Annotated in this window: 102 protein-coding genes, 1 other RNA gene and 1 pseudogene (1 of these 104 only partly in view); 64 read left to right on the forward strand and 40 right to left on the reverse strand. The window is 58.8% G+C overall.

Annotation, left to right across the window (positions count from 1 at the left end; translation table 11 throughout):
- Positions 1-190 precede the first annotated feature (190 nt).
- Positions 191-736: a hypothetical protein gene (locus FPT12_RS05540; protein ID WP_145015008.1), complete on the reverse strand. Its 546-nt coding sequence runs from the start codon at positions 734-736 to the stop codon at positions 191-193.
- Positions 737-880: 144 nt separating this feature from the next.
- On the reverse strand, positions 881-2,665 hold the full coding sequence (locus FPT12_RS05545) for an AIPR family protein (RefSeq protein WP_145015009.1): 1,785 nt from the start codon (positions 2,663-2,665) through the stop codon (positions 881-883).
- A gap of 424 nt (positions 2,666-3,089) precedes the next feature.
- Here FPT12_RS05545 and FPT12_RS05550 point away from each other — a divergent pair, with 424 nt between their 5' ends.
- Positions 3,090-3,461 carry a DUF6124 family protein gene (locus FPT12_RS05550; protein ID WP_145015010.1) on the forward strand — a complete coding sequence of 124 codons (372 nt, stop codon included), beginning with the start codon at positions 3,090-3,092 and terminating at the stop codon, positions 3,459-3,461.
- Positions 3,462-3,696: 235 nt separating this feature from the next.
- Here FPT12_RS05550 and FPT12_RS05555 read toward each other — a convergent pair whose 3' ends face one another.
- Positions 3,697-3,909, reverse strand: a complete 213-nt coding sequence (locus tag FPT12_RS05555; protein ID WP_145015011.1) for a hypothetical protein — start codon at positions 3,907-3,909, stop codon at positions 3,697-3,699.
- On the opposite strand from FPT12_RS05555, the gene FPT12_RS05560 reads away from it, so the two are divergent.
- Complete coding sequence (locus FPT12_RS05560) at positions 3,908-4,552, forward strand: MBL fold metallo-hydrolase (protein WP_145015012.1); 645 nt, start codon at positions 3,908-3,910, stop codon at positions 4,550-4,552. The genes FPT12_RS05555 and FPT12_RS05560 overlap by 2 nt on opposite strands.
- Before the next feature lie 116 nt (positions 4,553-4,668).
- Positions 4,669-5,397: an OmpA family protein gene (locus FPT12_RS05565; protein WP_145015013.1), complete on the forward strand. Its 729-nt coding sequence runs from the start codon at positions 4,669-4,671 to the stop codon at positions 5,395-5,397.
- 173 nt (positions 5,398-5,570) lie between these two features.
- Here FPT12_RS05565 and FPT12_RS05570 read toward each other — a convergent pair whose 3' ends face one another.
- On the reverse strand, positions 5,571-6,008 hold the full coding sequence (locus tag FPT12_RS05570; protein ID WP_145015014.1) for a YhcB family protein: 438 nt from the start codon (positions 6,006-6,008) through the stop codon (positions 5,571-5,573).
- 146 nt (positions 6,009-6,154) lie between these two features.
- On the opposite strand from FPT12_RS05570, the gene FPT12_RS05575 reads away from it, so the two are divergent.
- The 3 genes from FPT12_RS05575 (at position 6,155) to zapE (ending at position 9,349) form a co-directional block, all read left to right on the forward strand.
- Entirely contained in the window at positions 6,155-6,784 is a 630-nt protein-coding gene (locus tag FPT12_RS05575) for an alpha/beta hydrolase (RefSeq protein WP_145015015.1), read from the forward strand.
- A gap of 24 nt (positions 6,785-6,808) precedes the next feature.
- The gene (locus FPT12_RS05580; RefSeq protein WP_145015016.1) at positions 6,809-8,164 is read left to right on the forward strand and encodes a tryptophan--tRNA ligase; all 1,356 of its coding nucleotides are present in this window, start codon (positions 6,809-6,811) and stop codon (positions 8,162-8,164) included.
- A gap of 90 nt (positions 8,165-8,254) precedes the next feature.
- Positions 8,255-9,349 carry a cell division protein ZapE gene (gene zapE / locus FPT12_RS05585; RefSeq protein ID WP_145015017.1) on the forward strand — a complete coding sequence of 365 codons (1,095 nt, stop codon included), beginning with the start codon at positions 8,255-8,257 and terminating at the stop codon, positions 9,347-9,349.
- A 166-nt stretch (positions 9,350-9,515) separates the two neighbouring features.
- Here the strand turns inward: zapE and FPT12_RS05590 are convergent, their stop codons facing one another.
- Entirely contained in the window at positions 9,516-10,412 is an 897-nt protein-coding gene (locus FPT12_RS05590; protein ID WP_178098633.1) for a GlxA family transcriptional regulator, read from the reverse strand.
- A 243-nt stretch (positions 10,413-10,655) separates the two neighbouring features.
- Between FPT12_RS05590 and FPT12_RS05595 the strand changes: the two genes are divergently transcribed.
- Positions 10,656-11,792 (forward strand): acyl-CoA dehydrogenase family protein, encoded by a 1,137-nt coding sequence (locus tag FPT12_RS05595; RefSeq protein ID WP_145015019.1) that lies wholly within the window; start codon positions 10,656-10,658, stop codon positions 11,790-11,792.
- Between the two features lie 104 nt (positions 11,793-11,896).
- On the opposite strand, the gene FPT12_RS05600 is transcribed toward FPT12_RS05595, so the two are convergent.
- Complete coding sequence (locus FPT12_RS05600) at positions 11,897-12,937, reverse strand: NADP(H)-dependent aldo-keto reductase (protein WP_103319117.1); 1,041 nt, start codon at positions 12,935-12,937, stop codon at positions 11,897-11,899.
- A 248-nt stretch (positions 12,938-13,185) separates the two neighbouring features.
- Here FPT12_RS05600 and rplM point away from each other — a divergent pair, with 248 nt between their 5' ends.
- The 7 genes from rplM (at position 13,186) to FPT12_RS05635 (ending at position 18,058) form a co-directional block, all read left to right on the forward strand.
- On the forward strand, positions 13,186-13,614 hold the full coding sequence (gene rplM, locus FPT12_RS05605) for a 50S ribosomal protein L13 (protein WP_019693576.1): 429 nt from the start codon (positions 13,186-13,188) through the stop codon (positions 13,612-13,614).
- A gap of 14 nt (positions 13,615-13,628) precedes the next feature.
- Complete coding sequence (rpsI, locus tag FPT12_RS05610; protein WP_002555064.1) at positions 13,629-14,021, forward strand: 30S ribosomal protein S9; 393 nt, start codon at positions 13,629-13,631, stop codon at positions 14,019-14,021.
- 252 nt (positions 14,022-14,273) lie between these two features.
- The gene (gene petA / locus FPT12_RS05615; RefSeq protein WP_019693575.1) at positions 14,274-14,867 is read left to right on the forward strand and encodes a ubiquinol-cytochrome c reductase iron-sulfur subunit; all 594 of its coding nucleotides are present in this window, start codon (positions 14,274-14,276) and stop codon (positions 14,865-14,867) included.
- Positions 14,867-16,078, forward strand: coding sequence for a cytochrome bc complex cytochrome b subunit (locus FPT12_RS05620; protein ID WP_054595702.1), 1,212 nt, complete (start codon positions 14,867-14,869; stop codon positions 16,076-16,078). The genes petA and FPT12_RS05620 overlap by 1 nt, the downstream gene beginning before the upstream one ends.
- Complete coding sequence (locus FPT12_RS05625) at positions 16,078-16,860, forward strand: cytochrome c1 (RefSeq protein ID WP_145015020.1); 783 nt, start codon at positions 16,078-16,080, stop codon at positions 16,858-16,860. The genes FPT12_RS05620 and FPT12_RS05625 overlap by 1 nt, the downstream gene beginning before the upstream one ends.
- 150 nt (positions 16,861-17,010) lie before the next feature.
- Positions 17,011-17,628, forward strand: coding sequence for a glutathione S-transferase N-terminal domain-containing protein (locus FPT12_RS05630; protein WP_019693572.1), 618 nt, complete (start codon positions 17,011-17,013; stop codon positions 17,626-17,628).
- A gap of 16 nt (positions 17,629-17,644) precedes the next feature.
- Positions 17,645-18,058: a ClpXP protease specificity-enhancing factor gene (locus tag FPT12_RS05635; protein ID WP_145015021.1), complete on the forward strand. Its 414-nt coding sequence runs from the start codon at positions 17,645-17,647 to the stop codon at positions 18,056-18,058.
- A gap of 52 nt (positions 18,059-18,110) precedes the next feature.
- Here FPT12_RS05635 and FPT12_RS05640 read toward each other — a convergent pair whose 3' ends face one another.
- From FPT12_RS05640 to FPT12_RS05655, 4 genes are all read right to left on the reverse strand, one after another.
- Positions 18,111-18,689 (reverse strand): BON domain-containing protein, encoded by a 579-nt coding sequence (locus FPT12_RS05640; protein WP_145015022.1) that lies wholly within the window; start codon positions 18,687-18,689, stop codon positions 18,111-18,113.
- Entirely contained in the window at positions 18,686-19,279 is a 594-nt protein-coding gene (locus FPT12_RS05645) for a phosphoheptose isomerase (RefSeq protein ID WP_007904374.1), read from the reverse strand. The genes FPT12_RS05640 and FPT12_RS05645 overlap by 4 nt, the downstream gene beginning before the upstream one ends.
- A gap of 101 nt (positions 19,280-19,380) precedes the next feature.
- Positions 19,381-19,743, reverse strand: a complete 363-nt coding sequence (locus FPT12_RS05650; protein ID WP_145015023.1) for a YraN family protein — start codon at positions 19,741-19,743, stop codon at positions 19,381-19,383.
- Positions 19,743-21,554 (reverse strand): penicillin-binding protein activator, encoded by a 1,812-nt coding sequence (locus FPT12_RS05655; RefSeq protein ID WP_145015024.1) that lies wholly within the window; start codon positions 21,552-21,554, stop codon positions 19,743-19,745. The genes FPT12_RS05650 and FPT12_RS05655 overlap by 1 nt, the downstream gene beginning before the upstream one ends.
- A gap of 208 nt (positions 21,555-21,762) precedes the next feature.
- On the opposite strand from FPT12_RS05655, the gene rsmI reads away from it, so the two are divergent.
- The 18 genes from rsmI to lpxC all read left to right on the forward strand — a co-directional run bounded on the left by rsmI (position 21,763) and on the right by lpxC (position 41,401).
- On the forward strand, positions 21,763-22,635 hold the full coding sequence (gene rsmI / locus FPT12_RS05660; RefSeq protein ID WP_145015210.1) for a 16S rRNA (cytidine(1402)-2'-O)-methyltransferase: 873 nt from the start codon (positions 21,763-21,765) through the stop codon (positions 22,633-22,635).
- Positions 22,636-22,710: 75 nt separating this feature from the next.
- Positions 22,711-23,064: RNase P RNA component class A (gene rnpB / locus FPT12_RS05665), an RNA gene on the forward strand.
- A gap of 495 nt (positions 23,065-23,559) precedes the next feature.
- Entirely contained in the window at positions 23,560-24,015 is a 456-nt protein-coding gene (gene mraZ, locus FPT12_RS05670) for a division/cell wall cluster transcriptional repressor MraZ (RefSeq protein WP_019693566.1), read from the forward strand.
- Complete coding sequence (rsmH, locus tag FPT12_RS05675; RefSeq protein WP_371922498.1) at positions 24,012-24,959, forward strand: 16S rRNA (cytosine(1402)-N(4))-methyltransferase RsmH; 948 nt, start codon at positions 24,012-24,014, stop codon at positions 24,957-24,959. The genes mraZ and rsmH overlap by 4 nt, the downstream gene beginning before the upstream one ends.
- Complete coding sequence (gene ftsL, locus FPT12_RS05680; RefSeq protein ID WP_054595708.1) at positions 24,956-25,249, forward strand: cell division protein FtsL; 294 nt, start codon at positions 24,956-24,958, stop codon at positions 25,247-25,249. The genes rsmH and ftsL overlap by 4 nt, the downstream gene beginning before the upstream one ends.
- Complete coding sequence (locus FPT12_RS05685) at positions 25,249-26,988, forward strand: penicillin-binding protein 2 (protein WP_178098637.1); 1,740 nt, start codon at positions 25,249-25,251, stop codon at positions 26,986-26,988. The genes ftsL and FPT12_RS05685 overlap by 1 nt, the downstream gene beginning before the upstream one ends.
- Positions 26,988-28,451: a UDP-N-acetylmuramoyl-L-alanyl-D-glutamate--2,6-diaminopimelate ligase gene (locus tag FPT12_RS05690; protein ID WP_145015026.1), complete on the forward strand. Its 1,464-nt coding sequence runs from the start codon at positions 26,988-26,990 to the stop codon at positions 28,449-28,451. Before FPT12_RS05685 ends, FPT12_RS05690 begins: the two co-directional genes overlap by 1 nt.
- On the forward strand, positions 28,444-29,811 hold the full coding sequence (murF, locus tag FPT12_RS05695; protein ID WP_145015027.1) for a UDP-N-acetylmuramoyl-tripeptide--D-alanyl-D-alanine ligase: 1,368 nt from the start codon (positions 28,444-28,446) through the stop codon (positions 29,809-29,811). Before FPT12_RS05690 ends, murF begins: the two co-directional genes overlap by 8 nt.
- Entirely contained in the window at positions 29,811-30,893 is a 1,083-nt protein-coding gene (mraY, locus tag FPT12_RS05700) for a phospho-N-acetylmuramoyl-pentapeptide-transferase (RefSeq protein WP_145015028.1), read from the forward strand. Before murF ends, mraY begins: the two co-directional genes overlap by 1 nt.
- A 5-nt stretch (positions 30,894-30,898) precedes the next feature.
- Positions 30,899-32,260, forward strand: coding sequence for a UDP-N-acetylmuramoyl-L-alanine--D-glutamate ligase (gene murD / locus FPT12_RS05705; RefSeq protein ID WP_145015029.1), 1,362 nt, complete (start codon positions 30,899-30,901; stop codon positions 32,258-32,260).
- On the forward strand, positions 32,257-33,474 hold the full coding sequence (gene ftsW / locus FPT12_RS05710; RefSeq protein ID WP_145015030.1) for a putative lipid II flippase FtsW: 1,218 nt from the start codon (positions 32,257-32,259) through the stop codon (positions 33,472-33,474). Before murD ends, ftsW begins: the two co-directional genes overlap by 4 nt.
- Positions 33,464-34,534 carry an undecaprenyldiphospho-muramoylpentapeptide beta-N-acetylglucosaminyltransferase gene (murG, locus tag FPT12_RS05715; protein ID WP_145015031.1) on the forward strand — a complete coding sequence of 357 codons (1,071 nt, stop codon included), beginning with the start codon at positions 33,464-33,466 and terminating at the stop codon, positions 34,532-34,534. The genes ftsW and murG overlap by 11 nt, the downstream gene beginning before the upstream one ends.
- Positions 34,527-35,987 carry a UDP-N-acetylmuramate--L-alanine ligase gene (gene murC / locus FPT12_RS05720; protein ID WP_123425031.1) on the forward strand — a complete coding sequence of 487 codons (1,461 nt, stop codon included), beginning with the start codon at positions 34,527-34,529 and terminating at the stop codon, positions 35,985-35,987. The genes murG and murC overlap by 8 nt, the downstream gene beginning before the upstream one ends.
- Complete coding sequence (locus FPT12_RS05725; protein WP_145015032.1) at positions 35,984-36,952, forward strand: D-alanine--D-alanine ligase; 969 nt, start codon at positions 35,984-35,986, stop codon at positions 36,950-36,952. The genes murC and FPT12_RS05725 overlap by 4 nt, the downstream gene beginning before the upstream one ends.
- A gap of 4 nt (positions 36,953-36,956) precedes the next feature.
- On the forward strand, positions 36,957-37,823 hold the full coding sequence (locus FPT12_RS05730) for a cell division protein FtsQ/DivIB (protein ID WP_054595718.1): 867 nt from the start codon (positions 36,957-36,959) through the stop codon (positions 37,821-37,823).
- A 14-nt stretch (positions 37,824-37,837) separates the two neighbouring features.
- Positions 37,838-39,100, forward strand: coding sequence for a cell division protein FtsA (gene ftsA / locus FPT12_RS05735; RefSeq protein WP_019693553.1), 1,263 nt, complete (start codon positions 37,838-37,840; stop codon positions 39,098-39,100).
- An 89-nt stretch (positions 39,101-39,189) separates the two neighbouring features.
- A complete protein-coding gene (ftsZ, locus tag FPT12_RS05740) occupies positions 39,190-40,377 on the forward strand; it encodes a cell division protein FtsZ (RefSeq protein ID WP_019693552.1) in 1,188 nt (395 codons plus the stop codon).
- 112 nt (positions 40,378-40,489) lie between these two features.
- Positions 40,490-41,401, forward strand: a complete 912-nt coding sequence (gene lpxC, locus FPT12_RS05745) for a UDP-3-O-acyl-N-acetylglucosamine deacetylase (RefSeq protein WP_054595720.1) — start codon at positions 40,490-40,492, stop codon at positions 41,399-41,401.
- A 47-nt stretch (positions 41,402-41,448) separates the two neighbouring features.
- On the opposite strand, the gene FPT12_RS05750 is transcribed toward lpxC, so the two are convergent.
- From FPT12_RS05750 to FPT12_RS05775, 7 genes are all read right to left on the reverse strand, one after another.
- Positions 41,449-42,957 carry a sensor domain-containing diguanylate cyclase gene (locus FPT12_RS05750; RefSeq protein WP_145015033.1) on the reverse strand — a complete coding sequence of 503 codons (1,509 nt, stop codon included), beginning with the start codon at positions 42,955-42,957 and terminating at the stop codon, positions 41,449-41,451.
- Between the two features lie 149 nt (positions 42,958-43,106).
- Entirely contained in the window at positions 43,107-43,268 is a 162-nt protein-coding gene (locus FPT12_RS27615) for a hypothetical protein (RefSeq protein WP_178098625.1), read from the reverse strand.
- A 194-nt stretch (positions 43,269-43,462) separates the two neighbouring features.
- Positions 43,463-43,687 carry a hypothetical protein gene (locus tag FPT12_RS05755; protein WP_145015034.1) on the reverse strand — a complete coding sequence of 75 codons (225 nt, stop codon included), beginning with the start codon at positions 43,685-43,687 and terminating at the stop codon, positions 43,463-43,465.
- 267 nt (positions 43,688-43,954) lie between these two features.
- Entirely contained in the window at positions 43,955-45,319 is a 1,365-nt protein-coding gene (locus FPT12_RS05760; protein ID WP_145015035.1) for a heavy metal sensor histidine kinase, read from the reverse strand.
- Positions 45,309-45,986 carry a heavy metal response regulator transcription factor gene (locus FPT12_RS05765; RefSeq protein ID WP_145015036.1) on the reverse strand — a complete coding sequence of 226 codons (678 nt, stop codon included), beginning with the start codon at positions 45,984-45,986 and terminating at the stop codon, positions 45,309-45,311. The genes FPT12_RS05760 and FPT12_RS05765 overlap by 11 nt, the downstream gene beginning before the upstream one ends.
- 8 nt (positions 45,987-45,994) lie before the next feature.
- Positions 45,995-49,090 (reverse strand): multidrug efflux RND transporter permease subunit, encoded by a 3,096-nt coding sequence (locus FPT12_RS05770; RefSeq protein ID WP_145015037.1) that lies wholly within the window; start codon positions 49,088-49,090, stop codon positions 45,995-45,997.
- Entirely contained in the window at positions 49,087-50,256 is a 1,170-nt protein-coding gene (locus FPT12_RS05775; protein ID WP_145015038.1) for an efflux RND transporter periplasmic adaptor subunit, read from the reverse strand. Before FPT12_RS05775 ends, FPT12_RS05770 begins: the two co-directional genes overlap by 4 nt.
- Before the next feature lie 210 nt (positions 50,257-50,466).
- Between FPT12_RS05775 and FPT12_RS05780 the strand changes: the two genes are divergently transcribed.
- Positions 50,467-50,712, forward strand: a complete 246-nt coding sequence (locus tag FPT12_RS05780) for a hypothetical protein (RefSeq protein WP_103319149.1) — start codon at positions 50,467-50,469, stop codon at positions 50,710-50,712.
- A 23-nt stretch (positions 50,713-50,735) separates the two neighbouring features.
- Here the strand turns inward: FPT12_RS05780 and FPT12_RS05785 are convergent, their stop codons facing one another.
- The 4 genes from FPT12_RS05785 to norR all read right to left on the reverse strand — a co-directional run bounded on the left by FPT12_RS05785 (position 50,736) and on the right by norR (position 54,764).
- Complete coding sequence (locus FPT12_RS05785; RefSeq protein WP_145015039.1) at positions 50,736-51,485, reverse strand: YkgJ family cysteine cluster protein; 750 nt, start codon at positions 51,483-51,485, stop codon at positions 50,736-50,738.
- A 104-nt stretch (positions 51,486-51,589) separates the two neighbouring features.
- Entirely contained in the window at positions 51,590-52,072 is a 483-nt protein-coding gene (locus FPT12_RS05790) for an N-acetyltransferase (RefSeq protein WP_178098627.1), read from the reverse strand.
- A 3-nt stretch (positions 52,073-52,075) separates the two neighbouring features.
- Positions 52,076-52,978 carry a chemotaxis protein CheV gene (locus FPT12_RS05795; protein WP_145015040.1) on the reverse strand — a complete coding sequence of 301 codons (903 nt, stop codon included), beginning with the start codon at positions 52,976-52,978 and terminating at the stop codon, positions 52,076-52,078.
- 229 nt (positions 52,979-53,207) lie between these two features.
- Positions 53,208-54,764 (reverse strand): nitric oxide reductase transcriptional regulator NorR, encoded by a 1,557-nt coding sequence (norR, locus tag FPT12_RS05800; protein ID WP_145015041.1) that lies wholly within the window; start codon positions 54,762-54,764, stop codon positions 53,208-53,210.
- Between the two features lie 158 nt (positions 54,765-54,922).
- On the opposite strand from norR, the gene hmpA reads away from it, so the two are divergent.
- The 7 genes from hmpA (at position 54,923) to cyoE (ending at position 62,547) form a co-directional block, all read left to right on the forward strand.
- Entirely contained in the window at positions 54,923-56,104 is a 1,182-nt protein-coding gene (gene hmpA, locus FPT12_RS05805) for an NO-inducible flavohemoprotein (RefSeq protein ID WP_145015042.1), read from the forward strand.
- 271 nt (positions 56,105-56,375) lie between these two features.
- Entirely contained in the window at positions 56,376-56,885 is a 510-nt protein-coding gene (locus FPT12_RS05810; RefSeq protein ID WP_256676620.1) for a disulfide bond formation protein B, read from the forward strand.
- A gap of 815 nt (positions 56,886-57,700) precedes the next feature.
- Entirely contained in the window at positions 57,701-58,645 is a 945-nt protein-coding gene (cyoA, locus tag FPT12_RS05820) for a ubiquinol oxidase subunit II (RefSeq protein ID WP_123425050.1), read from the forward strand.
- 3 nt (positions 58,646-58,648) lie between these two features.
- Positions 58,649-60,679 (forward strand): cytochrome o ubiquinol oxidase subunit I, encoded by a 2,031-nt coding sequence (cyoB, locus tag FPT12_RS05825; protein WP_145015043.1) that lies wholly within the window; start codon positions 58,649-58,651, stop codon positions 60,677-60,679.
- Positions 60,680-60,682: 3 nt separating this feature from the next.
- The gene (locus FPT12_RS05830; RefSeq protein ID WP_054595735.1) at positions 60,683-61,309 is read left to right on the forward strand and encodes a cytochrome o ubiquinol oxidase subunit III; all 627 of its coding nucleotides are present in this window, start codon (positions 60,683-60,685) and stop codon (positions 61,307-61,309) included.
- A complete protein-coding gene (gene cyoD / locus FPT12_RS05835) occupies positions 61,310-61,648 on the forward strand; it encodes a cytochrome o ubiquinol oxidase subunit IV (RefSeq protein WP_145015044.1) in 339 nt (112 codons plus the stop codon).
- A gap of 11 nt (positions 61,649-61,659) precedes the next feature.
- Positions 61,660-62,547, forward strand: a complete 888-nt coding sequence (cyoE, locus tag FPT12_RS05840) for a heme o synthase (RefSeq protein ID WP_145015045.1) — start codon at positions 61,660-61,662, stop codon at positions 62,545-62,547.
- A gap of 594 nt (positions 62,548-63,141) precedes the next feature.
- Here cyoE and FPT12_RS05845 read toward each other — a convergent pair.
- Positions 63,142-63,420 (reverse strand): DUF3077 domain-containing protein, encoded by a 279-nt coding sequence (locus FPT12_RS05845; RefSeq protein WP_145015046.1) that lies wholly within the window; start codon positions 63,418-63,420, stop codon positions 63,142-63,144.
- A gap of 545 nt (positions 63,421-63,965) precedes the next feature.
- Here FPT12_RS05845 and FPT12_RS05850 point away from each other — a divergent pair.
- Positions 63,966-64,466 carry a phosphate-starvation-inducible protein PsiE gene (locus tag FPT12_RS05850; RefSeq protein WP_145015047.1) on the forward strand — a complete coding sequence of 167 codons (501 nt, stop codon included), beginning with the start codon at positions 63,966-63,968 and terminating at the stop codon, positions 64,464-64,466.
- Here FPT12_RS05850 and FPT12_RS05855 read toward each other — a convergent pair.
- From FPT12_RS05855 to FPT12_RS05865, 3 genes are all read right to left on the reverse strand, one after another.
- Positions 64,463-64,780, reverse strand: a complete 318-nt coding sequence (locus tag FPT12_RS05855) for a DUF3509 domain-containing protein (protein WP_145015048.1) — start codon at positions 64,778-64,780, stop codon at positions 64,463-64,465. The two genes, FPT12_RS05850 and FPT12_RS05855, sit on opposite strands and share 4 nt — an antisense overlap.
- 219 nt (positions 64,781-64,999) lie before the next feature.
- A complete protein-coding gene (locus tag FPT12_RS05860; RefSeq protein WP_145015049.1) occupies positions 65,000-66,301 on the reverse strand; it encodes an HAAAP family serine/threonine permease in 1,302 nt (433 codons plus the stop codon).
- Between the two features lie 63 nt (positions 66,302-66,364).
- Positions 66,365-67,741 carry an L-serine ammonia-lyase gene (locus FPT12_RS05865; protein ID WP_145015050.1) on the reverse strand — a complete coding sequence of 459 codons (1,377 nt, stop codon included), beginning with the start codon at positions 67,739-67,741 and terminating at the stop codon, positions 66,365-66,367.
- 135 nt (positions 67,742-67,876) lie between these two features.
- Between FPT12_RS05865 and FPT12_RS05870 the strand changes: the two genes are divergently transcribed.
- Both FPT12_RS05870 and FPT12_RS05875 read left to right on the forward strand, forming a co-directional pair.
- Entirely contained in the window at positions 67,877-68,824 is a 948-nt protein-coding gene (locus tag FPT12_RS05870) for a LysR substrate-binding domain-containing protein (RefSeq protein ID WP_019693524.1), read from the forward strand.
- A 213-nt stretch (positions 68,825-69,037) separates the two neighbouring features.
- Complete coding sequence (locus FPT12_RS05875; protein ID WP_145015051.1) at positions 69,038-69,445, forward strand: HPF/RaiA family ribosome-associated protein; 408 nt, start codon at positions 69,038-69,040, stop codon at positions 69,443-69,445.
- Positions 69,446-69,577: 132 nt separating this feature from the next.
- Here the strand turns inward: FPT12_RS05875 and pbpC are convergent, their stop codons facing one another.
- Both pbpC and FPT12_RS05885 read right to left on the reverse strand, forming a co-directional pair.
- On the reverse strand, positions 69,578-71,872 hold the full coding sequence (gene pbpC / locus FPT12_RS05880; RefSeq protein WP_371922500.1) for a penicillin-binding protein 1C: 2,295 nt from the start codon (positions 71,870-71,872) through the stop codon (positions 69,578-69,580).
- A gap of 17 nt (positions 71,873-71,889) precedes the next feature.
- Positions 71,890-77,721, reverse strand: a complete 5,832-nt coding sequence (locus tag FPT12_RS05885) for an alpha-2-macroglobulin (protein ID WP_145015053.1) — start codon at positions 77,719-77,721, stop codon at positions 71,890-71,892.
- 263 nt (positions 77,722-77,984) lie between these two features.
- Between FPT12_RS05885 and FPT12_RS05890 the strand changes: the two genes are divergently transcribed.
- A complete protein-coding gene (locus FPT12_RS05890; protein WP_145015054.1) occupies positions 77,985-78,896 on the forward strand; it encodes an SDR family oxidoreductase in 912 nt (303 codons plus the stop codon).
- A 653-nt stretch (positions 78,897-79,549) separates the two neighbouring features.
- Positions 79,550-82,024 carry a dermonecrotic toxin domain-containing protein gene (locus FPT12_RS05895; RefSeq protein WP_256676621.1) on the forward strand — a complete coding sequence of 825 codons (2,475 nt, stop codon included), beginning with the start codon at positions 79,550-79,552 and terminating at the stop codon, positions 82,022-82,024.
- Between the two features lie 25 nt (positions 82,025-82,049).
- Here the strand turns inward: FPT12_RS05895 and FPT12_RS05900 are convergent, their stop codons facing one another.
- Positions 82,050-82,856, reverse strand: a complete 807-nt coding sequence (locus tag FPT12_RS05900; protein WP_145015055.1) for an IclR family transcriptional regulator — start codon at positions 82,854-82,856, stop codon at positions 82,050-82,052.
- 165 nt (positions 82,857-83,021) lie between these two features.
- Between FPT12_RS05900 and hmgA the strand changes: the two genes are divergently transcribed.
- Genes hmgA through maiA form a run of 3 tightly spaced genes read left to right on the forward strand, consistent with a single transcriptional unit; the run spans position 83,022 to position 86,285 of the window.
- Entirely contained in the window at positions 83,022-84,326 is a 1,305-nt protein-coding gene (hmgA, locus tag FPT12_RS05905) for a homogentisate 1,2-dioxygenase (protein WP_145015056.1), read from the forward strand.
- 3 nt (positions 84,327-84,329) lie between these two features.
- Positions 84,330-85,634 (forward strand): fumarylacetoacetase, encoded by a 1,305-nt coding sequence (gene fahA, locus FPT12_RS05910; protein WP_145015057.1) that lies wholly within the window; start codon positions 84,330-84,332, stop codon positions 85,632-85,634.
- A 12-nt stretch (positions 85,635-85,646) separates the two neighbouring features.
- Complete coding sequence (gene maiA / locus FPT12_RS05915; protein WP_145015058.1) at positions 85,647-86,285, forward strand: maleylacetoacetate isomerase; 639 nt, start codon at positions 85,647-85,649, stop codon at positions 86,283-86,285.
- 102 nt (positions 86,286-86,387) lie between these two features.
- Here maiA and FPT12_RS05920 read toward each other — a convergent pair whose 3' ends face one another.
- A complete protein-coding gene (locus tag FPT12_RS05920) occupies positions 86,388-87,191 on the reverse strand; it encodes a SirB1 family protein (protein WP_145015059.1) in 804 nt (267 codons plus the stop codon).
- Positions 87,192-87,375: 184 nt separating this feature from the next.
- Between FPT12_RS05920 and FPT12_RS05925 the strand changes: the two genes are divergently transcribed.
- The 4 genes from FPT12_RS05925 to FPT12_RS05940 all read left to right on the forward strand — a co-directional run bounded on the left by FPT12_RS05925 (position 87,376) and on the right by FPT12_RS05940 (position 91,713).
- Positions 87,376-88,395 carry a Glu/Leu/Phe/Val dehydrogenase dimerization domain-containing protein gene (locus tag FPT12_RS05925; RefSeq protein ID WP_145015060.1) on the forward strand — a complete coding sequence of 340 codons (1,020 nt, stop codon included), beginning with the start codon at positions 87,376-87,378 and terminating at the stop codon, positions 88,393-88,395.
- Positions 88,396-88,496: 101 nt separating this feature from the next.
- Positions 88,497-89,594, forward strand: coding sequence for a pyruvate dehydrogenase (acetyl-transferring) E1 component subunit alpha (gene pdhA, locus FPT12_RS05930; protein WP_145015061.1), 1,098 nt, complete (start codon positions 88,497-88,499; stop codon positions 89,592-89,594).
- Positions 89,587-90,576: an alpha-ketoacid dehydrogenase subunit beta gene (locus FPT12_RS05935; RefSeq protein WP_145015062.1), complete on the forward strand. Its 990-nt coding sequence runs from the start codon at positions 89,587-89,589 to the stop codon at positions 90,574-90,576. Before pdhA ends, FPT12_RS05935 begins: the two co-directional genes overlap by 8 nt.
- Positions 90,577-90,603: 27 nt before the next feature.
- Positions 90,604-91,713 carry a dihydrolipoamide acetyltransferase family protein gene (locus tag FPT12_RS05940; RefSeq protein WP_145015063.1) on the forward strand — a complete coding sequence of 370 codons (1,110 nt, stop codon included), beginning with the start codon at positions 90,604-90,606 and terminating at the stop codon, positions 91,711-91,713.
- A 154-nt stretch (positions 91,714-91,867) separates the two neighbouring features.
- Here FPT12_RS05940 and FPT12_RS05945 read toward each other — a convergent pair.
- From FPT12_RS05945 to FPT12_RS05960, 4 genes and pseudogenes are all read right to left on the reverse strand, one after another.
- Positions 91,868-92,107, reverse strand: a pseudogene (locus FPT12_RS05945) (YebG family protein); the annotation flags it as partial.
- Between the two features lie 185 nt (positions 92,108-92,292).
- Positions 92,293-92,997, reverse strand: a complete 705-nt coding sequence (locus FPT12_RS05950; RefSeq protein ID WP_145015065.1) for a hypothetical protein — start codon at positions 92,995-92,997, stop codon at positions 92,293-92,295.
- 260 nt (positions 92,998-93,257) lie between these two features.
- Positions 93,258-94,784: a HAMP domain-containing sensor histidine kinase gene (locus FPT12_RS05955; protein ID WP_145015066.1), complete on the reverse strand. Its 1,527-nt coding sequence runs from the start codon at positions 94,782-94,784 to the stop codon at positions 93,258-93,260.
- Entirely contained in the window at positions 94,781-95,497 is a 717-nt protein-coding gene (locus tag FPT12_RS05960; RefSeq protein WP_145015067.1) for a response regulator transcription factor, read from the reverse strand. Before FPT12_RS05960 ends, FPT12_RS05955 begins: the two co-directional genes overlap by 4 nt.
- Positions 95,498-95,649: 152 nt before the next feature.
- Here FPT12_RS05960 and msrB point away from each other — a divergent pair, with 152 nt between their 5' ends.
- The 3 genes from msrB to msrA all read left to right on the forward strand — a co-directional run bounded on the left by msrB (position 95,650) and on the right by msrA (position 98,802).
- Positions 95,650-96,168, forward strand: a complete 519-nt coding sequence (msrB, locus tag FPT12_RS05965; protein WP_145015068.1) for a peptide-methionine (R)-S-oxide reductase MsrB — start codon at positions 95,650-95,652, stop codon at positions 96,166-96,168.
- 44 nt (positions 96,169-96,212) lie between these two features.
- Positions 96,213-98,012 (forward strand): cytochrome c biogenesis protein DipZ, encoded by a 1,800-nt coding sequence (locus FPT12_RS05970; RefSeq protein ID WP_145015069.1) that lies wholly within the window; start codon positions 96,213-96,215, stop codon positions 98,010-98,012.
- A gap of 82 nt (positions 98,013-98,094) precedes the next feature.
- The gene (msrA, locus tag FPT12_RS05975) at positions 98,095-98,802 is read left to right on the forward strand and encodes a peptide-methionine (S)-S-oxide reductase MsrA (protein WP_145015070.1); all 708 of its coding nucleotides are present in this window, start codon (positions 98,095-98,097) and stop codon (positions 98,800-98,802) included.
- Between the two features lie 7 nt (positions 98,803-98,809).
- Here the strand turns inward: msrA and FPT12_RS05980 are convergent, their stop codons facing one another.
- Together FPT12_RS05980 and FPT12_RS05985 are read right to left on the reverse strand one after the other, a co-directional pair.
- Positions 98,810-99,823, reverse strand: coding sequence for a diguanylate cyclase (locus FPT12_RS05980; RefSeq protein ID WP_145015071.1), 1,014 nt, complete (start codon positions 99,821-99,823; stop codon positions 98,810-98,812).
- 131 nt (positions 99,824-99,954) lie between these two features.
- The gene (locus tag FPT12_RS05985) at positions 99,955-100,863 is read right to left on the reverse strand and encodes a LysR family transcriptional regulator (protein ID WP_145015072.1); all 909 of its coding nucleotides are present in this window, start codon (positions 100,861-100,863) and stop codon (positions 99,955-99,957) included.
- Positions 100,864-100,965: 102 nt separating this feature from the next.
- Here FPT12_RS05985 and FPT12_RS05990 point away from each other — a divergent pair, with 102 nt between their 5' ends.
- Complete coding sequence (locus tag FPT12_RS05990) at positions 100,966-102,147, forward strand: acetylornithine transaminase (RefSeq protein ID WP_145015073.1); 1,182 nt, start codon at positions 100,966-100,968, stop codon at positions 102,145-102,147.
- Positions 102,148-102,231: 84 nt separating this feature from the next.
- Here FPT12_RS05990 and FPT12_RS05995 read toward each other — a convergent pair whose 3' ends face one another.
- From FPT12_RS05995 to FPT12_RS06005, 3 genes are all read right to left on the reverse strand, one after another.
- Positions 102,232-102,810 carry a DedA family protein gene (locus FPT12_RS05995; protein WP_054595769.1) on the reverse strand — a complete coding sequence of 193 codons (579 nt, stop codon included), beginning with the start codon at positions 102,808-102,810 and terminating at the stop codon, positions 102,232-102,234.
- 94 nt (positions 102,811-102,904) lie between these two features.
- On the reverse strand, positions 102,905-103,345 hold the full coding sequence (locus FPT12_RS06000) for a VOC family protein (protein ID WP_145015074.1): 441 nt from the start codon (positions 103,343-103,345) through the stop codon (positions 102,905-102,907).
- A gap of 53 nt (positions 103,346-103,398) precedes the next feature.
- A complete protein-coding gene (locus FPT12_RS06005) occupies positions 103,399-103,701 on the reverse strand; it encodes a hypothetical protein (protein ID WP_145015075.1) in 303 nt (100 codons plus the stop codon).
- Between the two features lie 211 nt (positions 103,702-103,912).
- Here FPT12_RS06005 and FPT12_RS06010 point away from each other — a divergent pair, with 211 nt between their 5' ends.
- From FPT12_RS06010 to FPT12_RS06040, 7 genes are all read left to right on the forward strand, one after another.
- Positions 103,913-104,623: a response regulator gene (locus tag FPT12_RS06010; RefSeq protein ID WP_145015076.1), complete on the forward strand. Its 711-nt coding sequence runs from the start codon at positions 103,913-103,915 to the stop codon at positions 104,621-104,623.
- An 8-nt stretch (positions 104,624-104,631) separates the two neighbouring features.
- On the forward strand, positions 104,632-105,969 hold the full coding sequence (locus FPT12_RS06015) for an ATP-binding protein (RefSeq protein WP_145015077.1): 1,338 nt from the start codon (positions 104,632-104,634) through the stop codon (positions 105,967-105,969).
- A 942-nt stretch (positions 105,970-106,911) separates the two neighbouring features.
- A complete protein-coding gene (locus FPT12_RS06020; protein ID WP_145015078.1) occupies positions 106,912-108,084 on the forward strand; it encodes a hypothetical protein in 1,173 nt (390 codons plus the stop codon).
- Positions 108,085-108,103: 19 nt separating this feature from the next.
- Positions 108,104-109,384, forward strand: coding sequence for a hypothetical protein (locus tag FPT12_RS06025; protein ID WP_145015079.1), 1,281 nt, complete (start codon positions 108,104-108,106; stop codon positions 109,382-109,384).
- Positions 109,381-110,025: a 2OG-Fe(II) oxygenase gene (locus FPT12_RS06030; RefSeq protein WP_145015080.1), complete on the forward strand. Its 645-nt coding sequence runs from the start codon at positions 109,381-109,383 to the stop codon at positions 110,023-110,025. The genes FPT12_RS06025 and FPT12_RS06030 overlap by 4 nt, the downstream gene beginning before the upstream one ends.
- 331 nt (positions 110,026-110,356) lie before the next feature.
- Positions 110,357-110,968, forward strand: coding sequence for a LysE family translocator (locus FPT12_RS06035; RefSeq protein ID WP_145015081.1), 612 nt, complete (start codon positions 110,357-110,359; stop codon positions 110,966-110,968).
- A 67-nt stretch (positions 110,969-111,035) separates the two neighbouring features.
- Positions 111,036-112,055 (forward strand): branched-chain amino acid aminotransferase, encoded by a 1,020-nt coding sequence (locus FPT12_RS06040; protein ID WP_145015082.1) that lies wholly within the window; start codon positions 111,036-111,038, stop codon positions 112,053-112,055.
- Between the two features lie 147 nt (positions 112,056-112,202).
- Here the strand turns inward: FPT12_RS06040 and FPT12_RS06045 are convergent, their stop codons facing one another.
- Positions 112,203-113,417: an MFS transporter gene (locus FPT12_RS06045; RefSeq protein WP_256676623.1), complete on the reverse strand. Its 1,215-nt coding sequence runs from the start codon at positions 113,415-113,417 to the stop codon at positions 112,203-112,205.
- A 134-nt stretch (positions 113,418-113,551) separates the two neighbouring features.
- Here FPT12_RS06045 and FPT12_RS06050 point away from each other — a divergent pair, with 134 nt between their 5' ends.
- Positions 113,552-114,436 carry a LysR substrate-binding domain-containing protein gene (locus FPT12_RS06050; protein WP_145015084.1) on the forward strand — a complete coding sequence of 295 codons (885 nt, stop codon included), beginning with the start codon at positions 113,552-113,554 and terminating at the stop codon, positions 114,434-114,436.
- A gap of 147 nt (positions 114,437-114,583) precedes the next feature.
- On the opposite strand, the gene FPT12_RS06055 is transcribed toward FPT12_RS06050, so the two are convergent.
- Positions 114,584-114,708, reverse strand: the final stretch of a protein-coding gene (locus FPT12_RS06055; RefSeq protein WP_145015085.1) for a hemerythrin domain-containing protein. It continues 334 nt past the right edge of the window; 125 of the gene's 459 nt are visible here — the last part of the coding sequence; its start codon lies off the right edge, out of view; its stop codon occupies positions 114,584-114,586.

Below are 114,708 nucleotides of genomic sequence, written 5' to 3' on the forward strand. Positions count from 1 at the left end.
TTCCAAGATAGCCATAGATCCCACCTTTAAAATGTGGGGTTCATGGAGCGCTTACGAAAGTACACAGAAGCCGCCCCCGCAGCAGGCGAAAAGGCTTCCAAGGTAGGGATTGGTTTGCGGTCTGAATAATCGATTTTCTTCATGGCACTCCAGTGCATAACGACCGAATTGGTCGAGGGCAGCGTCTCGGCTAAATTTGCTTGTTGTGTGTTTCTTCAACTTGAATTCGTTCAACGTTTTTCCATAAGTCAGTGTCGTAGATGACGATAATTCTCTCGCCGTTGTCATCTATAATTCCACCGGTAATTCCTTTATCTAAAAGGTATTTTGCAGCGCAGCCATTAGAGTTTTTCCCCTTGGAACGTTCAAACTCCCAGATGTCATTATAAAAGCGGTGACCTCCTTTATAAAAGTTATCTTGGTCAAATTTATCGGCCCCGTAGAAGCTTCTTGCAACCTCTATCACCTTGGGGTCTTTGTGCTCCTTGATCTGCTTAGAGTAAAATATGAATGATTTTGATTCTACTGAAGTTAAAGGCAATCTATAAATGTGATTTAAGCCTTTGTTATGCCGCAGGGCATCATGCTTGTAGTGAGAGAAATATATTCCCCAGCCGTACTTTAATGATGTGGATCCGATTTTATTGAAGTCAAATTCATCAAACTCTGCGGAGGGTGAATGCCACCAGAATTGTTCTTGCTTTTTACGGAAAAAATTAATTATTTTAGAAAGCATATACAGTCTTGTAAATAACTAAGTGCATGACTATAGAGGAAGTAGGGGTAGACCACGTTTTGCTCAAGCCAATGATCGTAGTCTGTCCCCGTATTATACTCTAACGTTAAAGTAAGGGGCTGGTTTTGACCAGGCCCAGTTGATCTAGGATATCAATGTAATCTGTTGCCCTGGTGCTTTGGTTTTGGTTTTGGTTTTGGTTTTGGCTTTGGTTTTGGGGGTAGAGTCCAGTTTTAATTCGGCTACAGCATCCTTGAGTGACTGCGTGAACGAGCTCGTGCGCGGTAAATCCCGGGATTTCCCTACCATAAGTTTAGCGACAAGCTCGAAGGCGGGCTTCAGCGAAGCCTCAGCGGTATCGGCATCTGAAAACTTTAAGAGCATCTTGGAAGTATATTGCTCTATCTTTCGCGTGTTCATAGCGGGTGGAGGAGCATCCTCTAGGAGTAGACGTGCTGCAAGTAGGATTTGGTACCGTGCAACTCGCAAGGCTGGGTCAAATCTTTTCAGGAAAGTCTCGATCCAAAAATATACCACTGCACAGAAAAAGTAAGGGTCAGGTCGGTGCTCAGACCCAAAGATATCGCCGCCGACTTTGCGAAGTACGCTACCGAAGTCTCGGGCGGTCTTATGGGGCTCTTCAAGAAACATGGAGGAAAAAAGTTTTACGAGTCCAATGGGTGTGACCAGTCTTTTTGGTTCAACACGTTGATTTACGTATTGCCTGGAACGTCTCTCATAGTAAAGAGAATTCTCGCCTTGTGCTCTGAAATAAAGCTCAAGTTGTTTTTGGAAGTCTGTAATTGCAAGCAGTTGAGCTGGTTTAATTTCTGTCTGGCTATTTGTGGCGCGGATAATATCCCGGATGACACTCTCATCTTCGGTTGCTACAATTTTGATGGGGACAGAAATATCCCCTTGTGCTAAGTTTTCTCGGCAAGCCCAGATTACATTACTGGTCTGACACCCGTTCACAAACTGATAGTCCTCAAGGACTATCTTGTCGCCGGTGGGCTGGAGTTTACGTGCGATGACGGTAACTCCGTTGTTCATTAGCGAAAATCTTGACCGGGATTGTTCGTCTAGGAGTGTCTTTTGCATGCCCGCGTTTACTGAATTTAGACCCTCCCAGTCTCTCACATTGTCGTAGAAGATTGATGTGAGCAATGTTTCGGCTTCACCTTGAATAAGCTTCAAGAACTCGCTGACTGGCAAAACCCCTAGGAATGCTTGGGTCACGCCAGGCACGTCTGGCATAGTTACACGTTTCGGGAAGAGAATCTCCCTTGAAAGTGAGTTTGAAATTTGAAGTGATCGCTTTTGGATCTGATTTGCCCCGATCAGAGTTATATGTGCACTGGAAAGTGTGCCGTGTTTGGTTAGCCTTTTTACTATAAGGGCTTCCTTGTTGGAGAAGTGAACATCGCCTTGAGGAGCATTGCCACTAGTTACGTAATATAAATGTACAGCCGGATTGCGGCGTTTGAATGTACGGCTCTTGGAGAATATGGCGTCTTTCAAAGCGCAGAACTGATGCACTTTCGCGTTGTCAACTTTTGTGGGGCCAGTTTCAAACAGGCGCTCGACGGTATCACCTAGGTCTCCGAGTGAGGAGACATCAAATGAAGCCGATGTCTTGGCTTGGACAAATACGAAGTCCACATCAAGATATCCGTTCATTTCAATGTACGTTTCAATTTCGTCAGGATCTCGCACGAATGAACCGTTGATGATCACCCCAAGAGCATCGATTCCCGGTTGGGCATCGCCACCAACAACACATAAATCCGTGTTGAGTACACCATTTGCTAGAACGCCAATTGTCAGATTGGCGGAAAAGTGCTCGAACGCCGTCTCATCGGGAATACTCGAAACGATTCCATGTTCCTCTCGAAAGTCACGAAGAAGTGACTCAACAATTTTATTCATTATTCACGTATCCATATGGATGAAGGCGTTGGCTGTCAAGTTTGAAGATGCCCGTGGCCGAACATGACATCGTTTAAGGAAAAACGCGACGAACACAAGATCAGATTCCAAGTGTTTCTGCCAGTTCATGGCATACGCTACTATTTTGACATCATGTTGTCCACCGACAACTCCCGGTCGTTTCCTGCCAGTCACAACCGGCTGGATATGCAGCTTTGTAGGGACCTCTAATTAGTCGATCAGTCCTAGGAAGCGGCTACAAAAAACTCGATCTTGGAAGAATCTTCCGACACCTTTTCAAGGTTGCCAGGTGGGAAGGTCTGTGGATAACCTCCGGGTGTCGCTGCCAATTCAGCGGCCGGGTTTAGCGACCCGAACAGGTATAGGTGATACAGCATCCATAACTTTGTTTAGGAGCTTCACCATGCAAAACGACACTTCCAATACCACAGAAACCCCAAGCACTTCCCCTTACGCCTCCAGCGACTCCAAAAAACTCCACGATGCCGCCGAGCGGGCGCTGGATCATTACCTCAAGCCGCCGTTTGTTCAGGCGCCGCTGTCTGATAAGCGTCCTTCCAATATTTTTACGGTGATTCCTGATCTGGATAACGAGACGCTGTTGGCGCATGCCTCGGAAACGTTGGCGTCGTTGAATGTGATGGCCAGTGATTTGGCGTTTGAGCTGGAGGGCACGCGTCGGCATGTGGCGTTGGCGATTCAGCAGATGATTTCGTTGGGGGAATTGTTGGTGAATCGGGCGTTGGATAATTTTGATCAGCCGGAAGAGCGGTAGCGCTGAGTTCTGAAGCCAGAGTGCTTCTGTGGCGAGGGAGCTTGCTCCCGCTCGAGCGCGAAGCGGTCGCAAATCCAGCAAATGCGGTGTGCCTGATGAAAGCCGATTGCAGGTTTTGGGGCTGCTTCGCAGCCCAGCGGGAGCAAGCTCCCTCGCCACAGGTTTGGTGTAGAGCCGTTGAGTCTGTGTCTGCCATCAATATTCCCCCGATTTGTAGATGCCGGGCGGCTGGTGATCAGGCTTCGATATTTGTGCCGATCAACAGGCCATCATCGCTGGCAAGCCAGGCTCCTACGAAGAGCAAGGTGGCGCGGCTTTGGTAATCGGCGTGCAGGCTGACCATTGATTCGGTTGTAGGGGCGGGTTGTCGGTTTTGTAACAGGACAGCAATCGGCGGAGAAGGTGGGGTGTGCCAGAATACGCCATCAATTTTTTCAGGAACGCCCATGGACGCTGCCAAACCCGCTCTGATCCGCGAAACCTTTCCCGTTGGGCCGTTGCAGTGCAACTGCACGATCATCGGTGATCCGATCACCAGGAAGGCCATCGTTGTCGATCCGGGTGGCAATCATGAGTTGATTCTGGCGCGGCTGGACGCGTTGGGGTTGAAGGTGGTGAACATTATTCATACCCACGCGCACCTGGATCACTTCCTGGCCTCGGGCCAGTTGAAGGAGAAAACCGGCGCGACGTTGCACCTGCATAAAGAAGATCAGTTCCTTTGGGACAATCTGGAGATGCAGTGCCAGATGTTCAGGGTGCCGTACACGCCGGTGCCGTCGCCGGATCGTTGGTTGGCCGATGATGAAGAGCTGGCCTGCGGCTGTGGCGTGGCGCTGCACACGCCGGGTCATACGCCGGGGTCCATGAGCTTTTGGTTTTCCGAGGCTAAGCTGCTGATTGCCGGTGACACGCTGTTTCGTCGCGGGGTAGGGCGTACGGACTTGTGGGGCGGTGATCAGGCGACCATCGTGCGTTCGATCAAGCAGCGTTTGTACACCCTCGATGAAGACGCGACGGTCATCACCGGACACGGTCCCGAAACGCGTCTGGGCGATGAAATGCGTGAAAATCCTTTTGTGCGGGCCTGATTTACCAGGCTGCAAAGCGACCTGATGGAATTTTTGCCTTGGGCCGTGTTCCAACGCCCGCACGGGTTTATTGCCAACGTCCGTTGCACCACAGAATGTAAAAGTAGGAGCTCTCCATGTTCACCTCGAGTCGTTTGATTATTGTCGCTACTGCCGTGGCCATGCTGGCTGGCTGTGCCAACCAGAACCCGTATGACAACCAGGGGCAGGCTGACAGCGGCTCCACCGGCATGAGCAAAACCGCCAAGTACGGCGGCCTCGGCGCTTTGGCCGGTGCGGTGGCCGGTGCGGCTATCGACCATAACAACCGTGGCAAGGGCGCGCTGATTGGTGCTGCGATCGGTGGTGCTTCCGCTGCCGGTTATGGCTACTACGCTGACCAGCAGGAAAAGAAACTGCGCGCCAGCATGGCCAATACCGGGGTTGAAGTGCAGCGTCAGGGCGATCAGATCAAGCTGATCATGCCGGGCAACATCACCTTCGGTACCGACTCGGCGAACATTGCTCCAAGCTTCTACCAGCCGCTGAACAACCTGGCCGGTTCGCTTAAAGAGTTCAGCCAGAACCAAATTGAAATCGTCGGCTACACTGACAGCACCGGCGCTCGTCAGCACAACATGGACCTGTCCCAGCGTCGTGCTCAAAGCGTGGCCACTTACCTGACGTCGCAAGGTGTCAGCGGTGCCAACCTGTCGGCGCGTGGTGCTGGTCCGGATAACCCGATTGCCAGCAATGGCGATGTGAATGGCCGGGCGCAGAACCGTCGTGTAGAGGTTAACCTCAAGGCGATTCCGGGTCAGCAATATGGCCAGCCTGCCCAGCAGCAAGGTCAGCAGTATCAGTAACAAAAAACCTGACTGAACCCCAGGTGTAAAAAGCCCGCCCGATTCTCAGCAGATCGGGTGGGCTTTTTTTTGTCTGTTCGGGCCTCATCGCGAGCAGGCGCTCGAACCCCCAGCAACAAAAAAGCCCTCGGACATCACCTGTCCGAGGGCTTTTTATGTCGCGTGAACGCTGGTTACTTCTTCAAGCCGTAATGCTCGTCGAGCATGCCAGGGGAGTTTGGCATTTTCGGTGCGTAATCGCGTGGCGGCTCCTGATTGCGTGGCGGTGTCAGGCGTTCCCGTGGCGCTTGCACGGCGGCATCGGAGTGCAGGGCGGCCAGCAGGCGTTGGCGAGTCTGTTCGTCCAGGGCCAGGCGGTTGGCACCCTCGGCGAGGTGGTCTTGCACTTCCTGATAGCTCTGAGTGAGCTTCTTGACCAGCGTTGCGGTGCTGTTGAAGTGGGTGACCACTTCATTCTGATAGTTGTCAAAACGTTCCTGAATGTCATCCAGCTGACGTTGCGTGCTGCTAGGCGCGGCATTCGGCAGAAGGCGGGCAACCAGGAATCCAATAGCGACACCGGCAACCAGGGCAAGAGTCGGCAACAACCAAACTAAGAGCGAGTGTTCCACGAGTCCTTCCTCTATAAACGGCTTTGCTTTACGTTAACGGCTCGGACCTGCGCTGTATACCGCGACGAGATCGCAATCATGCCAGGCACAGACTTTTAGCTAGACGAGTCGACCCTTCGAGAGGTCACGGAGTTCCTTCCTTGCTTATGCGTGAAACCCCTGTATTGATTGATGGCCCAGTGGGCCAACTGGAAGCCTTGTACCTGGACTCCCCCGAGCCACGTGGCCTGGCGCTGATCTGCCACCCCAACCCGGTGCAGGGCGGCACCATGCTCAATAAAGTCGTTTCGACCTTGCAGCGCACCGCCCGCGACGCCGGGTTGATCACATTACGATTTAATTACCGTGGCGTCGGCGCGAGCGCCGGCACGCATGACATGGGCACCGGCGAAGTCGATGACGCACAAGCCGTGGCCGAATGGTTTCGCGCCAAACACCCTGATTTGCCCATGACCCTGTTCGGTTTCTCGTTCGGTGGTTTCGTTGCGGCGAGCCTCGGCGGACGTCTGGAAGCCAAGGGTGAGCAGCTCAAGCATGTGTTCATGGTCGCGCCGGCGGTGATGCGTCTGGGCGCTCAGGATCAGTTGCCGCAGCACGGTGAACTGACGCTGATCCAGCCAGAATCCGACGAAGTCATCGATCCGCAGCTGGTTTACGATTGGTCTGACGCCCTCGATCGCCCCCATGAGCTGCTGAAAGTGGCAGAATGCGGACACTTTTTTCACGGCAAGCTGACCGACCTCAAGGATCTGATCCTGCCGCGCCTTTCGAATTGATTGCAGTCTGATAAGCGATTACCCATGACTACTCGTACACGCATCCTCACCGGCATCACCACCACCGGCACCCCGCACCTGGGCAACTACGCCGGCGCGATCCGTCCGGCGATCCTCGCCAGCCGCGACAGCAATGCCGATTCGTTCTACTTCCTGGCCGACTACCACGCCCTGATCAAGTGCGATGACCCGCTGCGCATCCAGCGCTCGCGTCTGGAAATCGCCGCGACCTGGCTGGCCGGTGGTCTGGATGTGGATCGGGTAACGTTTTATCGCCAGTCCGACATTCCGGAAATCCCTGAGCTGACCTGGCTGCTGACCTGCGTCGCCGCCAAGGGCCTGCTCAACCGCGCGCATGCCTACAAGGCGTCGGTGGACAAGAACGTCGAAGCCGGTGAAGACCCGGACGCCGGCATCACCATGGGCTTGTACAGCTACCCGGTGCTGATGGCCGCGGACATTCTGATGTTCAACGCGCACAAGGTCCCGGTCGGTCGCGATCAGATCCAGCACGTGGAAATGGCCCGCGATATCGGCCAGCGCTTCAACCACCTGTTTGGCCAGGGCAAGGAGTTCTTCACCATGCCCGAGGCGCTGATCGAAGAAAGCGTCGCCACGCTGCCGGGCCTCGATGGCCGGAAGATGTCGAAAAGCTACGACAACACCATTCCGTTGTTCTCCAGCGCCAAGGAAATGAAGGACGCGATTTCGCGGATCGTCACCGACTCCCGTGCGCCGGGCGAAGCGAAAGATCCAGACAATTCGCACCTGTTCACGCTGTTCCAGGCTTTCGCCACTCCGGCGCAGGCCGACGAGTTCCGCAGCGAACTGTTGCAGGGCCTGGGTTGGGGTGAGGCGAAGAATCGTCTGTTCCAGCTGCTCGACAACGAGCTGGGCGAGTCCCGCGAGCGTTACTACCAGTTGATCGAGCGCCCGGCAGACCTCGAAGACATTCTGCAGCACGGCGCCAAGAAGGCTCGCGCCGTGGCCACGCCGTTCCTCAACGAGCTGCGTGAAGCGGTCGGTCTGCGTTCTTTCGTCAATCAGACGCAAGTGGCGGCCACTACCAAGAAGAAAGCCGCGAAAGCCGCGCGTTTCGTCAGCTTCCGTGAAGACGATGGCAGCTTCCGCTTCCGTCTGCTGGCGGCCGATGGCGAGCAACTGCTGTTGTCGCGCAACTTCGCTGACGGCAAAACCGCCGGCCAGGTGACCAAGCAACTGCAATCCGGCCAGGCGCTGGACGTTCGCAGTGAAGACCTGAGCTTCAGCGTCTGGCTCGAAGGCGAGTGCGTTGCCGACAGCCCGGCCTTCGCTGACAGCGCCGCGCGGGATGTCGCCATCGACGCCTTGCGGGTTGCGCTGACGCCTGTTCAGGAATAATCAACGGCTCGGCCCGACCAAGGGCTGATTGCCATTCTCAAGGGTCGTCGCTACAGTGTCGGCCCGTTTTTGTTGCCTTGCTAACGAATTATGACGCCCCTAGAACGATATCAAGCTGATCTGAAACGCCCGGAATTCTTCCATGACGCCGCTCAGGAAACTGCCGTGCGCCATTTGCAGCGCCTGTACGACGATCTGGTCGCGGCCTCGCAGAACAAACCCGGCCTGCTCGGCAAGCTGTTTGGCAAGAAAGACCAGGCGCCGGTCAAGGGCCTGTACTTCTGGGGCGGCGTAGGTCGCGGCAAGACTTACCTGGTCGACACCTTCTTTGAAGCGCTGCCGTTCAAGGAAAAGGTCCGCACTCACTTCCACCGCTTCATGAAGCGCGTGCATGAAGAGATGAAGACCCTCGGCGGCGAGAAAAACCCGCTGACCATCATCGCCAAGCGTTTCTCCGACGAAGCGCGGGTGATCTGTTTCGATGAGTTCTTCGTGTCCGACATCACCGACGCGATGATCCTCGGCACTTTGATGGAAGAGCTGTTCAAGAACGGCGTGACCCTGGTCGCGACCTCGAACATCGTACCGGACGGTCTGTACAAGGACGGTCTGCAACGTGCGCGCTTCCTGCCAGCCATCGCGCTGATCAAGCAGAACACCGACATCGTCAACGTCGACAGCGGTGTCGACTACCGTCTGCGTCACCTTGAGCAAGCCGAGCTGTTTCACTCCCCACTCGACGAAGCGTCCCATGAGAGCCTGCGCAAAAGCTTCCGCGCACTCACGCCGGAATGCACTCAGGCCATCGAAAACGATGTGCTGATCATCGAGAACCGTGAGATCCGTGCCGTGCGTACGTGCGACGACGTGGCCTGGTTCGACTTCCGCGAACTGTGCGACGGCCCGCGTAGCCAGAACGACTACATCGAACTCGGCAAGATTTTCCACGCCGTGTTGCTCAGCGGTGTAGAGCAGATGAGCGTCACCACCGATGACATCGCCCGACGTTTCATCAACATGGTCGACGAGTTCTACGACCGTAACGTCAAGCTGATCATTTCCGCTGAAGTCGAGCTCAAAGACCTCTACACCGGCGGTCGCCTGAACTTCGAGTTCCAGCGCACCCTCAGCCGTCTGCTGGAAATGCAGTCCCACGAGTTCCTGTCGCGGGCGCACAAGCCGTAGGATGTTTCTGAAAATAAAAAAGGGCCTGCATTGCAGGCCCTTTTTTGTGCGTCGAAGAACCAATGTGGGAGCGAGCTTGCTCGCGATGGCGGTCTGTCAGTCACATTGATGTTGAATGTGCTGGCGCAATCGCGAGCAAGCTCGCTCCCACAGGGGGATGTGTATCTTAAGCGGCCTGCTGAAACTGCTGCCGATACTGGTTCGGCGACAACTCGGTGTGTTGGCGGAACAGCCGGGCGAAGAAGCTTGCGTCGTCATAGCCGACTTCGTAGCTGATGGTCTTGATGCTTTTGCGGCTGGCGGACAGCAGGCCCTTGGCGGTTTCGATGCGCAACCGTTGCAGGTAGTGCAGCGGCTTGTCGCCAGTGGCGGTCTGGAAGCGCCGCATGAAGTTGCGGATGCTCATGCCGTGCTCGCGGGCGACGTCTTCGAAGCGGAACTTGTCGGCAAAATGCTCTTCGAGCCAGTGCTGGACCTGCAGGATGATCACATCCTGGTGCAGCTTTTGTCCGCCGAAGCCGATACGCCCTGGCGAATAACTGCGCTGCACTTCATACAGAATGTCGCGGGCCACGGCCTGGGCCACGTTGGCCCCGCAGAAGCGCTCGATCAAATAAATGTAGAGGTCGCAGGCCGAGGTGGTGCCGCCAGCGCAGTACAGGTTGTCCGCGTCGGTCAGGTGTTTGTCCTGATTGAGCTGAACGTTGGGGAAGCGCTCTTCGAAGGCGTTGAAGAAACGCCAGTAAGTGGTCGCTTCCTTGCCATCGAGCAGGCCGGCCTCGGCGAGCCAGAACACCCCGGTGGCTTCACCGCAGAGCACTGCGCCGCGTGCGTGTTGCTCGCGCAGCCACGGCAGCACCTGTGGATAACGTTTACAGAGTGTTTCGAAATCGTCCCAGAACGCCGGGAGGATGATGATATCGGCGTTTTCCAGGCCGCCATCCACCGGCATGATCACATCGCTGAAGCTGTTGACCGGTTTGCCGTCGGGGCTGACCAGGCGGGTTTCGAACGCCGGGGTCAGGCCGTGGCCCAGTTGTTTGCCGTAACGCAGGCTGGCCAGATGGAAGAAATCCTTGGCTTGCATGAGGGTGGAAGCAAAAACCCGGTCGATAGCCAGGATGCTGACGCGCCGCAGGGGCGTGGAGAGTTGGATAGACATATTCAATTTATTCTTATAGGGGAAAGTGGTCACCAAGCGGCTGGATCGTCTTATTTTTTGTCTGATGTGTCCAGTGTCCTGTTATCAGCGGGAGGCTTAGGCTCTGGGAATCATTAGCGATCAAGCATAACCACAGGTGCCCCGATGATCCCCAGAACCTTGTTCAGTTCCGAGCACGAACTGTTTCGCGACAGCGTACGAACCTTCCTCGAAAAAGAGGCCGTGCCGTTTCATGCGCAGTGGGAAAAACAGGGCTACATCGATCGCACGCTGTGGAACAAGGCCGGGGAGGCGGGGATGCTCTGCTCCCATCTGCCGGAAGCGTACGGCGGGTTCGATGCGGACTTCCTCTACAGTGCGGTGGTGATTGAGGAGGTGGGGCGGCTGGGGTTGACCGGTATCGGTTTCTCTCTGCATTCGGACATCGTGGCGCCGTACATCCTGCATTACGGCAGTGAAGTGCTGAAGAAAAAGTACCTGCCGAAGCTGGTCTCCGGCGAAATGGTTACCGCGATTGCCATGACCGAGCCGGGCGCCGGCTCCGACCTGCAAGGGGTGAAAACCACAGCGGTGCTGGACGGCGACGAGTACGTGATCAACGGTTCGAAAACCTTCATCACCAACGGCTTCCTCGCGGACCTGGTGATTGTCGTGGCCAAGACCGATCCCAAGGCCGGGGCCAAGGGCACCAGTCTGTTTCTGGTGGAGGCGAACACCCCGGGCTTCGAAAAGGGCAAGCGTCTGGAGAAGGTCGGGATGAAAGCGCAGGACACCTCGGAGCTGTTTTTCCAGGACGTCCGTGTGCCCAAGGAAAACCTCTTGGGGCAGGCCGGGATGGGCTTCGCCTATCTGATGCAGGAATTGCCGCAGGAGCGTCTGACGGTCGCTATCGGCGGTTTGGCCTCAGCCGAGGCGGCGTTGCAGTGGACCCTGGATTACACCCGCGAGCGCAAGGCGTTTGGCAAGGCGATTGCGGACTTTCAGAACACCCGCTTCAAACTGGCGGAGATGGCCACGGAGATCCAGATTGGCCGGGTCTTCGTCGACCGCTGCCTGGAGCTGCACCTGCAAGGCAAGCTCGATGTGCCGACGGCGGCGATGGCCAAATACTGGGGCACTGACCTGCAAAGCAAGGTGCTCGACGAGTGCGTGCAGCTGCATGGCGGTTACGGCTTCATGTGGGAATACCCGATTGCCCGAGCCTGGGCGGATGCGCGGGTGCAGCGGATTTATGCCGGGACCAATGAAATCATGAAGGAGATCATCGCTCGTTCGCTTTGAATTCTGGGTGAATGGAAGACCGCTATCGCGAGCAGGCTCGCTCCCACAGGTACAGCGTAATCCTTGTGGGAGCGAGCCTGCTCGCGATTGGGTTTATGAGTCGATCAAGGTGCCGGGTTCGGGTGATCCTTGTGAATCGCCTCGATCCCCGCCAGCACTTCATCCGACAGCTTCAGGTCGAAACTGGCAATGTTGCTGTCCAGCTGTTCCAGCGTGGTCGCGCCAATGATGTTGCTGGTGACGAACGATTGCCGGGTCACGAATGCCAGGGCCATTTGTGCCGGGTCCAGGCCGTGTTCACGGGCCAGCGCCACGTAACGGCTGCACGCGACTTCCGACTGCGGGTTGAAGTAGCGGCTGAAGCGGCTGTAAAGGCTCAGGCGAGCTTTTGCCGGGCGCGCCCCGCCTTCGTACTTGCCGGACAGAAAACCAAACGCCAGTGGCGAATAGGCGAGCAGCCCGCATTGTTCGCGGATGGCGATTTCCGACAGGCCGATTTCAAAGCTGCGGTTGAGCAGGTTGTAGGGGTTCTGGATCGACACCGCACGCGACCAGCCACGGGCTTCGGCCAGCGCGAGGAACTTCATGGTGCCCCACGGCGTTTCGTTGGACAGGCCAATGTGGCGGATCTTGCCGGCTTTGACCTGTTCGTCGAGTGCTTCGAGGGTGTCTTCCAGCGGGGTCAGGTTGACTTCGCTCTTGTGCGTGTAGCCCAGCTGACCGAAGAAATTGGTGCTGCGTTCCGGCCAGTGTAGTTGGTAGAGGTCGATATAGTCGGTCTGCAAGCGCTTGAGGCTGGCATCCAGGGCCTGGACGATGTGTTCACGGTTGTGTTTGAGGTGGCCGCCGCGAATGTAGTCGATGGTGTTGCCGGGGCCGGCGATCTTGCTCGCCAGAATCCAGTCGGCGCGATCGCCACGACTCTTGAAGTAATTGCCGATGTAGCGTTCGGTGGTGGCGTAGGTTTCGGCTTTGGGCGGCACCGGGTACATTTCGGCGGTGTCGATGAAATTGATCCCGGCGCTCTTGGCTCGTTCAATCTGTGCGAAAGCCTCTGCCTCGCTGTTTTGCTCGCCCCAGGTCATGGTCCCGAGGCAGATTGCACTCACGTTCAGATCGGTACGGCCCAGCTGTCGATAGTCCATCGGGTAGTCCTTGGCGGAAAACAATCATAAAAGCAGGTTGAATTTTTTTTCGCAATCTGCATAATTGCGCACCTCTTTCTGCAGTGGAAGTGATGCGCCGCCTGCCGAAGAATCTTGCCGTTGAACGGACGCGCCGACCCGAGCCCCCGATAGCGTCTGTACCCGGCTGCCTTTGACTTGTCAAAGTACGCACTATTCAGTAAGATCCGCCGTCTAAATTTACAGGGCGGCCCCTGAGGCTATAAAGAATGAAAACTTTTACTGCTAAACCGGAAACAGTAAAGCGCGACTGGTTTGTCGTCGACGCTGCTGGTCAGACCCTGGGTCGTCTGGCCACCGAGATCGCGAGCCGTCTGCGTGGCAAGCACAAGCCTGAGTACACTCCTCACGTTGACACCGGCGACTACATCGTCGTTATCAATGCCGAGCAGATTCGTGTGACCGGTGCTAAAACCACCGACAAAATCTACTACTCCCACTCCGGTTTCCCGGGCGGCATCAAGTCGATCAACTTCGAAAAGCTGATCGCTAAAGCCCCTGAGCGCGTGATCGAGACCGCGGTCAAAGGCATGCTGCCTAAGAACCCGCTGGGTCGCGACATGTATCGTAAGCTGAAAGTCTATGCGGGCGCTGCACACCCTCATACTGCTCAGCAGCCCCAAGAACTGAAGTTTTAACGGAATAGTTCATTATGTCGGCGACTCAAAATTACGGCACTGGCCGTCGCAAGACCGCAACCGCACGCGTTTTCCTGCGTCCGGGCACTGGTAACATCTCCATCAACAACCGCTCCCTGGATAATTTCTTCGGTCGCGAAACTGCCCGCATGGTAGTTCGTCAGCCGCTGGAATTGACTGAGACTGTCGAGAAGTTCGACATCTACGTTACCGTGATCGGTGGTGGTGTAAGTGGTCAAGCTGGCGCAATCCGCCACGGTATCACTCGCGCTCTGATGCAGTACGACGAAACTCTGCGCGGTGCTCTGCGCAAAGCCGGCTTCGTTACTCGTGACGCACGTGAAGTTGAACGTAAGAAAGTGGGTCTGCGTAAAGCGCGTAAGCGTCCGCAGTACTCGAAGCGTTAATTCGCTTTCGCGTTCAAAGCGCCCAGTCTCCTCGCGGAGCTGGGCGTTTTTTTTGCTTAAAGATTTATGATGTGACAACTTGCCACATCCGTAGAGCCCCTATACTACAAGGCTTGGCGCTGACCCCGGATGGTAATTACCTTGTCAGAACTGGGGCTTTTCATTACCATTCTGCAAAATTTTTATAAGTTCAGATTTTTACTTAGTAGATGCCTGATTTAACAGGCCACAAAGCTGATGGGAGAGGACTGAATGAGCAATGACGGCGTGAATGCAGGCCGGCGTCGCTTCTTGGTAGCAGCCACATCCGTGGTGGGTGCTGCAGGAGCGGTGGGGGCTGCGGTCCCGTTCGTGGGGTCATGGTTTCCCAGTGCCAAGGCGAAAGCCGCAGGTGCACCGGTGAAAGTGAATGTCAGTAAAATCGAACCAGGTCAGCAAATGATTGCTGAATGGCGCGGTCAGCCGGTATTCATCGTCCGCCGTACGCAGGAGATTTTGGGGAATCTTGCAAAGATCGAGGGTGACCTCTCTGATCCAGACTCCAAGAATTCGGTACAGCCAACTTACGTGGACCCCAAGACGCGCTCGATCAAGCCGGAAGTTCTGCTGCTGATCGGTATTTGCACGCACTTGGGTTGCTCGCCGACCTTTCGCCCAGAAGTAGCGCCTGCCGATCTCGGCCCGAAATGGGTAGGTGGTTATTTCTGCCCTTGCCACGGTTCCCACTACGATCTGGCTGGCCGCGTCTTCAAGTCGCAACCCGCGCCTTTGAATCTGCCAGTTCCCCCGCATTCCTATGAGTCGAACGACATCATTGTCATCGGCGTCGATACGGAGAAAGCGTGATGAGCAAGTTCATGGATTGGGTTGATGCGCGCTTTCCTGCCACTAAAATGTGGGAAGACCATCTCAGCAAGTACTACGCCCCGAAGAACTTCAACTTCTTCTATTTCTTTGGTTCCCTGGCACTGTTGGTTCTGGTTAACCAGATCGTAACCGGCGTCTGGCTGACCATGAGCTACACCCCGTCGGCGGAAGAGGCATTCGCCTCCGTCGAATACATCATGCGCGACGTCGAGTACGGCTCGATCCTGCGTCTGCTGCACTCCACCGGCGCTTCGGCGTTCTTCATCGTGGTTTACCTGCATATGTTCCGTGGCCTGCTCTACGGTTCGTACCAGAAGCCGCGTGAGCTGGTGTGGGTCTTCGGCATGCTGATCTACCTGGCGCTGATGGCTGAAGCCTTCATGGGCTACCTGCTACCGTGGGGCCAGATGTCCTACTGGGGCGCCCAGGTGATCATCTCGCTGTTCGGTGCGATCCCGGTCATCGGTAACGACCTGACCCAGTGGATCCGTGGTGACTACCTGATTTCGGGCATCACCCTGAACCGCTTCTTCGCCTTGCACGTCGTGGCCTTGCCGATCGTGATTCTCGGTCTGGTGGTGCTGCACGTTCTGGCGCTGCACGAAGTCGGCTCGAACAACCCGGACGGCGTGGACATCAAGAAACACAAGGATGAAAACGGCGTACCGCTGGACGGCATTGCCTTCCACCCGTACTACACCGTGAAAGATATCGTCGGCGTGGTGGTGTTCCTGTTCATCTTCTGCGCGATCGTGTTCTTCTTCCCGGAAATGGGCGGTTACTTCCTCGAGAAGCCGAACTTCGAAGTAGCGAACGCCTTCAAGACCCCGGAACACATTGCCCCGGTCTGGTACTTCACCCCGTTCTACGCGATTCTGCGTGCGGTTCCGGACAAGCTCCTGGGCGTTGTGGCCATGGGTGCTTCGATTGCCTTGCTGTTCGTCCTGCCGTGGCTCGACCGTAGTCCGGTCAAGTCCATGCGCTACAAGGGCTGGCTGAGCAGGATCTGGCTCTGGGTGTTCTGCATCTCCTTCGTGATTCTTGGCTGGCTGGGCGTCATGGCGCCTACTCCGGAACGTACGTTGCTGTCGCAGGTCTGTACCTTCCTGTACTTCGCCTACTTCATTCTGATGCCGTTCTACACCAGGCTCGAGAAGACCAAACCGGTTCCGGAAAGGGTGACTGGCTGATGAAAAAGCTATTTGCTGTACTGATTCTTGCTGCGTTGCCTGTCTTGTCCTTCGCGGCCGAGCACGGTGGTCCAGAGCTCGAAAAAGTCGATATCGACGTCTCCGATAAAGCGGCAATGCAAGATGGCGCGCGTACGTTCGCCAACTACTGCATGGGCTGCCACAGTGCCAAGTTCCAGCGCTATGAGCGCGTTGCCGACGATCTGGGGATTCCTCATGATCTGATGCTGAAGAACCTGGTGTTCACGGGCGCCAAGATCGGTGACCACATGAGCATCGGCATGCAGCCGGCAGACGCCAAGTCCTGGTTCGGCGCTGCGCCGCCCGACCTGACGCTGGTGGCTCGCGTTCGTGGTACTGACTGGCTCTATGGCTACCTGCGGTCGTTCTATGAAGACCCGACTCGTCCTTGGGGCGTGAACAACAAGGTGTTCCCGAACGTCGGTATGCCTAACGTTCTGGTCGGCCTGCAGGGTCGGCAGGTGATAGGCTGCAAGCAAGTTCAAATCGTCGAAGACGGCAAGAAGCAGTATGATCCGCTGACCGGCACGAAGCTGACTCATGAAGCGTGCGATCAGCTGACCATCGTGCCGAAAACCGGTGCACTGAACGAAGAGCAGTTCGACGAGAAGGTCAAGAATCTGGTGACCTTCCTGGCCTATTCGGCCAACCCGGTGAAGCTGCAGCATCAGCGCATCGGTACCTATGTGTTGCTGTACCTGGCGTTCTTCTTCGTATTCGCTTACTTGCTCAAGCGTGAATACTGGAAAGACGTGCATTGATAAAGCTTTAAGCAATTGCTGTTAATCGCGCGCGCCCAAGGGCGTCTCTGAACGTGTAACGAGTCTGGTCATTCAGACGTTACGGGAGACGCCCTCTGGGCGCGCTCGTTTTTCCGCTTCCGATAATTTCAACAAGCGAGGAGGACCGCCATGGGCGTGACCAATCGGTTGGCCTGTTACTCCGACCCCGCCGACCACTATTCCCACCGAGTGCGTATCGTACTGGCAGAGAAGGGTGTCAGCGCCGAGATCATCAGTGTGGAGGCGGGCCGTCAGCCGCCAAAGCTGATCGAAGTGAACCCTTACGGCAGCTTGCCCACCCTGGTCGATCGTGACCTTGCGTTGTGGGAGTCGACCGTGGTGATGGAATATCTGGATGAGCGTTACCCGCATCCACCTTTGCTGCCGGTTTATCCGGTGGCGCGTGCCAACAGTCGTCTGCTGATTCACCGTATTCAACGTGACTGGTGTGTTCTGGTGGATCTGATTCTGGATTCGCGGACCAAGGAGCCGGCACGTGTGCAGGCTCGCAAGGAATTGCGTGAGAGCCTGACGGGCGTTTCGCCGCTGTTCGCCGACAAGCCGTTTTTCTTGAGTGAGGAACAAAGTCTGGTGGATTGTTGCCTACTGCCAATACTCTGGCGCTTACCGATTTTGGGTATTGAACTGCCGCGGCCTGCCAAGCCGCTGCTTGATTACATGGAGCGCCAGTTTGCGCGCGAGGCTTTCCAGGCGAGTCTGTCTGGTGTCGAACGCGATATGCGCTGAGGCTTAAGGAGCCGCTATGAACTCCAGTCGACCTTATTTGGTCCGCGCGCTCTACGAGTGGATTGTGGACAACGATTGCACCCCGCACCTGCTGGTCAATTCCGAGTATCCGTCGGTGCAGGTGCCGCAAGGCTTTGCCAGTGACGGACAAATTGTCCTGAACGTATCGCCTGCGGCAGTGCGTCATCTGCACATGGATAATGATGCGGTCAGCTTTGAAGGGCGCTTCGGTGGCGTGCCGCATACGCTGTACGTGCCTATCGCTGCGATCCTCGGCATTTACGCCCGGGAGAACGGTCAGGGCATGGTCTTCGATCTGGAGTCGCCTATGGAAGACGAGGAAGAGATCGAGCCGGATGATGATCTTCCACCACCCGGCAGCGAGCCACCGCGTCCAAGCGGCCGGCCAAGCTTGAAGGTAGTGAAATAATAAAAAAGGCGATCCGCAAGGATCGCCTTTTTTGTTACGCAGGAGCGGTAGATCAGTCGATGTACTCGAACAGCTTCACAATCTTCTGTACGCCAGAAACGCCCTGCACCAGGTTGGTGGCCTGGTCGGCTTCCTGCTTGGTCAGCAGGCCCAGCAAGTAAACGATACCGTTCTCGGTCACAACTTTGATGCGCGAGCCCGGGATGCTGGCGTCGGCGAGCATCTGGGTTTTGATCTTGGTGGTCAGCCAGGCATCGTTATTGCGGGCCAGTATCGACGAAGGCTGCATCACCTGCAGTTCGTTGTGCACGGTCTTTACCCGCTGAACTGCAGCGGCGGCTTGTCCGGCCAGTTCCTTGAGGTCGGGGCGTGGTGTTTGCCCGGCGAGCAGCACCACACCGTTGAAGCTGGTGACGATGATGCGCGAGCCTTTATCCAGGTCCGGGCTGGCCTTGGCCACGTTCACGCCGACCTTGGTTTCGATCAGGGAGTCGTCGATCTTGCTGCCGAAGGTGCGAGTGCCGCGATCGTCTTCAATGGGGGCGTCGCGGGTCGCGGTGAGTACCGAGGTGCAGCCGCTGATGCCCAGGCTTAGAGTCAAGGCCAGAAGGCCAAGGCGATTAAGGGTCATTCTTCACTCCCGAACAGTTGGCTGTCGATCAAGTCGCAAAGACAGTGGATCGCCAGCAGGTGGACTTCCTGAATACGTGCAGTGACATTGGCCGGCACGCGTATTTCGACGTCTTCGGGCAATAACAGCGATGCCATACCGCCGCCATCGCGTCCGGTCAATGCTACGACAATCATTTCGCGATCATGTGCGGCCTGGATCGCTTGAATAATGTTTGCCGAGTTGCCGCTGGTGGAAATCGCCAGCAGCACGTCGCCGGGTTGGCCGAGCGCGCGGATCTGTTTGGAGAAGATTTCGTTGTAACTGTAGTCGTTGGCGATCGAGGTGATCGTCGAGCTGTCGGTCGTCAGCGCAATCGCCGGCAAGCTCGGGCGTTCGCGCTCGAAGCGGTTGAGCAGCTCGGAGGAGAAGTGTTGTGCGTCACCGGCTGAACCGCCGTTGCCGCACGAGAGCATTTTGCCTTCGTTGAGCAGGGCATTGACCATCACCTGGCTGGCTTGCTCGATGTGCGGTGCAAGTACGTCCATCGCCTGTTGCTTGGTATCGATACTGGCCTGAAAAAGCTGGCGAATTCGCGATTGCATGTCCATCTGTGTGACCTTAAGTAGCGCGGCTTGGTGGCACAGCAATGTGCAGCCCGCAAAGCAAAGAGCAAAAGTGTTGAGTGAAGATCGGCCTTGCCTTTGAGCAGTCAGCTGTCAAAGGCGTTCCTTAGCCAGTTCAAATGAGCTGCGCTGCCGTCTATGGCAACTACGTCGAAACGGCAGGGGGAGTTGGCCCAGCGCAACTCGCGCTGCAGAAAATACTGCGCGGCGAGTATCAATTTCTGACGCTTGCGCGCATCGATGCTGCCGAGCGCGCCACCCCATTGGGTGTTTTGTCTGTAGCGGACTTCGACGAATACTACTGTATCGCCGTCAAGCATGACCAGATCAAGCTCGCCGCGTTTACACAACCAGTTCTGCGCCAGGAGGCGCAGACCTTGTTGCTGGAGATGCTTGAGCGCCTGGCTTTCAGCATCTCGACCGCTTTGTTGGCGTGACCTGTCGGGCATCAGCGCGGCGTATCAGGCAGGCGTTGAACCTGGCCGTTGATGAACTGTGCCCATGGCAGTTGACGCTGAACGCGTTGCGACGGGGTCATGCTCAGGGTGCCCGACTGACCTTCGATGGTGCTGTCTGGCAGTGCCTTGAGTTGGCCCAGTCGCGGCGCCAGGCGATAGGCGTCGACACCCATTGCGTAGAGGCGGCCCAGGCTGCCCGCAGCTTGTGGCCATTGAGCGGTCACTTGTCTGCGCAGCGGGTCGTTGGCGTCCAGCAGCCATGGGGTTTCGCAGAAGCGAACGCCGTTCATGTCGTTGTACTGGTTCTGGTCGCCGCTGGCGCTGAATACGTGGGACGTGGCATAAACCGGCACGTCACCTGCGTATTGGAAGTTCAGCGTTGGCTTGATCTGCTGGGCTTGCTGCGGTGTCGAGGCGAGGAAAATGAACTCGATGTCCTGGCGGCGCGAAGGCTGTGCAGCCACTTGCGAGCCTACGGTACTTTGCAGGCTCTTGGCGCGACCTTCGCTCTGACGCAGTTGGAACAGGTCGGCGATTTGCTGAGCCAGGGCCACTGGCTGATCAACGCGTTCAATGCCCACGACGGTGCCGCCGTTGGCTTCCCAGTCCTGGCGGAAGGCTTTGAGCACGCGATCGCCCCATTCGCCTTTCGGTACCAAGGCCGCGGCGCGGTGCAGGCCGTCGGCGCGTGCCCGGCGGGAAACTTCGCGGGCTTCGTCTTCGGCAGCCAGGCCGAACTGGAACAGTTGGGCCGGTCCTTGCTCGCCTTCACTGTAGTTCAGCGCCAGCGTGGTGATCGGCAGTTGCGGGCGAGTGCTGAGTTGTTTAACCAGCGGTTTTTCCAGCGGGCCGATGACCAGTTGTACGCCGTCGGCTTGTGCCTTGCGATAGAAGTCGTCCAGCGAGGTCAGGTGCGAGCTGTCATAGAACTCGATGGCAGGCGGCTTCTGCCCGGCTTGTTGAGCCTGGTAGTGAGCCGCCATGAACCCTTCGCGCAGTGCCTTGGCGACCGACGCCAGCGGACCGTCTTGCGGCAGCAGCAGGCCGATCTTGCTGAGCGGTTGGCTGGCCAGTTCCTTGAGTTTGGTCAAAGGCAGTGGCAGCACAAGTGCAGCAGGGTGTTTAGGGTGCTGGGCGCGCCAGTTGTCGATGGCGGCCTGCTGCTGTTCCAGCGTAGCGGCGTTTTTCACCGCCACGGCCAGGCTCATCCAGCCGCCGAGGTCGTCGGTGGTGATGGGTTGCAGTTGATCGGTCGGCAAGGACGCAATGAGTGCCCAGATGGCCTCGTGGTTTTTGCTGGCCGCGTCATCCTTGAGCAGTGGGGCGATAAAGATGCGTTCGCGGGCGGCGGCCAGGGTCTGGCCGTCTGCTTCGAGGGCGCGCGCATGGACGGTGCCGGTGCGTACTTGTTGCTCGACCGGCATCTCGCTCAGGTGTTGCTGGCTCGGATGGCTCAAGGCGGTCAGTGCTGCCTTGGGCTGGTTGCGAGTCAACGCCAGTTCGGCGGCCAGGGTGCTGGCGTATACCTGTTGGCCGGGTTTCAACTGGTCCATTGGGACCTGCTGAAGGATTTGTGCCGACTGGCCGGCATTACCCTGGCGGTAGGCCAGGTCTGCCGCGCTCAGGCGCAACAGGGCGGCCTTCTCCGGCGTTTTGCTGGTGGCGGCCTGTTCGAGCAATTGCTCGATACTGGCATCCGCAGTCCGTGGAAGTTCGCCAAGGCTGGAGGAGGGCGAGCTGGCGCAAGCCGCCAACAGAGCAGCGAGGCAGAGGGCAGAGAACAGCCGCAGGCAAGCGATCATGTAATGTTCCTGATACTCGATCAAATTAGCGTGGAATTGTACCCAAGCGCTGGCCGGGGCGCGATGTTACTGGCGTGAAACCTTCAATTTAGGTCGTGTAAATGTTACGACGATCAACAAAAGGGCGTGGAGCAAGATGATCGCTGCGCGTATTCAAGGCACTTCTACGCGCTACAATGCCGGTTTTACCGATCATGAGGTGTGCGCTTTGACTGCTCCAGGTGCTTTGAATTCCGTTGCTGGCTCGCTTTATGTGGTGGCGACGCCCATCGGCAACCTGGATGACATCAGTGCGCGGGCGCTGAAAATCTTGCGTGACGTGGCGTTGATCGCGGCTGAAGACACTCGTCACTCCTTGCGGTTGCTGCAACATTTCGGGATCGCCACGCCGCTGGCGGCGTGTCATGAGCACAATGAGCGCGATGAAGGCAGTCGCTTTATCACGCGTTTGCTGGCCGGTGACAATGTCGCGCTGATCTCCGATGCGGGAACGCCGCTGATCTCTGATCCGGGTTATCACCTGGTGCGTCAGGCACGGGCGGCAGGTATCAATGTAGTACCGGTTCCCGGTGCCTGCGCGTTGATTGCGGCCTTGTCTGCGGCGGGGTTGCCATCCGACCGGTTCATCTTCGAAGGCTTTTTGCCGGCCAAGGCGGTAGGGCGACGTGCGCGTCTGGAGTCCATAAAGGAAGAGCCGCGTACGTTGATCTTTTACGAAGCGCCACACCGGATTCTCGAGTGCTTGCAGGACATGGAGCTGGTGTTCGGTGCCGAGCGTCCGGCGTTGCTCGCTCGCGAGCTGACCAAAACCTTCGAAACCCTCAAGGGGCTGCCGTTGGCCGAGTTGCGTGCATTTGTCGAGAACGATAGCAATCAGCAGCGCGGCGAGTGTGTGGTGTTGGTGTCCGGTTGGTCGGCGCCTGAGAGTGAGGAGGCGGTGAGTAGCGAGGCGATGCGTATTCTCAATCTGCTGCTCGAGGAAATGCCACTCAAGCGTGCAGCGGCGTTGGCGGCGCAAATTACCGGTGAGCGCAAGAACGTTCTCTACCAGGTGGCCCTGGATAAACAGAAAGGCGAGTAAAAACGCGGGTTGTAGAGCGGCAAAAGGCTTTTATCGCTTGTTCTTCGGGCTCTCTGCCGTTAACCTTTGCGGCGGAGAGTCGATTGGACAGTCGCTGCCCTCTATGAAAATTAGGGGGGGGAGGAAAGTCCGGGCTCCATAGGGCGAAGTGCCAGGTAATGCCTGGGAGGCGTGAGCCTACGGAAAGTGCCACAGAAAATAACCGCCTAAGCACTTCGGTGCCGGTAAGGGTGAAAAGGTGCGGTAAGAGCGCACCGCACGACTGGCAACAGTTCGTGGCTAGGTAAACCCCACTTGGAGCAAGACCAAATAGGGTCCCAAGGCGTGGCCCGCGCTGGGACCGGGTAGGTTGCTAAAGATGTCCAGTGATGGCCATCGTAGACGAATGACTGTTCAAGACAGAACCCGGCTTATAGATCGACTCTCCACCTTTTTGTTCCTTCGGCTTGAATCTTTAGCGGAAGGACGTGGTAATACTGATTAGCCATCTGCCGCCCCCTGGCAGAGGCTCCGATACAGTAGTGATTACCCTCCCTGCTTGAATCAGTGGCAGAAGGGTTTGGTAATACCGATTAGCCAGCGCTTGAACCGCTAGTCGCATCACCCGGGTAGTGGCCAATTCCCTCCCTGCTTGAATCAATAGCAGAAGCGCTTTTGTAATACCGAAAAAATCTTACTCTTAACAAATCACTTTAACTTCTGAGCGTAGCCTCCAGTGCTGCTTCAAGTTATTGAGCAAAATCATCCGCCAAATACTCGTAACCCCTTCTTTTGCAGCGCTAAATCTCCGATCTGTAAGGGTTTTCCTTCAATCCGCGCCTTGACGGTGTGGTGGGCGCATTCCTATAGTGTGCGCAAGTGGCGGAAAGTGGCATGAAGTGGGTTTTTTAAGCGTAAAACGCTAAAATTTGGAGAAACGCTGACGTGTTTCGCGGAGCTAACGCTATCAGTCTCGATGCAAAAGGCCGTCTCGCCATGCCGAGCCGGTATCGTGACGAGCTCGTTTCGCGAAGTTCCGGGCAATTAATTGTCACAATTGATGCCGTTGATCCTTGTTTATGTGTTTACCCGCTCGATGAGTGGGAGCTGATTGAAACCAAACTGCGCGCACTGCCTTCGCTTCGCGAAGAGAACCGCCGTTTGCAACGTTTGCTGATTGGTAATGCCGTCGACCTCGAGCTCGATGGCAGTGGTCGTTTTCTGGTCCCGCCGCGTCTGCGCGAATACGCCAAATTGGATAAGCGCGCAATGCTGGTAGGCCAACTGAACAAGTTCCAATTGTGGGACGAGGATGCCTGGGATGCGGTTTCTGCTGCTGACCTGGCTGCTATTCAACAACCGGGCGCCATGCCTGATGAACTGCGTGATTTGATCCTGTGACTATTGATAGCGGCTTTAACCACATCACCGTACTGCTTGACGAAGCCGTTGAGGCTCTCGCCGTACGCCCTGATGGCTGCTATCTGGATGGCACGTTCGGGCGCGGCGGGCATAGCCGCCTGATTCTCAGCCAGCTCGGTCCCGATGGTCGGTTGCTGGGGTTCGATAAAGATCCTCAGGCGATTGCCACCGGGCAAACGCTAGCGGCCGAAGACGGCCGCTTTGTCATTGTACAGCGCAGCTTTGCCGAGCTCGGTTCGGAAGTTGCCGAACGCGGTCTGGCCGGCAAGGTCAGCGGCGTTCTGCTCGACCTGGGCGTGTCTTCGCCACAGCTCGACGACCCGGAGCGTGGCTTCAGCTTCCTCAATGACGGCCCGCTGGACATGCGCATGGACCCGTCTCGCGGGATCAGTGCGGCAGAGTTCGTTAACACCGCACCCGTCGAAGAAATTGCCCGTGTGTTCAAGGAATACGGCGAAGAGCGCTTCTCCGGTCGTATGGCCCGTGCCGTGGCCGAGCGCCGCGATATCAAGCCCTTCGAACGCACTGGTGATCTGGCTGAAGTCCTGAAAGTCGCCAACCCTGCCTGGGAGAAGGGCAAGAATCCGGCTACCCGCGCGTTCCAGGGCCTGCGAATTCACGTCAACAACGAGTTGGGCGATCTTGAGACCGGCCTCGAAGCCGCGCTTGAAGCCCTCGAAGTGGGCGGTCGCCTGGTGGTGATCAGCTTCCACTCGCTGGAAGACCGCATCGTCAAACAGTTCATGCGCAAACTGGTCAAGGGCGAAACCGATAATCTGCCGCGCAACCTGCCGGTACGTTTCGAAGCCTTTGTGCCGAAAATCAAAATTCATGGCAAACCGCAGTTCGCTGGCGAAGCCGAACTCAAAGCCAACCCCCGTTCCCGTAGCGCCGTCATGCGTGTCGCGGAGAAACTTCGGTGAGCAAGCTCTTCGCCAAGCCACTTCCAGGCGGAAGCTTTTTCATGCTGCTGCTATTTATTGCCGTATTGGTCTCCGCGATCGGGGTTTCCTATAGCGCTCACTGGAACCGTCAACTGCTGAACTCGCTGTACAACGAGTTGAGTGTGCGCGACAAGGCGCAGGCAGAGTGGGGCCGGTTGATTCTTGAACAGAGCACCTGGACCGCTCACAGCCGTATCGAAGTATTGGCCACTGAACAACTGAAGATGCGCATTCCCGGCGCCGCTGAAGTACGGATGGTGGCGCCATGATGAAACTCGAAGGGGCACTCTTTCCGTGGCGGTTTCGCGTGGTGCTTGGCTTGCTGGGTGTCATGGTGGCCGCCATCGCGTGGCGCATTGTCGACCTGCAGGTGATCGACCGTGACTTCCTGATTGGTCAGGGCGATGCGCGCAGTGTTCGACACATCCCGATCCCGGCTCACCGTGGTTTGATCACCGACCGTAACGGCGAACCGTTGGCCGTGAGTACCCCGGTCACCACCCTGTGGGCCAACCCCAAGGAAATGCAGCTGGCCAAGGAAAAGTGGCCGGCACTGGCGACTGTGCTGGGGCAGGACCCTAAAGTACTGGCCGAGCGACTCGAAGCCCAGGCGAACAAAGAATTCATCTATCTGGTGCGCGGGCTGACCCCCGAGCAGGGCCAGGTCGCGCTCGATCTGAAAGTGCCGGGCGTTTACGGCATCGAAGAGTTCCGGCGTTTCTACCCGGCTGGCGAAGTCACCGCGCACATGGTCGGCTTTACCGACATCGATGACCACGGGCGTGAAGGCGTGGAGTTGGCGTACGACGAATGGCTGGCCGGTGTCGCTGGCAAGCGCCAGGTCATCAAGGACCGGCGCGGCAGACTGATCAAAGACGTTCAAGTGACCAAAAACGCCAAGGCCGGCAAGCCCTTGGCGTTGTCGATTGACCTGCGTCTGCAATACCTGGCGAACCGCGAGCTGCGCAACGCGATCATCGAGAACGGCGCCAAGGCTGGCAGCCTGGTGATCATGGACGTCAAGACCGGCGAGATCCTCGCCATGGTCAACCAGCCGACCTACAACCCGAACAACCGTCGCAACCTGCAACCGGCGATGATGCGTAACCGCGCGATGATCGACGTGTTCGAACCGGGTTCGACCATGAAAGCGATCTCCATGAGCGCCGCGATCGAAACCGGCCGCTGGAAACCGAGCGACACCGTCGAGGTGTACCCGGGCAGCTTGCAGATTGGTAAATACACCATCAAGGACGTATCCAAGACTGAAGGCCCGGTGCTTGACCTGACCGGTATTCTGATCAACTCCAGTAACGTCGGCATGAGTAAGGTCGCGTTCGATATCGGCGGCGAAACGATTTTCCGTCTCGCGCAGAAAGTCGGCCTCGGCCAGGACACCGGTCTGGGTTTCCCGGGCGAGCGTGTCGGCAACCTGCCGAACTACCGCGAATGGCGCAAGGCCGAGACGGCCACGCTGTCGTATGGCTATGGCATTTCGGTGACCGCCATTCAGCTGGTCCACGCCTTCTCGGCGCTGGCCAACAACGGTCGTATTGCACCGCTGACCCTGATCAAGACCGACAAGGCCGCGCAAACTACTCAAGTGATCCCGGAAGCCGTGGCGAAAACCATGCAAGGCATGTTGCAGCAGGTGATCGAAGCGCCGCGCGGTGTATTCCGTGCGCAAGTGCCGGCCTATCACGTCGCTGGCAAGTCCGGTACGGCACGTAAGACATCGGTGGGCACCAAAGGCTACGCCGAGAACTCCTACCGCTCGCTGTTCGCAGGTTTTGGTCCCATGAGTGACCCGCGCTACGCGATCGTCGTGGTCATCGATGAACCGAGCAAGGCCGGCTACTTCGGTGGTCTGGTTTCGGCGCCGGTGTTCAGCAAAGTGATGTCCGGGACCCTGCGTCTGATGAACATCACGCCGGACAACCTGCCGCCCACCCAGCAAGCCAACGCTACCCCGGTTATCCCTGTTAAAGCCAATGGAGGGCGCGGCTGATGTCGCTTAGCCTGACCAAGATCTTCGCCCACGCTGGCCGTGATCTGTTGATTCGCGAACTGACCCTGGACAGTCGTAATGTCCGAGCGGGCGACCTGTTCCTGGCCGTCCCAGGCGCTAAATTCGACGGTCGTGCGCACATTGCCGATGCCTTGCAACGTGGCGCCGCTGCAGTCGCCTACGAAGTCGAAGGTGCGACCGTCCTGCCGATTACCGATGTGCCGCTGATTCCGGTCAAGGGTCTGGCCGCGCAGTTGTCGGATATTGCCGGGCGTTTTTACGGCGACCCGAGCCGTAACCTGAACCTGATTGGCGTGACCGGCACCAACGGCAAGACCAGCGTGACCCAACTGGTCGCACAAGCGCTGGACCTGTTGGGGCAGCACTGCGGCATTGTTGGCACCCTGGGCACCGGTTTCTACGGCGCACTGGAAAGCGGCCTGCACACCACGCCGAACCCGATTGCAGTACAGGCAACCCTGGCCGACCTGAAAAAGGCCGGCGGCAAAGCCGTGGCCATGGAAGTGTCCTCCCACGGCCTGGATCAAGGGCGCGTGACAGCACTGGCGTTCGATGTGGCGGTGATGACCAACCTGTCGCGCGATCACCTGGATTATCACGGGACCATGCAAGCCTATGGCGAGGCCAAGGCCAAGCTGTTTGCCTGGAACGATCTGAAGTGCCGGGTGATCAACCTCGACGACGCGTTCGGTCGGCAACTCGCGGCTGAAGAGGCTGAGTCGCGGCTGATCACTTACAGTCTCGAAGACGCCAGTGCCTACCTCTATTGCCGTGAAGCGCAGTTCGACGATGAAGGCGTGCGCGCCACACTGGTGACGCCGCAGGGCGAACACCATTTGCGCAGTGCCTTGCTCGGCCGCTTCAACCTGAGCAACGTACTGGCCGCTGTCGGTGCCCTGCTCGGTCTGAATTACGCGCTGGATGAAATCCTCCACGTACTGCCACAACTTGAAGGTCCGGCCGGTCGCATGCAGCGTTTGGGCGGCGGTACTCTGCCGCTGGTGGTGGTCGACTACGCCCATACCCCGGATGCGCTGGAAAAAGTCCTGACGGCCCTGCGTCCACACGCCAAGGGCAAATTGCTCTGCCTGTTCGGTTGCGGCGGTGATCGCGACCGCGGCAAGCGCCCGCTGATGGCCGAAGTGGTCGAGCGTCTGGCCGACGGCGTGCTGGTCACCGATGACAACCCGCGCAGCGAAGACCCTGCACAGATTTTCGACGACATCCGCGCCGGTTTCACGGCTGTGGATAACGTTCGATTCGTCGCCGGCCGTGGCCAGGCGATTGCCGAGTTGATCGCCAGCGCCAGTGCGGATGACGTGATCGTACTGGCCGGTAAAGGTCACGAGGACTATCAGGAAATAAACGGCGAACGCCATGACTTCTCCGATCTGGTCGAGGCCGACCGTGCCTTGACCGCGTGGGAGGTGGCCCATGCTTAAAGCCTTGAAGTTGAGCGAAGTGGCGGGTCCTTTGGCCGGCCGCCTGCTGACTGCCGATAGCAGCTTCGATGGCGTCAGTATCGACAGCCGGGCGATCAAGCCGGGCCAGTTGTTTGTCGCCCTGGCCGGGCCGCGTTTCGACGGTCATGACTACCTGAACGACGTGGCTGCCAAAGGCGCGGTCGCGGCTCTGGTGGAGCGTGAAGTGCTGAACTCCACGCTGCCGCAACTATTGGTCAAGGATACTCGTCAGGCCCTTGGCGAACTCGGCGCGCTGAACCGTGCTGCGTATTCGAACCCGGTCGCGGCAATCACTGGTTCCAGCGGCAAGACCACGGCCAAGGAAATGCTCGCGAGCATCCTGCGTACGCGCGGTCCGGTACTGGCGACCCGTGGCAACCTGAACAATGACCTCGGCGTTCCGCTGACCTTGCTTGAGCTGGCCGCGGAACACACCGCAGCCGTCATCGAGCTGGGTGCTTCGCGGATCGGCGAGATTGCCTACACCGTCGGCATGACCAAACCGCATGTAGCCGTGATCAACAACGCCGGGACCGCCCACGTCGGCGAGTTCGGCGGGCCGGAAAAAATCGTTGAAGCCAAGGGCGAGATTCTCGAAGGGCTGGACGCCGATGGCGTCGCCGTTCTGAACCTCGACGACAAGGCGTTTGATATCTGGAAGAAGCGTGCCGCCGGTCGTCAGGTGCTGAGCTTTGCCCTGAACGACAGCCGTGCCGATTTCCATGCCACTGATCTGGCTCGTGACGAACGCGGTTGCCCGTCCTTCACGCTGCATAGCCCGCAAGGCGTCGAGCAGGTTCAACTGAACCTCCTTGGTAACCACAACGTTGCCAATGCCCTGGCCGCCGCGGCTGCCGCGCATGCCCTGGGTGTGTCGCTGTTCGGTATCGCCACGGGGCTGAATGCGGTGCAACCGGTCAAGGGCCGTGCTGTGGCGCAACTGGCGAGCAATGGCATGCGCGTTATTGATGACTCTTACAACGCGAACCCCACCTCAATGTGCGCCGCCGTTGATATACTCGCCGGCTTTTCCGGTCGCACCATTCTGGTGCTCGGAGATATTGGCGAGTTGGGCGAGTGGGCGGAGCAGGGGCACCGCGACGTTGGCGCGTACGCCAGCGGCAAGGTTTCCGCGCTTTATGCCGTTGGCCCGATGATGGCGCATGCCGTCGCAGCCTTCGGTGAACAGGCTCGTCACTTTGCCAATCAGGCTGATCTGATCGCGGCGCTGGGCGCCGAACACGATACAAACACCACTATTTTGATCAAGGGCTCGCGAAGCGCTGCGATGGAAAACGTCGTTGCGGCTTTGTGCGGTTCGAGCGGGGAGAAACATTAATGCTGCTGTTGTTAGCGGAGTATCTGCAACAGTTCTACAAAGGCTTCGCAGTCTTTCAGTACCTGACCCTGCGCGGGATTCTCGGTGTGCTGACCGCGTTGTCGTTGTCGCTGTGCCTGGGTCCATGGATGATCCGCACGTTGCAGAACCGCCAGATCGGCCAGTCTGTCCGTAATGACGGCCCGCAATCGCACTTGTCCAAGTCGGGCACTCCGACCATGGGCGGCGCACTGATTCTGACCGCCATCGGTGTCAGCACCTTGCTTTGGGCAGACCTGCACAACCGCTATGTCTGGGTCGTGTTGCTGGTCACGCTGCTGTTCGGTGCCGTGGGCTGGGTCGACGATTACCGCAAAGTCATCGAGAAGAACTCCCGTGGCTTGCCGAGCCGCTGGAAATACTTCTGGCAGTCGGTGTTCGGCCTGGGCGCGGCGATCTTTCTTTATATGACTGCACCCAGCGCGGTTGAAACGACCTTGATCGTGCCGATGTTCAAAGACGCCAGCATCGCGCTCGGCGTTGGCTTCGTGGTCCTGACCTACTTCGTGATCGTCGGCTCCAGCAACGCGGTCAACCTGACCGACGGCCTCGACGGCCTGGCGATCATGCCAACCGTGATGGTCGGCGGCGCGCTGGGGATTTTCTGCTACCTGTCGGGTAACGTGAAATTTGCCGAATACCTGCTGATTCCTTATGTACCGGGCGCAGGTGAGCTGATCGTGTTCTGCGGCGCGCTGATCGGTGCCGGCCTGGGTTTCCTCTGGTTCAACACATACCCGGCTCAAGTCTTCATGGGCGACGTCGGCGCACTGGCGCTGGGCGCAGCGTTGGGCACCATCGCCGTGATCGTCCGTCAGGAAATCGTCCTGTTCATCATGGGCGGCGTGTTCGTGATGGAAACCCTGTCGGTGGTCATTCAGGTTGCCTCTTTCAAGCTGACCGGTCGCCGTGTGTTCCGCATGGCACCGATTCACCACCACTTTGAACTCAAGGGCTGGCCCGAGCCACGCGTGATCGTCCGTTTCTGGATCATCACCGTGATTCTCGTACTGGTCGGCCTTGCCACCCTGAAGCTGAGGTAGAACGAGTGTCTCTGATCGCTTCTGACCACTTCCGCATCGTTGTCGGCCTCGGCAAGAGCGGCATGTCCCTGGTTCGCTTCCTGGCGAACCGGGGTGTGTCGTTCGCTGTCGCCGATACGCGGGAAAATCCACCGGAGCTGGCCACGCTGCGCCGTGACTACCCGCAGGTGGAAGTGCGTTGTGGCGAGCTGGATGTCGAATTCCTCTGCCGTGCCGACGAGCTCTACGTGAGCCCGGGCCTGGCCTTGGCGACTCCGGCCCTGCAAGCAGCAGCGGCCCGTGGCGTGAAGCTGTCGGGTGATATCGAGCTGTTCGCACGTAACGCGAAGGCGCCGATTGTCGCCATTACCGGCTCCAACGCAAAAAGCACCGTGACCACGCTGGTCGGCGAAATGGCGGCGGCAGCCGGCAAGCGCGTGGCGGTGGGCGGTAACCTCGGTACTCCGGCACTCGATCTGCTGAGCGATGACATTGAGTTGTACGTGATGGAACTCTCGAGCTTCCAGCTGGAGACCACCGGTCACTTGGGCGCCGAAGTGGCCACCGTGCTCAACGTCAGCGAAGACCATATGGACCGTTACAGCGGCCTGCCGGCGTATCACCTGGCCAAGCACCGGATCTTCCGTGGCGCGAAGCAAGTGGTGGTCAATCGTCAGGATGCGCTGAGCCGTCCGCTGATGAGCGAGGGCCTGCCGTGCTGGACCTTCGGCCTGAACAAACCGGATTTCAAAGCCTTTGGTCTGCGCGAGGAAAATGGCGAGAAGTATCTGGCCTTTGAATTCCAGAATCTGATGCCGGTACGCGAGCTGAAAATTCGTGGCGCGCATAACCAGTCCAACGCCCTCGCGGCCTTGGCCCTGGGGCACGCCGTTGGCCTGCCGTTCGATGCCATGCTTTCGAGCCTGCGGACTTTCACCGGGCTTGAGCATCGCTGCCAGTGGGTCCGCGACCTGAACGGCGTGAGCTACTACAACGATTCAAAAGCCACCAACGTTGGCGCCGCGTTGGCTGCTATCGAAGGCCTGGGCGCAGACATCGAAGGCAAGCTGGTGCTGATCGCCGGTGGCGATGGCAAAGGTGCCGAGTTCAAGGATCTGCGCGATCCGGTCGCGGCCAACTGCCGCGCCGTGGTGTTGATGGGACGTGATGCCGAGCTGATTGGCCAGGCCATCGGCGATGCCGTGCCACTGATTCGCGCCAACTCGCTGATCGAAGCGGTCGAGCAATGCCGCGCCATCGCCCAGCCAGGCGATGCGGTGCTGCTATCGCCGGCGTGCGCCAGTTTGGACATGTTCAAGAACTACGAAGAGCGTGGGCACCTGTTTGTCCAATCCGTGAAAAATCTGGCCGCGGAGGACTTGGCATGAGCTTGAGAAATATCATCAAGCCGTACCCGTCGCCGATCATCACCGGGCGTGGTATCGACCTCGACTTCCCAATGCTCGCCGGTTGCCTGGCGTTGCTCGGGCTGGGGCTGGTGATGATCGCCTCGGCATCGTCCGAAGTGGCGGCGGTGCAGTCAGGCAGCGCCCTGTATTACATGGTTCGTCACCTTATTTACATCGTGCTCGGCCTCGGTGCCTGCGTCGTCACCATGATGATTCCGATCGCTACCTGGCAACGCCTGGGCTGGCTGATGCTGATCGGTGCATTCGGTTTGCTGGTGATGGTAATCGTCCCGGGGATCGGCCGTGAGGTGAACGGTTCGATGCGCTGGATCGGTTTCAGTTTCTTCAACGTCCAGCCTTCCGAGATTGCCAAGGTGTTTGTGGTGATCTACCTCGCCGGTTATCTGGTGCGTCGGCAGAAAGAAGTGCGCGAAAGCTGGATGGGCTTTTTCAAGCCGTTCATCGTGTTGCTGCCAATGGCCGGCCTGCTACTGATGGAGCCGGACTTCGGTGCCACCGTCGTGATGATGGGGGCCGCGGCGGCGATGCTGTTTTTGGGCGGCGTCGGGCTGTTCCGCTTCACCTTGATGGTGATACTGGCGGTGGTGGCGGTGGTGCTGCTGATCAAGATGCAGCCTTATCGAATGGCCCGTTTGACCACCTTCACCGACCCGTGGGCCGACCAGTTCGGTTCCGGCTACCAGTTGACCCAGGCACTGATCGCCTTCGGTCGCGGTGAGTGGCTGGGCGTTGGCCTGGGCAACAGCGTACAGAAACAGTTCTACCTGCCGGAAGCGCACACCGACTTCGTGTTCTCGGTCCTCGCCGAGGAGCTGGGCGTAGTCGGCTCTCTGGCCACCACCGCGCTGTTCGTCTTCGTGTGCATACGCGGCATGTACATCGGTTTGTGGGCAGAAAAGGCCAAGCAATTCTTTGCCGCTTATGTCGCCTACGGCTTGTCGTTCCTGTGGATTGGTCAGTTCCTGATCAACATCGGGGTGAACGTCGGCCTGCTGCCAACCAAGGGTTTGACCTTGCCGTTCCTCAGTTACGGCGGCAGTTCGTTGGTGATCTGCTGCGCCTGTCTTGGCTTGTTGTTGCGCATCGAATGGGAGAGTCGAACCCACTTGGGCAGCGAAGAGATGGAGTTCAGCGAGAGTGACTTCGCCGAGGAGCCGACCCATGGGCGCTAACGTGCTGATCATGGCGGGCGGCACTGGTGGCCATGTGTTCCCGGCGCTGGCCTGCGCTCGCGAGTTTCAGGCGCGCGGCTATACCGTGCACTGGCTCGGGACGCCTCGCGGAATCGAAAACGAACTGGTCCCGAATGCCGGCCTGCCGTTGCATCTGATCAACGTCAGCGGCCTGCGTGGCAAGAGCAAGCTGTCGCTGCTCAAGGCACCTTTTGTATTGCTCAAGGCGATCTGGCAGGCACGTGCCGTCATTCGTCAGTTGAAGCCGGTCTGCGTCCTGGGCTTTGGCGGATATGTCACCGGTCCTGGTGGCGTAGCCGCCAAACTGGCTGGCGTGCCCGTGATCGTTCATGAACAGAACGCCGTCGCCGGTACCGCCAATCGGTTGCTGGTGCCGTTGGCCGCGCGAGTCTGCGAAGCTTTCCCGGACACCTTTGCTGCCAGTGGCAGCCGGCGCACTACCGGTAACCCGGTGCGCACCGAGTTGTTCCTCGATACAGCACGTCCAGCCCTGGCCGGACGTAAAGCGCGTTTGCTGATCCTGGGCGGAAGTCTGGGGGCAGAACCGTTGAACAAATTGCTGCCTGAAGCCCTGTCGCTGGTTCCCGCCGAACTGCGTCCGGAAGTGTTTCATCAGGCCGGTAAAAACCACGATGAAGTGACTGCCGAGCGCTATCGCACGGCCGGTGTCGAGGCGCAAGTGCAGCCTTTCATCAAAGACATGGCCCAAGCCTATGGCTGGGCCGACCTGGTGGTCTGTCGCGCTGGCGCGCTGACTGTCAGTGAGCTGGCTGCTGCCGGTCTGCCCTCGATGCTGGTGCCTTTGCCCCACGCGATCGACGATCACCAGACCCGCAATGCCGAATATTTGGCTCGTGAAGGCGCTGCCTTCCTGATGCCGCAAAGAACGACTGGCGCAGCGGATCTCGCTGCACGCCTGACAGAGGTCTTGATGCAACCGCAACGACTCAACGACATGGCTGGCGCCGCTCGTCGCCTGGCCAAACCTGATGCAACCCGCAACGTGGTCGATATCTGCCTGGAGGTGGTTCATGGTTGAGAATCAGAAAGCCATGCCGCAGCCGGAAATGCGCCGCATCCGTCGCATCCACTTCGTCGGAATCGGCGGTGTGGGCATGTGCGGAATTGCCGAAGTGTTGCTGAACCTGGGCTATCAAGTGTCCGGTTCCGACCTGAAGGCTTCGCCGGTGACCGAGCGTCTCGAATCGTTCGGCGCCCAGATATTCATCGGCCACCGCGCCGAGAACAGCGCGAGCGCCGATGTACTGGTGGTATCGAGCGCTGTGAACACCTCCAACCCGGAAGTCGCAACGGCCCTGGAGCGTCGTATCCCCGTGGTGCCGCGTGCCGAAATGCTCGCCGAGCTGATGCGCTACCGCCACGGCATCGCCGTCGCTGGTACTCACGGCAAAACCACCACCACCAGTCTGATCGCTTCGGTGTTCGCCGCCGGTGGCCTGGATCCGACCTTCGTGATCGGTGGCCGTCTGAATGCTGCGGGCACCAATGCCCAGCTGGGCACCAGCCGTTACCTGATCGCCGAAGCCGACGAAAGCGACGCCAGTTTCCTGCACTTGCAGCCGCTGGTGGCCGTGGTCACCAACATCGACGCCGACCACATGGCCACCTACGACGGTGACTTCAACAAACTGAAGAAAACCTTCGTCGAGTTCCTCCACAACCTGCCGTTCTACGGTCTGGCGGTGATGTGCCTGGACGACCCGGTGGTGCGTGAAATCCTGCCGCTGGTCAAGCGTCCGACCATGACCTACGGCTTCAGCGAAGACGCCGACGTACGTGCCATCAATGTTCGCCAGCAAGGCATGCAGACCTTCTTCACCGTGCTGCGTCCTGACCGCGAACCGCTGGACGTCTCGGTGAACATGCCGGGCAACCACAACGTGCTGAACTCGCTGGCGACCATCTGCATCGCGACCGACGAGGGCGTCAGCGATGAAGCCATCGTCCAGGGGCTGTCGGGCTTCCAGGGTGTGGGCCGACGCTTCCAGGTCTACGGCGAACTGCCGGTCGAAGGCGGCAACGTGATGCTGGTGGACGACTACGGTCACCACCCGACCGAAGTCGCAGCGGTGATCAAAGCCGTGCGCGGTGGCTGGCCGGAGCGCCGCCTGGTAATGGTTTACCAACCGCACCGCTACAGCCGCACCCGCGACCTGTACGACGATTTCGTCAATGTATTGGCCGACGCCAACGTGTTGCTGCTGATGGAAGTCTATCCAGCCGGCGAAGAGCCGATTCCGGGGGCTGACAGCCGCAAGCTGTGCAACAGCATCCGCCAGCGCGGTCAGCTCGACCCGATCTACATCGAACGTGGTGTCGACCTTGCGCCGCTGGTCAAGCCGCTGCTGCGTGCCGGCGACATCCTGCTGTGCCAGGGCGCCGGTGATATCGGCGGTCTTGCACCGAAACTGTTGAATAGTCCGTTGTTCGCGGGTGCGGTTGTCGCTCCTAACGAAGGAAAGTTGAAATGACTGCTGCCTACGCCAACCTGTTCTCGACCATCCCCCCGAAAGACTTCGGCCGTGTGGCCGTGCTGTTCGGTGGCAAAAGCGCCGAGCGTGAGGTTTCGCTGAAATCTGGTAACGCAGTGCTTGAAGCGCTGCAGTCCGCTGGCGTGGATGCGTTCGGCATCGATGTCGGCGACGATTTCCTGCAACGCCTGCTGAGCGAAAAAATCGACCGCGCCTTCATCATTCTCCACGGTCGTGGCGGTGAAGACGGCAGTATGCAGGGCCTGCTCGAATGCGCAGGGATTCCGTACACCGGCAGCGGCATCCTGGCTTCGGCACTGGCCATGGACAAGCTGCGGACCAAACAGGTCTGGCACAGCCTCGGCATTCCGACGCCACGTCACGCGGTACTGGGCAGCGAAGCCGACTGTATTTTGGCGGCGACGGAACTGGGCTTCCCTTTGATCGTCAAACCGGCGCATGAAGGTTCAAGTATCGGTATGGCCAAAGTGACTTCGGCAGCTGAGTTGATCGAAGCCTGGAAAGCGGCCAGTACCTACGATTCGCAAGTGTTGGTCGAGCAATGGATTCAAGGTCCGGAGTTCACCATTGCGACCCTGCGTGATCAGGTGTTGCCACCGATCGCTCTGGGCACGCCACACACTTTCTATGACTACGACGCCAAGTACCTGGCTTCCGATACCCAGTACCGGATTCCGTGTGGTCTCGATAGCGCCAAAGAACAGGAACTCATGGACCTCACGGCGAAAGCCTGTGAGGCGCTGGGTATTGCCGGTTGGGGAAGGGCTGACGTGATGCAGGACGCCGATGGGCAGTTCTGGTTCCTGGAAGTCAATACCGCACCGGGCATGACCGATCACAGTCTGGTCCCGATGGCCGCACGCGCCGCCGGTCTGGATTTCCAGCAGTTGGTGCTGGCGATCCTGGCGGCCAGTGTTGCCAGTCACGTAGAGCCGCGAGGTTAAGACCATGCAAGGCGCCCAGCTACGTCATCAGCCATCCGCACCCGGCCGCAAGCCGGTGCCGCGGGGTGCCAGCCGAATGGTGGCCAAAGAGCCGATGTCGGTGCGCCTGCCGAAAGCCAATTTTGGTTTTCTCAAAGCCTTGTTCTGGCCCGTGCTGTTGGTCGCGTTGGGGTTCGGTACTTACGAAGGTGCACAGCGCTTGCTGCCGTACGCCGACCGGCCGATCACCAAGATCAACGTGCAGGGCGATTTGAGTTACATCAGCCAGCAAGCGGTGCAGCAGCGGATCGCCCCGTACGTGGCGGCGAGCTTCTTCACCATTGACCTGGCGAGCATGCGTACCGAACTGGAACAGATGCCATGGATTGCGCACGCCGAAGTGCGTCGCGTCTGGCCTGACCAGGTGGTGATTCGCCTGGAAGAGCAACTGCCCGTGGCCCGCTGGGGCGACGAAGCGCTGCTGAACAACCAGGGGCAGGCGTTTACGCCGCGTGAATTGGCCAACTACGAACATTTGCCACAGCTGTTCGGCCCACAACGGGCCCAGCAGCAAGTGATGCAGCAGTATCAGGTGTTGAGCCAGATGTTACGGCCATTGGGCTTCTCGATTGCCCGGCTGGAATTGCGTGAACGCGGCAGCTGGTTTCTGACCACTGGCGCGGGTAGCGCGGGCCCTGGGATCGAGCTGTTGCTGGGACGCGATCACCTGGTGGAAAAGATGCGCCGCTTCATTGCCATCTACGACAAGACGCTTAAAGAACAGATTACGAACATTGCGCGCATCGACCTGCGTTATGCCAACGGCCTGGCCGTCGGCTGGCGGGAACCTGTAGCGCCCACGACAGCCCAACGCGCCGTCGCGAAGAATTGAGAAGAGGCAGGACCATGGCAAACGTGCAAAGCGGCAAAATGATCGTCGGTCTGGATATCGGTACCTCCAAGGTGGTGGCGCTGGTAGGCGAGGTCGCGGCCGATGGCCAACTGGAAATCGTCGGGATCGGTACTCATCCCTCCCGCGGCCTGAAGAAGGGCGTGGTGGTGAATATCGAATCCACCGTGCAGTCCATTCAGCGTGCGATCGAAGAAGCGCAACTGATGGCCGGTTGCCGGATTCACTCGGCGTTCGTTGGTGTGGCGGGCAATCACATTCGCAGCCTGAACTCCCACGGGATCGTGGCGATTCGTGATCGCGAAGTCAGTTCGGCCGACCTCGAGCGCGTGCTCGATGCCGCCCAGGCCGTGGCGATTCCGGCGGACCAGCGCGTTCTGCACACGCTGCCGCAGGATTACGTGATCGATAACCAGGAAGGCGTTCGCGAGCCTTTGGGCATGTCCGGAGTACGTCTGGAAGCCAAGGTCCACGTGGTCACCTGCGCGGTGAACGCCGCACAGAACATTGAAAAGTGCGTGCGTCGCTGCGGTCTGGAAATCGACGACATCATTCTCGAGCAGTTGGCTTCTGCGTACTCGGTGTTGACCGATGACGAGAAAGAGCTGGGTGTGTGCCTGGTGGACATCGGTGGCGGTACCACCGACATCGCGATCTTCACCGAAGGCGCGATCCGTCACACCGCGGTGATCCCGATTGCCGGTGATCAGGTGACCAACGACATCGCCATGGCGTTGCGCACTCCGACCCAGTACGCCGAAGAAATCAAGATCCGCTACGCCTGCGCCTTGGCCAAACTGGCCGGCGCCGGTGAAACCATCAAGGTCCCAAGCGTCGGTGATCGTCCGCCGCGCGAGCTGTCCCGTCAGGCCCTGGCCGAAGTGGTCGAGCCGCGTTACGACGAGCTGTTCACGCTGATCCAGGCCGAGCTGCGTCGCAGCGGCTACGAAGACCTGATCCCGGCCGGCATCGTGCTGACCGGTGGTACTTCGAAGATGGAAGGCGCGGTCGAGTTGGCCGAAGAGATTTTCCACATGCCGGTTCGCCTGGGCGTACCGCATGGCGTCAGAGGCCTGGACGACGTAGTGCGCAACCCGATTTATTCCACCGGTGTTGGTTTGCTGATGTATGGCCTGCAAAAGCAGTCCGATGGCATTTCCTTCTCCGGGATCAGCAGCAGTCGCGATAGCTACAACAACGACGAGGCCAAGAGCCCGTTGATCGATCGCATCAAAAGCTGGGTCCAGGGCAATTTCTGAAGATTTACCGCAACACCGTGACACCGCAGCACCGTTGTACGCAGTAGGCGCAGTAGGCGAAAAAACTAGAGAATGTAAGGAGAGGGAAAATGTTCGAACTCGTAGACAACATCCCCGCAAGCCCGGTTATTAAAGTTATCGGTGTTGGCGGTGGCGGCGGCAACGCTGTGAATCACATGGTCAAGAGCAACATTGAAGGCGTTGAGTTCATCTGCGCCAACACTGATGCCCAGGCGCTGAAAAACATCGGCGCGCGGACCATCCTGCAATTGGGCACCGGCGTGACCAAGGGGCTGGGTGCTGGCGCGAACCCTGAGGTCGGTCGTCAGGCCGCTCTGGAAGACCGCGAGCGCATCGCCGAAGTGCTGCAAGGCACGAACATGGTGTTCATCACCACCGGCATGGGCGGCGGTACCGGTACCGGTGCTGCGCCGATCATTGCTGAAGTGGCCAAGGAAATGGGGATCCTCACCGTTGCGGTGGTGACTCGTCCGTTTCCGTTCGAAGGCCGCAAGCGTATGCAGATCGCCGATGAAGGCATCCGCGCGCTGAGCGAAAGCGTCGACTCGTTGATCACCATCCCCAACGAGAAGCTGCTGACCATCCTGGGTAAAGACGCAAGCCTGCTGTCGGCTTTCGCCAAGGCTGACGATGTACTGGCCGGTGCCGTTCGCGGTATCTCCGACATCATCAAGCGTCCAGGCATGATCAACGTCGACTTCGCCGACGTCCGTACCGTCATGAGCGAAATGGGCATGGCGATGATGGGCACTGGCTGCGCCAGCGGTCCGAACCGTGCGCGTGAAGCGACTGAAGCGGCGATCCGTAACCCGCTGCTCGAAGACGTCAACCTGCAAGGTGCACGCGGCATCCTGGTGAACATCACCGCCGGCCCTGACCTGTCCCTGGGTGAGTACTCCGACGTGGGTAGCATCATCGAAGCCTTCGCTTCCGAGCACGCGATGGTCAAGGTCGGTACCGTTATCGATCCGGACATGCGCGACGAATTGCACGTGACTGTGGTTGCCACAGGTCTGGGCGCAAAAATCGAGAAACCTGTGAAGGTCATCGACAATACCGTTCAAACCTCCATGGCAGCTGCCGCACCTGCTGCCGCGCGTCAGGAAATGCCGTCGGTCAACTACCGCGACCTGGACCGTCCAACCGTGATGCGCAACCAGGCTCAGGCCGGCGCAGCGGCGGCGGCTAAGCTCAATCCGCAAGACGATTTGGACTACCTGGACATCCCGGCATTCCTGCGTCGTCAGGCCGATTGATGGAATGTATCAGGGCTATGAAGGTGATTGGTGTTCAGCAAAGGCCGGGTCTGCTATTATCGCCAGCCTTTGTTGATACCAGTTCGCAATTTGCGCTGAAGCGGCCCAAGCCATGATTAAACAACGCACCCTGAAAAATATTATCCGTGCCACAGGTGTAGGCCTGCACTCCGGGGAGAAGGTATACCTGACCCTCAAGCCAGCACCTGTAGACACCGGCATCGTGTTTTGTCGTGCCGACCTGGACCCTGTGGTGCAGATTCCTGCTCGCGCGGAAAACGTTGGTGAAACCACTATGTCGACGACACTGGTCAACGGTGACGTCAAAGTGGACACGGTGGAGCATTTGCTCTCGGCCATGGCTGGCCTAGGCATCGATAACGCCTACGTCGAGCTCTCCGCGTCCGAAGTCCCGATCATGGATGGTAGCGCTGGACCCTTCGTATTCCTGATTCAATCGGCTGGCCTGGAAGAACAGGACGCAGCCAAGAAGTTCATCCGGATCCTGCGTGAAGTGACAGTGGAAGACGGCGACAAGCGCGCCACTTTCGTCCCTTTCGAAGGCTTCAAAGTGAGCTTCGAGATCGATTTCGATCACCCGGTGTTTCGTGACCGCACTCAAAGTGCCAGCGTGGATTTTTCCAGCACTTCGTTCGTAAAAGAAGTCAGCCGCGCCCGGACCTTTGGTTTCATGAGTGATATCGAGTACCTGCGCAAGCACAACCTCGCACTCGGCGGTAGCGTCGAAAACGCCATCGTGGTCGACGCGGATGGTGTACTGAACGAAGATGGCCTTCGCTACGAAGACGAATTCGTGAAGCACAAAATCCTCGATGCAATTGGTGACCTCTACCTGCTGGGCAATAGCCTGATTGGTGAGTTCAAAGGCTTCAAATCGGGCCATGCACTGAACAACCAGCTTCTGCGCAAATTGATTGAGCAGAAAGATGCTTGGGAAGTCGTGACGTTTGAAGACGCCAGCACTGCACCGATCTCTTACATGCGTCCCGTTGCGGCCGTGTAAGCAAAAACCTCTCTAGTTTTTAAAGGCTGCCTTCGGGTGGCCTTTTTTTATCCCGGCGCGCTGACCACTCGGTTACGCCCTCGGTGCTTGGCCTGATACAGCGCCTTGTCGGCTGCATACATCAGGTTTTCCAGGCTCTCGCCCGGTTGCCCTGTCGAGGTGCTGAGACCGATGCTGACGGTGATGGGGGACTCGTCGCCTTCGAACGGTGGCAGTTGCTCGACTGCAGCGCGGATATTTTCGGCAATCCGCAGTGCACCGCTGCTGTCAGTCTCGGCCAGCACCACGGCAAACTCCTCACCGCCATAGCGCGCGGCGAGATCAGAGGGGCGACGGATGTTTTCGCTGATGACCCTGGCGAGCACGCGCAAGGCATCGTCGCCGCTCTGATGGCCGTGGCGGTCGTTGAACGACTTGAAGTGATCGGCGTCGATCATCAACACCGACAACGGTTTGCCCGAGCGCTGGGCGCGGGACCATTCATGGTTCAGGGCCTGGTCGAGGGTGCGCCGGTTAGCCACTCCGGTGAGGGCATCGATGGCGGCCTGTTGCGCCAGTTCCTGCTCGGCGTGATGGCGCAGGCGTAATTCGCGGCATAGCAGCAAGGTCAGCCACATCAAGCCGATACACAACACACCGGTTGCGCCACTGATCACGTACGCGGTGCGTCTCCAGCTGGCGAAGATTTCGTCCATGGAGAGCGCGACGCTGACCGTCAACGGCAGGTTGCCGACGCGCGAGAAGGTGTACAGGCGTTCCTGGTGGTCCATGCTCGACAGGCTGCTGAAGCTGCCACTGCCTTCACGCATGATGCGTATGACGTTGGGTCGATTGCCGAAACTCTTGCCGATGCTGGCATCGGTCAGCATGGGCTTTTGCGCCAGCAGTATGCCGTCCTTGTCGAGCACGTTGAGGGTACTGTTAGAGCCGATGTCCAGGCTGCTGAACAGCTCGTCAAAGTACTCCAGTTGCATGGACGCGACGGCAACGCCAAGAAACTCCCCGGTGGGCGAAGAGATGCGCCGGCTGAAGCTGATGCGCCACTGATCGTTCTCGGGGCAGTCGCAACGGGGTTTGAACGGGCGACTGATAAACATCCCGCTGTCGCTGTTGCTGACGTGGGCCTGGAAGTAGTCACGGTCAGCAAAATTGCCCTGTTTGGGCTGAATCGACGACGAGTTGGCGATCACATCGCCGTGCTTGTCGAGCAGCAGCACATCACCCTTGTAACGTGCGGTACTTGCGCGGTCGAACAGCACCAGATGGCGGATCTGCGCCGAAACCTTCTGCAGGTCGTCACGTTGGGCGGCAGCGATCAAGCCTTGCAGTGACAGGTCATAGAGTTCGACATTGCGCAGCACATCGGCGTCGATCAGTTGCACGATGTTGGTCGCACCCCGCGTGGCCGCCTGCATGGCATTGGCGTGTTCGCGGATCAGCAGGAAGGTGACGATGGCGATGATCGCGACGACGGTCAGCGAGCTGCCGAGAACCAGCAGCAATTCCGGTCGGCGGGCAGCGCCCGTTATGGCGTGGTGTGTGCGGTTTGCACTCATGGTTCTGATTTCTGCGCAGGGACATCATCAGCGTAGTTCCCGGACACACCGGGCAGCATTGCAGATATCAGTTCGTTTATCTCAGTGCATGTATAGATCCCGGATACAAAAAAGGCCAGCGTCGGTGCTGGCCTTTTTGTGAATTTCTCTCAGAAAACGTTCAATGGGTAGTCGGCGATTACCCGATATTCATCGGCATTGAGTTTAAGGCTGGAACCTTTAACGAAACCTTCATGGCTGGAATCGTCGGCAGCCTGGACATGTGCGGCCACTGCAATGAATAGCGGACTGAGTTTGAGGGTGATGCTCACGCGGGAGACAGATCCTTGGGTCCATAACAAGCGTTGTTATAGTTAATAATCCGGGTGGTTCTTATTGGGTAATAACGAAGGAGTGCCTGACAAATACACAACGAAAAAAAGCCGCTGATAGCCGCGGCTTGAAGACAACTTCTCAAGGGAAAGAGCCCTGAGAAGTGTCGAGGGAAACTGAGTGGTGTTGCCGATCAGCTGTCTTTTTCAACCTGTGGTTGAGCCTGGCTGGCCGATGTTTGCCGGGTTTGCTCAGACGTCTGTGCTTTTGCGGTCAGTTCAGCCTGGGCCTTGTCGAAGGCTTCGGCACGCGCAGCATTATGCGCGACAAATGCCGGCGATTCTTCAGCCATGGCAAATGGCGACAACAACAAGGACGACAAAACGAAAGCGCTGGCAATACCCATACTGTTGGACATCTTGAAAACCTTCTTACTTGGCAAGTGCTGTTTGGTGTGGCCAAGGTAAAGGTCTTGGGGGGGTGGGAAAAAGCGCGGATTGCATAAAGGACTGTTGCATCAAGAGCAACAGTAACACCGGCTTGTACTTCTCGTTCCCACGCTCCGCGTGGGAATGCCGCCAGGGACGCTCCGCGTTCCGCTTCACGAGCTGACGCAGAGCGTCAGAGGATGCATTCCCACGCAGAGCGTGGGAACGATCAATAGGGATCGTGTAACGGCGTGCAGTCAAATCGGCAAATAGATCCCGAACGTATTCACGCCGTTATCACTGCGCACAAACACATTGCCGCCGTGCATCAGCGCGATCGCCTTGACGATGGCCAGCCCCAGGCCATGGTTGGCACCGCTGTTGCTGCGCGAGGCGTCGACCCGGTAGAAACGCTCGAACAAGCGCGACAGATGTTCGCTGGCGATGGGCTCGCCAGGGTTGGCGACGCCGATACTGACCTGATGCTCCTGAACATCAATCTGCACCCGAATGAGCTGGCCGGGAGCCGTGTGCTGCACGGCGTTGTTCAACAGGTTGATCAGCGCCCGGCGCAGGTGGGCGATTTCGATCTGCACCTGGGCATCGCCGCTGACCTGAACCTTGACCTGCGCGTCCTCGAGGATGAAATCCAGGTAGTCCAGGGTGGTGGCGACTTCGTCCGCAAGCGACGTGGTGGTCAGTTTGGTGGCCTTGCTGCCCTGGTCGGCACTGGCCAGAAACAGCATGTCGTTGATGATCGAGCGCAGTCGTTCGAGTTCTTCGAGGTTCGATTGCAGCACTTCGAAGTAGTGTTCCGCCGAGCGTCCACGGGTCAGGGCAACCTGGGTTTGACCGATCAGGTTGGTCAGCGGCGAGCGCAGTTCGTGGGCGACATCGGCGTTGAACGATTCAAGTCGCGTATAGGCTTGCTCGACCCGCTCCAGCGTCGAGTTGAACGAGCTGACGAACTGATTGAGTTCCGGCGGCAGCGGCGACAGTTGCAGTCGCGAGGACAGCAATGGCGGTGCCAGTCGTTGAGCTTCCTGAGACAACTTGATCAACGGTTTGAGGCCGATTCGCGCCACCCAGTAACCCAGCGCCGAGGCCAGCAGCACACCGATGATTGCCAGGCTGATCAAGGCGATCAGTAAGTGATGCTGGGTCTCATAGAAGGTTTGTGTGTCGATGCCGATCATGAAGCGCAACGGTGGGCGCTGGTCCTTGGCCGGAAACTGGCTGACCAGCACTTTTATCGGATAGGGCTGCTCCGGCAGCTGTACATCGCGCTTGCCGGTTGGCCCTTGCGCCAAGGCCCGGATCTGCGGGGTGATGTTGCCGTATTCGTAGTGGGCATCGCCGCTGATGATCCAGAAACTGATGCGCTTGTCCTCTTCGCCCAGCAGGTTGAGTTTGTTGTTGATCTTCACCCAGTGCTCTGGCGTACCGAAGCGCCCGACCGTGGATTCAAGCACGCTGTAGCGCGCATCCAGTTCGGCTGCCGGCAACAGCGCCAGACCTTTTTCGACCTGTTGATACAGCGCCCAGCCGATCAACAGAAACACCAGCGCCGCCACCAGCGTGAACATGCCGCTCAGGCGCAACGCTATCGAGTTACGAGGCACTGCGGCTCTCCAGCACATAGCCCATGCCGCGAATGGTGTGCAGCAGTTTCTCTTCGAACGGTCCGTCGATCTTGGCGCGCAGACGCTTGATCGCGACTTCGACGACATTGGCGTCGCTGTCGAAGTTGATGTCCCAGACCATCTCGGCAATCGCGGTTTTCGAGAGGATTTCACCCTGACGCCGGGCCAGCACGCTGAGCAGCGAGAACTCCTTGGCGGTCAGGTCCAGTCGCGTGCCGGCACGGGTGGCCTTGCGGCTGATCAAATCAATCCACAGGTCGGCGATGGTCACTTGCACCGGCTCATGGCCGCCACTGCGGCGGGTCAGCGCTTGCAGGCGGGCGACCAGTTCGAGGAACGAGAAGGGTTTGCCCAGATAATCGTCGGCGCCATCGCGCAAGCCTTTGATCCGGTCTTCGACGCGCTCGCGGGCGGTCAGCATGATCACCGGGGTCTGTTTGCGGGCACGCAGGGCGCGCAGCACGCCGTAGCCGTCGAGACCCGGCAGCATCACGTCGAGGATGATCACCGCGTAATCGTTTTCGAGCGCCAGGTGCAAACCTTCAACGCCGTCCGGGGCGCGGTCCACGGTGTAGCCCTGTTCGGTCAGACCGCGGTACAGATAATCCGCGGTTTTCTCTTCGTCTTCGATAATCAGAACGCGCATGACCCGCCTCAGTGTGTGGTCGCCAGCGCAGGCGCTGGTGTGGAGCGATGGAACACCCGCTCAAGCCATAAGTATATGACTGGCGTGGTAAACAGCGTCAGCGCCTGGCTGACCAGCAAACCACCGACCACTGCGATCCCCAGCGGTTGGCGCAGTTCGGCGCCGGTGCCGTAACCGAGCATCAGCGGCAGGGCGCCGAGCAGGGCGGCGAGGGTGGTCATCATGATCGGCCGGAACCGCGTGAGGCATGCCTCGAAAATTGCTTCTTGCGGGGACAGCCCACGATTGCGCTGGGCGTCGAGGGCGAAGTCGATCATCAGGATGCCGTTCTTCTTGACGATCCCGATCAGCAGCACCAGGCCGATCAAGGCCATGATCGAGAAGTCCTGGCCGAGGATCCACAGCAATATCAAGGCGCCGAGGCCGGCCGAAGGCAAGGTCGAGATGATCGTCAGCGGGTGTACGAAACTTTCATAGAGCACGCCAAGAATGATGTACACCGCCACCAGCGCCGCCAGAATCAGCCACGGCTGGCTGGCCAGCGAACTCTGGAATGCCTGGGCCGCGCCCTGGAAGTTGCCGTTGACCGAGGCCGGCATGCCGATGTCGTTCTTCGCCTGATTGAGCAAAATCACCGCATCGCCCAAGGCCACGCCGGGCGCCAGGTTGAACGACAGATTGGCGGCCGGGAACATGCCGTCGTGGGCGATGGACAATGGGCCGATGGTCGGCGCATCGAAACGGGCCAGCGCCGACAACGGCACCATCTCACCACTCAGCGGCGAGCGCAGGTAGAAATAAGCGAGGCTTTCGGCCTTGCCGCGCTGGCGGGTGTCGAGTTCGAGAATGACGTTGTACTGATTTATTTCGGTCTGGAACTCGTTGACCTGCCGTTGGCCGAAGGCGTCATAAAGCGCTTCGTCGACATCGCTGGCGGTCAGCCCGAAGCGCGCCGCTGCGGCACGGTCGATGTGGATGTGGGTGATGCTGCCGCCCAGTTGCAGGTCATTGGAAATGTCGCGGAATGCCGGGATGCTGCGCAGTTTCTCGGTCAGGCGCTGGGTCCAGAGGTTCAGCGTCGGGCCGTCGTTGCTCTTGAGCACGTATTGATATTGGGCACGGCTGGGGCCGGAGCTGAGGTTGATGTCTTGCCCGGCACGCAGGTACAGCACAATGCCCGGGACCTTCAGCAGTTGCGGACGAATCCGGTCGATGAAGGCGCTGGCGGACACATCGCGATCGCCGCGTTTTTTCAAGGAGATCCAGAAGCGCCCGTTGGCGATGGTCTGGTTGCTGCCGGAAACCCCCACCGAATGGGAGAAGGTCTGCACCGCCGGGTCGGCGGCGACGATGTCAGCCAGGGCCTGGTGCTTTTTCACCATCTCCGGAAACGACACGTCGGCGGCGGCTTCGGTGGTGCCGAGGATGAAACCGGTGTCCTGTATCGGGAAGAAACCTTTGGGGATAAACACGTAGCCGGCAACCGCCATGCACAGCGTCAGACTGAAGAGCCCCAGCATCAGTTTCTGATGCGCCAGGGCCCGGCGCAGTGCCCGTTCATACAGCGCCAGCAGGCGCTCCCCGAAACCGGGTTTGGCGTGGGCGTCGTGTACCGGCGCGCGCATGAACAGGGCGGCCATGGTCGGTGCCAGGGTCAGCGACACCACCACTGAAATCATGATGGTCGAGGTGGCGGTCAGGGCAAACTCCTTGAACAACCGACCGACCACGCCGCCCATGAACAGCAGCGGAATGAACGCCGCCACCAGCGAGAAACTGATCGAGACCACGGTAAAGCCGATTTCGCCAGCGCCCTTGATCGCCGCCTCACGCATACCGTCACCGGCCTCCAGATGGCGGTGGATGTTCTCCACCACCACAATCGCATCGTCGACCACAAACCCTACGGAAATGACGATCGCCACCAGCGTCAGGTTGTTCAGGCTGAAGCCCATGATGTACATCAACGCGATACTGGCGATCAGCGAGACCCCGAGTACGCTGGAAACGATCAGCGTCGCCGACCACTGGCGCAGGAACAGCGCCATCACCGCGACCACCAGCAAGACCGCGATCAGCAGGGTGACTTCCACTTCATGCAGCGAAGCGCGGATGGTCTGGGTCCGGTCGATCAGCACGTTGACCTGTATCGACGCCGGGAGCATGGCTTGAAGGCCCGGCAACGCGGCTTGAATCCGGTCCACGGTGTCGACGATGTTTGCACCCGGTTGCCGCAGGATCACCAGGTTGACCCCCGGCCGATCGCCGGACCAGGCCTGGACGTAGGCGTCTTCCGAGCCACTGACCACGGTGGCGATATCCCGGAGCTGGACCGGTGCGCCATTCTTGTAGGAGACGATGAGCTGACCGTACTCATCGGGATGAAACAGCTGATCGTTGGTCGATAGCGTGGAAATGCTCGACTCGCCGTACAGCGCACCCTTGGCCAGGTTGAGGCTGGTTTTCTGAATGGCCAGGCGCACATCGGCCAGGGTCAGGCCGATGGCGGCGAGTTTGTCGGCCGAGGCCTGGACCCGAATCGCCGGGCGTTGCTGGCCGGTGATGTAGATCTGGCCGACGCCGTCGATCTGGCTCAATTGGCGCGCCAGCAGGGTTTCGGCGTAGTCGCTGAGTTCGGTGCCGGGCATTTGCGTCGAGCTGACGCTGAGGATCAGTACCGGGCTGTCGGACGGATTGACCTTGCGCCAGGTCGGCAGCGTCGGCATGTCCTTGGGCAGTTTGCCGGCGGCGGTGTTGATCGCGGCCTGAACTTCTTGCGCGGCGGTGTCGATGCTTTTGTTGAGGGTGAATTGCAGGGTCAGGTTGGTCGAACCCAAGGCACTGCTGGAGGTCATTTGGGTCATGCCGGGAATGGCACTGAATTGCACCTCCAACGGCGTCGCCACTGACGAAGCCATGGTGTCGGGGCTGGCGCCGGGCAACTGCGCGGCGACTTGAATGGTCGGGAACTCGGCTTCCGGCAACGGGGCGATCGGCAGGCGCGGGAAGGCGATCAGCCCGAGCAGCACCAGGGCGAAGGTCAGCAGTGCCGTGGCGACCGGATGGTCGATGCACCAGGCCGAAATGCCGCCATGGACTTTCATGGCTGTTGCTCCACCGCAGTGCTTTGCGTGAGCGCTGGCGGCTCGCCGAGAATCTGCACGCTGGCCCCTGGCTTGAGCCGCGACTGACCATCGCTGACCAGCACATCACCGGCCTTTACCCCCGTAATGATGTTCAGCCCGCTGTCCTGATAGACCATTTGCACCGGAACCGATTCGACCTTGTCGCCGTTGACCCGGTAAACGAAATGCTGATCGAGCCCGCGCTGGACCACGGACGGCGGCACCACCAGCGCATGCTGGTCGACGGCGGTCTGGATCTTGAGCGTCACCAGTTGCCCCGGCCAGAGTTTTTGCCCGGCGTTGCTGAATTCGGCCTTGGCGCGAATGGTCCCGGTGTTGGCATTGATCTGGTTGTCGATGAGCGTCAGGTGGCCTTCGCCGAGCAAGTCACCGGTCTGGCCATTGGTGTCGGCGCCGAGGTAGGCATTCACGTCCGCCGGCGGGGTTGCGCTGATCAGCCGTTGCAGGGTCGGCAGCATTTGCTGTGGCAGAGAGAACTCGACGGCAATCGGGTCGATCTGGGTGACGGAAAACAACCCCTGGGTATCGCTCATGCGCAGGAAGTTGCCTTCATCCACAGTGCGAATACCGACGCGGCCCGTCACCGGCGAGCGAATCTGTGTGTAGGAGAGCTGCACCTGCGCCGCATCGATGGCCGCCTGATTGCCCTGTGCGGTGGCTTTCAACTGATTGACCAGGGCTTGTTGCTGGTCATAGGTCTGCTTGGAGACGCCGTCATCGACACTCAGTAATTTGTAGCGTTTGAGGTTGACCTCGGCGACCTGCAACTGCGCCTGGTTTTCAGCCAATTGCGCACGGGCCTGATCGAGGCTGGCGCGGATTGAGCGATCGTCGATGGTCGCCAGCAGGTCACCGGCCTTCACCAGCTGACCCTCCTTGACCTGCAGCCGGGTGAGGATGCCGTCGATCTGCGGACGAATAACCACGCTGTGCAATGACAGCACCGAGCCAATCCCGCTGACATAGCGCGGCACGTCGCGTTCGACGACGCGGACCACCCGCACCGGAATCGCGGTGGGGGCCGCGAGTTTGCTCGTCGCCGGTTTGAGCGCAACGCCAATGGCCACGGCAGTGACCGTCACCAGCAGCGCGGCGATCAGCAGTTTTTTTCCTGGAATGGGCATGAGCATCGAACGCCGGGGCTAAAGACGGGAAATAATGGCCTAGTTATAGTCCTTCGTTGCGGTCAGCAGGGTGACGGCTAACTGACAGGGCTGTCAGCAACGGTGACCATTCATGCGCCGGGAGGTTAAAGATCACGGGCGCGCAGGTATACTGCCGGCCTTTCGCGGCCCACCCATCGGGCCCGACTCACTGTAACACCCGGAGCATTCATGACTTCCCCGATACAAGCGCCTGCTGCTGACGAACAGGCTGACCTGCCAGACAGCGTCGACTCCAGCGCCGACAGCGAAACCAAAGCGGCGATTCCGGCCTTCAAGTTCCCGTTCAAACCGGGCGAGTTGGCCTCCGCAAAAAACGCTAGCCAGCCGTGGTACAAGAACGGCGCCAAGAATGGCCACACCAAGGTCCCGGGCGCAGCGCCTCCTGGCACCCGTCGCTCGATGGGCAAGCGCTGAGTTGTCCCTCTGAGTTATAAATCTCAGGCCGCGCGCAACGAGATAAACGTGTAGTTCAGCGGTTCTGCCGTGACCACGTGCGCCCCGGCGGCCTGTACTTGTTCGGCGATATCGTTGCCCGACACATGGAACTGCCATTCACCGGCCGAACCTGGCAACGGCGTTGCCTGAACCTGATCAATCGCCTGGGCAAACGTTGTCATGTCCGGCAGGTACGCGGTAAACCCGTCACCCTTGAGGGCCGCGGTGCGAATCCCCAGCCGTTGGCAAATCGCTTCCTTGGCCTGAACATCGTCGCGGTCTGCCTGACGCGAGCGCTGGATCAGCTCGGCCAACGCCTGATCAACCAACTGACCGCCGACGATCAACTCGGGGCCTTGTTCCCACGATTCGGGCGGGCAGTCCTTGGCCGCTGGCGTCAGGGGAATGTGTGGATTGATTTCCATCGGGTAGATGCGGCACACCAATGGCCGGCGCTCGTAGATGCGGCAGAGGTTGTCTTCGTCAAGATTCCGGCAGCGACCGGCGTTGTACGCAGCGAAGGTAATCGCTACATGGGCCTGGGTCGCGCCGCTGGGCACCACCACGGAACGGCGTTCGGCGTGCTCGCGTTGCAAGGCCGGAAGGCCCAGGCCATTGCCGAGGAAACCTTCCACCAGCACGATCACGGTTCCGCCGTCAGCCGCCCACATCCGGGCCTCGGCGAGGGTCAGGGGCACATGGTGGTCGGTGCAGCACTTGCCGCACCCTACGCAGGAAAACGTCGTATTCATTAGGCGACCGGTCACATTCCAGAGGCGTCAGCGATGACGGAAAACCACCGCGAGGGAGGGTGCCAAAGCAAGTTGTGCGCCAGTCATTGCCTGCGATAGCGGTATCAGTCTGGAACCAGCTCGCGGCGAACCACGCGCATTCCAGCGCTTTCATACAGGCACCGAGCGCGCTGGTTGTCTTCCAGGACCTTGAGGTCGACAAAGCCTTCGCGGCGCTGTTGAAACACATTGAAGGCATGCAACAGCAATGCCCGTCCCAAACCTTGGCCCTGAGCCCGTGGATGCACCACCAGGTCCTTGATATAGGCGCTGGTCCAGCACTGGGCCACGCCGACAATGCCTTCAGCATCCGAGGCGATGAAACACAGCGCCGGGTCATATTCGGCATCGCTTTCAAAGCGCTCGCGCCACACCTCTAGCGCCGGTACTCGACCACCGCCGTGCTGATAACCCTGCTCCATCAGTTGATGAACCGCTTCGGCCAGCTCGGGGCGGTATTCGCTCAGCGCAATGCCTGGAAGCCAGGCTATGGCAGGTAACACCCCGGCGAGGTCGCGCCGCAGCAGCAGGCAATACGCTTCAGACAAGGCTCAATGACCTTGCTGCGCGACGGCTTTGGCGGCCGTGATCAGGCATTTTGTCAGCTCTGGCGAGGAAAATTTTGTCAGTACCCCGTTCGCTCCGGCCAGACGGGCCTTTTCGCTGTTCATCGCACTGTCCAGCGAGGTGTGCAGCAGGATGTAGAGGTGGGAAAAGTCCGGGGTTTCACGCAGGGTTCGGGTGAGGGCATAGCCGTCCATCTCCGACATCTCGATGTCCGAGACAATCAGGTTGATCTGCTGCGCGGTGCCTTGCAGGTCCAGCAGGCAGTCGATGGCTTCCCTGGCGCTGCGTGCGGTGTGGCATTGCAGGCCGAGGTTGCGCAGGGTGTGTACCGACTGTTGCAGCGCCACCTGGCTGTCATCGACCACCAGAATGCGTGCATTACCCAGCACTTCGGCGTCCTCCATGCTCAGCTCGGTCGGGGCCGTTTCGATCTGTGCCGGGGCGATGCCGTGGATGACTTTCTCGATGTCGAGCACCTGCACCAGCGTGCCGTCGACCGAGGTCACGCCGGTGATGTACGCGCGTACGCCGCCAGATCCGTAAGGTGGTGGGCGGATGTCGGTGGTCAGGCAATGGACGATCTTGCTCACCGCCTGAACGTGCAGGCCCTGTTTGGAACGGCTGACGTCGGTAACGATCAGGCAGCCACCGTCCGGGTCTTCCAACGGCCGCTCACCGATCGCCCGGCTCAGGTCGATGACCGACAGCGAGGTGCCCCGCAGGGTGGCGATGCCTTTGACGTGCGGGTGCGACTCCGGCAGCCTGGTCAGCGGCGGGCAAGGGATGATTTCACTGACTTTCAGCAGGTTGATCGCCATCAGCTTGCCGCTGCGCAAAGTAAAGAGCAGAAGCGAAAGTGAATCTGCGCGGGCTTTGTTGGAGGACATAAAAACCTTCTGAGGAAAAGGTGATGGGCGATTGTAGGACCGCCAGCAACTATTGATATCGGGTTATCGACGTAAGCGGGGCAGGCTTTAGCGGCATTCCTTTGCGAAGATCGTTCCCACGCTCCCGCGTGGGAATGCAGCCCGTGACGCTCTGCGTCACAAAGCGGACGCAGAGCGTGCATTGAGGCATTCCCACGCAGAGCGTGGGAACGATCATACAGGGGGGGCGTTATTTCATTCCCAACCGCTTGGCCATCCGCCCAAGGTTCGCCCGGTCCAAGCCTAGCTCACGGGCGGCGCTGGCCCAGTTGTTTTGATGGCGCTCAAGACACGCGGTGATCAACTGGCGTTGATAGTTCTCGGTGGCCTGGCGCAGGTCGCCGAATACTTCAACGGCAGGCGTCGGGTCATTGCTCACTGGCGCCGGGGGGGGCTCGAGGGGCGTGTGGGGCAAGTCCAGATCCGCCGCGCTCAAGCTGAGAATCTTCGGCCGTTCCCGTGAGTTGCCCAGCGCTTTCAAGGCACTGCGACCAATCAAGTGTTCCAGCTCACGGACGTTGCCCGGCCAGTTGTAGGCCAGCAATGCCGCTTGCGCGTCGCTGCTCAGGCGCAGGCTGTTGAGGCCCATCCGCGAGCGGTTCTGTTCAAGAAAGTAACCGCTGAGCAACAACACATCCCGACCGCGATCACGCAGTGCCGGCACCAGCAGCGGATAGACGCTCAGGCGATGGTAGAAGTCGGCGCGATAGCGGCCGCTGCGCACCTCTTCGGCCAGGTCACGGTTGGTCGCGGCGATCAGGCGCACGTCGACCTGATGCTCCTTGTCCGAACCCAGGCGCTGCAACTGGCCGCTTTGCAGCACGCGAAGCAATTTGGCCTGCACCACCAACGACAACTCGCCCACTTCATCGAGAAACAGCGTGCCGCCATTGGCCAGTTCGAATTTGCCACGACGGTCGTTCAGCGCCCCGGTGAAGGCGCCGCGCACATGGCCGAACAGCTCGCTTTCTACCAACGTGTCGGGCAGCGCGGCGCAGTTGAGGCTGATGATCGGTTTGTCGGCACGCGGTGAAGCGGCGTGGATCGCCTGGGCTACCAGCTCTTTACCGACCCCGGTTTCACCGGTGATCAGCACCGTCAGGTCGCTGCCACCGACCAGGTTGATCTCTTCCACCAAGCGCTTGTGTGCCTTGCTCTGGCCGATCATTTCGCGGCTCTGCTGACCGCTGGCCTGACGATAGACCTCGGCGCGCTGGTGCTCGTCCTCTGCGCGATTGGCCAGTCGCTCGATGCGTTCGGCAGCGTTGACCGTGGCGGCAGCGAGGCTGGCAAAGGCTTGCAAGGCGTCCAGTTCGATCGGCTCGAAGCGCTCCGGGTCGAGCGCGTCGAGGGTCAGCAAGCCCCACGGACGCTCGTCGATAAACAGCGGGCAGCCCATGCAGTCATGCACTTCCAGGTGATCGCCGTGGCCGTCGACCAACCCGTCATAAGGGTCGGGCAAGGTGCTGTCGCTGGGGAACCGCGTCGGCTCCGGGCGGCTGAGCAACGCTTCAAAGCGCGGGTGTTCGCTGACCTTGAAGCGCCGGCCCAGGGTGTCAGTGCTCAGGCCATCCACCGCCAATGGCACCAGCCATTCACCGTCGAGCCGCAGCAAGGCGGCGGCATCGCAGGGCAGCAGGGCGCGCATCGCTTCGAGCAGGCGGCGGTAGCGCTCGCCTTCGGGCAGTTCGCGGGAAAGGTCGGAGACCAGTGGCAGCAATGCGGTAAGCAGTGGCTTTGCAGTCATATTGACTCCATGTAGTCGAGGTGACTATAAATCCGCTTGTGTCGTTATGACTACATGTTTATTAAGTTATTGATTTATATAGATTTAATTGTTGGCATTGAAACTGATACGTCATGGGTAGAAAACTATAAACCCAGTCGTTCAGGAGTACTCCCTTAATGCTTAGCGCTCAAGACCGTGCCATCGTCAAATCCACCGTACCGCTGCTGGAAAGCGGTGGCGAAGCCCTGATCACGCACTTCTACCGCATGATGCTCTCCGAGTACCCGGAGGTTCGCCCGCTGTTCAACCAGGCGCACCAGGCCAGCGGCGACCAGCCTCGGGCTTTGGCTCGCGGAGTGTTGATGTACGCACGGCACATCGATCAGCTCGACCAGTTGGGCGACCTGGTGGCGAAGATCATCAACAAGCACGTTGCCCTGCAAATCCTGCCGGAGCATTACCCGATTGTCGGCACCTGCCTGCTGCGGGCGATTTCCGAAGTGCTGGGTGACGAGATCGCCACGCCAGAAGTGATGAGCGCCTGGGGCGCCGCATATAACCAGTTGGCCGACATCCTGATCGGTGCCGAAACCGCGATCTACGACCAGAAGGCCGCCGCGGTCGGCGGCTGGCGCGGGGCGCGGGAATTCAAACTGGCCAAGCGTGTGCAAGAGAGCGCGGAAATCACTTCGTTCTACTTTGAGCCAGCGGACAAGGGACCGATCCTCGCGGCAGAACCGGGTCAGTACATCGGCATGAAACTGATCCTCGACGGCGAAGAAATCCGTCGCAACTACTCGCTGTCGTCCTTGGGCGACAACGGTCAGTACCGCATCAGCGTCAAGCGCGAAGAGGGCGGTCGCGCCTCGAACTACCTGCACGACCAGCTTCACGTCGGCGCAAGCATCCTGCTGTTCCCGCCGGCGGGTGAGTTCACCCTGACCGCCAGCGACAAACCCTTGGTGCTGATCAGCGGCGGCGTTGGCATCACGCCAACCCTGCCGATGCTTGAAGCGGCGCTGGCCACCGAGCGTCCGGTGCACTTTATCCACTGTGCACGTAACGGTGGCGTGCATGCCTTCCGCGACTGGATCGACGGCCTGGCCGAGCGTCACCCGCAACTCAAGCGTTTCTACTGCTACGCCGAGGATGACGGTGTCAGTCCAGCGGCGGACAAGGTCGGGCTGTTGAGCCAGGAGCAGTTGGCGGACTGGTTGCCGCAAGAGCGTGACCTGGACGCTTACTTCCTCGGCCCGAAAGGTTTCATGACCGCAATCAAGCGCCACCTCAAGGCCTTGGGTGTGCCAGAGAAGCAGAGCCGCTACGAGTTCTTCGGCCCGGCTGCGGCGCTGGAGTAACTCTCCTACCGATCGTTCCCACGCTCTGCGTGGGAATGCCTCAATGGACGCTCTGCGTCCGCTTTGTGACGCAGAGCGTCACGGGCTGCATTCCCACGCAGAGCGTGGGAACGATCATCTTCAGGATCGATTCGCACATTCTGTTAGAAAGTTAATCCCTTCTTAACCCGCTTATCGTCTATTCCCCCCATCCACCGGCACGCGCCAGACTCTCAAAGGTCAGGATCAGCGTGTAGACTTGCGGGCAATAGATAGTCAGAAGGGAAACGTGATGAACGAGGAAATGATGCGGTTGGGCCGTGAGCGGCGCTTCCTGGTCTTGCTGGGCATCATCTGCCTGGCGCTGATCGGCGGCGCGCTGTACATGCAAGTGGTGTTGGGCGAGGCGCCATGCCCGCTGTGCATCCTGCAACGCTATGCGCTGTTGCTGATTGCGATCAGTGCCTTTATCGGTGCCGCCATGCGCACCCGTCGCAGCATCACCGTGTTTGAAGGGCTGGTGGTGATCTTCGCCCTCGCGGGCGCTGCAGCGGCCGGGCATCACGTCTATACGCAGTTTTACCCGGCGGTCAGTTGCGGCATCGATGTGCTGCAACCGATTGTCGACGGCTTGCCGCTGGCGAAGATTTTCCCGCTGGGCTTCCAGGTCGACGGCTTCTGCGAGACGCCGTACCCGCCGATCCTCGGCCTGTCGCTGGCACAGTGGGCGCTGGTGGCCTTCGTGTTGACCGTGGTGCTGGTGCCACTGCTCATTTCGCGTAACCGCAAACACCTGAGCTAAGGCTTCTCGCCGCAGCCACAGGCCTTGAATAAAGCGCCCCGGACCTCGAAAAGAGGCCGGGGCGCTTTGCGTTTCAGCGGGTCTGTCAAAGGATCGTGACGCGCGACAAAGAAGGGTGCGGCACGCGTGCGACATGTTGTCACAGCCAAGGTGTCGCAACTCATTTCAAAGATGATTGTCGTCGCTGAAACTGACAGGGAATTTACCTTGCTGACGGGCCTCTCCGGGAGCCCGCCAAGGTGTCGCAACAGGCAGTTTTAACAGGCTCGGACGAATGGCCAAAGGCCTTGTGACAAGGGGGCTTGCGCGAGGTCGGCGATGCTTCGAGAGCGGCTGAAGCTGTCTGAACTGTGGACAGTAGAGCGGGTTTTTTTGGGGTTGTTATTGAGAATGTGTCTCGACATCGTGGATAATCTTTGCAGATTTCGTTAATGATTGTTGCGGTATCCGATAAAAATTATTTCGAGTTGAGACATGGTTTATACAACGGTACATATCTACAATCGCCCGCACTGAAATTCCGGGGCGGCACTCTCCTTGGCACAAGGGGTGGTCGTGGGGCTGTAACGGGCTTCATTCGACGCCAGGTGTCGGCGCCTTCCAACTATCCGCACCAAATGGAATTGGTCTGTAACAAGGCCTTTGACCACGAATTCGAATAAGAACTCACCGCTGGCCCAGGATGTGTCGAGCAGCGTTTAACGCGCGACGGGCAAGCCCTTATTCAATCCAAGAAAAATGCCAACCCTTGGCAGGGTGAAGTGTTGGCGATCAAAACCCAACTGCATTGCGCAAGCTGCTTTAGAGGTCGTGAGATGAGTAAAAACAGGTACCCCAGACTACTAGGCTTATTGCCGCTGCTCGGCACGCTGTTGCTGGGAGGCTGCAACATGACCCTGCTCGATCCCAAGGGCCAGGTCGGCCTGGACGAGCGCAACCTGATCATCACCGCAACGCTGCTGATGCTGTTGGTCGTGGTTCCGGTCATCGTCATGACCTTCCTGTTCGCCTGGAAATACCGCGCTTCCAACAAGGACGCCGTCTACACCCCGAAATGGTCGCACTCCACCAAGATTGAAATCGCGGTGTGGGCTGTTCCGGTGCTGATCATCATTGCCCTGGGTTACGTCACCTACAAGTCGACCCATGCCCTGGACCCTTACCGTCCGCTGGAATCCGACGTCAAGCCGATCACCATTCAAGTGGTCGCGATGGACTGGAAGTGGCTGTTCATCTACCCGGAACAAGGCATCGCCACCGTCAACAAGATGGTGTTCCCGGCCAACACGCCCGTTAACTTCAAAATCACCTCCGACACCGTGATGAACTCGTTCTTCATTCCGGGCCTGGGCGGTCAGATCTACGCGATGGCGGGCATGGAAACCAAGTTGCACCTGATCGCCAATCAGAATGCCGAGTTTGACGGTATCTCCGCCAACTACAGCGGTGCTGGCTTCACTGGCATGAAATTCAAAGCAATCGCCACCTCTCAGGCAGATTTCGACGCCTGGGTCAGTGATGTCAAGAAGGCACCTAAACAGCTTGAAAAAGCTGAATACGAAGCCCTTTCCAAACCAAGCCAGAACAACCCGGTTGAACTCTACTCCTCGTACGCGCCGAACCTGTTCCAGACCATCATCGACAAGTATGAAGGCATGAAACCGGGCAAGCCGATGCACCACGAGAAGGAAGAGAAGGAAGTGGCCGGTATGGAAGGGATGGACATGAGTTCGCATTCAGCTGCCGGGGCAGAGGAGTAAACGATGTTTGGTAAATTAAGTTGGGAAGCGATCCCGTTCCACGAGCCGATCGTGATGGTGACCATCGCCATGATCGCGCTTGGTGGTCTGGCGGTATTTGCTGCAATCACCTACTTCAAGAAGTGGACCTATTTGTGGACCGAGTGGCTGACGTCGGTCGACCACAAGAAAATCGGCGTGATGTACATCATCGTTGCCATGATCATGCTGCTGCGTGGTTTTGCCGACGCCGTGATGATGCGCTCCCAGCTGGCCCTGGCCACTGAGGGTTCGCCTGGCTACCTGCCACCTGAACACTATGACCAGATCTTCACCGCTCACGGTGTGATCATGATCATCTTCATGGCGATGCCATTCTTCACCGGCCTGATGAACCTTGCAGTGCCGCTGCAGATCGGCGCGCGTGACGTTGCCTACCCGTTCCTGAACTCCCTGAGCTTCTGGCTGCTGGTTTCCGGCGTCGTGCTGGTGAACGTGTCCCTGGGTGTCGGCGAATTCGCCCGTACCGGTTGGGTTGCGTATCCACCGCTGTCGGAACTGGGCTACAGCCCGGGCGTGGGTGTGGACTACTACATCTGGGCATTACAACTGTCTGGACTGGGTACGACATTGACGGGGGTCAACTTCCTGGCCACCGTGCTGAAAATGCGTACCCCGGGCATGAAAATGATGGACATGCCGATCTTCACCTGGACCTGCACCTGGGCCAACGTACTGATCGTCGCTTCCTTCCCGATCCTGACCGCTACCCTGGCATTGCTGACGCTTGACCGTTACATGGATTTCCACATTTTCACCAATGAACTTGGTGGCAATCCAATGATGTACGTCAACCTGTTCTGGGCCTGGGGTCACCCCGAGGTTTACATCCTGATTCTGCCGGCGTTCGGGATCTTCTCCGAAGTCATCTCGACCTTCTCCGGCAAGAAACTGTTCGGCCACCACTCGATGATCTACGCCAGCGGCGCGATCTCGATCCTTGGCTTCATGGTTTGGTTGCACCACTTCTTCACCATGGGTTCGGGTGCCAACGTCAACGCCTTCTTCGGTCTGGCGACGATGCTGATTTCGATCCCGACCGGGGTGAAGCTGTTCAACTGGCTGTTCACCATTTACCAGGGCCGTCTGCGTTTCACCAGCCAAGTGCTGTGGACCCTGGGCTTCATGGTGACCTTCGCCATCGGCGGCATGACCGGCGTATTGCTGGCCATCCCGGGTGCGGACTTCGTCCTGCACAACAGCCTGTTCGTGATCGCGCACTTCCACAACGTGATCATCGGCGGCGCCGTGTTCGGCTACATCGCCGGCTTCGGCTTCTACTTCCCTAAAGCGTTCGGCTTCAAGCTGCACGAAGGTTGGGGCAAGGCAGCGTTCTGGTTCTGGATCTCGGGCTTCTTCGTCGCGTTCATGCCGCTCTATGTACTGGGCTTCATGGGCATGACCCGTCGTCTGAACAGCACCACCAACCCTGAGTGGACGCCATACCTGCACGTTGCAATGGTCGGTGCGGTACTGATCGCCTTCGGTATTGCCTGCCAGTTGATCCAGCTGTACGTGAGTATCCGTGATCGCAAGCTGCCACAGAACATGTGCGAAGCCGGCGACCCGTGGAATGCCCACACGCTGGAATGGTCGACCTCGTCGCCACCACCGTTCTACAACTTCGCTGTACTGCCGAAAGCCGACGGTATCGACCCGTTCACCGAAGCCAAGGAAAACGGTACTGCGTACCAGGCGCCTAGCCGGTACGAGCCGATCCACATGCCAAACAACACCGCGACCGGTCTGGTCATGGGTGCTCTGTTGACCGTGTTCGGTTTCGCGATGATCTGGCACATCTGGTGGATGGCCATCTTCGGCCTGGCTGGCACCGTGATCTACTTCGTGATCCACGCTGCCCGTGATGATCAAGGCTACATGGTGCCGGTCGATGTGATCGAGCGCATTGAAGCCGAGCAGCACAAGCGTCTGGTTGCGGCCAAAGCGATTCCGGCCACCGCCACCCGTGTTGAAACCTCGTTGGAACAGGCTTAAACCATGTCGAACTTAGTGACCAATGTTGGACACGCCCATGGTCATGACCATGGGCACGATGACCATCACCACGACTCGGGCGAGATGACCGTATTCGGTTTCTGGCTCTACCTGATGACCGACTGCATTCTGTTTGCGTCGATCTTCGCGGTGTACGCGGTACTGGTAAACAACGTAGCGGGTGGCCCGTCGGGCCACGACATCTTCGAACTGCCTTACGTGCTGGGTGAAACCGCCTGCCTGTTGCTCAGCTCGATCACCTACGGCTTCGCCATGCTGGCGTTGTTCAAAGGCAAGAAGACTCAGGTGCTGGGCTGGTTGGCCATCACCTTCCTGTTCGGTCTGGGCTTCATCGGCATGGAGATCAACGAGTTCCATACGCTGATCTCCGAAGGCTTCGGTCCGAACCGCAGCGGCTTCCTGTCCGGGTTCTTCACCCTGGTCGGTACCCACGGTCTGCACGTGACCAGCGGTCTGATCTGGATGGCGATCATGATGTATCAGGTCCAGAAGAATGGCCTGACGGCGACCAACAAGACCCGTCTGAGCTGCCTGAGCCTGTTCTGGCACTTCCTGGACGTAGTGTGGATCTGCGTATTCACCGTTGTTTACCTGATGGGGACTCTGTAAATGGCTAACGCAGCTCACTCACACGATAGTCACGACGCCAGCCACGGCAGCGTCAAGTCCTACGCCATCGGCTTCATCCTGTCGGTGATCCTGACCATCATTCCTTTCGGCCTGGTGATGTACCCATCCCTGCCGAAAGCCATGACCCTGGGGATCGTACTGGCCTTCGCAGTGATCCAGGTGCTGGTGCACCTGGTCTACTTCCTCCACCTGGACCGCTCTGCCGCCCAGCGTAACAACGTGATTGCGTTTGTTTTCGCGGCGCTGGTTATTGTCCTGTTGGTCGGTCTGTCGCTGTGGATCATGTACAGCATCCATTCCGTCATGATGGCGCACTGAGGAAAGTCCGGATGTCCTTAAAGCACTTTATCCAAATCACCAAACCGGGGATCATTTTCGGTAACGTGCTTTCTGTGGCAGGCGGGTTTTTCCTGGCCTCGAAAGGGCATGTCGATCTGGCCATTTTCCTGGCTGCGATGATCGGCACGTCCCTGGTGGTTGCGTCGGGTTGCGTGTTCAACAACTGCATCGACCGTGACATCGACCTGAAGATGGAACGCACCAAGAACCGCGTGCTGGTCCAGGGCCTGATCTCCCTGAAACTGGCACTGGTTTACGCGACCGTCCTGGGCGTCGCCGGCGTGGCCTTGCTGTATCGCGTGGCCAACCCGCTGGCGGCGTTGTTCGCGGTGATCGGTTTTGTCATCTACGTCGGCTTCTACAGCCTGTACCTCAAGCGCAAGTCGGTTCACGGCACGCTGGTGGGCAGTCTGTCGGGGGCGATGCCGCCGGTGATTGGCTATGTCGCGGTGAGCAATAACTTCGACATGGCGGCGCTGACGCTGCTGGTGATGTTCAGCTTGTGGCAGATGCCGCATTCTTACGCGATCGCGATCTTTCGCTTCAACGATTACCTGGCGGCATCGATTCCGGTGTTGCCGGTGAAGCGCGGGATTCAGGTGGCGAAGAAGCACATCCTGCTCTACATCCTGGCGTTCCTGGTGGCGACCTTGATGCTGACGTTCAGCGGTTATGCGGGCATGAGTTATCTTGCGGTTGCGGCGGCGATGGGCATGTACTGGTTGTACATGGCCTGGACTGGCTACAAGGCGGTGGATGACACGGTTTGGGCACGCAAGCTGTTCGTGTTTTCGATTTTCACCATCACGGCGTTGAGCGTGATGATGTCGCTGGACTTCAAGGTGCCGAGCGAGTTGTTGCTGACTTACGCGCCTTAAGGTTTTGCGGTTGTACAAAAAGCCCCGCCTTCGAGAGATGTGCGGGGTTTTTTATTGTCCCCGGATTTACCTGTGTGAGCTGGCTTGCCCGCGATGGCGGCCCGATAGCCGACCAGTCTCTTGCAGGTGTACATATCCATTCCTGCGGTAACGGCCACTTAGGGTTTCGCTCTTACAGCGACTCCCTTTGGCAGACGCCCCAAAGGAAGCAAAGGTCTTCGCCCCAAGCGTACGGCACCTCGCCTAGGCTCGGCGTCCCCTCGCTCCGGTGTCCATCAGGGGGCATCGCCTACGGTCGGCTTCGCTTCGACCTCCTCTCGATGTGTCCGGCTGCGCCGTACGGCGCTGCGCGCCACCCCCCTGATGAACACCTCCACTCGGCCTTCCGATAGGGGCGGGTGGATCAAGATCAAAAGCGGCAGGCGAGCTAACGCTCGGCCTGTTGAGTGGTGGGGAATGCCACTTCATTGTCGATGATCGTTCCCACGCTCCGCGTGGGAATGCATCTTGTGACGCTCTGCGTCACAATTCGTGAGCTGATGGTCGAACACCTGAAAAGCCCCGCCTTCAAGAGAAGCACGGGGCTTTTTCCATTCAATCGCGGTTATTACCCGGCGCCCCCAGCACCTTCACCACATCATCGATCACCGCCTTACTCATCTCCTGCAAATAATGCGATGCCCAGGCATAGCGGTCCTTGCCGCGTTCCATCGCCGCATCTTCGGCCAGCAGTTTGGAGAGGTGGAGCAAGTCGGACACATGGGACAAGGCTTCGTGGATCGAGACGCCGCTGTTGACGCGGAACAGGGCTTGGTCGGAGTGGATGGAGAAGGGCGTGAGGCCAGCGGTTGTCAGGTTTTGGAGGTTAGTCATTGGCAAAACTCCTATATATCGGTGAGAGCTGCCTCATTCGTTCTCAGGCGAATGGGTGGCAGCTATGCGCAGGCTGAGAACCGGTATATAGGACCCGGCAGACCCGAAGGTCTCCCACGCACAGCCGCCATGACACGGAAATGCAGGCATAAAAAAACGCCGGCAATCGTGAAGTAGGGCGTTGGTGCGTCTCTATATTACCCAGGTTCTCAGGCCCGGTCGCTGAATGGGCAGCGACGGTTTGACGTTAGCGTGCAGAAATTGGGGGCACAATCGTAGCGATGTGCTGGCTCTGTATGGTTTTTTAGCGCCTGGGAGGCTGCTAATCGCCGCAGGGTGCGTGCCTGCTGGCGCGCCCCTAGAAATCCATCCGATGCCCAAAAACCAAATTCAGAACGGTCCTACATTCACCCTCAAGCGCCCCGAAGTGCCTCAAGTCACTCCGCCACCCTCTCACTCCCTGCCGCTGGCCTTTTTTCTGCATGCAGAACAACCGTCACGTCAAACCTGCATCATCGGTCGAGCCGACCTAAGGAAGAATTACCGTGAATATCAATTGGGCTGAAAAGCTTCGCCAGAACGTCCATGAGTTGGCCGGATCGCTGGGCAACCTCTTTGTTGAGACGTTCCATTACCTGGCGCTGTTCGCCATCGGTGCAGTCACCGCCTGGGCGGCGGTGGCGGAATTTCTGCTGATGATCAAGGAGGGTGACATCAAGATCGATGACATCCTGCTGCTGTTCATCTACCTCGAGCTGGGGGCGATGGTCGGGATTTACTTCAAGACCAACCACATGCCGGTGCGCTTCCTGATCTACGTGGCGATTACCGCGTTGACGCGCCTGTTGATCTCCAACGTATCGCACCACAACCCGCCGGACCTCGGGATCATCTACCTGTGCGGCGGAATTCTGCTGCTGGCGTTTTCGATTCTGGTGGTGCGCTATGCCTCTTCGCAATTCCCGTCGGTGAAGATCGAGCACCCACAGCGCAAGACCGGGGCGGGCTCCGGTGAGCATCCGGAAGTCGAGAAGGGCGAGCTTTAAAACCTTGCAGGCCGAGGGGGGTGAGCCTTGGGTGAGGGCGGTGGCAATTTGAGCTTGTCGCCATTGGTCATCGCTTCAAGGATCGCCACGGCGCTGTGGCCTTGTTCGATGGCGATGCCGAACTGAATGCTTTGCACCAGCCGTTTCAGGCGTTGCGGGTCATTGCGTTGTTCGGCGCTGATCATCCGCTTGGCGACGATTCGGCCGGTTTTGGAGAGGGTCAGCATGATGCTGCCGTCGAGCCCTTGGATGCTCAGGTTGACCTGATAATCCGGCGCAAAAACGTCGGTGATCAGTTGAAAGGGGTTATCCATAATGCGTCACCGCTTGATTGGATCGTGCAGTCATTGACCCGCCAGGATCAGGATTGGTTCGCTTTTCCAGACCATCGGCAGGCCGTTCGCTGAGGTTTCAACAACATCCGTGTGCCTCCATTCTGACGAAGCAAGGGCCATGCCGGTCCTGCTCCGGGTCAATAAACCGGCAATAAAAAGGCGAGCCCAATGACTCGCCTTTTTCATTCACGGTCCGTTTCAGGGCATGACGGAGTAGATGATCGCTGACAGTGCGATCAGGCCGATCAGTACCACGAACACGTTCGAGGCTTGCCCCGAATACTGGCGCAGCGACGGCACGCGGCGGATCGCGTACATCGGCATCAGGAACAACAGGCAGGCGATCACCGGCCCGCCGAGGGTTTCGATCATGCCCAGGATGCTCGGGTTGAAGGTCGCCACGGCCCAGCAGCTGAGGATCATGAACAGCGCAGTCACGCGGTTCAGCCAGCTGGCCGGCATCGCCCGGCCACGGCCGCGCAGGCTTTTCACGATCAGGCCCTGAAAGCCTTCGCTGGCACCGATGTAGTGGCCGAGGAAGGATTTGGTGATTGCCACCAGCGCGATCAACGGTGCGGCATAGGCGATGACCGGGGTCTGGAAGTGGTTGGCCAGGTACGACAGGATCGAGATGTTCTGCGCCTTCGCGGCGGCAAGGTCGGCCGGCGACAGGGCCAGCACACAGCTGAAGCAGAAGAACATCACCGTCAGCACCATCATGCTGTGGGCGACGGCGAGAATGCCGCTGCTTTTCGGCTCGGCTTGGGCGCCGTAGCGCTGTTTCTGGTCGACGGCGAAGGCGGAGATGATCGGCGAATGGTTGAACGAGAACACCATTACCGGGATCGCCAGCCACAGGGTTTTGAAGAACAGCGGCAACGGCATGCCGTCACTGGCCGAGGCGAAGAACGCGCCGTTCCAGTTCGGGATCAGGCTCACACCGAGCAACAGCAACGCGGCGACAAACGGGTAAACCAGCACGCTCATGCATTTGACGATCACGCCCTGACCGCAACGGACAATCGCCATCAGGCCCAGAATCAGCGCCAGCGACAACACCGCACGAGGGGGCGGTGCGATGTGCAACTGATGCTCCATGAAGCTGCTCAGGGTGTTGGTCAGCGCCACGCTGTACACCAGCAAAATCGGGAAAATCGCAAAGAAATACAGCAGGGTGATCAGCTTGCCGGCACCGATGCCGAAGTGTTCTTCCACCACTTCGGTGATGTCCCCGGAACGCCCGGACAGCACGAAGCGGGTCAGGCCGCGGTGGGCGAAGAAGGTCATCGGGAAAGCCAGCAGCGCCAGCACCAGCAACGGCCAGAAACCGCCGACGCCGGCGTTGATCGGCAGGAACAGGGTGCCCGCACCAATCGCCGTGCCGTAAAGGCCGAGCATCCAGGTGGTGTCGTGTTTGCTCCAGCCTTTGCGGGTTGTTGCGGTGTCGCGTTTGAGGTCTACAGCAGGATTATCGGCAGCAGGTGTACGTACATCGGTCATCAGTATCGCCTCGTTATTATTCTTGCTCGGGCTCACGTAATGCAGGCGGTCAGGGAATGCTCGTCAGCACTCCACCCAGCTCACCGCCAGGCCGCCCCGTGAAGTTTCTTTGTATTTGTCGTGCATATCGGCGCCGGTATCGCGCATGGTGCGGATTACCCGGTCGAGGGAAATGAAGTGTTTGCCGTCGCCGCGCAGGGCCATTTGCGTGGCGTTGATCGCCTTCACGGCGGCAATCGCGTTGCGCTCGATGCACGGCACCTGAACCAGCCCGCCGACCGGGTCGCAGGTCAGGCCAAGGTTGTGTTCCAGGCCGATTTCGGCGGCGTTTTCCAGTTGCTCGGGCGTCGCGCCCAAGACGTCGGCAAGGCCGGCAGCGGCCATGGCGCAGGCGGAACCGACTTCACCCTGGCAGCCGACTTCGGCACCAGAGATCGAGGCGTTCTTTTTGCAGAGGATGCCCACCGACGCGGCCGCGAGGAAAAACGCCACGACATCGTCGTCCGAAGCGTCGGGGTTGAACTTCATGTAGTAATGCAGCACCGCCGGGATGATCCCCGCCGCGCCGTTGGTCGGTGCGGTGACCATGCGTCCGCCGGCGGCGTTTTCTTCGTTCACGGCGAGGGCGAACAGGTTGACCCATTCCATTGCCGAGAGGGTCGAACTGATGACGTTCGGTTTGCCGATTTCCAACAGGCTGCGGTGCAATTTCGCGGCGCGGCGCGGCACATCCAGGCCACCCGGCAGGATGCCTTCGTGGCGCAGGCCTTGCTCGACGCATTCACGCATCACCGACCAGATGTGCAGCAGGCCTTTGCGAATTTCCGCATCGCTGCGCCAGGCCCGTTCGTTGGCCATCATCAGCTCGGAAACCCGCAGGCCGTGCTGGTTGCACAACGACAGCAATTCCACGGCGCTGGAAAACTCGTACGGCAACACCACATCGCTGGCGGCTGGTACACCGGACTCGGCTTCGGCTGCTTCGACGATGAAACCGCCGCCCACCGAGTAGTAGGTTTGTTCCCACAGCTGGCCGTTTTCGCCAAAGGCTGTCAGTGACATGGCGTTGGGGTGGTAGGGCAGGCTTTCATCGAGCAGCAGCAAATCGCGTTGCCAATCGAAGGCAATGTACCGGCGACCGGCCAGCAGCAGTTCGCCGCTTTCGCGCAACTGCTGAATACGCGGACCGATGCAGCTCGGGTCGATGCTGTCCGGCCATTCGCCCATCAGGCCCATGACGCAGGCGCGATCGGTGGCGTGGCCGACACCGGTGGCGGACAGTGAGCCGTAGAGACGGACTTCCACCCGCCGGATTTGCTCCAGCAAACCCTGGTCAAACAGCGCCTGGGCGAAGGTCGCCGTAGCGCGCATCGGGCCGACGGTGTGGGAACTGGACGGACCGATGCCGACTTTGAAGAGATCGAAAACACTGATAGCCATGCTAAAGCCTTACAAGCAATGGAGTAGGAATCGCCGCCATTTTTTGTAGGCCAAGCGCAATGTCGGCGATACTGCCTACCTCGGTCAGCCCTGACCAACGAAACTTCCTAAGACAGGCTTTAGTAGGACTAAACGATGAGTCGTCAATTTCATGCCCAGACTTATGTCTGGTTGCATGTGTTTTCCTGTGCGGCACGCCACTTGTCGTTCACCCGCTGTGCCGAAGAACTGCACATCACCCCCGGCGCCGTCAGTCAGCAGATCCGCCAGTTGGAAGAACGCCTGGGGTTTCGCCTGTTTCACCGCCGTGCCCGGGGCGTCGAATTGAGTGCCGAAGGCCAGCGGCTGGCGATTACCGTTAACGAAGCCTACGGCAGCATCGATGCGGAATTGCGCCGGCTGGACGCAGGGATGATCAGCGGCATCCTGCGTTTGCGCTCGATTCCTTCGTTTCTCGGTAAATGGCTGACGCCGCGTCTGCCGCGTTTGCAGCAGCGGTTTCCGGATATCCAGTTGCGGCTGGTGGCCGAGGACAGCAGCGTGGCGCTGCACGAAGGCGACTTCGACCTGGCCATCGACTTGAACGATGGCAGTTACCCGGGATTGTTATCCACAGCCTTGCTCGATGAGCAAATTTTCCCGGTCTGCGCACCGAGCCTGCTGCGTGGCCGACCGCCGCTGCACGGGCCGGCTGATCTGGTGCATTTTCCGTTGTTGCACGACATCACCGCCTGGCGCGGCAGTTATGAATACGCGGAGTGGGAGTTTTACCTGAATGCCATCGGCTTCGACGGCGCCGACGTACGGCGCGGGCATACCTTCAACCGCAACCACCTGACCATCGAGGCGGCGATTGCCGGGATGGGCGTGGCCATTGCCCGACGGACCTTGCTCAACGATGAACTGGAGCGTGGCACGCTGATCGTACCGTTCGGCGTCGCGGTGCCCAACTACAAACGTTATGTGTTGCTGTATTCACCGGGCGCGCTGAGCCATCCGGGCGTGCGTGCGGTGCATGACTGGCTGGTAGAGGAGGCGGAGATTTTTCGCGGGTTGCACCCCTTGGGCGAGGGGCAATTGTGAGGATTTATTGCAGCGTTGCAGGTCGAGTCGACTCCCGACATTAACAGCGCTTTTGTCGGTTGTCCGGCTTTTTTTGCGTATGAATATTTATCTTTTTTTAGGGGTTGAATTGTTTCTCCGTCTGCCCAACTCTGTAACCAAGAGGTCACGGCCAACCAGGTTTCAAACACTGCACCGGACCTCTCGCGAGCTAGCTGAAATAAGGGATGAACTATGCAAATCCAAGTCAATAGCGATAACCATATTCAAAGCAGCATCCGACTGGAGGAGTGGGTACGTACTACCATTGAGAGCACGCTCGAACGATACGAAGAAGACCTGACACGGGTCGAAGTGCATCTGCGGGACGAGAACGGCGATAAACCCGGTCCACACGACATGCGCTGCCAGCTTGAAGCGCGGCCAAAAGGCCATCAACCGGTATCCGTTACTCATAAAGCCGACACACTGGAACTGGCCATCGAAGGGGCGGCCACCAAGCTTGAACATGCGCTGGAACACCTGTTCGGCAAATTGCGCGGTAAACGCGCCAGCGTCACGCCGATCAATTCAGGTGGTCATGCCGATGCGCTGCTTGAAGAAGAATTTCTCGAGAACGAACAGGCCGCATTCAATAGTTGATGCCTGAAACACCCTTACCACCCCACTGAAAACGGGCCTGCAGATGCAGGCCCGTTTTGGTTTCAGTTGTACCCATGCATCAAGTAATGACTGATGCGTGGTCATACAGTCCCTCGGTCTGTCCCCACTTGGCTAAGGCAAAAACTCTACCCGTAATCCCCGGCTCACGCTGCGACCCTGATCATCACTGACCCGCAAGTGATACTCCCCCGACTTGCCTGGTCGCCAGTTCAGAGTGGCTTGGGGTGGACCCTGACCGATCAGGGTCTGGTCGGCGAACCAATACAGGGTCAAGGCATCACTCGCGGCGTTGGCGTTCAGGGGAATGCTTTCCTGGGGTTGGGACAGGCGCAACTGATAGGTGACCTGGGTCAGCGGCGAGCGGATTTGCGGGGCTTCGCTCTGATCGCCGTGGCGATTGGGCTGGCAGTTCTTGAGCGCGTCAGGCGGCGTGCGCCGTGGCAGGCCGGCGGCGCGGAACAGTCGTTGCACATCGCTGGGCCAGAACTCGAAGACCTCTTCGCGGGTGTACTGCGGATCGAACGGCGGGCAGGCTGCTTTGCCGGTGCGGGTGTCGAGCAGCACTGGGCGATGCAGGTTGGACACGCGAATGGGTGAGACCCCGGGGATATACCAGGTCTTGCGGGTCGAGGGGCACCAGCGGTTGGGCAACTCGCCGGAGGCAGCGCAGACGTCGATGCGCGTCAGCCCTGCGGGAGGCTTGTCGACTTTATCGGCTACGGTGGGCAAGGCGAGGGGAAGGGCGTCGGCGATGCGAAAGAACAGTGGCGCTGCCGTCTTTGCGCCGATGAACGCCGGATTAGGCCGGCCGTCAAAATTACCGACCCACACGACCAACACGTACGGGCCGACGATTCCGGCGCTCCAGGCATCGTGAAAGCCCCAGGAGGTGCCGGTTTTCCAGGCGGTACGCCAGTGCCGACTAGAGCTGTTGGCCGGCAAGCCATCCGGGCGCGGGTTGTGCCTGAGCATATCGCGCACCATGAACGCGGCTTGCGGCGTCAGCAGCGCGGCACCGCTGGCCTGAGGCTGCTCGACGAGGTAGCGCAACGGCCGCAAATGCCCGTCGCCGGCCAACATCAGGTAAAGCCGCGCCAGCTCTTCGGCTGTCATCTCGCCACCGCCCAGGGCCAGGGCCAGCCCGTAATGGCTCTCGCCCCGTAATCCCTTGATCCCGGCCTTTTGCAACAAGCCGTACAACGAAGGGGACTTGACCTGGCTGGCCAGCCACACCGCTGGAATATTGCGGCTGCGAATCAACGCGTCCCGGGCTGTCAGTGGGCCGACAAAACTGCCATCGAAGTTTTCCGGCTGGAAGTAGCCGAAGTTACTGGGCATGTCCTTGAGAATACTCATGGGGTGGATCAAACCCTGATCCAACGCAAGCCCATAGAGAAACGGCTTGAGGGTCGAGCCGGGTGAGCGCCGCGCCAGCACGCCGTTGACCTGCCCGTGAATGGCGGTGGATAAGTAATCCGCTGAACCCACCAGCGCCTTGACGCTCTGGTCGCGGCTGTCCACCAGGATCGCCGTGGCGTTCTCGATGCCGATGCTGCGACGTTCGGCGATAAAGCCGCCAATCAAACGTTCCAGCAGCCGTTGCAGGGGCAGGTTGAGAGTAGTGTTGAGCTCATTACCGGTCTGGGACGTCAGCAGCTGTTCGCTCAAATGAGGCGCCAGGAAGGGAATCTGCTGACGAGTGCGCGCCTCCAGGGGCAGCTCCAGCAAACTGCTGTTACGCGGGTCCTCGGGATAAGTCTGGCGCCAGTCCGCCATCAGCCGCAGGCGAGCATTTTGCAGCGACGGCCCGAAGTTGGCGCGCCGCCCTGGCTGCTGGGGAATCACCGCCAGCGCGAGGGCTTCGGACAACGACAACTGCGCTGCCGCTTTACCGAAGTAAATCCGGCTTGCCGCTTCGGCACCTTCGATATTGCCGCCCATGGGCGACAGGTTGAGGTAGGCCTCGAGGATGTCGTGTTTGCTGTAACGCAGCTCCAGCCAAAGCGCCAGGGCCATTTGTTGCAGCTTGCCGGGGACCTGCCGGGTGTTGAGGTCCCACAGCCGCCGCGCCAGTTGCATGCTCAAGGTCGAACCGCCCTGACGCTGGCCCCCGCTGTAAGTGGCCGTGGCTGCCCGCAACAGCGCCGGCGGGTTGATGCCCGGGTGCCAATAGAAGTTGCGGTCTTCCTTGAGCAGCAACGCCTCGACCAGCGATGGCGAGATGCGCTCCAGGGGCAGCCACAGCCGGTACTGGCCGTCGGCGGCCAAGGTCATGCGCAGCAGCGAACCGTCGTCGGCCAGCACCAGTCTCGAGGATGAGGTGGTTTGCTCCAGTGGCTCATGGGGCCACAGTCGCAGCCCCGCCAGCACGCCCACTGCCAGCCCAACTGCCAGCAGAGGTTTCAAGCGCCGTCCCGGATGTTTCAAGGCTTGACGATTTCAAGCTGACCGACCTTGCCACGGCCTTGCAGGGTGGTTTGGTACAGGCCTTCGGCATAGGCGGGTGGCGTTTTGAAGGTCCCGGCGTTGGTGGCCCGTACGCGGTAGACGAAGGTGCCGACATCTCGCAGCGCCGTGCCATAAAACACCACTCGGTCATCGCGCACATCGATGTAGTCCGGTTGCCAATTGCTCAACTCGCTCTCACCGATCGGCGCTTGCCAGGCGTTAGTCGTTTCGCTGTCTTCGGTGTAATGCGACTCGTCGCCTTCGTCTTCGCTGGCGGCCTGTGGTTCTGGCGGCAGGCGGTACACTGGCTCGACGCCGCCCGGCAACAAATCGACCACCGCCACTTGCTGTACCTGATCCCGATCGGTGGCCCGCAGTCGCAGGCGCACCAGGAACTCATCACCGACGCTCACCTGGCTGACGGGCCTGCCGTTCAGGTCGAGGTATTCGTGGATGATTTCCAGGCCATTACTGATGGAATCGAGGCTCGCACTCCGATCAAAACCGGCCTCGCTGAGCATGTAGAACGCTGCAGGACCGCCGGATTTTTCCATCAGCATTTTTTGCGTGCCTGGCGGGACCGCCGCGCGGGGCGGCTGGCCGGCCATCTGTAACAGTTGTTGCTGCTTGTCTCCCAGCCAGGCCGTGGCTTTGAGGGTCATGCTGCTTTGCGCCTGTTGGCCGTAGTTGTCCAGGGCGCGCAACAACAGTGCGGCCGACAACGAGTTGTAACGCTGCTCATTGAGGCGCTTGCCGAGCTTGTCCAGCAGGTTCACCGGCACGTCGCCGAGCAACTCGGGGAAGTGGCGGCTGAGCAAATGCAGGTGCTCCGCGTCGTGGACCAGTGGGTCGTAATACAGGCCGTCGCTGTCCCAGGTGTCGGTGATGGAACGCCACGGGATTTTGCGCACCAGTGCATCGGCTTGGCGATCCTGTTTCAGTAACTTGTAGCTGGCGGCGAGGTAGGCGGCGCCCAGGTCATTCTGCCAGCTGTTGCGGAAGTAGTTCTCGTAGCGCTCGCGGATATCGCTCAAGGCACCACTGACCAGAATCCCCTGACGGCTCAGCAGGTAGCTGGCGTAGGCACGGTTGCGCAACTCCGACAGGCCTTCGCTGGGACCGTTGGCCAGGTCGGTGAGGTAAGCGTTGGCGCGCACCAGCACATCTTCCGGCACCGGTAGACCGCGCTCCTTGGCTTCGATCAGGAAGTCAGTGGCATACAGGCTGGCATAAGGCGCGACGTCCGGATTGGCGGCCCACAGGCCAAAACCACCGGCCTGATTCTGCCGCTGTCGAAGCATGCGCACCGCGCCGGTAAAGGCCAGTTGCGCTTCTGGTGCGGTGCCGCCCCAAATCAACGTCGGCATGGCCTTGGACACCAATTGCTCGGTACAGGCGTAACCGTAGTCATCAAGGTAGTGCTTGAGGCCATTAGCCCAGACCAGAGGCGAGGCGGCCACCCCCAGTTGCACAGTGCGCAGTTGGGGGAACAGTTCGCGCGTGGGTTTCAACTCTTTGCTGGCGCTGTCGAAACGGCCGAGGCTGAGGGCGACCCGGTGCTCACTCAAGGGCCGGATCGAGGTGGTTTCGGCCACCTGGATACGCTTGCCGTCCGGCAGCACCGCGACAAAGCGCAAATCCGCCGAGCCGAGGTTTTCCAGGACCTTGATCCGGAATTCGGCTATGCCTTCCTTGCGCGGTTGCAGGTCCAGGGTGCTGTTCGGCTCGCCTTCGACTTTCAGGCCGGCGCTGGTTTGCAGCTCAAATTTCACACGGGTGGGCGCTTCCAGATTGCTGAAGATCCCGGCACTGACACTGAACACGTCACCAGGTGCAACGAAGGCCGGCACGTTCGGCGTGATCACCAGCGGCCCGCGCACCTCGGTGCTGGCCTCGCTGACACCGACGCTGTTGGCATCTACTGCCACCGCAAACAGGTGCAACTTGCCGTTGAAGCTGTCCGGGATCTGGTAATGCAGCACGGTATCCCCGGCCGGCAAGTCGATCAGCCCTGACCACCATGCCACGGGCGGCTGGTGTTTGCGTTTGAACGGGTTGAGGTGCGAGGCCAAGGCGTTTTCCGTATCGCCGCCGGGTGCCGCGCCACTGAGCAAACGGCTGAATTCCGGCAGGATCAGGTCAAGAATCTGACTGGTGCCGACCTCCAGCGCCCGTTTCTGAAAAAAGAAGCCCAACGGGTCCGGGGTCTGGTAACGCGCTACTTGCAGAATGCCTTCGTCCACGGCGTAGACCACGGCGCGGGAAGGGCGGTCGGCATTGACCTTGATGTCCAGCACCTGCCCCGGCTCGGTCTTCGTCGGGCCTTCGACCTTCAGCGCCATGCGCCGCGCATCGAGGTTGATGCTGAACGGCACCACGCCGTAGGACAATGGACTCATGTAGACCTCGGATGAACCGATGTCCCGCACGAATTGCACGTTGATGTAAGCATTGCCCTCCAGCCCGGCTGGCACACGGATGTGCTGCACGCTGTTGGTGCTGTCGGCCTTGAACCACTGCTGGGTGTAGACCTTATCGCGCTCGATGGTGATCAGCCCGGCGCCGGTGTAAGGCGCACGGATGCTGATGGCGATCTCGTCGCCGGTGGCATAGCTGCGTTTGTCCAGGCGCAGTTGCAGCTCGGCGTTGCGCTCCAGGGAGCGGGAAGAGTTACCACGCCCGGCGACGCTGTAGTCGATGGCGTTGAGCAGGTTGCCGTTGGCGTCCTTGAGTTGCAGGGTGTAGTCGCCTGGTGTGGCGGTGTTCAGCGTCTGTTTCGCGCCGTCCTTACCCAAGGGCAGGGGCGTGGCTGACTGGTTGATGTGCTTGATCCGCGACTCGTATTTGTAGGTGCCGTTGGATTGCTTGATCAGCACCGAAACGTAGCGGTGTTCCACCAGCTCGGTGCTCAGGCCCTCTACCGCTACCGGCGTGAGGTCCGGCGCGACGGCCAGCCATTGCACCTGGCGCGACGCATCCTTGGCCACGTAGCCCAAGGAATCCTGGCTCTTCACCCCTACCAGGTACGGCGCCGAAGACACTAGCAAAGCACTCTGGGCGGCGACGTTGCGACCGCCTTCGGCCTCGTAGACCTGAGCCATGACTTGCAGGCGATAAGTACTGTTGGCAAAACGTTGCAAGTTGAGATCGAGCACGGCTTGGCCGTTGTCGTCGGCCTCGGTCTCTGCCAGGTCCTCGGCGTTGGCTTCTTCCAAGGCGTCTCTGAGACGGAAGCGGTAATCCGGGTAGCGATCGAAGGCAGCCAGTGCTGGGCTCAGGGACATTTTTGCGGTCACCCGCCGACCCGACGCCGGAGCGCCGAACAGGTGCATCGCGGTGACCTTGGCCACCACTTGCTCCGGCGGTATCCAGCCTTGTACCGGCGTATCGTGCAGGCTCAGACTGACTTTCATGCGGTCCGGCTCGAAGTCGCGAACCTTGAAGCTGACGCTGCCCAAATCGGTGCGGGTCTGTTGTTCGCCAATCAGTTGCAGGGTCGCGGTGTAATCCCCGGCCGGCGCTACTTCACTGCTGGCGAAATCGAAGCTTTCAAAACCCGAGGCCGACAGCTTCAGCGGCTGGCGTATCACTTCGAGGCCCCGTGGGTCGGTGATTTGCAACTCCAGTGGCAGGCCTTGCAGCACACCTTTCCAATTGCCGCTACGCACGATCATGCCCAGATGCGCGGTCTCGCCGGGGCGATAGAGGCCGCGGTCGGTAAACAGGTAAGCGCTCAAGCGGTCGATAGCGCCGTCTTCTTTCAGGCCGCCGACGTCGAAACGCGACAGGTCCAATTGCTGGGACTGTCGGGCAATTGGCAGGAAGGACTGGTCGTTACCACGGGTTACCACGTACATCAGTGGCGTTTTTTCACGGCGCAACTCGTCGAGTTTGGCAAAGTGGGCGTGGCCTTCGGTGTCGGTTTTACCGCTGCTCACCGGCAAGCCGTTGCGGCCGATGATATCGACCTGAGCGTCGGCCACGGGTGAACCGTTGCCGATGGATTGCACGTACACATCGTGGCTGCCGTCGCTGGAGCGTTTGGCGATGATCCCCAGGTCTGTGACCACGATAAAGCGCAAGTCACTGGTGGTGTTGCGCGAATAACCGTCGAAGGTGCGCTCGGCCGGATCGTCCTGGGGGCTCAGCTTGAGGACGAAAATCCCTCTGCGGCCACCGTTGGCGGTGAGGTAACGGCTGAGGTCTACGTTGTCATAGAGGGTTTTCGACGGATCGGCGGCCGAAAGCGGAATGTCCAGGGACATGCGCTCTACCATCCGGTCGAAATAGTCGTTGCCGAAGTTTGGCCGGGCGAAGCTGCCGCTGCTTTGATCCACCAGGTGCTGCAATTGGTTGGGCAGTAAACGGGCGATTTCCACATGGGCGCCGGGCACGCCACGGGCCATGAAACCCAGGCGTTTTTCGCCGTTGAGGCTCAGCAATGCACCGTTGGAGAGGAACTGCAAGGTACGCGGATAGGCCGGCATGCTCACCAGCGACGCCACAGGATTTTTTGCCAGGTAACCGCCGATGGCTTCCAGATTGGCCGGGACCCGTGCATACAGCATGCGGCCCGCCGGGGCCTTGAACTTGAAGGCGTGCTGGGTGTTCAGCGGCTCGATGCTCGGTACATGAGTCAGTTTGACCGGGGTGCTGCGGGCCAACAGTTTTTCGTCGATTTCGCTGGTGGACCAGGGGCGATGGTCATCCTTGGCTTTTTCCGGCAGCAGCCAGGCCTGGACCTTACCGGCGATGGTCTCATCGGCCACAGCGTTGGAGCTGCTGAACATCAGCACAGGTTCCGGCTCGCCGCGTTCGTTGTCGACAAACTGGATGTCGGCGCTGCTGAAGGTCAGGCGATAACGCCCGGGCACCGTCACATCGGCGCTCAACGGCGCAGGGCTGGTGTTGCCGCCATCTCGAGCCTTGATGCCTTCGTCGAGTTTGATCGTGACCGAGGCGTTTTCCAGCGGCGTGGCCAGGGCGGCGGAACGGATGTAGGCGTTGAGCTTGCGTTCGTCGAAGCTGATTTCCGGCAGGTTAGGCGCTTGGGCATCGCGGTAGGCCAAGCCTTTGCCAAGGGTAATGGACACTCGCTTGCGCAGGCTTTCTTCGTCCACCGGGTGGGAGAAGCGGAAGGTCGCCACCTGCTGTTTCAGTGTCGGATTGACCGGGTCCTGGTACAGCTCGTTCTGGGTCAGTTGGCCGCGGAATGGCGGGGTGGTTATCTGGCTGTTGTATTCCGCCAGTAGCACACCGTCAGCCAGCAGGTTGCTCTTTGAGAGTTCGAGACTGTAATGGGCGTCAATCGGCCAGTCCTGGTCCGGCACGAACAACAGGCTGCGATCATCGGTCCAGCTCCAGGTGCCTTGGACGGCGGGCTTGAGGCTAATGCCCTGAGTGACGGGCTTGCCAATGTCCTGCAACGGCGCCACCGATTCGGCGAAGCGGATTTGCAGGGTATCGACGATGGCGGGCTGCTGGGTGTAATCCGTCAGATTCGGCTTGTGCACCGAATAGGCCACGGTGTGCGGTTTCGGCAGGTTTGAATACCAGTGCCAGCCGTAAAAAACCGCTGCCACTACCAGCAGCAAGCCCAACACGCCGCCAGTGGTCTGGCGCGGATAAGTTCGGGCCTTGTGCCCCAGCGTCGTCAGCCCAGCGCCGATAGCCCTCAGCCAGAAGGGCGGCTGCCACTGGCCAAAGAGGCTTTTCAGCAACCAGCCAACGACTTTGGAAAGAACGCTCACTACGGTGAGAAAAGCCCCGGAAACCCGGTGCCAGGCTTCCTTGCACGAGTCAAACATTGTGAGCATCCTTGGCAAAATGGCGCATATCCTACACGCGAACAGGCTAGAAGCCCTAGGGACTGCCCCTCATTCAGCGAATGGCTGTCTCGCCGGTCAACGTAGTGCTGCCCGGCTGCTCAAGCACGGTCCGTGCGAGCGCATTCGCGCTCATCATCCCCCCGCCTTATTGCACACCATTCAGCCTCAGCCCTGTTGATTGTGACTACCCGCGCCGTGCCTGACACTCGGGCTCACTGTCCCTGGCCTGCTGGAGTTTGGTAATGAAAGAGTCTGTGCGCTTTGAAGATAAAGTGGTGATCGTCACCGGTGCAGGCGGCGGCCTCGGACGGGCTCATGCGTTGTTGTTCGCCAGGCAGGGCGCCAAGGTACTGGTCAATGATCTCGGCGGTTCGGCTCAAGGCGAAGGCGCCAATGCCTCGGCAGCCGACCGCGTGGTGGCAGAGATTCGCGAGGCCGGCGGCACGGCCGTGGCCAACCACGATTCGGTGACCGACGGCGACAAACTCGTGCAACACGCACTCGATGCCTTTGGCCGCGTCGACGTGGTGGTCAACAACGCAGGGATACTGCGCGACAAGACCTTCCACAAAATGGAAGACGGCGATTGGGACCTGGTTTACCGCGTGCATGTCGAAGGTGCTTACAAAGTCACCCGCGCCGCGTGGCCGCACATGCGTGAACAAAACTACGGTCGAGTGATCTTCACCGCCTCGACCTCCGGCATCTACGGCAACTTCGGCCAGTCCAACTACGGCATGGCTAAACTCGGTCTTTATGGCCTGACCCGCACCCTGGCCATCGAAGGCCGCAAGAACAATATTCTGGTCAACGCCATCGCCCCAACCGGTGGCACACGCATGACCGAAGGCTTGATTCCGCCACAAGTCTTCGAACAGCTGAAACCGGAATTGGTCAGCCCGCTGGTGGTGTACCTGGCCAGCGAAAACTGCCAGGAAACCTCTGGCTTGTTTGAGGTCGGTGGTGGCTGGATGGGCAAAGTGCGCTGGGAACGCAGTCTCGGCGCCGGTTTCGATCCTCGCGAGGGCTTCTCGCCGGAAGACGTTGCGGCTCATTGGGAGCAGATTTGCGACTTTGAAGGTGCGGTGCATCCCAAGGACAACATTGAGGCGCTGAAGGAAATGATGGCGAATCTGCAGAAGTATTCGCTGTAATACCGAGAACTATTGCCGGGGTGGGCTCAATCACCTTCGCTTCTGAACACTCCCTCATCGAACTCCGTGCTCACGGGGTTCTTTTATTTCGCCCATAAAAAAGGCCGCTGCAAACGCAGCGGCCAAGGTAAGACGTTGGATCAAGGAGCTACAAATCAACGTCAGTGAACACGGGGCGATGAACTGAAGGGTTTGCTTCAACTCATCTGAAGTCGGTCACAGTGCAAGTGGGCTGTTCACACTTCACTGCGTGGGCGCTTTCAGGTGGTTTGCCGTGAAAGCCAGGCAAGGATAAGTCCTTATCCCCAAAGGAAAAACAGCGATTCGTGACAATGACTATTACAGCCTCGACAACAGTCGTGATCACACACCCGCCTCCCCACCATAGCAGCTGGCGCAGCCGTCGTGAAATCAGGCTCCACGGTTTGTCGGGCGTGGAGCGCAGAACTCAGGCTGCGGCCAGGGAGAAAGTGTTGGGGGGCTGGGTTAGTTGGGTTTTACCAGTGTGTTTGATGGGCTTGATGTTGCTGTTTGTAATACAAGAATGGAAAAGGTATCGGGTTTTGGTATTGGGTTGGTTGTGCTCTACATTGGCGAAATTAAATAAATGAACGACGGTCTGTCGTTTTATAAAGTGCCAAAAGGAAGCGTGCATGAATATCAATGTTCCAACAGCAATGCGGGTTGACGGAGTTCATGGAGAACTTCTGCGCCCATCGAAACGAGCAATGTCCGAACAGCCTCACCTTATTCCGGATTGGCTGCAGCGTGCCAGTGAAGAGGATCGTCAGTATTACTTTGATACGGAACAGTCCCTGGCACAAAAAGAACACCTGCTGGATAAGCTGCTGGCTGAAACCAAATCCCTGAAGGCGTTCGCACGTTTTTATGCCCAAGAGATTGTCGAACTTGAAACCGGTGAACGTGTCGACCCGGAGCAGATATTTGTCAATACTCGCCATACGTTCTATGTGGGTCAGCAAAAGGTCGTTCAACGCAATCGCCTGACCCTTCCCGAGTTTCTGATCAATGGTTTGTATGATCCGGCCATTGTTCCACTGGAGATCACCCTTGAAGGTGAGAAGTTGCCGTCAGACTTTACCGAGCAAGTCCTGCTAGAGGTGATGGGCGACGCGAGCATGCGTTCGTCGTATGCCGAGAAGTTTGAAGAGAAGTACCGTAGTGAGGCGGTGTTGCATGCCCAGCAGGTCGCGCTGGACAGTCGTACGGACCTGAGTTCGTTCAGCGCGAAATTGCAGGGGCATATTAGCGACGAGAGCCTCGATATCGTCGATAGGGCCAGTCAAAGGGCCAGGAATTTCACGTTGGGGAGCCTGACGCTCGTTGGTTCAGAAACCGCGCTGCGAAGGATGATTGTTTATTGCGGGCCGAAAGGTGAGGACGGTCCTTGCGTTCTCTATTCGCCTGAAGCTCCAGGAGGCCAGGTCTGGTACGAGTTCATCAGTATTCGGCAACTGGAGGCCCATGTCATAGACCTGATACGTCTGCCCGAAGGACGCAGTTACCTGCTTCAGCAGTCTCACGCCAGTGAGCGAGGGCGCACCGATGCGTACATGAGGCGCCTTCTGGATCTTCCGAGTCAGTGGAATGGTATCCAGCGCGACCCTTGGCCAGCGTACGGTCCCGGTGCGTTACGCCAGGCTGTTTTGCTTGATGTCGGTTGGCTGCGGGGTGAACTGGAGGCGGTCATTCCAGCCGGTTATCGCTCGGCCTCGTCCTACCAGCGACGATTTTTCGCCCGCTTGAACACCGAGCTTAAAGCATTGACCCAGCTTGCCACCCGTGAGACGGCGCTGATCAGTTACGAGAAGTTTGCATTCAACCTCATTAAACAGAGAGTTGAAGATATTCTGGTCGGACACGGTGAAACCGTCGTCGTGAATCCCGATTTGATGGTCGTGGCGCTGGACGAGTCGCAAGAAATGACCTTGTCTCAACTGATCATCAAAGAACATCACATTACGCAAGGGAGCGGGCCGATACATAACCCGGGACTCTACCCGAAACTGCGTTTGTTGGACGGTCATCCAGCCATCTCCGGTCAGTTGCTGTCCGACGTACTGATGCAATACGTCGTGAGCTGGTCGAAGACCTTGCGTCCGGGTGAAAAATATATCGACATGCTGTCCACGGACTACCTGGACAAAAATGCCCCTGGTTATGCGCTGAAACGCGATGTGTATGTAAACCTGCGGCTGCATGAAATGCAGCGCGCCGTGTTATCGGAACTTTTCAGCGGCAGACTTGATAAGCGACAAAGTTTGGATATCGAGGGCGCTATTGACCGATTGCGCGAAGCGGAGCCCTCCGGTCTGTGGGACTATGAAGAGCCTGAATCTCCCCAGCGCGACGGTGTCTACGCGTTTCATCTGGAAGGCCGCAGGATCGAGGGCGTTTATGTTTTTCGGATAATGAACAACGGGCTGGCTGAGGACTTGTTGTATACCCCGCATGCCCCGGATGAACGATGGTTTCGACCGCTGGCCGAGTTCGCCAGGTCGGTCAAAGTGAAAGGGTTAGGCCGTTATTACTGCCAGCGCGCCCAGTTCACCGACCAGCGGGTGGTCAAAACTTACATCGAAGCGGTGCAGCGCAGCCGTGTCGACGTCGAACCGCCAAAACTGCAATTCGATAGCCGTGTGCGCGACTTTTCTCGTTGTTACGGCGATATGATTGGCCAGGTCATTAACGGTGTCGATGCTCAAACCAGGAGTCTTGTCGAGTTGGTTGGCAAACTGGTTTATGACGCTGCTGTAGCGGCAGTCACCGTCGTTGGCTGTGTGTTCCCACCGATCGGTTTTGGACTGAGCGCCGTGGTGATTGCAAAAGGGGTGTTCGATGGGGCCAGGGCTTATCACGAAGGTGATTATAAAGCGCTGTTCACAAGCTACCTGGATTGCATGCAGGAACTGGCCACAATGCGCATCGGCAAGTTAGGGTTCTCGCCCCTGCAGAAGGCAATTGCCAAGCGCTTGGGCGATGCGAATACCTGTTTGAGCGTTGTCTCGGCCTGCAGCGGGCAAACGGCGGATCTGGCGGTGATGACCGAGTTGATGAAGGAGGCGTTTGCAGAGCCTGAGTCCAGCGAGCAGACGCTGCTGGAGTAAGCACAGGCGTTGAGCGTCGAACGCTTTAACCGATGGCGGCGCTGGGCTCATAGCCCATCCGCCAACTCACGGCCCGGGTCGCCGCCAGCAATCGCTGCGCCGCCGGGCCGTTTTCATCGGCATGGAACAACGACGTCGGGCCGACAATAGTCAGCACTGCCGCCACTTGGCCGACCGCATTGAACACCGGGGCCGAGAGCGCATCGACTCCCGGCATCAGCAAACCATGCACATGATGCAGGCCGCGTTCGCGGATCTGTTCACACAACGTCGCGTAGACCTGGTCATCGGCCAGCGGGTGGGCAGCCGTTGCCTGCACTTCCAGTTCGCGTAATTCGACAGTTTCACGGTTCGGCAAATAAGCACTGAACACCAGTCCGGTGGATGAACTGAGCAGCGGCAGTACCGAACCCAGTTGCGTCACCACCGTCACTGCACGCACCGCCGGTTCGATATGCACCACGGTTGCACCCTGGTTGCCCCATACCGCGAGGAAGCAGGTTTCGTTCAGGTCGTCGCGCAACTCGGCCAGTGGCAGGGCGGCGACTTTCAGCACGTCCATACTGTTTAAAGCGGCCAGGCCGACGCGCAAGGCTTCGCGGCCGAGACCGTAATGGTTGGTGGCGGCGTTTTGTTCGGCAAAACCACTGGCGATCAACGCCTGCAAATAGCGGTGAACTTTGCTCGCTGGCATCTGCACGTGTTCGGCCAGGCGCGACAACGACGTCGATGGCGACAACTCGGCCAAAGCCTTGAGGATGTCGGTGCCGACCTCGGCCGAGCGGACTTTCTGTTTACCGCTGTCGGCGGTGCTGCTACGCGGCTTTTCCATGGAGGCGGTGTGATCCCGGGACGAATGGGCGTCTTTATAGCTTGACGGTCAATACCAATCAAATTACGTTATGCGTAATCGAATTACGACAAAAATAACCTGGGCGTGCCGAGACTTCTGAAAGGGAGCCATAGGCCACGGCCTACTCCCTGTTCAGGAGGCTCCATGAACCTCGATTCAACGGCGCCAGCGCTGGTTTACCAGTCAGGTTTCGGCAACGAATTCAGCAGCGAAGCGCTGCCCGGCGCACTGCCCGTCGGCCAGAACTCCCCGCAAAAAGCCCCTTACGGTCTCTACACCGAACTGTTCTCCGGTACTGCGTTCACCATGGCGCGCAGTGAAGCGCGACGCACCTGGATGTACCGCATTCAGCCGTCGGCCAATCACCCGGCGTTCGTCAAACTGGAGCGGCAATTGGCTGGCGGACCGCTGGGCGACGTGACGCCCAACCGCCTGCGCTGGAACCCTTTGGATATTCCTGGCGAACCGACCGATTTCATCGACGGTCTGGTGCGCATGGCGGCTAACTCGGGTTCGGAAAAACCGGCCGGGATCAGCCTTTATCACTACCGCGCCAATCGCTCCATGGAGCGGGTGTTCTTCAACGCCGATGGCGAGTGGTTGCTGGTGCCGGAGCTGGGTCGGTTGCGCATCGCCACCGAACTCGGCGTGCTGGAGCTGGAACCGCTGGAAATCGCCGTGCTGCCACGCGGTTTGAAATTCCGCATCGAATTGCTCGACCCGCAAGCCCGTGGCTACCTGGCCGAGAACCACGGCGCGCCGCTGCGCCTGCCGGACCTCGGGCCGATTGGCAGTAACGGTCTGGCCAATCCACGGGACTTCCTGACTCCGGTCGCGCACTACGAAGACCTCAAGCAACCGACCACCCTGGTACAGAAATTCCTCGGTGAGTTGTGGGGCTGCGAGCTCGACCATTCGCCGCTGAACGTGGTCGCCTGGCACGGTAATAATGTGCCGTACAAATATGACCTGCGCCGCTTCAACACTATTGGCACGGTCAGCTTCGATCATCCGGACCCGTCGATCTTCACCGTGCTGACGTCGCCGACCAGCGTCCACGGTCTGGCCAACCTCGATTTCGTGATCTTCCCGCCGCGCTGGATGGTGGCCGAAAACACCTTCCGTCCACCGTGGTTCCACCGCAACCTGATGAACGAATTCATGGGCCTGATCCAGGGCACCTACGACGCTAAGGCCGAAGGTTTCCTGCCGGGTGGTGCGTCGTTGCACAGCTGCATGAGCGCTCACGGGCCGGACGGCGAAACCTGCACCAAGGCGATCAATGCCGAGCTGGCTCCGAGCAAAATCGACAACACCATGGCCTTCATGTTCGAGACCAGCCAGGTGTTGCGCCCAAGCCGCTTTGCCCTCGATTGCCCGCAACTGCAAAACAACTACGATGCATGCTGGGCCTCGCTGCCCGCCACTTTCAATCCGAACCGGAGATAACCCATGACTCAGACCACCCCCACTCGTAGCTGGGTTGCCTCCGCCAACGGTCACACCGACTTCCCGCTGCAAAACCTGCCCCTGGGTGTGTTCAGCACTCAGGGTTCGGCACCGCGCAGCGGTGTGGCGGTCGGCGAGCATATTTTCGACCTGGAAGCGGCGCTCGAAGCCGGTCTGTTCGACGGTGCGGCGCGTTCGGCCGTCGAAGCCACCCGTGGCGGTCAACTGAACGCGTTCTTCGACCTCGGAGGTGGCGCCCGCGTGGCCCTGCGTGAACGTCTGCTGGAACTGCTCAAAGATGGCAGCACCCTGCGCGGCAAGATTGAAGCCCAAGGCGCAAAACTGCTGCCATTGGCTACCGATTGCCAGATGCACCTGCCAGCCAGGATCAATGACTACACCGACTTCTACGTCGGTATCGAGCACGCGCAAAACGTCGGCAAACTGTTCCGCCCGGACAACCCGCTGCTGCCGAACTACAAGTACGTGCCGATCGGCTATCACGGCCGCGCATCGACCATTCGCCCGTCCGGCACCGACGTGCGTCGTCCGAAAGGCCAGACTCTGCCCGCCGGTCAGACCGAACCGACGTTCGGCCCGTGTGCGCGCCTGGACTATGAACTGGAACTGGGCATCTGGATTGGTCAGGGCAATGAGATGGGCGACTCGATTGCCATCGGCGATGCCGCCGAGCACATCGCCGGTTTCTGCCTGTTGAATGACTGGTCGGCGCGCGACATCCAGGCCTGGGAATACCAGCCACTGGGGCCGTTCCTGTCGAAAAGCTTCATTACCAGCATCTCGCCATGGGTCGTCACCGCTGAAGCGCTGGAACCGTTCCGCCGTGCCCAACCAGCGCGTCCCGAAGGCGATCCGCAGCCGTTGCCGTACCTGTCCGACAAGCGTGATCAGGCCGCTGGCGCCTTCGATATCGAACTGGAAGTGCTGCTGCTCACCGAAGCCATGCGCGAACAAAACCTGCCAGCCCATCGCCTGACGCTGAGCAACACTCAATACATGTACTGGACCGTGGCGCAACTGGTCGCGCACCACAGCGTCAACGGCTGCCAGTTGCAGGCCGGTGACCTGTTCGGTTCGGGCACTTTGTCAGGGCCGGAAAACGGTCAGTTCGGTAGCCTGCTGGAAATCACCGAAGGCGGCAAAAAACCGATCGAACTGCCTTCGGGCGAGGTGCGCAAGTTCCTTGAAGACGGCGACGAAATCATCCTGCGTGCACGCTGCAGCCGCGACGGTTTCGCCTCCATTGGTTTCGGCGAATGCCGCGGCAAAATCCTCCCGGCACGTTAAGAGGTTCAGGCCATGGAACTCTTTACCTACTACCGTTCGACGTCGTCCTTTCGGGTGCGCATTGCCCTGGCACTCAAAGGGCTGGAGTACCAGGCGCTGCCGATCAACCTGATCGCACCGCAAGGTGGCGAACACCAGCAACCGGCTTATTTGCACATCAACCCGCAAGGCCGGGTGCCAGCCTTGCGCACCGATGAAGGCGAGTTGCTGATCCAGTCCCCGGCGATCATCGAGTACCTGGAAGAGCGTTATCCACAGGTGCCGCTGCTGTCCAAAGACCTGGCCAGGCGCGCGCATGAGCGTGGGGTGGCGGCGTTGATCGGTTGCGACATTCATCCGCTGCACAACGTCAGCGTGCTCAATCAGCTGCGCCAACTCGGTCATGATGAGCCGCAGGTGGTGCAGTGGATCGGTCACTGGATTACTCAGGGGCTGGCGGCGGTCGAGCACTTGATTGGTGACGAGGGTTACTGTTTTGGCAGCGCGCCCGGGATGGCGGATGTCTACTTGATCCCGCAGTTGTATGCGGCCGAGCGTTTCAACATTTCTCTTGAGGCGTATCCGCGGATTCGCCGGGTTGCGGCGCTGGCAGCACAGCATCCGGCGTTCATCAAAGCCCACCCGGCCAATCAGCCCGATACCCCGAAGTAACGCAATACCCTGTGGGAGCGAGCCTGCTCGCGATGAACGATAACGCGGCCAGTCAGTAACACCGAAGCGCCTGCATCGCGAGCAGGCTCGCTCCCACAAAAATCAATGCACCACGCTGTTGGGTGGCAAATGCCCCAGCCGTTCGGTCAGACGAATGCGCTGGATCGGGTCGTCGCTGAGCAACAAGGCATGTTCCAGGTCGAAACGCTCGGCGTTGGGGCAGTCCAGCCGTTGATAGAGGCTGGCGCGGGCCAGGTAGTCGCTGACGCAGGCATTGCCGAGCTCCAGCACCCGCTCGGCATCGATCAGTGCGCCGATGTTGTCGTCGTTGGCTAAATGCAACTGACGCAAGTTGCGCGACAGCCGCTGGAGCATTTGGACCGGATCGCTAGTAACCAGATGCTCGGCGTTGAGCTGCATGTTCGGGCCGTACTGGCGTTGCAGCAACTCGCGGCAGTCGTTGGGGTACAGGCGCCGACCGCCACACGGGTCGAGCACATGATCGGCCCCCGGCACCCGCAACAGAAAGTGCCCGGGAAAATTCACCCCGACCATTGGGATCTCCAGCCGTCGGGCCAACTCCAGCGCGATCAAACCGAGGGCCAGCGGTTGCCCGCGTCGGCGTTCCAGCACCTTGTTGAGCAGTGCCGCCTGCGGACGCAGCGGGACGGATTCGTCCTGTTGATAACCCATGTCATTGAGTCGCCGCAACAACGGTTGGGCCAACTCGCTGACCGGCAACATCGGCAAACCGGCGCTGACCCGTTGTTGCAGATCCTTGAATTGCTCCAGCAGGACCTCGGGCTTCACCTGTGGATCATGTTCGGCAGCGATCCACAGCGCCGCTTCGAAGAGCGCCGGTGGCGAGCGTTGCAGACAAGCGAAAAAAGCGTGGCGCGGGTTCATCAAAATCTCCGGCGGATGCCTCGTTTTAGCCCCGTCTCAGGCATTCGTCCAGTGCTGTACACATGCCGTTGCAGGTTATGTCGTAAAGGCTGTAAAACCCCCGCTGCTTATTCCGGTGCGCTTCAGCAATTTTCAGCCGCAGGCCTATACTGGCGACTACAAGAAGTGATTCGGGAGCCCTACGATGTTCGCTCTCATGCAAAGCACTCGCCTTGAATCGCTGCACCTGAGCGTTGACCCGGTGACCGGGTTGAAGGCGGTGATTGCCATTCATTGCAGCCGTTTGGGCCCCGCCCTCGGTGGCTGCCGTTACCTTGCCTACCCCGACGATGAAAGCGCCGTGATGGATGCTGCTCGCCTGGCGCAAGGCATGAGTTACAAGGCCGCGCTAGCCGGGCTGGCGCAGGGTGGCGGGGTGGCGGTGATCATTCGCCCGCCCCATGTCGAAAGCCGCGCAGCCTTGTTCGAGGCCTTCGGCCGCGTTGTCGAACAGCTCGACGGTCGCTACATCACGGCCATCGACAGCGGTACTTCTGTCGCCGACATGGATTGCATTGCCCAGACAACCCAGCATGTCACCAGCACCACCGCCGCTGGCGATCCGGCGCCGCATGCCGCCATGGGTGTGTTCGCCGGTATTCGCGCCACAGCCATGGCCCGCTTGGGCAGTGACAACCTCGAAGGCCTGCGGGTGGCGGTCCAGGGGTTGGGCAATGTCGGTTTTGCACTCGCCGAGCAACTGCATGCCGCCGGGGCCGAACTGCTGGTCAGCGACATCGACGCCGGCAAGGTACAACTGGCCATCGAGCAGTTGGGCGCCCGTCCGATTGCCAACGAATCGCTGCTCAGCACTCCGTGCGACATCCTCGCGCCTTGCGGGCTGGGCGGCGTGCTCAACAGCCACAGCGTTGCGCAATTGCGCTGCGCCGCAGTGGCCGGTTCGGCCAACAATCAGCTGACGAACCTGCAGGTTGCCGACCAGTTGGAGAACCGCGGCATTCTGTATGCGCCGGACTACGTGATCAATTCCGGCGGGTTGATTTATGTATCGCTCAAACACCGTGGCGAGGCGTTGTCGAACATCACCGCGCACCTCTCGAAAATCAGCTCGCGGCTGACTGAAGTCTTCGCCCATGCCCAGGCTGAAAAGCGCTCGCCAGCCCGGGTGGCGGATGAGCTGGCAGAGAAAGTGCTGTACCGATGACGGAGTGAGGGCCTTACCCGGTCGACTTGCTCCCTGAGCCTGGCGCCACGAGCGTCAGGCCCGACAACGGCACGCTGACCCGGCGTGCAAGGAGCCGTTTCATGCCGCGTAACAAGGTCGACCTTCCCTACACCCGCTATTTATCCCCCGACGGCCAGGCATTGAGCGAACTTCCCGCCTGGGCCGACGACTTCAATCTGCTGACCCGCCTCTACCGGCAAATGATCCTGACCCGTCTCTTCGATCAAAAAGCCGTCGCCCTGCAACGCACCGGGCGCATCGGTACTTACGCGCCGACCCTCGGCCAGGAAGCGATCGGCGTGGCCGTCGGCAGCCTGATGCATCCTGAAGACGTGCTGATCCCGTATTACCGCGACACCGCCGTGCAATTGATGCGCGGGGTGCGCATGGAGGAGATTTTGCTGTACTGGGGCGGCGATGAGCGCGGTAGCGATTTTACCGAGCCCGCGGCGGTCGAGGATTTCCCGATCTGTGTGCCGATCGCCACCCAGGCGCTGCACGCGTGCGGCGTCGCCAGTGCCTTCAAGATTCGCGGCGAACATCGGGTCGCCGTGACCACCTGCGGCGATGGTGCGACCAGCAAGGGCGACTTTCTTGAGGCCTTGAACGTCGCGGGGGCCTGGCAGTTGCCGGTGGTGTTCGTGATCAACAACAACCAGTGGGCGATTTCGGTGCCACGGCGGATTCAATGCGCTGCGCCGACCCTGGCCCAGAAGGCGATCGGCGCCGGTTTCCACGGCGAGCAAGTCGACGGTAACGACATACTCGCGGTCTATGATCGGGTGCAAATCGCTCTCGAACGCGCGCGTCACGGTAAAGGTCCGGTGTTGCTGGAGTGCGTGAGTTACCGCCTCGGCGATCACACCACCGCAGACGATGCGACCCGCTATCGCCCGGCCGAAGAGGTCAAACAGGCCTGGCTGGAAGAACCGGTCAAGCGCTTGCAGCGTTTTCTGGCCGGGCAGGGCGTGTGGGACGAAGGCCGCGAACAGGCACTGATCGCCGAGTGTCAGGCGCTGGTGCAGGGCGCTGTGGATAACTTCGATGCGGCCGGCCAGCAGTCACCTGAATCGGTGATCGATCACGTTTATGCCCAGTGGCCGGCGGCGTTGGCCGAGCAGCGCGAGTGGTTGCTCGAACGCGCGGCGCGCCGTGCAGGAGGGGCCGCTCATGAGTAACGGCAAAGTCACGCTGCTGGAGGCGGTCAACCTGGCGTTGCATCGGGCCATGCGCGAGGACGAAAACGTGATTGTGCTCGGTGAGGACGTCGGCGTGAACGGCGGTGTGTTTCGCGCCACGCAAGGGCTGCGCGACAGTTTTGGTTTCAAGCGGGTGATCGACACGCCGCTGGCCGAAACCATGCTCGGCGGCCTGGTGATCGGCATGGCGGCCCAAGGGCTGAAGCCGGTGCTGGAAATCCAGTTCATGGGTTTCATCTACGCGGCCATGGAGCACCTGGTGTCCCACGCCAGCCGCATGCGCAACCGCACGCGCGGGCGGATCACTTGCCCGATGGTGCTGCGCACGCCGATGGGCGCGGGGATTCGCGCGCCGGAACATCACAGTGAAAGTACCGAAGCGTTGTTTGCCCATATCCCGGGGCTGCGGGTGGTGATTCCTTCATCGCCGGCGCGGGCTTACGGCCTGTTGCTGGCGGCCATCGACGACCCGGACCCGGTGCTGTTCCTCGAACCGACGCGGCTCTACCGGATGAACCCGCAACCGTTGATCGACGATGGCAAGCGTCTGCCGCTGGACACCTGTTTCACCTTGCGTGAAGGCAGCGATATCACCCTGATCAGTTGGGGCGCCAGTGTCATGGAAACTTTGCAGGCCGCGACTGCACTGGGCGAGCAGGGGATTTCGGCCGAGGTGATCGATGTCGCCTGCATCAAGCCGCTGGACCTCGACACGCTGGAAGCGTCGGTGCGCAAGACCGGTCGTTGCGTGATCGTCCATGAAGCGCCACGCACCTGTGGCGTCGGCGCGGAAATCGCCGCCAGCCTCTACGAACGTGCGTTGCTGGATTTGCAGGCACCGATCCTGCGGGTGACCGCACCGGATATTCCGCCACCGTTGTATCGGCAGGAGTTGCTGTACATGCCGAATGTCGAAGACATCCTTCACGGCTGCGACAGCGTGCTGCTGCACCACGTCTAAAGAGGCGCCTGAGGCCCGGAGGCTGCAATGAAATATTTCAAATTGCCCGACCTGGGCGAAGGGCTACAAGAAGCGGAAATCGTCGAATGGCACGTCAAGGTCGGCGATGCGGTGAAGGCTGATCAACTGCTGGTTTCGGTGGAAACCGCCAAGGCCCTGGTGGATATTCCCGCACCTTACGACGGTGTGGTGGCGAAAACCTTCGGCGGCGAAGGTGACATCCTGCATGTCGGCGAACCCTTGCTGGGGTATGAAGGCGAGGCGGATGCCGGCACGGTGGTGGGCCGGCTTGAAGGTGGCGGCAGCAATCAGGAGGATCAGTTTTTCGTTGGCGCCGCGCCCTCGACCCGCGAGCATATGAGCGCTCGCGCTACCCCGGCGGTGCGGCAACTGGCCCGACAATTGGGCGTCGAGTTGAATGGACTAAGCGGGTCCGGCCCCAATGGGTTGATCACCCGCAGCGATGTTGAAACTGCCTCGCAGACCGAGCGCGACAAATTTGGCGGGGAGAAGCTGCGCGGAGTGCGTCGCAGCATGGCGCTGAACATGGCCCGGTCCCACGCCGAAGTCGTGCCGGTGACGATCTTTGCCGATGCCGATCTGCATCGTTGGGGCAATGCGCGTGAGCCGTTGATCCGCCTGGCCAAAGCCATGGCGGCCGCCTGTGCCGTGGAGCCGGTGCTCAACAGCGGGTTTGATGGCAAGACCTTGTCGATCAAGCACCACGGCACATTGGACCTGGGCATCGCTGTCGACACTCCAGACGGTTTGTTCGTGCCGGTGCTGCGTGATGTCGGCAATCGTTCGTCCGCCGATTTGAAAGAGGGCGTGACTCGTTTACGCGCTGATGTGAAAGCGCGCTCGATTCCGGCCAAAGAAATGATGGGCGCGACCCTGACCTTGTCGAACTTCGGCACTTTGTTCGGGCGCTATGCCAATCCAGTGGTGGTGCCACCGCAAGTGGCGATTCTGGCCGCAGGGGCGATTCGCGATGAACCGGTGGCGATGGATGGCAAGGTGCTGGTGCATCCGATATTGCCGTTGTCGCTGACCTTCGATCACCGGGTCGTGACGGGCGGTGAGGCCGCGCGCTTCTTCAAGGTGTTGGTCGAGGCATTGGAACAACCGGACGGTTGAAATCCAGGCATGAAAAAGGCCCTGAGTCAGTGACTCAGGGCCTATTCAATTCGGGCGTTGTTTACTTGGCTGGCTTCGCTGCCTTGGCGGGCTTGGTCGGCTCGGCTGGTTCAGTCGGTTCAATGACTTCTATGGGTTCAGCAGGTACGTTGAGCAATTCGGACAGGGCGTCCGGTTGGCTCTTGAACGCCTTGGCGAACACATCGCGGTTTTTCGCCATGTAGATCCCGGCTTCTTCCACCTGCTGCTCGGTTAGCGACGGAACCGCTTTTTGCAACACTTCAGCCAGCAATTCGGCCAGTTCGAGCATTTTGTCATGACGGTCAGCTTCGGCTTTATCCATGAACAAGCGCTCCAGATCTCGGCTGCTGCGGTATACCACTTCGACGGCCATTCACCACCTCACATGCCTTCACGATAGTTGTCGTTTTCGACTACTGTATTTATATACAGCGAAAAGGATAAGCGAATCCCTGCGCTTTGGGTAGTGGCTTTTTAATGTAGACCGGATTCAGGATTTGTCAGGTGGACCGAGCGGCCCAATCGCTGGCAAGCCAGCGATCTTTTAAGAGGGTGCTGTTACTGCACCGCGATGCTGTAACCGTCGAACGCCGTCTGCTGTTGCAGGGCGGTGATGATGGCTTTGCGGGTGGCCGGTTGTTCGGTGCCGGCATTGTCGATGAAGGTCTCGCTGGCAAGCTCGGCTTCGTCGCCTTCACCGACAAAGGTGAAACCGAGGAATTCGAAGGCTTCACGGTCGGCGTTCGGCTTAACCCGTGGGTTGCGCAGTGGCAGGCTGACGCTGACGCCGTCTTTGCTGATGCTGAACACTTCGATTTCTTTCTTGGTACGGGCCACTTTGCTTTTGCCGCTGTTCGGGTTACTGATGGCCTGATGGGTCTGGTTCAGCACTTTCAGCGCCAGGCCGTAGACCAGCTCCTGAAAGCTTGGGTCGTCCTTGAAGCTCGACAGTATCCGGCTGATCGGGAACTTGCTGCTCAGGTCTTCCAGGGCGGCGATGTCGGCGGCCTCGGCGTCCTTGAGTTGCTTGAGTTCGCCCATCAGTTCGTAGGCTTTATCGTCGTCGAAGCGATCGTGAGCCTGACGGATGGCCGCGCGCAGTTCGCGAATCTGGTCGCTTTCTTTCGAGGTGTGGAACGCGTCCAGAACCATCTCGCTGATGGTTTTGGCCTGCGGCACGTGTTGTGAAAGATTGATGGAGTTTTCGTATTCCGCTTTGGACGACAAGGTGATTACGGATTCAGCGGTATTGGAATCTGGCATTGAAATTTCACTACTTCTTTAAACAGAATTTAAGACGAGAACAGCATCGGCGTTTTCGGGTTGCCTAATCTATTGGACCGCTGCGATGTTGTCACGGACCAACGGACGATCAGGGCAGCGCGGCGACCGATGTGACCGCAACAGCGGCCAATCGTTGCGCAAAAAAAGCCCCGCGTTCGATTCGAAGGCGGGGCTAAAGGCAGTCCGGCGGGCAAGCCGCCGGCGTCCTTGCTTGAGTGAGGATCAGGGAGGCTAGCGGATTATCGCTGGGGCGAATTCAAATTCATCGAGCGAACCGCCAGCGCAGTTGCCGTTTCCTCATCCACCGGCAACGAAAAGCGGAAGGTCGCGCCTTGCCCCGGCACGTCCATCAGGCGAATTTCGCGGCCATGCAGTTGCAGAATCCGCTGCACGATGCGCAATCCCAAACCGCCGTCACGGCGCGCGCCACCAATGTTGAACGGGCGCAGGAACAAGCCTTCGCGCAATTCAGCGGCGATGCCCGGGCCGCTGTCGCTGACGGTGATTTCGACGAACTTGCCTTGCGGGACAAGGCTGATGTCGATTTCCCCGCCATCGGGTGTGTGGCGCAAGGCGTTGTCGAACAGGTTGGTCAGCACGCGCTCGATCAACCCAAGGTCGGCGCAGACCGCCGAGACATTCGGTGCGAAGCTCGCCTTGAGCTGCACGTGTCGGGCTTCGGCGGTCAGCTCGAACTTCTGAAAGATGTCCTGCACCAGATCGGTCAGGGAAAAACGCTCCAGCACCGGTTGGACGAAGCCGTGTTCCAGGCGCACCAGTTCCAGCAATGACTGCGCCAGACCACCGACCTTGCGGCTCTGGTCGAGGGCGATGCCCAAGTAGCGGCGGCGCTCGGCCGGGGTCAGGCTGGCGTCTTTCAACGACAGGGTTTCGAGGTAGCCATGCAGTGATGCCAGCGGTGTGCGCAGGTCGTGGGAGATATTGGCGACCAGCTCGCGACGTTCCTGATCCTGGCGGGTCAGGGAACGCCATTGTTCACCCAGACGCTTTTGCATCTGCCGGAAGGCGGCATCGAGCACGGCGATTTCGTCCTGAGTGGCGAGGTTATCCACGGTACCTGAGGGCGCCGGCGAGGGCGGTGTGACCGGTGCGCCGTCAATGTCGAAATGCGCGACCGTGTCAGTCAGGCGGCGCAGCGGTCGGGTGATCAGGGTAAATGCCGTGAGGCCGGCGATCAGGCACAGCAACGCGACCATCCCGATCGACCACAGCGCGGTGTTCAGCGCCGCGCTGGTGGCGCCGCGTTCGGCGTAGCGGTCATGTTCTTCGCTGAGCAGCACCACGTAGAGAAAGCCCACCTGCTGACCGTTGACCTTGAGCGGTGCGGCGCTGAACACCTTGCGCCCGTCGATGCTGCGCGGGTCGTCGCCGAGAATCGGCAGGGCTTCGCCGTTGAGCAGGCGCCGCACGGGCGTCAGGTCGACCTGCTCGCGACGCAGGTGGCCTTCAGGCGCCGCATTGCCGACCACCCGGCCGCGACTGTCGAGCAGGTACACCTCGACACTCGGGTTCACCAGCATCAACTGGCTGAACAGCTCGCGCAGTGCATCGGGTTTCAGGCCATTGGCGTCCATCAACTGGGTGTCATGGGCGATGTGCTGCGCCAGGTCCCGGGACAAACCTTGCACCACTTCCAGCTCATGCATGTGGTTGGAGCGCACCTGCATCCACACCGACGTGCCGCTGCACACCAACAGCAACAGGGCGAACACCGCCGACAGGCGCTGGGTGAGTGTCAGTCTCATGGCTGCTCCTGCGCCGGGGCGAATTTATAGCCACGGCCCCACACCGTGAGAATCCGCACCGGTTGCGCCGGGTCGCTTTCGATCTTGGACCGCAGACGATTGATGTGAGTGTTGACGGTGTGCTCGTAGCCTTCGTGACTGTAGCCCCAGACGGCGTTCAGCAAGTCCATGCGCGAGAAGACCTTGCCCGGCTGCCGGGCAAAAAAGTACAGCAGGTCGAACTCGCGTGGGGTGAGGTCCAGGCGCTTGCCGTCGAGCGACACGTCGCGGGTGATCGGATCGATGAACAGCCCGTCGCAGGTCAAGCTGCCAGCGTCCATTCTCAGGTTGCGGGCCATGGCGTCGACCCGTCGCAGCAGGGCCTTGACCCGCGCCACCAGCTCAAGCATCGAAAACGGTTTGGCCAGGTAATCGTCGGCCCCCAGCTCCAGGCCAAGAATGCGGTGCACTTCGCTCGAGCGGGCGCTGGTGATGATGATCGGGGTGTAACGGGCCATGGCGCGGGCGCGGCGGCAGATTTCCAGGCCGTCGACACCCGGCAGCATCAGGTCGAGAATCAGCGCGTCCCAACTGCCTTGTTCGAGCAGACGCAAGCCTTCATTGCCATCGGCGCTGTGCACGACCTCGAACTGTTCGTCGCGCAGGTGCAGGCAGATCAGGTCGGCGATGTGTTTGTCGTCCTCGACCACCAGGACGCGTTTGGGTTGATCCATTGGGACTTAATCCTGTTGCGCAGTGCACGTATTGTGCGGGGTTTTCCCTCGGCGAGTTATCACGAATTGTTTAACTCCACGTGAGGATTTGGCGATCACCTCAAGCCTAGGCTGTGTTCCATGTCATCCACGGCGAATTTAGGGAGAGGGCCATGTTTTCACGGCGACAGATTCTTCTAACGGGCGGCGGGCTGGGCCTTGCGGCGCTGGTTGCCGGTGTATTGCCAAAAATGACCGCGCGCTCGCTGCTGATCAGTGAGGCGAGTGCTGCCGAGACCTTCGAGGTCACCCACACTGATGCGCAATGGCACCAACTGCTCAGCGCCGAGCAGTACGAAATCCTGCGCGAAGAGGGCACCGAACGGGCCTATTCCAGCGCACTGAACAACGAACACCGCGACGGTATTTTTACCTGTGCGGGCTGCGATCTGGCGCTGTTTTCATCGAGCACAAAATTCGATAGCCATACCGGTTGGCCGAGTTTCTGGGCGCCGCTGACTAACGCCGTGGCCACGCGTGAAGACCACTCCTTTGGCGTGCTGCGCGAGGAAGTTCATTGCCGGCGCTGCGGCGGGCATCTGGGCCATGTGTTCAACGACGGGCCAAAACCGACCGGCCTGCGCTATTGCATGAACGGCCTGGCGATGACCTTCAAGCCGCAAACGGCCTGACACCATGGGCAGGCTTTTTCCTTCACTTCATACAGGTCCTTGTTATGTGGCTTCTGGTCCTCGCTTATCTCGGTGGTGTGCTGACGATTCTCAGCCCGTGCATTCTGCCGGTACTGCCCTTTGTCTTCGCTCGCACCGGACAGCCGTTTATCAAGAATGGCTTGCCGCTGTTGGCGGGGATGGCGCTGACCTTCGCGCTCGTCGCCTCGTTGGCGGCGGTGGGCGGTGGTTGGGTGGTGCAACTCAATCAATACGGTCGCTGGCTCGCGTTGCTGTTCGTAGCACTGTTCGGGCTGACGCTGCTGCTGCCACAACTCGCCGAACGGCTGACGCGTCCACTGGTGGCCGCCGGCAGTCGACTGTCGGAAGCGGCGGGTGCCAATGCCCGGCCGCGTCCCGGTGCTTCGTTGCTGATCGGCGTCGCCACGGGCCTGCTTTGGGCGCCGTGCGCCGGGCCGATCCTCGGGCTGGTGCTGACCGGCGCGGCGCTGCAAGGGGCAAGTATCGGTACCACCTTGCTGTTACTGGCCTACGCGCTGGGCGCCGCCTCTTCCCTCGCGGTCGCCTTGTTGCTGGGCGGTAAAGTTTTCGCGGCGATGAAACGTTCGATCGGCGCCGGTGAATGGCTGCGCCGTGGTCTTGGTGCGGCGATGCTGGCGGGTGTGGTCACCATCGCCCTGGGCCTGGACACCGGGCTTCTGGCGCGGGTGTCGACCGCGTCCACCGGTGGGCTTGAACAGGCGCTGGTCGGTCGACTGGCGGGTAAGTCCGGGGCAATGATGGCGCAGATTCCGGCGTCCGCCGACGATCAATCAGGCTCAGCCATGATGGTTGCCGGCGGTGCGATGAAAGTGGCCGCCAACGCTCCCGCGACGCTGCCCGTCGAAGGCAACCTGCCGCCGCTGGAGGGCGCCGTGCAATGGCTGAATTCAGCGCCGCTCAGCGCTCAAGCGTTGAAGGGTAAAGTAGTGTTGGTGGATTTCTGGACCTACTCCTGCATCAACTGCCTGCGCACCTTGCCATACGTCAAAGCCTGGGCCGAGAAGTATCGCGATCAGGGCCTGGTAGTGATCGGTGTGCATGCGCCGGAGTTCGCCTTCGAACGGGATGTGGGCAACGTGACCAAGGCCATGAAGGACCTGGGCATTACCTACCCGGTGGCCATTGATAACGACTACAGGATCTGGCGTGCTTTCAACAACGAATACTGGCCGGCGCACTATTTTGCCGACGCTCAGGGACGCATTCGTTACCACCATTTTGGTGAGGGTAACTACGCCGAATCAGAACGGGTGATCCAGCAGCTGTTGCGCGAAGCCGGCGCGGCGAAAGTCACCGATGGCCTGATCGACGCCAGTGCCCAAGGCGTGCAACAGGCACCGGACATGAATGAAGTGCGCTCGCCGGAAACCTACGTCGGCTACCAGCGTTCGGAGCATTTCGTACCTGAGGCGAGCCTCGCGCCCGACAAGATTGTCGCCTACAGCGCACCCGCGACGCTGGCACTGAATGACTGGACGCTGGACGGCCACTGGAACGTCGGTTCGGAACGCGCCACATCGGCGGCTGGTGCCAGCCGCATCGTCTACCGCTTCCATGCCCGCGACCTGCATCTGGTACTGGGCCCCGGCGCCGACGGCAAACCGGTGCGCTTCAAAGTCATGATCGACGGCAAGGCCCCGGGCGACGCCCACGGCACCGACGTCGCACCGGATGGCAGCGGCAGTGTGACCGAACAACGCCTCTACCAATTGGTGCGCCAACCCGGCGACGTGGCAGATCGGACCTTCAGCATCGAGTTCCTTGATCCTGGCGTGTCGGCGTATGCGTTTACCTTTGGTTGATGAGCATGCGGTCCCGTAGGAGCTGCCGCAGGCTGCGATCTTCTCCGGATACCGTGAATCTACTTATGCAGGAGTCGTCATCATGAAAACCCGATTTACCTGGCGCCGGACCCTGCTCGGGTTGGCCGTCGTTGCAGTTGCAGGTCAATGTCTGGCCTTTTCATTCGGCGCTGCCGAGGACGCAGTCGCCATCGCGCCGCCAGCCCTTGATGAAACGCCTAAGGCCAACAGCGAAACGGCGGTGTTCGCCGGTGGCTGCTTCTGGGGCGTTCAAGGCGTGTTTCAACATGTCAAAGGCGTCAAGGATGCGCTCTCTGGTTACGCTGGAGGCGCAGCGAACACCGCGCAATACGAACGTGTCAGCGAGGGTGATACCGGCCATGCGGAATCCGTTCAGGTCACTTTCGATCCTGCTCAGGTGAGCTACGGCACCTTGCTGCAAATCTACTTCTCGGTCGCTCACAACCCCACCGAGCTCAATCGACAAGGCCCGGACACCGGAACCCAATATCGCTCGGCGATCTTTGTCGAAAGTGCCGAGCAACAAAAAGTCGCCCAGGCCTACATCGCACAACTCGATGCAGCGCACTCCTTCAACAAACCGATCGTTACCAAGCTTGAAACCTACAACGGCTTCTACCCGGCAGAGGCCTACCATCAGAACTTCCTGACGGAGCATCCGACGTATCCCTACATCGTGATCAACGACCTGCCGAAAGTGGCGCAACTCAAACAGCTGTACCCGGAGCGGTATCAGGAGAAACCAGTGTTGGTGAAGGCGGGTATGTAGTGCTGGATCAACCGGAAATCATGTTCTTGCCGATGATCTTCGAGCGATACAACGCCTGATCCGCCCGAGCCAGCAGGCCGGTTTGTTGCTCGTCTTCAAAGCGCTGTGCTACGCCAAAGCTCATCGTGACCTGGAAGTCGCCGACCGGTGGCAGGCTCGACAGCTCCTGGCGGATGTTTTCGGCGAGGGCGCGTGCGGTGGCAGCGGTGCTGTTGGGCAGGATCACGATGAACTCATCGCCGCCCCAACGGGCCAGCAAGTCACCTTCGCGCACGCAGCGTTTGACGCTTTCGACCACGTGCACTAACGCCGCGTCGCCCAAGGCATGGCCGTAATGGTCGTTGATGTTTTTGAAGTCATCGATGTCCATGGCGATCAGCGACAGCGGCTGACGAAAACGCTGGGAGCGCTCGCATTCCAGTGGCAGGGCTTTTTCCAGGAGGTAGCGGTTGGCGATCCCGGTCAGGGTGTCGCTTTCTGCCAGTTTGCGGTTTTCGTCCAGCTGAGCCTGTAACTGCTGATTGAGCAGAGACAGCTCGCGGGTCCGTTCCTCGACCATCGCTTCCAGGGAATGATTGCGCCGTTCGAGTTGCTCGAGCAGACGCTTCTTGTCTTCAATGCAGCGGCTCGCCCCGATCATCCGCGCCACTGAGCCATCGCTGTTACGTGCGATCACATGACCGCGATCTTCGATCCAGATGTAGCGGCCATCCCGCCTGCGGCAACGGTACTCGGTTTGATAGCGGGGCGAGCGCTGATGCAGGTGAGCATCGAATTGCAGCATCACCTGCTGGTAATCGTCGGGATGAATCGCGTTCTCCCAGGCCAGCACGTTGTTCTCAAGTGCATGAGGTGCGTAGCCGAGCATGTCGTACCAACCGCGATTGCGGTAGACAAACCCGGTGTTGGCATTCCAGTCCCAGATCCCGTCGCTGACCAGCTCCAGAATCGCGTGCAGCATGTCTTCATTCAGATCAGTCAGGCTGACCTTCAACGGCTCGATACTGGACAACTCAACCATCACCGCTCTCCCTGCTGCCCTGATCTTCAAGTGGGCGGCCAATCGTGGATAATAACTCATGGCACGTTGAGACTGTAGCGCCGGGAATCAAGGGATAGAAGCCTCTTGCGCAGTAATAATGGCGTGCGCGATCAGTTCTGTTTACCCCACATCTGCAACGCGAACTCGACAAAACTGCGCAGTTTCGGCAAACGGTATCGATCCTGCGCGTAGATCAGATTCATCGGGCGACGGGGCAGTTGATAGTCCTGCATCAGGGCCACCAGTTTCCCTTCCCGAAGGTCTTGATCCACCAGAGCATCCGGCAGCATCACCACACCCATTCCGGTGCGCGCCGCCTGGTGCAGGCCCGATGAGCTGTTGATCAGCATCGGGCCGCTCACCGCCACGACGATCTCCCCGTCAGGGCCACTCAGACGCCACTGTTTTTCCACCGAGCGCCATTCATCGCCCGCCGGGTAGGCAAAGGCCAGGCAATCGTGATCGGCCAGCTCCTCCGGTTTTTGCGGTGTGCCACGGCGTGCCAGATACGCCGGCGATGCACACATGGTCAGCGTGTAGTCCTCCAGTGGCCGGGCGATCAGGTTGGACGGTTCGCTGTTACCCAAGCGAATCGCAACATCAAAACCGTTGTCCAGCAGATCAAGGCGTTGATTGGTCAACACCACGTCCAGCTTGACCTGCGGGCAGCGCTGCACGAATTCGCTCAAGGCCGGCGCCAGGCGTTCCGTGCCAAAGGTCAGTGGGGCAGTAATGCGCAGCGTACCGCTGGGCTCGCCCTGGGTTTGTTCGGCCAGCCGCTCGGAGTCGGCCACCAGCCCCAGCACCTCAAGACAGCGTTGATAGTAGGTCGAGCCAAATTCGGTCAAGCGCTGCCGCCGCGTCGTACGGTGAAGCAAGCTGACACCCAGACGTTGCTCCAGTGCTCGCAGGTGGTTGCCGACCATGGTGGTCGACATTTCGCACTCCAGGGCGGCGGCGGTCATGCTGCCAGCCTCGACCACTTTCACGTAAACCGACATCGCCAGCAGTAAGTCCATTATCAAGCCCAGCTTTAAAATGATTGAAGTGTTACGGCGTTTATCCAGCTCAAGTGGTTAACGATACTGCAAAAACACCGACTGATGATGGAGCTTGATGTCATGACCGCCGCCTGCCTGATGACCACTTATCAACCCCTGGCCTTGAGCTTTACCAAAGGACTGGGCACACGCCTGTGGGATCAGGCTGGTCGTGAGTACCTGGATGCGGTGGCGGGCGTGGCTGTGACCAACGTCGGCCACTCGCACCCGCGGGTGGTCAGCGCCATCAGTGAACAGGCCGGCCTGTTGCTGCACACCTCCAACCTGTACAGCATCGACTGGCAGCAACGGTTGGCGCACAAGCTGACGAAGTTGTCGGGGCTCGACCGGGTGTTCTTCAACAACTCCGGTGCCGAGGCCAATGAAACCGCGCTGAAACTGGCCCGGCTGTACGGCTGGCACAAAGGTGTCGAACAGCCGTTGGTGGTGGTCATGGAGAACGCCTTTCATGGCCGCACGCTGGGCACCTTGTCTGCCAGCGATGGACCAGCGGTGCGTTTGGGGTTTCAGGGGTTGCCGGGGGATTTCATCAAAGTGCCGTTCGGCGATCTCGCCGCGCTGGATAAGGCCCACCAGACTCATGGCCAGCGCATCGTGGCGGTTCTGATGGAACCGATTCAAGGCGAAAGTGGCGTGCAACTCGCACCTCCCGGCTACCTGAAAGCCCTGCGCGAATTGTGCAATCGGCGCAACTGGCTGCTGATGCTCGACGAGATCCAGACGGGTATCGGCCGCACCGGGCAATGGTTCGCCTTTCAGCACGAAGGTATCGTTCCGGACGTCATGACCCTGGCCAAAGGCCTGGGCAACGGTGTCCCCATCGGCGCTTGTCTGGCTCGCGGCAAAGCCGCCGAACTCTTCACCCCCGGCAGCCACGGCAGCACCTTTGGTGGAAACCCGCTGGCATGTCGGGTGGGTTGCACAGTGCTGGAGATCATCGAAGAGCAAGGCTTGCTGGAAAACGCCAAGCGTCAGGGCGAACGCTTGCTCGCACGTTTGCACGCCGAACTCGATGGCAACCCGCAGGTACTAGAGATCCGTGGTCAGGGTTTGATGATCGGCATCGAACTGGCCCAGCCCATTCGCGACCTGACCCTGATCGCTGCGCGGGATCACGGGCTGCTGATCAACGTGACACGGGGCAAGACCATCCGCTTGCTGCCACCGCTGACCATCGATGAGCGGGAGGTGGAAATGATTGTGCGGGGGGTAGGGCGGGTACTGAGAGGGGCTGAGAGCTGATCGATCTCGCTTACCCCATTCCCGTAGGAGCAAGCCTTGCTCCTACGGTTTTTTGTCCGTCGCCAGGTGTAAAACGTGCCCGATTTACTGCTGCAACTTACGCTTGTTCCTCAGGTGCACGATCACCGCCACAACCACAACGACCAGCACAACACCCAGAGCAATCGGCAGCCGGTAAGGCCTGAGGTCACCGAACAATTGCTGAAGTGCTTCGCCCGCCCAATAACCGCCGCTGACAAACAGTGTGGCCCAGACCATTGCACCGAGCATGTTCCACAGTGAAAAACGCAACGGCGACAGGCCACTGGCACCGATCACCATAGGGCCCACCAACCGCATGCCGTACAGAAAACGCACCGAAAAAACCGACATCGACGGGTAGCGTGCGATCAATCCGCTGACGCGCTTGATCTGCGCTTGCTGGCGCTTGAGACGAGGCAAGAGTCGCGAACCGAAATACCGACCGCTCCAGAACAGCAGTTGATCCCCCAGCATTCCGCCGGCGCTGGCCCAGGCGATCACCGGCCAAAGCTTCAGCAAATGCTGATGCGCCGCCATGCCGCCCAATATCAGGATGGTTTCGCCTTCCATGACACAGCCAATAAAAACCGCCCAATAGCCGTAGGTCGCGAGGAGGTGATTGAGGTCTATGTGCTCGAACATGGGCGGTTGGCGGCCTTTGGCGTGTTGTGGAGGCTGGGTAATGGCGGACCGTCATCGGCCGGGTTCGTTGCCCGTGCATTCATGAATGAAGCGATTATGTGGCTGCGACATTCGAGAGCGGACGCTCCCCCAGATACTCAACCAACCGTAGCAGATAACCGTCCGGGTCCTGCACCACCAGCTCATGCTGGCCGACTTCCACCGTACCGGATCGATACCACTTCTCGGCAAACGGGCGAAACAATGGCCACTCGGCAGCGGCCAGCCGCTGGAGAATCGGCTCGACACTGTCGACCGTCATCTGAAAGTTGATGCCGCGCCCAAACGGCGCCTCCAGTGGACCGGTCACCCATTGCCCTTCGAGCGGGTCGTACTGCTCCAGCATGACCTGCACCCCGTCGAAATCGAGGTAGGCAAAGCCCTCTTCGGGGCGGTCGTAGGCGACCCTGAATCCAACCAGTGTGGTCCAGAAATCCAGACTGTTCCTGATGTCGCCGACCATCAGTTCGGGGACCATTCTGTTCCTTGAAAACATACCTCTCCTTTAGTGAACGTCTAGCCCGTTCAATGTGCGCTCAGGATAGCGCCTCAATCTTGATCGTTCCCACGCAGAGCGTGGGAACGATCAACTTCCGAAGCGTCACCACCCTGCACCAAGGTCTGCGCCTCACCCTGTTCAATCACCCAGCGCAGCAGGTCGGTCACCGGCACGCGGTGGCTGCGTTCGACCCATTGCAGGCCGTCGGGGCTGTAGTGTTCGGTGTAGCGGGTGAGGATCAGCTCGCGCTGGTCGCTCGACAGTCGCAGGCTGACTTCGCGGCAGTGCAGGTTGGCGTTGGCGTGTTTCACCACACGTTGTTGCAGCATCAGGGACTGGTTTTCAGGGATCATCGGTCGGGGCTTCCTGGCAGCGGTGTACGCGTGAGCAAGGGCATGAGCAAACAGTCTTCGGGAAAAGGAGCTTGATGCTGACATTCGGGTCTTGCGCAAAGATGTCTGCTTTTTTACCGCGATGTCGCTTTGTTACCCGATTGAAATATATGACGGACCGCGCCGAATGGTTTTAGATGTGGGTTCTTTCAGACCTTAAGTGATGCCGCTGGTGAGCAGTCTTTTGATCGTGGACGACGACCTTGAGGTCCTCGCGCTGCTGAAGAAATTTTTCGTGCAACAAGGCTATGCGGTGGAGGTCGCCACCGATGGTGCTTCGATGTGGGCGGCGATTGAGCGCCAGGCGCCGGACCTGATCATTCTCGACCTGATGCTGCCGGGCGAGAACGGGCTGACGCTGTGCCAACGCCTTCGCCAGCAATTTCCGACACCGGTGATCATGCTGACCGCCATGGGGGAGTTGAGTGATCGGGTGGTCGGGCTGGAGATGGGCGCCGATGATTACCTGAGCAAACCGTTCGACGCCCGGGAGCTGTTGGCCCGCGTGCGCGCCGTGCTGCGCCGGGCCGGCGAAAGCCGCCCGCTGGCCGGGGAAGCGCCGCGCCCGCTGATCAAGTTCGCCGACTGGCAACTGGACCTCACCCGTCGGGAACTGCGCTCGCCGGATCAAGTGATGATCCCGTTGTCGGCCGGCGAGTTCGACTTGCTGTTGGTGTTTGTCGAGCATCCGCAGCGCATTCTCACTCGGGAGTTGCTGCTGGACCTGGCGCGGGGCCGCACGCATGAGGCATTCGATCGCAGCATTGACGTTCAGGTCAGCCGCTTGCGGCGCAAGCTGGAGTACGACACCAAGCGCCCGGAAATGATTCGGACCGTGCGCAACGGCGGTTACCTGTTCACTCCTGGCGTGACCCGCCAGTGAAGAGACTCATGACCGGTTTGCGTCTGCGCCCGCGTGACACCGTGGCGCGCTGGATCGCCCTGACCACCCTCGTCGCGATGCTCACGTCGCTGGCCTTCAACGCGCTGTTTATCCAGCTGGCCGGAGTCTGGGCTTACCCACCGCTGGCCGAGACCGGCCTTCTGGAGAGAACCGCATCCATCACCCGGGTGATCGAAGCCTCGCAAGCGTCGCAGCGCGAACGCCTGGTCCAGGCCGCCAGCGACAGTGCCTTGAGCGTGAGTTGGCATGCCAGCCGTGAAGGTCTGGATTTGCCAGACACTCCCAACGCGGCGTCCCGCACCGCCTCACCAGAAGCTCAGCGGCTGTTTAATACACCGACGCGCCGGGTCGAAGCCTATCAACCCGGCGACTGGCCACAGAAGAACGGACATTACGCCTTGCTGGTACAACTGGCGGATGAGTCGTGGCTGATGTTCAGCGTGCCGTCACGCAGCTGGGGGCTGGCGCAAGGGCCGCGAACCCTGATCGTGATTCTGCTGGTGCTGCTGTCGACCGGCATCGTTGCGCTGATTGCCACCCGCCGACTGGCCAAACCCCTGCAACACTTCGCCCAAGGCGCACGACGCTTCGGCGTCGACTTCCGCGCCCCGCCCATCGACCCGGTCGGCCCGCATGAAATCCGTCAGGCGATCCTCGCGTTCAATGCCATGCAGGCCCAGTTGCAGCACTTCATCAAAGACCGCACGCAGATGCTCGCCGCCATCTCCCACGACCTGCGCACCCCGCTGACCCGAATGCGCCTGCGCGGCGAATTCATCGAAGACTCCGAACAGCAACAACGGCTGTTTCGCGACGTCGACGAAATGCAGGCCATGATCAACTCAGCCCTGGAATTCTTCCGCGATGACGCCCGCCTGGAACAGGCAACCCAGTTCGACCTGGCCGAACTGCTGCAAACCCTGATCGACGATTACCGCGACCAGTCCATCGACATCGCCTTCAGCGGTCCACCCCGACTGGTCTACTTCGGCCGCCCGCTGGGACTCAAACGGGTGATCACCAACCTGCTGGACAACGCGATCAAATACGCCAGTGAACCGGCGATTGAACTGCGGCAGGAGGATGATCAGGTGATCGTCCGTGTACTTGATCGCGGGCCGGGGATTCCTGCAGACAGTTATGAACAGGTGTTTGCACCGTTCTTTCGGCTGGAAGGGTCGCGCAATAAAAGCACGGGTGGGGTTGGGTTGGGGTTGTCGGCGGCGAGGGCGATTGTGTTGGAGCATGGGGGGACGTTGACGGTGCGCAATCGCACGGTTGGGGGGCTGGAGGCGAGGGTGGTGTTGCCGGTGCAGGAAGGGTAGGCGTGGGATTAATGGGGGGGACAAATTTACTTTTCATGACTGCGTTCAGTTGCCACGAAAATAGACTTGTCCCCTTTTTTCGAGTGACCTGTTTCAGGGCTCGACACACGGCTGAGAGACCTATTCAGGGCACGAGAGCCGGCTGAGGACGTGTAGCCAAGGCCGCAGAAAAGTTATTTCGAGAACAGCACACTAGACTGCTTGGTAATAATCTCCACCGAAAACGCTTTATGAACCAATTTTTTTTTGAGCCTGTCCTGCATGATGGCGCGACTTATGCAGTATGTACCCCAACGGGTCTGGAACACCCGACATTGAGCGGTTGCGTGATTTTTATCAGATAAAAACAAATGTCATAACCCCTTGAAGCCAGGCTCAGGGCAGCGCAGGTACTCTTGAAAGGTGAATTTTTTTTAAGACTGCCTTCTTCCCAACCCTGAAATCTTGATCTACAGTTTGTTACCGCCACGGATGGTAAAAAGGACAAGGATGACCTATTTCAATAAAGTCTATTATCCCGCTGCGTCGCAAGTAATACGGTGTAGTGGCGATAGAATAGCTCAGGCTCCCCAACTGACTATCGGTCCGTGCATAGCGATCGAAGTACTATTTTCCCCGATCCATTCATTGAATGGTTCAGGAGGAAAACCTCTTCGCTTTTCAAAAAAACATACGTATCCAGTTCGGCGTCTCCCTCGTTCCCTGTTGCGTTTAGAAAAGCCTGCGGAACAAACACTCGAGCAGCTGACACTTCATACGGCTTCAAAAAATAAAAATCAGAACGGAATCTGCAAACCCCTCGATCCCGGCAGTCAAGAATACCCTCGATAAACCGTTGCTCAATACTTGATCGTATGGGGACGCTGTGCCCATGAGTAAAAAAACAGCGAGCATCTAAACAAGCCGATAGTCCGCAGATAGAAAATCGTGGAGGGAAAGTCTATGTTTGTTAGCATTGAATCTAGAACAAGTAGAACTTTACTAAAATCAATCTGCTACGGTTTACCATTCGATGCAACCGGACTGCACAGTGACGCGAAAGCTGTAACGGATCGCCTGGACGAGCTAAGGCATCGATATACCAGTTTACGCATCTCATCAGGGAACTCTGCATCGCCGGTCAGTAACTATTTATTTTATTTGATGCTTAAAGAGAAATACTCAGGTTTTCATTTCGAGCTGAAAAAGCCAGAGAAACGAGTCGTCACCAACCTGCATATATTCAAAGTGAAAGGACGTATACCTTCGTTGGCCGCCTTGCTGCTATCGGACTCACTTGCCATAAAAACAGATATCGAAAACAAATATGAGCGAGTCGGAAACTTGAATAAATATACCAATGAAATAGCTTCACTCATCTCCGGATCAGGCGTCATGCCGCCTACCGAACGCTCTATGCAAGGGTTGGTTAACACCCTGGACCTGTGCAAAAAAGAGAATACTGAGCTGGTCTTCATTAGCGCTATCTGCCCGGACTACTCTTACACCCGAGACGCAGACGGCAAGCCACAATACACATTCCACAGTGTTGGCGATAACACGGGACTGGCTGGCGACAAGCTGATCAAAGCAGCGAATGCAATCAAAACGTTCGGGGCAAACGTGGGACTTCCGGTCAGCCATGGGCTATTCGGAGGGGAATTTGAGTATGTTTCATTTTACAAAAATGACTACTCACCGTCGCAAAGAGCAGAGTTCCTGGGCAAGGTCGACACACAACTTCATACCATCGGCGGCAAGCTGGAAGCGCCATTCAAGGTAGCGTCATTCTTTGAGCTGTGCGGTGGAGAAGAAGGTTGGGTCGAACAGCACCAACAAATAAAGCAGCGTATAAAGTCCGGTGACATGGGGTTGACCGGTCTGGACAAATACGCGTTTCTGGAAGTGTATGAATCCAGAAAAGCCCTGTACGCAAAATGGTTTCCCAGCAGTGAAGAAGAGATAGTCTGGAATAACTTCATCTCCCAAGCGGCTGAATATGCCCTGATGGGTAAGTTGTTCAACGAGCATTATAAGCACCACGTTGTACTCGCGGTCGACCATTACAAGATGGAGCCGTTCTACTCGTACTTTGGATCGTCAAGCGTATTGTATGTAAAAACCGATTATCTTTGACTACCAGTTGAGTAATGCAATGAATCGAGAATATAGCACGCGGTATACAAAGTACGGCCATGGCATAGACGTAAGGAAAACCTACGAAGGGCTTCCTCTACAAGCATTCTGGACCTGGGTAACGGGCAAGTCGTTAAATACCAAATCGCCGAAGTTGCCCAGGGAAACACTGCTTAGCGTATGGCAGTTAGTGCTGCAAATAAGCTGGGGGTATGGCGTATTCTTTGCTGCCGTTGTTTTTGGTCAATGGCTAATAGACTCGGACCTTTCGTGGCCGATAAAAGTCTTGCTGTCGATCCCGATATTTTGCATGGTCGTCAACCGCTCAAGAGGGTTGCTTCACACCAGCCATTACACGATCCATGGGGCAACATTGGCCAGTAAAAATCAGGCCAGGTTTTTCTACAAATGGATTCTTTCCATCCCGGTGTTACACACCCCTTGGGAAAATTACATGAAGCTTCACGTCAGTGAGCATCATGGCATCAATACCTTCAGCACTGAGCGGGATGTTGACATGGTTTACATGACCCATCACGGGTTTTACAAAGGGATGAAAGAGAAGGAGTTCTGGACAAAGTTGCTGCTGGCACCCTTTCATCCCCTGAGAATCTATGAGCATCTCAATTTTCGTTTCAGAATAAATTTCGTGGATTGTGAAACTCACGAAAAAATCAGCCGACTGGCTTACTGGGCGGTGCTGCTGGCGGTTGTTTATGCAAGCGGCTATATGGAAGGTTTCCTGATTTTCTACGTGTGTTCAATTTTGTTGGTTACACAGCTTTCGTCCTGGGTACAACACATCACTGAACACCTGTGGTTTTCTACAAACAGTGAAGGCTTACCCAAGTACTTGTATTACGGGTCACTGTCGTGGGGACGTTTCTTTGGGCGCCCTTATCCCAAGGATAAAAAAGGGCTTTCTTTTGTAGTCGGCTTCATTAGATGGCTGTCGGGAACCCTGCTCATTGATATACCCCTGCGAGTGTTCGCTTATATGCAGGATTTGCCCAGCCATGACTTCCATCACCGGGCACCGGGCGTGAATTTCTGGAGTATCGCCCCGGAGCGGGCAGCCAATGAAGCTCTGCCATCGAGGTTTGGCCCGATGACAGAAACATGGAGCATGAAGGAAAGCCTGCTGATAGTCAGGGACCATTTGTGCAGGGATGAAAGCGACCCTTTCCAGATACGGCAATGGTACAAGGAAAACAGCAGTGTTTATGAATCGACCCTTCGCAAAAAAAGCAGTTTGAAAGCAGAGCAAAAAATCCAGGACATAACGGAGTATTCACTGTGAGCTCGACAAACAAAAATATTGCGCAAGACCTCAAAAAAAATGGCGTTGCTTACATTGAACCAGGCAATCGGTTTTATACCGATGAAGACTGGCAGCAGATCAATGCGATCATCAACCATCAGGATTTGCCTTGGGAAAAAATCCTGATCGGTGACGCTGATGAAAAAAACGACTTGCTGGTCGCGCGTTTCATGACGGATGTTGATATCCCACGGTACGTGAATACGCCACTGTCGACCCAACTCAAGGACGTGGTGTGCAACGAAGCCATCTGGGGCTTTTTTTCCGAACTGTTCGGTGGTGAAGCATTCTACTTGCGCAGAATGCAAGTCAACAAAATGAGAGAAGACTCTTTCATTGGCCTGCATCTGGACAGAGACAGCAACCCGGATTATCTGTATTCGGTTGTTTTGCAGCTGGGTCAAAACTTCTCCGGTGGAGAGTTCACTGTTTACAATAGCGATGGTGTCGTTTCGAAGAAAATCCAGCCTGCGTTGAGCTCGGTGATCATCAGTGACTGCAACTTTAGGCACGAAGTGAATACGGTCCGTGAAGGTGACCGGATTTCCCTGGTGTTTTTCGTGAGCAAACATGCTGATAAAAATAGGCGAGTGCGCGCTAAAGCCGCAGAAACCGCTTAAATACGGAATGCCCGAGTCCATTAAACGGTAAGGAAAAACCTGCAAGACATTGGCTCGGGCATGACCCAAAAAAATGTAGAAGCAAGCCCCCTGTTTCAGCGCGGAGATTATTGCCAGCCTTAAAGACAAGGCGTAGCATCACCACAGAGAATTTCATAAAGACTTGGCAAAACAATAAAAATATAGATGTTGAAAATGACCAAGAAAAACGCTCGGCTTGAAGTCGAGGCACATTTTAAATGCTGCCATCATCCGGTTTGGTTTTGTCCTTGGCTACGGGGACGAGCTGACCGAAACGTCAAGCAAACCTAAAATTTCTCTGGACTAAAATATGCACTTAACCTTCGATTTGCTTTGCGCGTTCGCCCTCTTCGCTTTTGTTTCATCGATCACCCCCGGTCCCAATAACACCATGTTATTGGCATCCGGTGTGAACTTTGGATTCGTCCGCACTATTCCACATGCACTGGGTATCAGTGGCGGATTTATGGTTATGGTATTGGCGGTAGGGTTTGGCATGGGGCAACTTTTTACCGCCTTTCCAATGGCTTACACCGTACTGCGCTACGCAGGCGCGGCATATTTGCTCTACCTTGCATGGAAAATTGCCACCTCCGGACCGCTCTCGAAACCTGGATCAGCCAATGCCGAACCCTTGGGTTTTCTGGGCGCCGCAGCATTCCAGTGGGTAAATCCAAAGTCGTGGGTTATGGCGATTGGGGCCATCAGCACCTATACCCCTTCTGAAGGCTACTTCTATAACGTAGTGGTCATTGCATTGGTTTTTGCCATCATCAACATACCGTGCGTATTTTCCTGGGCAAGTTTTGGTAGTGCACTTCGTAACGTGCTTAAAAGTCCGAGAAATCTTGTAATTTTCAATGTCACCATGGCCGGCCTTCTGGTCGTTTCCCTCTACCCGCTGTTGCTCAGCACCAGCTAGTTTCTGAGCGGTACCGAACGGTAATAATACTGGCGTTGAATAGAATAACGTATATAGCAGGGATGACATGGCTAGCCAACAAATCGATTTTGATAATCTCGGTTTTAATTATATTAAAACAGACTATCGATACTTGTCGTATTGGAAGGAAGGCGACTGGGATGACGGGGCATTGGTTACCGACAACCAACTTCACATCAGTGAAGGGTCAACCGCCCTGCATTATGGTCAACAATGCTTTGAAGGGCTCAAGGCCTATCGCTGTAAAGACGGCTCTATAAATATCTTCAGGCCCGATCAAAACGCGCTGCGCATGCAGCGCAGTTGCTCAAGACTGTTAATGCCGTTAGTTCCCGTAGAGGTGTTCGTTGAAGCCTGCCGGAAGGTCGTGCAGGCCAATGAGCACTTCATCCCGCCTTACGGTTCAGGAGGGGCATTGTACTTACGCCCGTTTCTGATCGGTGTTGGTCATAACATTGGAGTCAAAACCGCGACAGAATTTCTGTTCTCTATCTATTGCGTTCCCGTGGGCGACTATTTCAAGGGCGGTTTAACGCCGCATCAGTTTCTGGTATCCGACTATGATCGTGCTGCCCCCAATGGGACCGGGGCTATCAAGACCGGCGGCAACTATGCCGCCAGCCTGGCGCCCAGTGCAGAAGCCAAGCAGCGACAGTTCACAGACTGCATATACCTGGATTCGCTGACTCACTCAAAAATTGAAGAGGTTGGTTCCGCGAATTTCTTCGCGATTACCGAAGAAAATGAATTCATCACCCCGGGCTCTTCATCCGTTCTGCCCGGAATCACTCTGTCCTCCCTCAAGGATATCGCTCAGTCCAGTCTGGGCATGGAGGTCATCGAAGGGGATATCTTTATCGATGACCTGGGTAAGTACAAAGAGGCAGGCGCCTGCGGTACGGCGGCGGTAATTACGCCTATTGGTTGTATTGAATATCAGGATAACTTCCACATCTTTCACAGCCTGAAGAGTGTAGGGCCTGTGACGCAGCGGCTGTATCGCGAACTGACGGGTATCCAGTCGGGTGATATCGAGGCGCCGGGCGAGTGGATCGTCAAAGTGTGATCTCGCAGTAAAAAACTGCTTGTCCGCACAAATAAAAGCCAGATGAAAAAAGCCCCGAATACTTGGGGCTTTCTCGTTTCAGCCTTATATCAGGCCTCAATCACGCAATCATCATCAGAAGAGACTGATCGAATAGGGAGAGCGATTTCAGGCCGAGCCAAGTTCCAATGCATAGGCTTTTTCCACGCGTGGAAAGAGCGGCACGGTCAACAGGGCGCAAAAGGCAGCAGCCAGCCACACCACGCCCCATGAGAAATGAGTCATGAGGGCTGACGCAGCGATAGGGGTCGCGAACAGCACGACAAAGACGCAGGTATTGCCCATGGCCAGGGCCGTGCCTGCCCGACTGGCGCCTGCCAGTGTCGCGAGTTCGGTGTAAGCCACGCCGTGCCAGGCGGATACGCTGATCCCGGCGATTACCATTACGCCGATGATCAGGGCGCTGGCCAGTGGTGTTTCGCTCATTCCGTAAAAGCTCGCGGCCGATACCGTGCAACCCAGAACCAAAAAGGTCAGAGCACTCAGCCATGCACAGGTTTTGAGGTAGTTACGGCGGTTTTTATTTTTATCGGTCCAGCGCCCGCTCCAGATTCTGCTGACGATCGCACCGATCTGTATGACCGCCAACGTCGCGGAAACCAGCGTGATGTTGATGTTGCCAACGTCATGAAAGAACACGGCGGCATAGGTGAGAATGGCAAATTGCGGGGCGCATAGCAGGCCGATGGCTAAAACGATTCGCCAGACTCTTGAGTCTTTCAGTGGACTGGTAGTGGGCTCTTTACTCTGTTTTTTCGCCGCGTCGCTGGAGAAGTCCGGCTCATACAACCAGAACCCGGCAAACAGGCAGGCAATGAGACAGAAAATGGCAGAGGCACTGAATACTTCGACAAATCCATAGGAATGGGCGAGGTAGGGCAGCATGATCGCCCCTAAGGCATAACCTCCCGGGACCGCCGTTTGCCGAATGCTCATGGCCAGCCCTCGTTCGCCCTCTTTGAACCAGGCCATGATGGCTCGACCACTGGCGCCGTTGACGCTGCTTCCCAGCAGGCCCACCACGAACAGCCCGATGGCCAGCAACACTATCGTGGGTGCATACAAGGCAAGTATGGCCAGCCCAAGCAGTGCGATCCCGGAGGTGAGCAGCCCCGTCAGCAGCACAGGGCGATCACCCCAGCGATCAGTCAATAATCCCCACGGGATCTCGCTGACGGCAATACCGAGTCCCAAAATCCCCAAGACCAGCCCCAGCTCGGTGTTATCGAGCTGATACGTTGCTCGCATATAAACCGCTGTCGCGGGTAGTCCACCCACGACACTGGAAAAGCTTGCGTTGGCAGCAACACCGATACCCAGCACTTTCCAGCGGTGACCGTTATCTACAGGCATAAGAATCCCACTCGTTGAATAGTTGTGGGCCAAAAGACTCTCATGAGGGTATCGTCTCGAATATCAAATTATTTTGTGTATTCATCCCGAAAAACAGGATTGTCATGAGGCCGGTAAATTTCGATCTAGATGCCATGCGCAGTTTCGTCACCGGGGTCGAACTGGGCAGCTTTGCCAAGGCGGCGCAAAAACTCGCGCGTTCGACTTCAGCCATCAGCGCCCAGTTGAAGAAACTGGAAGCCCAGGTGGGCTCAGCGCTTTTCAAAAAGGCAGGTCGCGGGCTTGCCCTGACTGATACGGGAGAGGTGCTGCTCAATTACTCTCGGCGTCTTTTGAGTCTCAACGACGAGACCATCACTGCCGTCTCCGAGCTGAAGCTCAAGGGATGGGTACGCCTCGGGCTTCAGGAGGATTTCAGTAGCTTCTTGCCGACGGTGCTGGGCAGGTTCGCCAGGGCTCATCCCGATGTTCGAGTGGAAGCCCGGATTGCGCGCAATGCTGACCTGTTGAGCCGGATCGAAAATGGCTCGCTCGATTTGGCGGTGGTGTGGGGGGACGTGCCGGACGTCGGATACCGGGAGCGGGTGGCGGAACTGCAAATGGAGTGGATCGGCTCTTCTCACCAGTACCTCGACTGGCGTATCGAATCAGGGGCGCCGCTGCCCATCATTGCGTTTGACACGCCGTGTCCTTTTCATTCAGTGGCCACTGCGGCGCTGAATCGCGAGGGAATTCCCTGGCTGCTGTCGTTTACCAGTTCCAGTCTCAACGGTCTGTCCGCAGCGACCGAAGCCGGTTTGGGCTACACGATCAGGACAGCCTTGGGCTTGCAATCGGGGACCGAACTGTTGGCTGCCGGCGACCGAGGCTTGCCGCCTTTACCCTCCATATCCCTGACGCTGCATCGAAGAGAGGCTAACCCTGATCCGCTGACCGAGCGTTTGTCGAAGATCGTCATACAGGCTATTCGAAGTGAAATTGTTCACTGAGCGATAAAATGCGAGCGTTAGCGTGATGCGCATGTAAAACGAACATGAGAGGGCAAACCACGGTTTCCCGTATTCATAACCGTGGTCTGTCCCTGTATTTTTACTGCGTGTTGGCTGCGATTAGTTGGACGTGGTTGAACACTCCAACTAATGCCATTGGCGTTTTACTTCCTGCCACTGAGTATCTGATAGCCACTTATCTGCCATCGGAAAGAAGATATTCTCCTCGGACTCCATATGATCATAGTATTTCTTGATAAAGTCATCGATGG

Origin of the sequence: Pseudomonas sp. H3(2019), from assembly GCF_007713465.1 — a bacterium.
Taxonomy (GTDB): Bacteria; Pseudomonadota; Gammaproteobacteria; order Pseudomonadales; family Pseudomonadaceae; genus Aquipseudomonas.

What these genes read in the sequence shown, in the direction of transcription:
- FPT12_RS05630 (WP_019693572.1), top strand. Translation starts at nt 17,011, where the DNA reads ATGGGCGTGACCAATCGGTTGGCCTGTTACTCCGACCCCGCCGACCAC.
- ftsZ (WP_019693552.1), top strand. Translation starts at nt 39,190, where the DNA reads ATGTTCGAACTCGTAGACAACATCCCCGCAAGCCCGGTTATTAAAGTT.
- FPT12_RS06015 (WP_145015077.1), top strand. Translation starts at nt 104,632, where the DNA reads ATGACCGGTTTGCGTCTGCGCCCGCGTGACACCGTGGCGCGCTGGATC.
- FPT12_RS05655 (WP_145015024.1), bottom strand. Translation starts at nt 21,554, where the DNA reads ATGATCGCTTGCCTGCGGCTGTTCTCTGCCCTCTGCCTCGCTGCTCTG.
- FPT12_RS05540 (WP_145015008.1), bottom strand. Translation starts at nt 736, where the DNA reads ATGCTTTCTAAAATAATTAATTTTTTCCGTAAAAAGCAAGAACAATTC.
- FPT12_RS05795 (WP_145015040.1), bottom strand. Translation starts at nt 52,978, where the DNA reads ATGTCCTCCAACAAAGCCCGCGCAGATTCACTTTCGCTTCTGCTCTTT.
- cyoB (WP_145015043.1), top strand. Translation starts at nt 58,649, where the DNA reads ATGTTTGGTAAATTAAGTTGGGAAGCGATCCCGTTCCACGAGCCGATC.
- msrB (WP_145015068.1), top strand. Translation starts at nt 95,650, where the DNA reads ATGTTTTCACGGCGACAGATTCTTCTAACGGGCGGCGGGCTGGGCCTT.
- FPT12_RS05940 (WP_145015063.1), top strand. Translation starts at nt 90,604, where the DNA reads ATGAAATATTTCAAATTGCCCGACCTGGGCGAAGGGCTACAAGAAGCG.
- murC (WP_123425031.1), top strand. Translation starts at nt 34,527, where the DNA reads ATGGTTGAGAATCAGAAAGCCATGCCGCAGCCGGAAATGCGCCGCATC.
- FPT12_RS06020 (WP_145015078.1), top strand. Translation starts at nt 106,912, where the DNA reads ATGTTTGTTAGCATTGAATCTAGAACAAGTAGAACTTTACTAAAATCA.
- FPT12_RS05895 (WP_256676621.1), top strand. Translation starts at nt 79,550, where the DNA reads ATGAATATCAATGTTCCAACAGCAATGCGGGTTGACGGAGTTCATGGA.
- FPT12_RS05575 (WP_145015015.1), top strand. Translation starts at nt 6,155, where the DNA reads ATGCGTGAAACCCCTGTATTGATTGATGGCCCAGTGGGCCAACTGGAA.
- petA (WP_019693575.1), top strand. Translation starts at nt 14,274, where the DNA reads ATGAGCAATGACGGCGTGAATGCAGGCCGGCGTCGCTTCTTGGTAGCA.
- cyoA (WP_123425050.1), top strand. Translation starts at nt 57,701, where the DNA reads ATGAGTAAAAACAGGTACCCCAGACTACTAGGCTTATTGCCGCTGCTC.
- FPT12_RS05640 (WP_145015022.1), bottom strand. Translation starts at nt 18,689, where the DNA reads ATGACCCTTAATCGCCTTGGCCTTCTGGCCTTGACTCTAAGCCTGGGC.
- FPT12_RS05865 (WP_145015050.1), bottom strand. Translation starts at nt 67,741, where the DNA reads ATGGCTATCAGTGTTTTCGATCTCTTCAAAGTCGGCATCGGTCCGTCC.
- FPT12_RS06040 (WP_145015082.1), top strand. Translation starts at nt 111,036, where the DNA reads ATGGCTAGCCAACAAATCGATTTTGATAATCTCGGTTTTAATTATATT.
- FPT12_RS05750 (WP_145015033.1), bottom strand. Translation starts at nt 42,957, where the DNA reads ATGAGTGCAAACCGCACACACCACGCCATAACGGGCGCTGCCCGCCGA.
- msrA (WP_145015070.1), top strand. Translation starts at nt 98,095, where the DNA reads ATGAAAACCCGATTTACCTGGCGCCGGACCCTGCTCGGGTTGGCCGTC.
- FPT12_RS05775 (WP_145015038.1), bottom strand. Translation starts at nt 50,256, where the DNA reads ATGCCCATTCCAGGAAAAAAACTGCTGATCGCCGCGCTGCTGGTGACG.
- hmgA (WP_145015056.1), top strand. Translation starts at nt 83,022, where the DNA reads ATGAACCTCGATTCAACGGCGCCAGCGCTGGTTTACCAGTCAGGTTTC.
- FPT12_RS05565 (WP_145015013.1), top strand. Translation starts at nt 4,669, where the DNA reads ATGTTCACCTCGAGTCGTTTGATTATTGTCGCTACTGCCGTGGCCATG.
- FPT12_RS05780 (WP_103319149.1), top strand. Translation starts at nt 50,467, where the DNA reads ATGACTTCCCCGATACAAGCGCCTGCTGCTGACGAACAGGCTGACCTG.
- FPT12_RS05725 (WP_145015032.1), top strand. Translation starts at nt 35,984, where the DNA reads ATGACTGCTGCCTACGCCAACCTGTTCTCGACCATCCCCCCGAAAGAC.
- pdhA (WP_145015061.1), top strand. Translation starts at nt 88,497, where the DNA reads ATGCCGCGTAACAAGGTCGACCTTCCCTACACCCGCTATTTATCCCCC.
- FPT12_RS05545 (WP_145015009.1), bottom strand. Translation starts at nt 2,665, where the DNA reads ATGAATAAAATTGTTGAGTCACTTCTTCGTGACTTTCGAGAGGAACAT.
- FPT12_RS05990 (WP_145015073.1), top strand. Translation starts at nt 100,966, where the DNA reads ATGACCGCCGCCTGCCTGATGACCACTTATCAACCCCTGGCCTTGAGC.
- FPT12_RS05980 (WP_145015071.1), bottom strand. Translation starts at nt 99,823, where the DNA reads ATGGTTGAGTTGTCCAGTATCGAGCCGTTGAAGGTCAGCCTGACTGAT.
- FPT12_RS05595 (WP_145015019.1), top strand. Translation starts at nt 10,656, where the DNA reads ATGATCCCCAGAACCTTGTTCAGTTCCGAGCACGAACTGTTTCGCGAC.
- rplM (WP_019693576.1), top strand. Translation starts at nt 13,186, where the DNA reads ATGAAAACTTTTACTGCTAAACCGGAAACAGTAAAGCGCGACTGGTTT.
- FPT12_RS06025 (WP_145015079.1), top strand. Translation starts at nt 108,104, where the DNA reads ATGAATCGAGAATATAGCACGCGGTATACAAAGTACGGCCATGGCATA.
- FPT12_RS06005 (WP_145015075.1), bottom strand. Translation starts at nt 103,701, where the DNA reads ATGATCCCTGAAAACCAGTCCCTGATGCTGCAACAACGTGTGGTGAAA.
- FPT12_RS05875 (WP_145015051.1), top strand. Translation starts at nt 69,038, where the DNA reads ATGCAAATCCAAGTCAATAGCGATAACCATATTCAAAGCAGCATCCGA.
- FPT12_RS05755 (WP_145015034.1), bottom strand. Translation starts at nt 43,687, where the DNA reads ATGTCCAACAGTATGGGTATTGCCAGCGCTTTCGTTTTGTCGTCCTTG.
- lpxC (WP_054595720.1), top strand. Translation starts at nt 40,490, where the DNA reads ATGATTAAACAACGCACCCTGAAAAATATTATCCGTGCCACAGGTGTA.
- maiA (WP_145015058.1), top strand. Translation starts at nt 85,647, where the DNA reads ATGGAACTCTTTACCTACTACCGTTCGACGTCGTCCTTTCGGGTGCGC.
- FPT12_RS06050 (WP_145015084.1), top strand. Translation starts at nt 113,552, where the DNA reads ATGAGGCCGGTAAATTTCGATCTAGATGCCATGCGCAGTTTCGTCACC.
- FPT12_RS05730 (WP_054595718.1), top strand. Translation starts at nt 36,957, where the DNA reads ATGCAAGGCGCCCAGCTACGTCATCAGCCATCCGCACCCGGCCGCAAG.
- rpsI (WP_002555064.1), top strand. Translation starts at nt 13,629, where the DNA reads ATGTCGGCGACTCAAAATTACGGCACTGGCCGTCGCAAGACCGCAACC.
- FPT12_RS05765 (WP_145015036.1), bottom strand. Translation starts at nt 45,986, where the DNA reads ATGCGCGTTCTGATTATCGAAGACGAAGAGAAAACCGCGGATTATCTG.
- cyoE (WP_145015045.1), top strand. Translation starts at nt 61,660, where the DNA reads ATGTCCTTAAAGCACTTTATCCAAATCACCAAACCGGGGATCATTTTC.
- FPT12_RS05555 (WP_145015011.1), bottom strand. Translation starts at nt 3,909, where the DNA reads ATGGGCGTTCCTGAAAAAATTGATGGCGTATTCTGGCACACCCCACCT.
- FPT12_RS05550 (WP_145015010.1), top strand. Translation starts at nt 3,090, where the DNA reads ATGCAAAACGACACTTCCAATACCACAGAAACCCCAAGCACTTCCCCT.
- FPT12_RS05860 (WP_145015049.1), bottom strand. Translation starts at nt 66,301, where the DNA reads ATGACCGATGTACGTACACCTGCTGCCGATAATCCTGCTGTAGACCTC.
- FPT12_RS05925 (WP_145015060.1), top strand. Translation starts at nt 87,376, where the DNA reads ATGTTCGCTCTCATGCAAAGCACTCGCCTTGAATCGCTGCACCTGAGC.
- FPT12_RS05770 (WP_145015037.1), bottom strand. Translation starts at nt 49,090, where the DNA reads ATGAAAGTCCATGGCGGCATTTCGGCCTGGTGCATCGACCATCCGGTC.
- fahA (WP_145015057.1), top strand. Translation starts at nt 84,330, where the DNA reads ATGACTCAGACCACCCCCACTCGTAGCTGGGTTGCCTCCGCCAACGGT.
- FPT12_RS05580 (WP_145015016.1), top strand. Translation starts at nt 6,809, where the DNA reads ATGACTACTCGTACACGCATCCTCACCGGCATCACCACCACCGGCACC.
- hmpA (WP_145015042.1), top strand. Translation starts at nt 54,923, where the DNA reads ATGCTTAGCGCTCAAGACCGTGCCATCGTCAAATCCACCGTACCGCTG.
- zapE (WP_145015017.1), top strand. Translation starts at nt 8,255, where the DNA reads ATGACGCCCCTAGAACGATATCAAGCTGATCTGAAACGCCCGGAATTC.
- FPT12_RS05600 (WP_103319117.1), bottom strand. Translation starts at nt 12,937, where the DNA reads ATGGACTATCGACAGCTGGGCCGTACCGATCTGAACGTGAGTGCAATC.
- FPT12_RS05845 (WP_145015046.1), bottom strand. Translation starts at nt 63,420, where the DNA reads ATGACTAACCTCCAAAACCTGACAACCGCTGGCCTCACGCCCTTCTCC.
- FPT12_RS05830 (WP_054595735.1), top strand. Translation starts at nt 60,683, where the DNA reads ATGTCGAACTTAGTGACCAATGTTGGACACGCCCATGGTCATGACCAT.
- FPT12_RS05995 (WP_054595769.1), bottom strand. Translation starts at nt 102,810, where the DNA reads ATGTTCGAGCACATAGACCTCAATCACCTCCTCGCGACCTACGGCTAT.
- FPT12_RS05890 (WP_145015054.1), top strand. Translation starts at nt 77,985, where the DNA reads ATGAAAGAGTCTGTGCGCTTTGAAGATAAAGTGGTGATCGTCACCGGT.
- FPT12_RS05920 (WP_145015059.1), bottom strand. Translation starts at nt 87,191, where the DNA reads ATGAACCCGCGCCACGCTTTTTTCGCTTGTCTGCAACGCTCGCCACCG.
- norR (WP_145015041.1), bottom strand. Translation starts at nt 54,764, where the DNA reads ATGACTGCAAAGCCACTGCTTACCGCATTGCTGCCACTGGTCTCCGAC.
- murG (WP_145015031.1), top strand. Translation starts at nt 33,464, where the DNA reads ATGGGCGCTAACGTGCTGATCATGGCGGGCGGCACTGGTGGCCATGTG.
- FPT12_RS05650 (WP_145015023.1), bottom strand. Translation starts at nt 19,743, where the DNA reads ATGCCCGACAGGTCACGCCAACAAAGCGGTCGAGATGCTGAAAGCCAG.
- FPT12_RS05625 (WP_145015020.1), top strand. Translation starts at nt 16,078, where the DNA reads ATGAAAAAGCTATTTGCTGTACTGATTCTTGCTGCGTTGCCTGTCTTG.
- ftsA (WP_019693553.1), top strand. Translation starts at nt 37,838, where the DNA reads ATGGCAAACGTGCAAAGCGGCAAAATGATCGTCGGTCTGGATATCGGT.
- FPT12_RS05635 (WP_145015021.1), top strand. Translation starts at nt 17,645, where the DNA reads ATGAACTCCAGTCGACCTTATTTGGTCCGCGCGCTCTACGAGTGGATT.
- FPT12_RS05985 (WP_145015072.1), bottom strand. Translation starts at nt 100,863, where the DNA reads ATGGACTTACTGCTGGCGATGTCGGTTTACGTGAAAGTGGTCGAGGCT.
- FPT12_RS05810 (WP_256676620.1), top strand. Translation starts at nt 56,376, where the DNA reads ATGAACGAGGAAATGATGCGGTTGGGCCGTGAGCGGCGCTTCCTGGTC.
- cyoD (WP_145015044.1), top strand. Translation starts at nt 61,310, where the DNA reads ATGGCTAACGCAGCTCACTCACACGATAGTCACGACGCCAGCCACGGC.
- FPT12_RS05690 (WP_145015026.1), top strand. Translation starts at nt 26,988, where the DNA reads ATGTCGCTTAGCCTGACCAAGATCTTCGCCCACGCTGGCCGTGATCTG.
- FPT12_RS05855 (WP_145015048.1), bottom strand. Translation starts at nt 64,780, where the DNA reads ATGGATAACCCCTTTCAACTGATCACCGACGTTTTTGCGCCGGATTAT.
- FPT12_RS05685 (WP_178098637.1), top strand. Translation starts at nt 25,249, where the DNA reads ATGAAACTCGAAGGGGCACTCTTTCCGTGGCGGTTTCGCGTGGTGCTT.
- FPT12_RS05885 (WP_145015053.1), bottom strand. Translation starts at nt 77,721, where the DNA reads ATGTTTGACTCGTGCAAGGAAGCCTGGCACCGGGTTTCCGGGGCTTTT.
- FPT12_RS05970 (WP_145015069.1), top strand. Translation starts at nt 96,213, where the DNA reads ATGTGGCTTCTGGTCCTCGCTTATCTCGGTGGTGTGCTGACGATTCTC.
- FPT12_RS05955 (WP_145015066.1), bottom strand. Translation starts at nt 94,784, where the DNA reads ATGAGACTGACACTCACCCAGCGCCTGTCGGCGGTGTTCGCCCTGTTG.
- FPT12_RS05620 (WP_054595702.1), top strand. Translation starts at nt 14,867, where the DNA reads ATGAGCAAGTTCATGGATTGGGTTGATGCGCGCTTTCCTGCCACTAAA.
- mraY (WP_145015028.1), top strand. Translation starts at nt 29,811, where the DNA reads ATGCTGCTGTTGTTAGCGGAGTATCTGCAACAGTTCTACAAAGGCTTC.
- FPT12_RS06000 (WP_145015074.1), bottom strand. Translation starts at nt 103,345, where the DNA reads ATGTTTTCAAGGAACAGAATGGTCCCCGAACTGATGGTCGGCGACATC.
- FPT12_RS05950 (WP_145015065.1), bottom strand. Translation starts at nt 92,997, where the DNA reads ATGCCAGATTCCAATACCGCTGAATCCGTAATCACCTTGTCGTCCAAA.
- FPT12_RS05900 (WP_145015055.1), bottom strand. Translation starts at nt 82,856, where the DNA reads ATGGAAAAGCCGCGTAGCAGCACCGCCGACAGCGGTAAACAGAAAGTC.
- FPT12_RS06035 (WP_145015081.1), top strand. Translation starts at nt 110,357, where the DNA reads ATGCACTTAACCTTCGATTTGCTTTGCGCGTTCGCCCTCTTCGCTTTT.
- ftsW (WP_145015030.1), top strand. Translation starts at nt 32,257, where the DNA reads ATGAGCTTGAGAAATATCATCAAGCCGTACCCGTCGCCGATCATCACC.
- FPT12_RS05935 (WP_145015062.1), top strand. Translation starts at nt 89,587, where the DNA reads ATGAGTAACGGCAAAGTCACGCTGCTGGAGGCGGTCAACCTGGCGTTG.
- FPT12_RS05870 (WP_019693524.1), top strand. Translation starts at nt 67,877, where the DNA reads ATGAGTCGTCAATTTCATGCCCAGACTTATGTCTGGTTGCATGTGTTT.
- FPT12_RS05560 (WP_145015012.1), top strand. Translation starts at nt 3,908, where the DNA reads ATGGACGCTGCCAAACCCGCTCTGATCCGCGAAACCTTTCCCGTTGGG.
- FPT12_RS05645 (WP_007904374.1), bottom strand. Translation starts at nt 19,279, where the DNA reads ATGGACATGCAATCGCGAATTCGCCAGCTTTTTCAGGCCAGTATCGAT.
- FPT12_RS05960 (WP_145015067.1), bottom strand. Translation starts at nt 95,497, where the DNA reads ATGGATCAACCCAAACGCGTCCTGGTGGTCGAGGACGACAAACACATC.
- FPT12_RS05785 (WP_145015039.1), bottom strand. Translation starts at nt 51,485, where the DNA reads ATGAATACGACGTTTTCCTGCGTAGGGTGCGGCAAGTGCTGCACCGAC.
- murF (WP_145015027.1), top strand. Translation starts at nt 28,444, where the DNA reads ATGCTTAAAGCCTTGAAGTTGAGCGAAGTGGCGGGTCCTTTGGCCGGC.